This is a genomic window from Halomonas korlensis (assembly GCF_900116705.1).
GTDB classification, from domain to species: Bacteria; Pseudomonadota; Gammaproteobacteria; order Pseudomonadales; family Halomonadaceae; genus Halomonas; species Halomonas korlensis.
Map to the genome: position 1 here is coordinate 1 of NZ_FPBP01000001.1, position 113,412 is coordinate 113,412.

Consider the following 113,412-nt stretch of genomic DNA (forward strand, 5'->3'; position numbering starts at 1 on the left):
AAGGTCACGCGGCTCAAGGTCGAATCCCCGGCCGAGCGCAAGGGCGGCATCCGGGTCGGCTCCGTCGACGAGCTGATCGACAAACTCAAGAACGAGGCCAAGGTGCTTTGACCCCCTCCCTTGTCCCCCCGTCTTTGCCTACAGCGCTTTGAAAGGAGCCGATCGCATGAGCATTCTCGTCCTGGCCGACCATCACGACGGCCACCTCGCCGGCGCCACCGCCCACGTGGTCGCCGCCGCCCAGGCCATCCAATCCCACGGCGGCGGTGACATCGACCTGCTGGTCGCCGGCGAGCACGTCGGCGCCATCGCCGAGGCCGCCGCCAGGCTCGACGGCGTGGCCAAGGTCCGTGTCGCCGACCACGCCGTCTACGCCCACCAGCTCGCCGAGCCGCTGAGCGCGCTGCTGGTCGACCTCGCCGGCGACTACACGCACCTGCTGGCCAGCGCTTCCACCACCGGCAAGAACGTGCTGCCGCGCGTCGCCGCGCTCAGGGACGTCAGCCAGCTCTCCGAGATCCTCGAGGTCGTCGACGCCGATACCTTCCGGCGGCCGATCTACGCTGGCAACGCCATCGCCACCGTACAGAGCGCCGACCCGCTCAAGGTGATCACCGTGCGCGCGACCGGCTTCGACGCGGTGGGCGAGAACGGAAATGCCAGCGTGGAGAACGTCGACACGGTAGTCGACAACGCCCAGTCCCGCTTCCTCAAGGAAGCCCTCGCCCAGAGCGACCGTCCCGAGCTGGCCGGCGCCAAGGTCGTCATCTCCGGCGGGCGCGGCATGGGCAACGGCGACAACTTCAAGCTCCTGGAGGGCATCGCCGACAAGCTCGGCGCGGCCATCGGCGCCTCGCGTGCCGCGGTCGACGCCGGCTTCGTGCCCAACGACATGCAGGTTGGCCAGACCGGCAAGATCGTCGCCCCCGAGCTCTACATTGCCGTGGGCATCAGCGGCGCCATCCAGCACCTGGCGGGCATGAAGGACTCCAAGGTGATCGTCGCCATCAACAAGGACGAGGAGGCCCCGATCTTCCAGGTCGCGGACTACGGCCTGGTCGGTGACCTGTTTACGATCCTGCCGGAGCTCGAGCAGAAGCTCTAGGGAAGATCGCTTCCCGGTCGCGCGCTTGACGGTCAGCGGCCTGGTCGGTGATCGGTTTACGATCCTGCCGGAATTGGAAAGCAAGCTGTAAGCTTCCCCCTGAACAGGCCCACTCCGGTGGGCCTTTCATTGATCAGGAGACACTATGCTGGACTGGCACGAAGGTACCCTGCGACTGCCGGTGATCGGTTCACCGATGTTCATTCTTTCCGGTCCTGAACTGGTGCTGGCCCAGTGTCGGGCCGGTATCGTGGGGGCGTTTCCTGCACTTAATGCACGGCCAGCGGAAGAGCTTGCGGTTTGGCTCGCGCGTATCACCGAGGGGCTTGCCGACAGCGATGAGGCCGAGCCTGAGCGCAGGGTTGCACCCTTCGCGGTCAATCTCATCGTGCATCCTACCAATGATCGCCTGGAGCAAGATCTGGCGCTGTGCGCCGAATTTCGTGTGCCCCTGGTGATCACCAGCCTGCACGCCCCGGAACGGGTCGTGGAGCGTGTGCATGACTATGGCGGGAAGGTTTTCCATGATGTGACGACGCTGCGCCATGCGCAAAAGGCCATTGATTGCGGCGTTGATGGACTGATCTTGGTAAGCAACGGTGCCGGTGGCCACGGTGGACGCTTGAACCCCTTCGCCTTTGTGGCTGAGGTGCGACGGATGTTCGATGGCCCGCTGGTCCTGGCCGGCGGGATCGGGCGCGGAGAACAGATCCTGGCGGCACAGGCGCTGGGTGCCGATCTGGTCTACATGGGAACGCGCTTCATCGCCAGTCACGAGGCCAATGCGGTGGAGAACTACAAGCGCATGGTCGTCGAATCCCGGGCCGCCGATATCGTCTACAGTGACCTCTTTACTGGGGTGTACGGCAATTATTTGCGGGCCAGCATCGAGCGAGCCGGACTGGATCCTGATGATCTTCCGTCAGGTGACAAGCGCCAGATGCGCTATGGGTCTGGCGGGGGCAGCGAGCCCAAGGCGTGGCGAGATATCTGGGGGGCCGGCCAAGGAGTTGGCGCTGTGCAGGCCCGGCAGAGCGTGGCCGACATCGTGGACGAACTGGAGCGGGACTACCAGGCGGCTCGGCACCGCCTGGCATTACCCGCTTGAAGAAAATGCCGTGCGAAGCTTTCGCCCGACACTAATGGATGGTGCGTGCCCTTTCCTGCAGTTACATCACGTCGACGAGATGGTCGCTGACATGCTCCAGGTGATGGTCGCTGTCACCAAGGTAGTGGTCGAACATCACCAGATGCTTGGCGTAGTGAGAGACATGGCACTCGTCGGTCATGCCCATGCCCCCATGCAGTTGGATGGCCTGTTCGGCGACGAAGCGAGCGGCCTCGCCGCAGTAGGCCTTGGCGGCAGCGAGGCGGTAGTCGCGTTCGGCGGCGGGGCAATCGAGGCTGGTGGCGGCGAGAATTGCCATGGAGCGGGCCTGCTCGAGATGCAGGTGCATGTCGACCATGCGGTGCTGCAGGCTCTGGAAGCTCGAGAGGGGCTTGCCGAACTGCCGGCGCTCCTTGAGGTAGTCGAGGGTCTGCTCGCAGGCGACCTCCATGGCACCCACCGCTTCGGCACACAGCGCCGCGCGGCCGAGCGCCAAGGTGGCATCGAGGGTCTGGGCGGCGTCCCGGCTCAGGCAGGCGTCATCGCTCAACGAGACGGCGTCGAGGGTCATGTCGCTGGCCGTCTGGTCGTCGATAGTGCGGTAGTCGCGACGCGTCAGACCGGTGGCATCGGCGGGGACCACGAACAGCCCCAGGCGCCCGTCGTCGTGGCGTGCCGTGACCAGCAGGGCGGCGGCCGAGGTGGCATTGAGCACCAACTGCTTGCCACCATTGAGGCGCCATCCATCCTCATCTCGTCGCGCAGTGGTGACGATGCCATGAGCATCGTAGCGAGCGTCGCGCTCCTGCCAGGCCAGTGCCAGCTGATGTTCGCCCTCTAGCAGCGGAGCCAGCCAGCGCGCCTGCTGCCCGGCATCGCCAAGCCGGGCCAGCAGGTCGCCGGGTAGTACCAGGCCAGCCAGGTAGGGGTCGGGCACCAGGCCGCGTCCCAAGGCCCGCATGATGAGCATCAGGTCGGTGCCGTCACCGCCGAGGCCGCCGACTTCCTCAGCGAAGGGCAAATGCAGCAGCCCCAATTCGGCGAAGGTCCGCCACAGCGCCGAGCGCTCGTTGGCAGGTGCCTCGAGCATGGCGCGGCGCTGGTCGGGGGCGACCCGGTCGGCAATCAGGCGCTCGAGGGTGTCGGCGAGCATGCGCTGCTCGTCGGTCAGGGAAAAGTCCATGGGGCGGCTCCTTACATGCCGAGAATCGTCTTGGCAACGATGCTCTTCTGGATCTCGTTGGCACCGCCATAGATCGAGAGCTTGCGGCGGTTGAAGTACTGGGCGGCGCCTGCGGCGCTTTCCGCTTGAGTCGGATCGTCGAGATCGGCCTCGCCGTGGAGGAAGTCAGGTAAGAAAGGTAGCGCGGCCGGCCCAAGGGCGCGGCGGGTCAGGTCACTGAGCTCCTGGCGAAGCTCCGAGCCGCGCACCTTGAGCAGCGAACTCTCCGCTCCCGGCGCACCACCATCCCGGGCCGCGGCAATGACCCGCAGGTTGGTGACCTCCAAGGCCATCAGTTCGAGCTCGACTTTCACCACTCGCTGACGGAAGCTCGCCAGCTCTAGTAGCGGGCGGCCGCGGTGCTGTTCCCGGATGGCCAGCGACTTGAGATGGCGCAGCGCTTGTTTGGCATGGCCGAGCCCAGCGATGCCGGTACGCTCGTGGGTCAGCAGGAACTTGGCGCAGGTCCAGCCTTCACCCTCCTCGCCGACACGGTTGGCCACCGGCACGCGGACCTCGTCGAGGAAGACCTCGTTGACCTCGTGGGCGCCCTCCAGAGTGATGATCGGTCGTACCGTGATGCCCGGGCTCGCCATGTCGATCAGCAGGAAGCTGATGCCGGCCTGTTTCCTGGCGTCGGGGTCGGTACGCACCAGGCAGAACATCATGTTGGCGTGCTGTCCCAGGGTGGTCCAGGTCTTCTGACCGGTGACGACATAGTGGTCGCCGTCGCGCACGGCGCGGGTCTTGAGGCTGGCCAGGTCGGAGCCGGCACCGGGTTCGGAGTAGCCCTGGCACCACCAGTCCTGGTTGGCGAGAATGCGTGGCAGGTAGTGTCGCTGCTGCGCTTCGCTACCAAATTTGATGATCACCGGTGCGACCATGTTGACGCCAAACGGCACCACGGTCGGGGCATGGGCGGCGGCACATTCCTCGTCGAAGATGTGTCGCTGTACCGGGCTCCAGCCGGGACCTCCGTGCGTTTTGGGCCAGTTACCAGCCAGCCAGCCGCGCCCACCGAGAATAGTCTGCCAGTGTACGTGATCGTCGGCGGAGAGCCGCCGGCCGAGCCGCACGCGTTCGCGGATGTCGTCGGGGAGGGAGGTGGCGAGAAAGTCGCGTACCTCATGGCGGAACGCCTGCTCCTCGGCACTGTAGGTCAGGTTCATTAAGGCGTCTCCGGGCCAGCGGATGCATTGAGGGTGACCTGGCGGTGAGGGCCACCTAGATGACGTGGATAGCCCAGGGCCTCGACGGCCAGCAGGTCAATATCGCTGGTGCGGTAGCAGAGACCCTGCTCGGCGAGGGCCAGGCTGGCTGCTTCCATGGCAGCGAACCTGTCATCAGGCGAGGCGTTTGCCGCCCGGGACAGGGCGCCGAGCAGACTGTCGCGGCGACTTACCACGATGGCCTGGCGCAGTGTCTTGAGGGCATCGGCTGCGGCTTGCTGCTGCTCGGCATCGGCGCGAATGGCGACCAGTTCCAGCAGCGTGCCCTGCGGCGGCATGACCAGCACCAGGTCCGCGTTCAGGTCCTCCAGCCGGCCGTCGGCATCGGCCGGCTGCAAGGCCACACGAAGGCACGCCGCCGGGCAATCAGGGGGCGTGCCGCCGGGGGCGATGAGGCACGCCTGTGTCGATGCATCCGGCCGGTCGGTGAACTTAATGTCGGTACGCCCGACATGGCCCTCGAGGCGCTCGAAGAGCGGGTGCTCACCGACCAGGGCGATGCGCGTCAGCGCCGGGGGCTCGCCGGCCTCAGGCACCTTGTGCGGGGCACGAGCGGCGAAGAAGATGTGAATCAAGCCGGCTCGCTGGGGGGAGTCCATGCAGGCGAGGAACAACTCGCGCTCGCGGCGCAGCCCCTCGGCCAGGCTGCCTTCGGTGCTGGCTGCGACGGCCTCGAGGCAGCGGAATGGCGAGAACAGATCGGGCACTTCGGCCTCGAGCCGAGACCGAAGGCGAGCGATGGCCCCGGGGTCGGCGGCGGGTGCGGGCAGCTCGCCGGTCCGGCGGGCGGTGCGCTGGCCCTTCAGGATGGCGCGGGCGGCGCCGAGGCCGGCATCGAGCGGAGCATCGGTCTGGTCTATGGTATCGATGATGCCCAGCGTCAATGCCTCATCGGCGGGCACGAAACGCCCGCTGGTGATTAGTTCCAAGGCGCTGTCCACACCGACCAGGCGGGGCAGCCGCTGGGTGCCGCCGGCCCCCGGCAGCAGGCCCAGCTTGACTTCGGGGAGGCCGACCCTGGTGCCTGGCAGGGCCACACGGTAGTGACAACCCAGTGCCACCTCAAGACCCCCACCCAGAGCGGTGCCGTGCAATACCGCCACCAGCGGCTTGGCGCTGGCTTCCAGGCGTGAGATGACATCCGGCAGTGTCGGCTCTCGGGGAGGCTGGCCGAACTCACGGATATCGGCGCCGGCAATGAAGGTGCGGCCCTCGGCCATCAGTACCAGGGCATGTGCGCCATCATCTGCCAGGCCTTGATCGAGCGCTTCGAGAAGGCCGCTACGAACCGCATGGCCGAGGGCATTGACGGGGGGGTTGTCGATGCAGATCACGCCGATGTTGTCATGGCGCTGATAATGGACACACGCAGGCATGCAAGGGGCTCCAGATATTGGTCGTTGTGTGAGTCAAGGCCGTTTTACAGGCCTGGCTGAGGCGATCTGTTACGAGCGTGGCGTTGACTCCAGCGGGCCAGCAGTACGGCGGGCACCAGGGTAACCAGCGAGATGCCGAGCAGCTCGAACTGACCGAGTGGCACCATGCCACCCCCGGGGAGGGCAAGTGTCAGCCCCGAGACCAGCACCAGGGTGCGGATCGCCGTTTCCTGTATCGCGCCATGGCCCAGTCTCCCGACCCCGATCAGGTAGCCCTGCATGGCCGAGGCGAACAGCACGATGCCCACCAGGGCCTGGATGAACACCAGCAAGATCTGAAGCGGCTCGCCCTGCATGATCAGCGCCGGATTGAGCACGAACAGGAAGGGGATAAAGTAGATCACACTGCCCAGCCGCATGGCCTGCAGGCCGGTCGCCATCGGCCGTGCCCCGGCGACGGTGGCAGCGGCGAAGGCGCCCAGCGCTACCGGCGGGGTGATGAAGCTGAGCATGCCCCAGTAGAGGATGAACATGTGAACCGCCATGGGGTCGAGACCGCCGCCCTGAATCAGCGCCGGCGCCAGGGCCACTGCCAGAAAGATATAGGCGGCGGTAACGGTCATGCCGATGCCCAGCACGAAGCTGGTCAGGGCACCCATGATCAGCAGCAGCGGCACACTGCCCCCCGCCAGGTGAATGAAGTCGTTGGCGATGGTGCCCGAGAGGCCGGTCATCGACAGGGCACCGACCAGCATGCCGACCCCGGCGAGGATGGCGATCAGTTCGGCGAACAGCCTGGCCGCCCCCGACAGGGCGTCACCGAGGTCCCGCCAGTTCCAGCGGTTATGCTTCGAGAGCTGGTTCAGGACCAGCAGCAAGGCAGTGGCGTAGAAGGGCGCAACGGCCTCGCGTTGCATGACCAGCAACATCCACACCAGCAGCGCGAACACGAAGATGAAGTACCAACCTTCCTTGAGGGTGGCCCACAGCGAGGGCAGTTCCACGCTGGGCAGCCCTTCGATGTGGTGGCGCGCGGCATAAGCGTCGATCTGGATGAACAAACCCAGGAAGTAGAGGATGGACGGGATCACCGCGGCCAGTGCCACGGCGGGATAGGGCACGTCGAGGAACATGGCCATGACGAAGGCCGTGGCGCCCATCACCGGCGGCATGAGTACCCCGCCGGTAGAGGCACAGGCTTCGACCCCGCCAGCAAAGGAGCGGCTCATGCCAATGCGGCGCATGGCAGGAATCGACAGCACACCGGTCGTCAGCACATTGCTGATTACGCTGCCGCTCATCGAGCCCATCAGACCGCTGGAGAAGATCGAGACCTTGGCCGGGCCGCCCCGCACATGGCCGAGCAGGGCGAAGGCCAGGTTGATGAAGAACTTGCCGCCGCCGCTCTTCTGTAGCACCACCCCGAACACCAGAAAGCCGATGACCAGGCCGGCGAAGGCCTGCAGCGGCACCCCCATGATGCTTTCGGTGCTCATGGTGTGGTACATGGCCGTCTCCTCGAGGGAGGAGGGAAAGGCCTGGATCGGCCCCGGCATGACATCGGCAACCAGGGGGTAAAGCGAGAACGCGGTGACGATCACGGCGATGGGCCAGCCGCCGGCGCGTCGTGCAGCTTCGATAATCAGCAGCCAGAAGGCATAGCTGGCCCAGATGGCGGTCTGCGGAGCGGCGAAGGCCCAGCCGCGCTCGAGGATGGACTCGGCATGGAAGACGAAATAGCCGCCAACGACCAGGGTCACGGCGCTGAGCAGATAGTCGTACCAGGGAATGGGCCTGTGCTGTGCAGCGGCTCGGAGCGGCCAGAGCAGGTAGACCAAGGGCAGCAGCAGCGCCACCACCGCATAGTAGAACCGGGTCTCGAGGCCCGTGACGATGGTCAGCATGCCGAGATTGAACAGGTAGTCCAAGGTCATCAGCATCAGGGCGATCGTGACGGTACCCGGAATCCAGTTCAACCAGGTTGGCAGCCGGCGAATCTGGCTGATCTTCTCCTTGACCTGCGGCGGCGGGCTGCCTTGGGTATTCGCTGTGGTCATGTCGGGGTCCAGAAGGTTTGAGCGGTGCTCTCGGGAAGGACGAACCGGGACGGCTCAAGCCGTCCCGGCGCGGTTCACTCGAAGACGGGGTCGAAACCGGCCTCACGCAGGGCGTCGGCGCGTGCGGACATCCAGGCCTCGCGGAAGGCGTCCTCGTCGTCGGGGGCGCCTTCAATGAAGGCGTTCCAGGTCTCGAGCAGCAAGGCCTGGCGCTCGACCAACGATTCCTGATGCGCCTGCATCTCCTCGGTCCAGACCCCGATCTCCTCGTAGTACTCCACCACGGCGTCGTGGAAAGGGATCACCCACTGCAGATCCTGATACTCGAGTGCATAGCCCACCGCACCCGGGGCTGCATCCTTGTAGTCATCATGGTTGTCCTGCAGGGCCTTGATCAGGCCGTAGGCAACCTTGTCGTCGAGATCCTGATTGGCGACCACGATCGGGTAAGGGTAGCTTGCACTGGGCAACGGGTTGTCGGCACTGATGCCGCCGGCCCCAGAGGTGACTTCATGGGGACGGAAGTAGGGGGCGATCGCCTGCATGCGCTCCCAGGCCTCGGTATCGTCCGGGTCGAGCACCGGCCAGCTGATGCCTCGCGGGCTGCTGGCGAGCTGCTGGGCGGGGGGCGTGACGGTGGTAGTAAAGGAGGCGTCGACGTTATCGGCGATGATGCCGTCGAAGGAGCGGCCGTAGCCGGGGTAATCGACGCGTTCCACATCGTCCCAAGTCAGGCCGCCGAAGGCCAGGTAGGCCTCGGTCCCCTTGTTCAGGGCGTCGTCGCCGCGAATATAGGCGACGCGCTTGCCCTTGAGGTCAGCCGGTGTCTTCACGTCCAGGTCGCCGGCCACTGCCAGCGAGAGCCCGAAGGAGGCCGTGGAGGTGGTGATTACTCTCAGTGGTTGGGGACCCCAGTCGGGGTGGGCGAACATCAGCACGCCCTCGGCGCCATAGTAGCTCGAGATGCCGCAGGCACAGAGGTCGACGCGCCCCTGTTTGAGCGGAGTCATGCGCGAGACATCGTTGTCGCCGGGCAGGATGCGCACCGAGGTATCGTAGTGTTCCTGCAGCATGCCACCAATGGCCACTGCCTGGGCATAACCGCTGGAGTTGGTGCCGTAGGCAGTCCAAGCCATGGTGCTTGGTAGTTCCACCTCTTCGTTGGCATGACCGTAGGTGGCGGTGAGTAGCGTGAGCGGAAGCGTGGCAATGGCGAGTTGTCGAGCGAATTGACGCATGGAGGTGCTCCTGTGTCTTGGCTTTGGTTGTAGTTCTATAGGGTCACTGTTTTGCTATGCGGTATACTATTCCGAATAATGGTTGATGATAGGGAAGCGTTACCGGGGATGTCAACGCCTGTTCAGCCACTCACCGGAAGCCTGCCGTCTGCCAGGCGGAACAGTGGGACTAACTCAATGAATATAAAGTGATTGCCGGAACCGCTAATGAGGTGGGAATGGCGTCATGTCAGGGGAGGTGCGACCAAGGTCTAGTGCCGCGCAGGTATTGAAACAAGGGGCCGGGCGACAGGGTCACGAGTTGGTAAGGGTAAAGCTTGCTGATGGGTAGGGCAGTACGGCGTGATTTACTGGCGGCGGTTTAGCTCACTCCAGGCCGAAAAGGTGCTGAGAAAGACCCGCCCGGTGATGTCGTCGAGGAAATCGCTGTTCTTCAGTCGGTCCATCACCGGCCCCTTGACCTCCGCCAGATGCAGGGTAACGCCGGAATCCTTGAGGCGGGCATTGATAGCATCGAGGCTTTCCAGTGCAGAGGCATCGATGAGGTTGACGGCCGAGCAGATCAGTACCACATGCTCCAGCTCCGGCCGGCTTGCCACCAGCGCATAGACGGTATCCTCGAGGTAGCGAGCGTTGGCGAAGTAGAGGCTCTCGTCGATGCGCAGCAGCGCCACATGGCTGGCTGTCTCGGTATCGTGACGCTCGATGTTGCGAAAGTGCTCGGTACCTGGAATGCGTCCCACGAGTGCGCTGTGGGGCCGGCTGGTACGATACAGAAAGAGTCCGATAGACAGCACGACGCCGACGATGATCCCGGCTTCAACGCCTTCCACCAAGGTCAGCAGGATGGTCGCCGCCATGGCTGAGAAATCGCTGCGCGAATAGCGCCAGGTCTGACGGACCATGGGAATGTCGACCAGCGTAAGAATGGCCACGGTAATGGTGGCCGCCAAAGTGGCGATGGGCAGATGATGAAGCAGCGGGGTCAGGGCAAAGGTCACGATGCCGATGCCCACTGCGGCGAAGAGCCCTGCCATGGGGGTCTGGGCGCCGGCATCGAAATTGATCACGGTGCGTGACAAGCCCCCCGTGACCGGCATGCCGCCCGAGAACGCCGCTGCCAGGTTGGCGCCACCCAGGCCGACTAACTCCTGGTTGGGCGAGATGCGTTGGCGTCGCTTGGCGGCGAGCATCTGCCCCATGGAAACCGACTCGACGAACCCCACCAGGCTGATCAAAAGGGTGGGCATGAGCAGGCGTTGCCATAGCGCTGCATCGAAAATGGGGACAGTGAGGGGAGGAAGCCCGCGCGGGATATCTCCGACCACGGCAACGCCTCGCTCGGCCAGACCGAAGTGCCAGGCGACAAGTGTCGTCACCACGACCGCGAGCACGGGGCCGGCCCTGGCCAGGAGGGCTGCGAGGCTCGGCGACAAACCGACACGCATCAGCGTGGCCTTGCCCCGGCGGCGCACGCCGACCAAGAACAGCAGACTACCGGCGCCGATAGCCAGGGTCGGCCAGTGAATCTCGTCCAGATGCGCGACCAGACTCATGACGAGGGCAACCACCGTATAGCCATTGCTCTCTATGCCCAGCAAATGACCCGCCTGGCTGGCGGCGATCAGGATGCCCGAGGCCGTCAGGAAACCGGCGATCACCGGATGGCTCAAGAAGTTGGTAAAAAAGCCCATCCGCAATAGCCCCATCAGCGTGAGCATCCCCCCTGACAGCAGTGAAAGCACCAGGGCTGCCTGGAGATACTCGGGACTGCCGGGAGCGGCCACGCCACCAAGCGCTGCGCCGGTCATCAAGGCGATGATCGCCACGGGGCCCACCGCCAGGGTGCGGCTGGTCCCGAGCAGCGTATAGGCAACCAGCGGCAGAATGCTGGCATAGAGGCCAACCACGGCCGGCAGGCCGGCGAGCAGGGCATAGGCCAGAGACTGGGGGATCACCATGATCGTGACGATGATCCCGGCCAGCAGGTCGGCACCGCCCAGTCGACGGTTGTAGTGGGGCAGCCAGGTAAGAATCGGCAGGTAGCGCTTGAGCATCCGGTCTCTTCGCGTCAAGAATCTGGGCCCTCAGACTAAACGATATTGGTGGATGGGTTGAGTGTTGGTTAGCATCAGGTGAAATAACGCGATACCGAAACGACCTCTACCAGGATATGTCATGAAACCCGAAACCATCGCCCTGCACCATGGCTACACTCCCGACGACCAGCACGCCGTGGCAATACCGATTCACCAGACCACCTCGTTCGCCTTCGACAGCGCCCAGCATGCGGCGGATCTCTTCGACCTCAAGGTCGAGGGCAACATCTATTCGCGCATCATGAATCCCACCTGTGCCGTGCTGGAGCAGCGTATTGCCGCTTTGGAGGGCGGTATCGCTGGCCTGGCCGTGGCCTCGGGCATGGCGGCAATCACCTATGCCATCCAGACCATCGCCGAGACCGGCGACAACATTGTTTCGATCAGCGAATTGTACGGCGGCACCTATAACCTCTTCGCCCATACCCTGCTGCGTCAGGGCATCGAAGTACGCTTCGCCGACAAGGACGATATCGAGGGCATTGAATCGCTGATCGACGCACGCACCAAGGCAGTGTTCTGCGAGAGCGTTGGCAACCCCTCGGGGGGTGTGGTCGATATCCAGAGGCTGGCCGAGACCGCACATCGGCATGGCGTACCGGTAATTGTCGACAATACGGTGCCTACGCCGTTCTTGTGGCGGCCGATCGAGCACGGTGCCGATATTGTCATTCACTCAGCTACCAAGTACATCGGTGGCCACGGCACTACCATCGGTGGGGTGATCGTTGATTCCGGCAAGTTCCCCTGGGCTGACCATGCCGACCGTTTCTCGCTGCTCAACGAGCCCGACGCCTCCTACCACGGCGTTTGCTATACCCGCGACCTGGGCGAGGCGGCCTTCATCGGTCGGGCCCGGGTGGTGCCGCTGCGCAACATGGGCGCGGCGCTTTCCGCCCAGGCGGCGTGGAATCTGCTGCAGGGGTTGGAGACGCTATCGCTGCGCATCGAGCGGGTTTGCGCCAACGCCCGACGCGTTGCCGAATATCTGGAGAGTCATCCGCAGGTGACCTGGGTGCAATACGCGGGGCTTCCAAGCCACAAGGATCATGCACTGGCCCAGCGCTTCATGAACGGGCACGCATCGGGCATTCTCAGCTTCGGCATCCAGGGTGGCCGGGAAGCCGGGGCCCGCTTCTACGACGCGCTGGGCATGATCCTGCGTCTGGTCAACATCGGTGATGCCAAGACTTGCTCGTCGATTCCCGCTGCGACCACGCACCGCCAGCTCAACGATGATGAACTCAAGGCCGCCGGCGTCACCGCTGATATGGTGCGCCTCTCCATCGGCATCGAGCACGTCGACGACATCATCGCCGACCTGGAGCAGGCGCTCGTCGCCAGCCAGTCTTGAAGAGGTGCCGGGCGCCTCGCAACGCGAGTCGTCAGGCTAACGCTAGCGTTTCTGCTGCTGAGGTGATGCCCCCGCGGGCGGCTGAAGCGTGTTTGTTCGTTCGCTCCAGGCCGACCAGGAGTAGAGCGCCAGACCCACCCAGATCAGCAGGAAGGTACCAAGTTGCACGGCAGACAGCGGCTCATTAAATACCAGCAGGGCGATGAAGAACTGAATGCTGGGGTTGAGATACATCAGAAAGCCCAAGGTGGCAAGACGCAGGCGCCGGGCGGCACCGGCAAAGGCGAGTAACGGCAGCGCGGTAATCACGCCGCTGGCAATCAACAGCAGCGTGGTGCGTGAGTCGGTGAAGAAGTGCGAAAGTTCGGCCTGTGAGAGCCATATCAGGGCGATAAGCGCGAGCGGCAGCAGCATCAGGGTCTCGACAAACAGGCCCGAGAGCCCGTCGAGTGGGACCTGCTTGCGCAACAGTCCATAGGTACCGAACGACAGCGCCAACGTCAGACTGATCCAGGGAATCCTGCCCAGCATGATCAGCTGCAATGCGATGGCCAGCGTCGCCAGGGCAACCGCCATGGCCTGGAGTCGATGCATCCGCTCGCGCAGGATCAGCATGCCCAGTGCCACGTTGACCAGTGGTGTCAGGAAATAACCGAGACTCGCCTGCAGTACCTGGCGGGTTTCCACCGAATAGATATAGAGTCCCCAGTTGATGGCGATCAGAACGGCACAGCCGAGCACCCGTCCCAGTCGGCGAGGTTCCCGAAGCGCTACCCGAATCGGTTTCCAGCGTCCCATCAGCGTGACCAGGCCCACCAGGAACAGGCACGACCAGGTCACCCGGTGAATGAGTATCTCGTAGGCAGGTACGCCATCAAAAAGGGCAAAGAACAGCGGAAAGCAGCCCCACATGACATAGGCGGTGAGCCCGAAAGCGACTCCCTTGCCGGCCTCCGGAATGGTAGTAATGGGAGAAGACATGCCGTGTCCATCAGTGAAAAGGGTAATCTATCATATGAGAGGGATTCTGGCCGGCTGGGTGCCCCCGAGGGCAGGGGAGCGGCTTCCATTCGAACAGCTACCAGGCAAACAGGCGAACGCTCGAGAGGGCTGCGGGATACGCCCGGGTCGGTTACGCTGAGCGTCGATCCCTGTCTTGCTTGCTACATAACACCCTACCCGCTACTTGCTAGGCCCATAGGAGTTTTTCGATGAGTGAGCTGAGAACGACTCTGGTGCAGTGTGACCTGCGCTGGGAAGACCCCGACGCCAACTGTCGAATGCTGGAAGACACCTTGGGAGACTTGGGTGCCGATGACACCGATCTGATCGTATTGCCGGAGATGTTCGCCACCGGCTTTACCATGAATTCTCGCGAGATGGCCGAGCCCATGGCCACGAGCACTGCGGTGGCCTGGTTGCAGGCCCAGGCGCGCCAGCGGGGCTGTGTCCTCACCGGCAGCGTGGCGGTGGTCGAGAACGGTAATTACTACAACCGGCTGGTCTGGGCACGGCCTGACGGCAGCCGCGCGACCTATGACAAGCGACACCTCTTTCGCATGGCGGGTGAGCATGAGCGCTATGCCATGGGACACGAGCGGGTAATCGTCGAACTCAAGGGCTTTCGCATCTTGTTGAGTGTCTGTTATGACCTGCGTTTCCCGGTCTGGCTGCGCCAGCAGCCTGGCCCGGATGAGCATTTCGAATACGATTTGCTGCTGTGCGTTGCCAACTGGCCGGCGCCGCGTCGCCATCCCTGGCGCATCCTGCTGCAGGCTCGAGCGATCGAGAACCTGTGCCCGGTGATCGGCGTCAATCGTGTCGGAGAAGATGCCAAGGGGCTTGCCTATGCTGGCGATTCGATGCTGGTGGATTTCAAGGGAGAAGCCATGCTCGATGAGCCACCCGACCAACCCTTCGTTCGCACCGGCCGGCTTTCTCGGGAAGCACTGGACGCCTTCCGTGAGAAATTCCCGGCATGGCGGGATGCCGATCATTTCAGTCTTGCCGATGGGGTAGGGTACTGATGCGCCTGGATCGTTTCCTCTCCGAGACCACCGAATTGACGCGCAGCCTGGCCAAGAAGGCCATGCACCGTGGTGAGGTTTGCGTGAATCATGAAATCGTCAAGAACCCGGCGACCCAGGTCGATACAGATCATATCGTGACCTGGAACGGCGAGCGTCTGTCGCTGGTGGGGCTGCGTTATGTGATGCTCAACAAGCCAGTAGGGGTCGAGTGCACGGCTCGCCGAGGGTTGTATCCGCGAGTGGTGGATCTCATTGATCTGCCCAAGGCGGAGCGTCTCCAGCCGGTAGGTCGGCTGGACGTGGATACCACAGGCTTATTGTTGTTGACCGATGACGGCCAGTGGTCGCACCGGGTGTCATCGCCGAAACGGCGTTTTGGCAAGGTCTATCGGGCAACGCTGGCCGAGGCGCTGACGGGCGAGTCGCTGGAACAGGCCGTCAGGCGTTTTGCTAAGGGCATCGAGCTTGAAAGTGAAGAGGTGCCGATGCGCCCGGCCGAGCTTGTCATGCGCTCTGACACCGAAGCCCAGCTGACCCTTTATGAAGGCAAGTATCATCAGGTGAAGCGCATGTTCGCCGCCATTGGTCGTCACGTAGAGGCCTTGCATCGGGAGGCGATCGGACCATTGACACTCGACGCGTCGCTACCCCCGGGGGATTGGCGTGAACTCGATGCCTTGGAGATCGCTGCGTTCACCTAGCATTTTTCCTGGCAAGGGAGGCCGACCCGATCAAATCGATGCCGTAGATATACACCACTGGATCGCGCCATTGCTAAAGGCTTGTCTCCTGAGCCCAGACGGTAAGCGTTGTCCACCAAATGGATTTATACCGTTATCTCTTGCATTCTTTCCATCAAAACACTTGCTAAAGATATTAGTACATCAAGAAATAGTCCGTGTGCTCAGAGAGAGGCCGGCTGCCTTGACGAGTGCACGTGTGTAGTCAGTCGTGGGGCGTTCAAGCACTGCCAGACATTCGCCCTGCTCGACGACTTTTCCTTCCTTTAGCACCATCACACGATGCGCCATGGCATGGATTACCGCCAGGTCATGACTGATGAACAGATAACTCATCCCCCGACGTGCCTGAAGATCACGCAGCAACTCGATCAGTTGTTTCTGCACGGTACGATCCAGCGCTGAAGTGGGTTCGTCCAACACGAGCAGTTCTGGCTCGAGGATAATGGCCCGCGCGACAGCGATGCGTTGACGCTGCCCGCCGGAGAACTCATGGGGATAGCGCGAGGCACAGTTTTCCGGCAAGCCGACCTCACGGAGCGTGTCCTGGACCCGTCGGATGACGTCGGCTTCCTTCAGCTCGGGAAAATGGAAGCGCAATCCCTCGCTGATGATTTCCGATACCGGTAGGCGGGGCGACAAGGAGCCATAGGGATCCTGGAAAACAACCTGGAAGCGTCGCCGAAGCTGGCGCAGCGGCTTGCCGGACAGGCGGTCGAGACGTGAGCCGTCAAACTCGATCTCCCCGGTCGATTCGGTCAGGCGCAGCAGTGCCAGTGCCAGTGTGGTCTTGCCGGAGCCCGACTCCCCGACGATGCCTAGGGTTTCGCCGGGTGACAGCCTCAGATCCAGGGGGTGAACCGCTTCGAAGGGCGCAGGCCGGCGGCTGAAAAGACGTTTGGGCCGTTGGAATCGGACACCAAGTTGACGAGCCTCTAGTAAAGGCGACCGTTGTGAAACCAACGGCGGCCGACCTTCGGGCTCGGCATCGATCAGCAGGCGGGTATAGGCGCTGCGAGGCTGGCGGAATACTTCACTGACCTCGCCGGTTTCCTGTTCATGCCCTTGGAAGAGCACGCAGACGCGATCGGCATGACGACGTACCAGGTTGAGATCATGGGTAATGAACAGCATCCCCATGCCATGATGGTCGCGCAGCTCGGCGAGCAGGGCCAGGATGTCCTGCTGTACGGTCACGTCCAGAGCAGTGGTAGGCTCATCGGCAATCAAGAGTTCGGGCTCGTTGGCAATGGCCATGGCGATCATCACGCGTTGGCGCTGTCCGCCTGAGAGTTGGTGTGGCCAGACATCGAGCAGTTCCTCGGCGCGGGGCAGCTTGACTTGTTCGAGCAATTCGCGGGTGCGTCGCCGGGCCGCCTTTCCCGAAATCCCCTGATGCAGGCGCAGGGTTTCGCCGATCTGCTTATCGATAGTCTGCAGCGGGTTCAGCGACGTCATCGGTTCCTGGAAGATGAAGCCGACCTGCCCCCCGCGCAGGCCACGCCAGCCTCGCGCCGACAGTGCCGTGAGGTCGGTGTCGCCCAACCAGCGCCCGCCGGTGACCCTGGCGTTGGAGGGCAGCAGGTTCATGGCGCCGAGTGCAGAAACCGACTTGCCCGAACCGGACTCGCCCACCAGTGCCAGCGTCTCGCCACGTCCCACCGTAAGCGATAGTTTGTCGACGACGGTGATGCCGTCAAAGGTAATGGACAGGTCATCGAGGCGCAGCAGTGGCTCAGGCATCGCGGGGTTTCCTTGTCGGCCCGGCGGTGGAGTCAGGGCTGGCAGTGTATTGAATGTGGCGTGGATCGAAGGCGTCCCGCAGGCCTTCGCCGATGAACACCAGCAGCGAGAGCATCACCGACAGCGTGATGAAAGCCGTAATGCCCAACCAGGGCGCCTGCAGGTTGTTCTTGCCTTGGGCCACCAGCTCGCCCAGAGAGGGCGAGCCAGGCGGCAACCCAAAGCCCAGGAAGTCGAGGGCGGTCAGTGTGGTGATCGCGCCGGTGAACAGGAAGGGAATGAACGTCAGCGTCGCGACCATGGCGTTAGGTAGTACATGGCGCCACATGATCAGCCGCGAGGGGAGGCCCATGGCTTTGGCGGCGCGGACATATTCGAGGTTGCGGGCACGCAGGAACTCGGCGCGCACCACATCGACGATGCCGAGCCAGGAAAAGAGCAGCATGATGCCCAGCAGCCACCAGAGGTTGGGCTCCACCAGGCTCGCCAGGATGATCAGCAGGAACAGCATGGGCAATCCCGACCAGATCTCGGTGAAGCGCTGTCCGATCAGGTCTACCTTGCCGCCAAAATAACCCTGAATCCCGCCGGCAAGCACACCGAGCACCAGCGAGCCGGCCGTGAGGATCAATGCGAACACCACCGAAAGGCGAAAGCCGTAGATGACTCGGGCGAGTACATCGCGGCCCTGGTCGTCGGTCCCCAGCCAGTGGCGAAGAGTAGGTGGCGAGGGCGCCGGATGGTCAAGCTCCATGTCGAGGGTTTCGTAGGAAAAGGGAATGGGAGGCCACAGCATCCAGCCATTGGCCTCGATCTCATCGCGGACATAGGGGTCGCGATAGTCGGCGGCACTCGGCAGGAAGCCACCGAACTCGGTGTCGGGATAGTCCACCAGCAGCGGCAGATACCAATCGCCCTGGTATTGCATGACGATGGGGCGATCGTTGGCAATAAGCTCAGCAACGAGGCTCAGCAGAAACAGCACGGCAAACAGCCACAGCGATAGCCTGGCACGCCGGTTGGCGCGAAATACTGCCAGGCGGCGGCGGGTAATGGGGGAAAGCGTGGGCGAAAACAGCGACATGGGCTCAGGACTCCCGAGTTTCGAAATCGATCCGCGGATCCACCCACACATACGTCAGGTCCGAGATCAGCTTCAGCACGAGCCCGATCAGGGTATAGAGATAAAGCGTGCCGAAAATGACGGGATAGTCGCGCTGCATGACCGCTTCGAAGCCCAGAAGCCCCAGACCGTTCAGCGAGAAGATGACTTCGATCAACAGCGAGCCGGTGAAGAAGATACCCACCAGCGCGGCGGGCAGCCCGGCGATGATGATCAGCATGGCGTTGCGAAACACATGACCGTAAAGCACCCGCCGGTCGCTGGCCCCCTTGGCTCTGGCGGTCAGCACGTACTGCTTGTGGATTTCATCGAGGAAGCTGTTCTTGGTCAGCATGGTTAGGGTGGCGAAGCTGCCGATTGCCGAGGCGATTACCGGTAGGGTAATGTGCCAGAGATAGTCCTTGACCTTCCCCCTGGTGGAAAGCTCGTCAAAGTCCGGCGAAGTAAGGCCTCGCAGCGGGAAGACATCCCAGTAACTGCCGCCGGCGAACAGCACGATCAGCAGGATGGCGAAGAGAAACCCGGGAATGGCGTAGCCGACAATCACCAGGCCCGAAGACCAGACATCGAAACGCGATCCATGGTGCAGCGCCTTGCGAATGCCCAGCGGTATGGACACCAGGTACACCACCAGGGTGGTCCAGAGTCCGAGCGAGATGGATACGGGCAGGCGGTCGAGCATCAAGGTAATGACCTTCTCGTCGCGAAAGAAGCTCTCGCCGAAATCGAAGGTGGCATAGTTGGCCAGCATGCCCAGGAAGCGTTCGTGGGCCGGTTTGTCGAAGCCGAACTGTTGCTCGAGCTCGACGATGAGGTGCTCGGGCACCCCACGGGCGCCTCGCGAATCACCACTCGCGGCTACATCACCGCCGCCGCCCTCCATTCGGGTGCTGGCCTGGCTCGAGAAGCCTTCAAAGCGAGCCAGCATCTGGTCGATAGGCCCGCCCGGTGCCGCTTGCACGATGATGAAATTGAGCAACAGGATTCCCAGCAAGGTGGGAATCATCAGCAACAGGCGGCGCACGACGTAGGCGGCCACGGCGTCTCCTTACAAGATGGGCGGTAATGTCGGGTGCCCCTGAGCGACTCGGCTCTCCCGGCTTAGCTCTTCTGAATTAGCTCTTCTGACTTAGCTCAGCGGCGATGTCGTCTCAACGATTGCGCTGGCGGGCCTCGATGACGGCTGCACGCTCGGGGTCTACCCACCAGGCGGCTAGGTCAAGCGTGTACTCGGGGAAAGGCTCCTGCCAGCCAAACTTGTCCCAGAGAGCGATGCGAGTCTGGCCCAGGTGCCATTGGGGAATGACGTAGAAGCCCCAGCGCAACACCCTGTCGAGGGCTTGGGCCGCCGTATCGAGGGCGTCCCGGGAGTCGGCGGCGATCAGCTTTTCGACCAGGGCATCAATCGTCGGGTCGGCCAGGCCGATAAGGTTGCGGCTTTGGGGTACATCGGCATAAGGGCTGGTCCAGAAATCGCGCTGCTCGTTACCCGGATTCGCCGACTGAGGGAAGCTGCCGACGATGATGTCGAAATCGAAGCGGCGCAACCGATTGAGGTATTGGTTGACGTCGACAACACGAATCCTGCCCTCGATACCCAGGCGCGACAGGTTTCGCAACAGGGGCTGGACCACGCGCTCGAACTGGGTGTCGAAGAGCAACACTTCCAGCTGCAGGGGCTCACCACTCTGCGCGTCGACCAGTTTGCCGTCGCGAGTCTCGTAGCCCGCCTCGCGCAGCAGTTCCAGGGCGCGGCCCAGGCGGGGACGCATTTCCTCGGGATGCTCGACGGGTAGCGGCTGTTCGAAGACGCGCTCGGGCAGGCTGTCTTGATGAGGCTCAAGAAGCGCTAGTTCCGCTTCGCTCGGCAGGTCTTCGGCGGCCATCTGTGAATTTGCGAAGTAGCTCTCGGTACGCTCATAGGCACCGTAAAAGAGGTTGCGATTGAGCCAGTCGAAGTCGAAAGCCAGGTTCAAGGCCTCTCGCACCCGCACGTCCTGAAAGGTCTCGCGTCGCAGGTTCATCACATAGGCCTGCATGCCGGCGGGCTGACCATCGGGAATCTCCAGACGCTTCACGAGCCCCTCTTCCAGGGCCGGGAAATCGTAGGCTGTCGCCCAATTTCGGGCACTGGACTCGATGCGCATGTCCAGGTTGCCGGCCTTGAACGCTTCGAGTGCGACGGTCTGATCCCGATAATAATCGTAAACCAGCCGGTCGATGTTATGTCGGCCACGATTCACCGGCAGGTCCTGCCCCCAGTAATCCTCGACCCGTTGGTAAACGATACGACGGCCTGGATCGACCTCGGCAATGCGATACGGACCCGAGCCGAGGAGGGAGTCACGCGTGGTAGCCTTAAAATCGCGTCCTTCCCAGAAGTGAGCCGGCAGGATGGGTAACTGGCCGATGATCAGTGGCAGTTCACGCGATTCACTTTCGGCCAGATCGAAGTGGACAGTATCCTCATCAATGGCACGCACCTCGATGACATCGTTGTAATAGGCACTGTAGAAGGGTTGGCCCTGTTCGGTCAGGGTCGTGAAACTAAAGACCACGTCATCCGCGGTAACCGGTTCGCCATCGTGGAAACGAGCATCGGGATGAAGATCGAATTCGATCCATTGGCGGTCGGGATCGAGACGAATGCCCTGGGCGAGCTGGCCGTACATGGAGAAGGGCTCATCGGGATTCTGCGTGAGCAGCGTATCGTAAATCTCGGTCAGGCCGGTGGCGGGCGTGCCGCGGATGATGAAGGGGTTGGTGGAATCGAAGCTGCCGATGGCGGATCGGATGAGCGAGCCGCCCTTGGGCGCCTGAGGGTCGGCGTGAGGGAAATGCTCGAAACCATCGTCCAGCCCCGGCTCGCCGTATAGCGCCAGACCATGCACGGTGGGCACCTCAGAGGGGTCGGCGGCCCAGGCGGAAGATAAGAGTGCCGCGGCAAGCAGGGCGCTTGACAGGCAACAACGCGGGATGAACGGCATTACTGGCTTCCTCGGTCGAATCCACGTCCCGGTCGACCCTGGGACTCGTTACCGCCATAAGGTGTCAGGACGCCGTGTGCTTGTAAACCTTGGCCAGCAATGCATTCGTCCTGACTAGGCTGCGGCTAGCGGAAGGCAAGGCTTCGCTGAGGAATATCGAGCACCTGTCCTGACTGTATGAGATTGCCCTCGAGGCCGTTTTGACGACGAATCTCTTCTACGCTCACTCCTTGCCGCGAGGCAATGAGCGAGAGTGAATCGCCCCTCTGGACGACATAGGAACCCTCGCTTGCGGTATTGCTCGGAGACGATTGGCGATTTTCCAGTCGGCTAAGCAGCGCTTGCTCCCGGCCGACCGGCACCAGTAGCGCTCTGGTGTGGTTGGGATGGGCGTTGCCACCAATCAGGCCCGGGTTGAGATCGGCCATGGTATCGGGCGATACCCCGGTCAGTCGGGCCGCCTCGGAGAGATTCAGCGGCTGGGTCAGCGGAATACTGGCAAATCCCGGGCTGGCGTCTATCTCGGGAAGCGTCACGCGATACTCGTCGGGAGCATTGATGATCGCCGCGATGGCCTTGAGCTTGGGTAGATAGTGCATAGTTTCGTGGGGTAACTGCAGGCTCCAGTAGTCGCCAGCATCGCCGCGGGACAGTGAGACGTTCCTGGCGCGATTGACGGTACCAGCGCCGGCATTGTAAGCGGCCAGCGAAAGCTTGATATTGCCGTCATACCATTGATCGGCCTGAAGCTCGATATAATCAAGCGCGGCCCGGGTCGAGGTGACGACGTCGAGTCGCCCGTCATAGGCCCCATTACGGCGCAACCCCAGCGCATCTGCGGTCCCCGGCATGAATTGCCAGAGGCCGGCAGCGCCGCGATGGCTGCGCGCCCTCGGGTCGAAGGAGCTTTCGACGAAAGGAATCAGGGCGATTTCGCCGGGCAGGCCACGTTGCTCAACCTGCTCCGTGATCCAGGCAAGCCAAGGGCGCGCCCGCTCGGTGATCTCGATAATGTTCTGCGGGTTGGCCTGGTAATGGGCGATCCAGTGCTGGACACGCTCGTTGTGCGCTTGGTCCTGCCATTGAAAGTTTGCACGCAGACGGCTCCAGGCATCCTTCGGCTCCAGCGCTAGCGCCTCCCAGAAGTGACTGCCCGCTGAGGGTGCGGCGCGATCCTGTGGAAGAACGCCGCCACTGTGGGGAGGCAAGTTGGTAGACGCTTGACTATGCGCGCCGGCCAATAGCGAGCCGGTCAGTGCGACGACGCTGGCAAAGCCCAGAATCCGCCGACGAGTGGTGTAGTAGGTCATTGATCAATGGTCTCTTGGTCGCAAGCACAAGAGAGCGTCACCGGCCGGCGACGCTCCAGGGCTTGTGCCCATCGGATAATATTCAGAAGTTGTCTTTCCAGGCGCGCAGTGTGGCAAAGGTTGCCTCGCTGGTACCGGTGTCGCCCTGCGATGCGGCGGCCTCGCGAACGAGATGATCATCGCAGCGCAGGAAAGGATTTATGCGTTTTTCGCGGCCGAGAGTACTGGGTAATGTTGGCCGGTCGAGCTCACGTGCACGCTGGCATTCATCGAGGGCTTTAACGACATCGGTGTTATGAGGGTCCGCTGCCAGGGCAAACCGCAAGTTGGCAAGCGTATATTCATGAGCGGCGAATACCATGGTGTCGTCCGGCAGCACCGAGAGCCTGCCGAGCGAGTCGTGCATCTGTGCCGGCGTCCCTTCGAAGAGACGACCACAGCCTCCGCTGAACATGGTGTCACCGCAGAACAGCAGGGGCGGAATGCCGGCAGTGAAGAAAGCGATGTGATCGAGAGTGTGGCCGGGCACCTCATGGACTTCAAACAGCCGCCCCAGGACACGGAACTCATCACCTTCGCGGACCGTCTGGTCGATACCCGCGATATCGGGATTGTCGGGGCCGATCACATGGGGGGAATAACGCTCGATCAATTCCGCCAGACCGCCGGTATGATCCTGATGATGATGGGTAATCAAAACCGTTGATAAGGTAAGATTCTCCCGCTCGAGAAGTTGGATAACCGGCCCGGCGTCACCGGGGTCGACCACACAGACATCGACATTGGTGTCCTGGCGAAGCAACCATATATAGTTGTCGCCAAGCGCGGGAATCGGTGTCACGCTCAACATAGGCAGGGCGTCCTGTTCGGGGAATGGCATCCGATCAGCCTCCCTGGCGGGGGGAAATGCTTACTGGCGGCGTAGCAAGTAGTGCATGGGTCGTGGCTATTGCACATCGTGACCAAGCCTTGCTGTTAATCGGGAAGCGTTACAAAACTTAGCATAGTGGAGGGTATTGCTCGACATGTCAACCACGTCGTCCACGCTGGAACTGGCAAGGCTTGTGCGCGAGGGACGCCAGTATTGGGCGAGTCAGTCAGGACAGGCTATCCGCCATGCCGAGCGGGCTTGTCTGGGGCCGGTCTGCGAGAGCGTCTTCGGTGCCCATAGCCTGGAGCTCGGCATGGGCGCCTCGATGGCAGACATGTGCCCGGTACGTCACCCGATGCGCTGGGCGCCCACTCGTGAACTTGCCGATACCGCCTCGATGCTGGTCTGCCAGCCCGATGCTCTACCCTTGTTGGACGAGAGCCTCAGTCTGGTGGTAATTCACCACCTACTTGAGGTGGTGCCTCATCCTCATCATGTCTTGCAGGAAGCGGCTCGTGTCACCGCCGCCGAGGGTCGATTGATCATTTTCGGCTGGGCGCCGTTGGGGCCCGGCGGCCTGAGCCGGGCTCTGCCTAGCCGCCGCCGTCGGCTGCCATGGCGTGGACATTGGCGTACGCCGGGCCGACTTGGCGATTGGTTGGCGTTTGTCGATTTTGAAATCGAGCGGGTAGACTATTGCGGCTTTCACCTGCCCGGCAGCTTGCCGAGCAATGCCATGCTGGAAACCCTGGGTCGACGTCACAATCTTCCATTGAGTGACAGCTACATGATCCATGCGCGTCGCAAGTCACAACTTGTTCGGCCGCAGGGGGCTTCCCTTCCCTTCGCGCGGCCTTTGGGCACCTCATCGTTGGGCGGCGCGGCAAGCGTTGGGCAGGCGCGCTCCGAACACGAACTGGAAAGGATGACCGAGGGTGACTGATTCACGCAAGGCTGCAGACCTGCCCCGGGTGACGATTTACACCGATGGTGCCTGTCGCGGCAACCCGGGGCCCGGCGGGTGGGGGGCATTGCTGGTGAGCGGGCGTCATGAAAAACCCCTCAATGGCTTCGAGGCAGTCACCACCAACAATCGCATGGAGCTGATGGCGGCTATCATGTCACTGCGCGAGTTGAAGCGACCCTGCCATATCGAGTTATGGACGGACTCCGAATATCTGCGCAAGGGCATTACCGAATGGATCCACGGCTGGATCAAGCGCGGCTGGAAAACCGCCGCTCGCCAACCGGTCAAGAACGCCGAACTCTGGCGAGAGCTCCTGGAAGAGACCCATCGTCATCGCATCGACTGGCACTGGGTCAAGGGCCATAACGGCCATCCCGGCAACGAACGGGCCGACGCCCTTGCCAATGCCGCCATCGATGCCCATCGGGCCCCGGCCTGAATCACGCCGTGCTGCCGCTTCCCGCCCTGTTTTTTCACGCCTACCTTACCGCCAGCCGCTGAGATCACCATGCGTCAGATTATCCTGGACACCGAAACCACCGGCATCGACCCCCGTGACGGCCACCGCATGATAGAAATAGGGGCGGTTGAGATGCTCAATCGCCGCCTTACCGGCAATACCTATCACCAATATATCAATCCGGAACGCGAGATCGATCCCGAGGCCATCGCAGTACACGGCATCACCAACGAGGATGTCGCCGACAAGCCCCGATTTGGCGATATCGCAGAGGAATTCTGGGCCTTTATCGAAGGCGCCGAGCTGGTGATTCACAACGCGCCCTTCGATGTGGGGTTCATGGACCACGAGTTCCGCCTGTTCAACCGGCAGCTCGGTGAATCGCGGTTCGCTCCCGTCGCCGACCATTGCCGAATCCTCGATACCCTGCAGCTCGCCCGAGACAAGCACCCTGGCCAGCGCAACAGCCTGGACGCCCTGTGCAAGCGCTACGAGATCGACAACGGTCACCGGGTCCTGCATGGCGCGCTGCTCGATGCCGAGATTCTTGCCGATGTCTATCTGGCGATGACGGGTGGACAGACCGCACTGTCGCTCGATGCCGCCGCTGCTCGCGAGGGGCAGGCGAGCGATCCGGGGGGACTATCGATTCGCCGTCTCACGTTAGAGCCGGGGCGTCTGAGGATCACGACTCCCGACGATGATGAGCTGGCTGCACACCGTGCCAAGCTCGCTGGTATCCGTGAGGCGGCAGGCGAGTGCCAGTGGGATCGCCTGGTCGGAGACGGGGAGGCAAGCTGATGCTGCGTCGCGAATTGCCGGCCAGTGCCATGGCGGGACATGTGATTCGCCTGGCCGAGGGACGCATTGCACCGTCTGCGGATGGCGATTTCCTGCAGCCCGTGTGTCGCTGGAGTCCGGCAATGCAGCCGCTGTGCTACTGGAACGATGAACCGGTGGCGCTCAGCGTGGAGGAATCTGCCGGCGAGGACTGGCCTGATGGACGCAGCTGGCTGAGTCGACTCCCCGAGTCTCGGTTTTCCCTGCTATCGACAGCTCTGCAGGTGGGCGCCTGGCTGCGTAATCACCGTTTTTGCGGGCGATGTGGCGCCGAGACCTCGCGTCTTGATGCCGAGTTTGCGATGCATTGCCATGCCTGTGGCCATCGCAACTATCCTCGCATCTCGCCCTGTATTATCACTCTCGTCACCCACGGGGAATCGATCCTGCTGGGACGTAGTCCGCGCTTCCCCGCAGGACGCTACTCGACATTAGCGGGATTCATCGAACCCGGAGAGGCCGCCGAAGAGGCAGTGCGTCGAGAAGTCTTCGAGGAAGTGGGGATTGCGGTGGGGCGCGTCCGGTATTTCAAGAGTCAGGCCTGGCCTTTTCCGCATTCGCTGATGCTGGGATTCTTCGCCGAGGCTGCGAGTCGGCGCATCCGTATCGATGGCGTTGAAATCAGTGATGCGGCCTGGTTCAGCCCGCGGAGCTTGCCCCAGTTGCCGCCGCTTTATTCCATCTCCCGCGCCTTGATCGAGACACACCTGGCGGAGGTCAAGACAGGGCTTTGATGGCTCGTTGGCAACGCTAAACCGTTCAGGAAGAGGTTGATTGGCTTGAATGTGCGGTCATGGTGGCCTGTTACCCCCTGGGGTCGTGGTGGTGATCAGATAAGGAGAGTGTGGTGAACGAGTGGTTGACGGATTTTGGCATGTTCCTGGCTCAGCTACTGAGCTTGGTTATCATCATCGCCCTGATTGCCGCAGTGGTGATGCGTGCAAGAAGCAGCGGTCCGGCGCACAGCCGGCTGCACCTGGAGGAGCTCAACGAGACGCGCAAACACCGCCACCGGCGGATGACCATGGCTGCCAGCGAGCCCGGGGGTCGCAAGCGATTGTTGAAAGCCTTCCGCAAGGAAGACAAGACGCGAGGCCGCCACGGGCGCAAGGCGCAAGCCGACGCTCGAGCGACGGTCTGGGTGCTGGACTTTCATGGCGACATCAAGGCCAGTGGTGCCGCCAGGCTTGCCGAGGAGGTTTCCGCTGTCATCGCCGTCGCTACTGAAGGCGACGAGGTGGTAGTACGTCTGGAGTCCGCCGGAGGCTTGGTGCATGCCTACGGACTGGCGGCTGCCGAGTTGGATCGCCTTCGACTTGCCAAGCTTTCAACCACCGTGTGCGTCGACAAGGTGGCCGCCAGCGGAGGTTACCTGATGGCGTGCGCTGCCGATCGAATACGCGCCGCGCCCTTTGCAGTCCTCGGCTCTATCGGCGTGGTGGCACAGTTACCCAATGTGCATCGGCTGCTCAAGCGTCATGACATCGATGTGGAGTTGCTGACCGCGGGCCGCTACAAGCGCACCCTGACCGTGTTTGGCGAGAATACCCCGGAGGGCCGCGAAAAATTTCTTGAGGACATCCAAACCACTCACGAGCTCTTCAAGCGCCACGTTGCCGAACGGCGCCCCGGCCTGGACATCGATGCGGTGGCGACCGGTGAAATCTGGTACGGCAGCCAAGCTTGCGAAAATGGCCTGATCGATGCTCTGGGGACCAGTGAAGCTTATCTGTTTGAGCGGATGGAACAGGCCAAGGTGATCAATCTCAAGCTTGAGCCCAAACGCAAGCTGGGCGATCGCCTTGGCGTGGCGATTTCCCGGGGTGTCGAGAGGGCCATCGAGCGTAGCCTTGAAATGCTTGAGGCAACGCGCTGGCAGAAACGCTAGCAATCCGATGATTCACTCGTTCGAGGCGAACTCGGTGCTTCCCAAGGCATCAATCACGGTGCGCGCGTTATTGCCACTTAATGAATAATAGATGGTCTGCGAGGCGCGACGAGTGCTGACCAGCCCTTCACGGCGCAAGATCGCCAGATGCTGGGACAGCGCGGACTGACTGAGAGATAGCCGTTGATTGAGCTCTGTCACCGAAAGCTCCTGACCCTCGAGCAGGCAGAGAATTCTCAAGCGGTTATCGTTGGCCATGGCCTTCAATAATGCGGTGGCCTGATTGATGACCGAGTCCCCTCTCTCGAGAAGTCGAGATGCGTCGTTACGGGTATTGCTCATTGTGCTCTCCCTGAGCTGGCGAATTTCGCGAATCCTAGTAGCATCCCCGGGACTTGGTTGCCCGGGGTCTTGTGCTGGCAGGCGTTCCTGTTTTAACTATTTCTCAAGCATAGACCAGCAAGGCCACGGAAGAAGTCACGCTTTTGACTGATTCCACCGCATGCTCGCCATCTGGCTTACCCACAATTCTTTGTCGACAATGATAGCGAAGCTGATGCTCCTTTTGTCGAATATTAGCCCATTGTATGAAGTCAATCAGTCAATTCTGCTCTAGAGTGTCAACAATCCTCGACGCTAACGACCAAAAGCAGGCTACCCATGGACTCCTACCGCAGCCAATTCAACCGTTCGATCGAACAACCAGAAGCCTTCTGGGCCGAGCAAGCCAGACGCATCCCCTGGTTCCAGCCCCCCACAACCATTCTTGAGTACGACGACACCGGTCATGCCCGCTGGTTTGTTGATGGCGAACTCAATATCTGTCATGCCGCGCTGGACTTCCACGTGGAGCAGGGCCGGGGTGACCAGCCTGCTATCTATTGGGATTCACCGGTAACCGACAGCAAGCGCACCATCACCTTCGGTGAGATGCGCGATCAAGTGGCACTCTTCGCCGGGGCTCTCAAGGGACTCGGGGTGGAAAAAGGTGATCGTGTGGTGATCTACATGCCGATGGTGCCGGAGGCCTTGGTTGCGATGTATGCCTGCGCGCGCCTGGGTGCCGTGCATTCGGTGGTGTTCGGCGGGTTTGCGCCTCATGAGCTGTCAGTGCGTATCGAGGATGCCGAACCTAAGGTGGTGGTTGCAGCCTCCTGCGGCATCGAGGTCGACCGCGTATTGCCCTACAAGCCGATTATCGACAAGGCGATCGAGCAGAGCACCTATAAGCCGCAGGCTTGCGTAATATTCCAGCGTGAGCAACAACGCGCCGAGCTGGGGGCGAGGGATCACGACTGGTCTGCGCTGATGAGCGAGGCTCAACCTGCCGGCTGCGTAGCAATGAAGGCCAGTGATCCGCTCTATGTGCTCTACACCTCCGGCACTACCGGAAAACCCAAGGGGGTTGTTCGCGACACCGGCGGGTATGCCGTGGCTCTACACTACTCGATGGACGTCATCTATGACGTCGCTCCGGGCGATGTGTTCTTCTCTGCCTCGGATGTCGGATGGGTCGTGGGTCACTCCTACATCGTTTATGCCCCTTTGCTGCGGGGGTGCACCACGGTCGTCTATGAGGGCAAGCCGGTCATGACACCTGACGCGGGGGCCTTCTGGCGACTGATCGAGGCGTATGGTGTCAAGAGCTTTTTCACCGCGCCGACGGCGTTTCGCGCGATCAAGAAGCAGGACCCTGATGGCAAACTGCTTGCGCAATATGACATCAGCTGCCTCAAGGCGCTGTTTCTGGCTGGCGAGCGGCTCGATCCACCCACCTACCATTGGCTCGACGACTTGCTCGAGGTGCCGGTGCTCGATCACTGGTGGCAGACCGAAACCGGCTGGCCTATCGCCGCCAACCTGCAAGGTCTCGAACCCATGCCCACCAAGGCGGGTAGCGCCACGGTCCCGGTGCCTGGCTTCAACGTGCAGATACTCGGCCGCGATGGTCAACAGGTCGGCGCCATGCGCCAGGGAAGTGTGGTGATAAAGCAGCCCATGCCACCGGGATGTCTGATCGGCATCTGGAGCGATCCACAGCGCTTCCACGACGCCTATATGGCCGCCTTTCCCGGCTATTATCTCACTGGCGACGGCGGCTATATCGACGAGGACGGCTACCTGTTCATCCTGGGACGTACCGATGATGTCATCAACGTGGCGGGGCATCGCCTTTCCACCGGCGAGATGGAAGAAGTGGTGGGCGCTCACCGAGCCGTTGCCGAGTGTGCCGTGATCGGCATCCATGATGCCCTCAAGGGGCAGGTGCCGGTGGGGCTGGTGATTCCCAAGGATGGTTTCAACGGTGATGAGGCACAGCTGGAAAAGGAACTCATCGACCTGGTGCGTAACCGAATCGGCCCTGTCGCCTGTTTCAAGCAAGTGCTGGTGGTCGACAAGCTACCCAAGACACGCTCAGGAAAGATTCTTCGCAAGCTGCTGCGCAACATCGCCGATGGCAAGGAGTTCGGGATTCCTTCGACGATTGACGACCCGGCCAGTCTGCAGGACGTGCATGACGCCATGAGAGAGCGGTCGCTGGGCTTGGCTCATGAGGCGCGCCAGGTGTAATTATTGGTACGAATAACCAGAAACTGTCAGTTGACTGCTGCCGCCCCTGGGCGGTAGCAGTGTTACTAGCTGTCTGTTCTGTCTGTTGCATCACCATGGCCAGCGTGAAGCCGTGCCCGTATAATCTTCCCCTATTCACTTGTCAGCGATTTTCCGTTGGCGATTTCAATCCCGAGGGTTCCCTCACCCCTCTCGGCAAGCCCCGCTTTGCAAAAAGGACGACTCGATGTTCGCGCTTTCCCCCGGCCAGTACCGCCGCTGTGTTGCGTTACTGGTGGGTTTTCATATTCTGGTCATTGCCGCCAGCAATTACCTGGTGCAGTTGCCCTTCACCCTGCTGGGCTTTCATACCACCTGGGGCGCGTTCAGCTTCCCCTTCATCTTCCTGGCGACCGACCTGACCGTCCGCCTGTTTGGCAAGGAGCCGGCCAAGGCAATCGTGATGCGCGTCATGTTGCCCGCGCTGGTGATCTCCTACGTGATTTCAGTGGTCTTTCCCCAGGGTGGCTTTGCCGGTCTGTCGGCGCTCGGGGAGGTGAATCTGTTCGTTGCCCGCATTGCCGTGGCGAGTTTCATGGCCTATCTGCTCGGGCAACTGCTCGATGTACATGTCTTCGACCGGCTTCGGCAGCTCCGTGCCTGGTGGGTAGCGCCGGCCGTCTCAACAGTGCTGGGAAATCTGGTCGATACCTTCGCCTTCTTCTCGATCGCCTTCCTGCGCAGCCCAGATCCCTTCATGGCCGCCAACTGGCTGGAAATCGCCTGGGTTGATTATGTCATCAAGCTCGGCATCAGCCTGTTGTTCTTTCTGCCGCTCTATGGCCTGCTGCTGTCTTGGCTGAGCCAACGTCTGATAGCGGTAACCGGGAGCCAGGATCTGCCACCGTCCGCCTTGTCAGCGCACCGTTGAACCGTTAACCGCCGAGGAGAGAGATGCCAACGCCACTTCACTATGCCGATAGCCAAGTTGATACTCATGCCGAAACCGGTGACGAGAGCCGTAAAAGTGTTCCGCTGGTAGTGATTCACGGTCTTTTCGGCAGCGCCGATAACTGGCGCTCCCATGTGAAAGCCTGGCAGTCGGTACGCCGGGTGATTGCCGTGGATCTGCGCAATCACGGTCGTTCTCCCCACCTGGCGGGAATGGGCTACGCCGAGCAGGCAGAAGATGTGGTCTCCCTGCTCGATCGCCTGGGGATCGAACAGGCCCATCTACTGGGTCACTCGATGGGCGGCAAGGTGGCGATCAGTATCGCGCGCGAGTATCCGCAGCGGGTCGCCTCGCTGATCGTCGCCGACATCGCACCGCAGGCCTACGGTCATGATCACGACACGGTATTTGCCGCACTGCGACGAGTCGCCGAGGGGAAGCCGGCGAATCGTCGCGAGGCCGATAAACTGCTCGCTGAACACGTCGACGAACGACCGGTCAGACTCTTCCTGGCGACTAACCTCGAGCGGGCGGAGGAGGGCGGCCTGAGGCTGCGACTCGGTCTTGATGAGATCGAGGCAGACTACGAGGCCATCATGGGGGCGCCGGCGGGCCAGGCGCCGTATGGCGGTCCGACCTTGGTGTTACGCGGTGCGCGTTCTCAGTACGTGACCGACGCAGCGCTGCCCGCACTCCGCGAGGTGTTGCCGGACGCCACGATCAAGACGCTGGATGCCGGCCATTGGCTGCATGCCGAGCAGCCCGAGGCGTTCCGGGAGGCGGTCGATGAGTTCCTCGCGGCACTCGAGCGCTGAAGCCTTTACGCCGGCACGATTCTGAGCCCGCTGGCGTGTGGGTCGTCGAGAAAGCGCCTGAGAATACGGTAGGTATCCACATCGAACCGGTTGTCGGTGCCGTCGAGTGTCGCTATCTCTTCCAGACGGCTCACGCTGCCCAGATGTGACCAGTGGGCGACGAGATGCCATTGCTCCTTGCCGTCATCACCCGCTTCGCCGATGGCCACACGCCCTTCCCAGGGCCAGCTCTTGACCTGCAGTCGCGCCAAGGCATCTCTTGCCCTGCGCTCGTGGTCATCGAGGCTTTCTGCTCCATGACAGGCACCGCGACACTTGCCAAGTTGGCTGGCGAAACACCGGCCTCGTCCCGCTTCAATGCCCAATACTCGCGGGCACAACCCCTGGTCGGCCGCTATCTGCTCGAGGGCGCGGCGTGCCTCCTTGCGGCTGCGGAACAGCCCGAACAACTCGCTGGCCTGTGAGCCGGTCATGGCGCCGCCGTTGACCAAGGTGGGTGACGGATCCCCCTGGGGCCAGTGCCAGCCGACCAGTTCGCCACGTCGCCGAAGTTGCCGATTCATCGTTGGCAGCAACTGCTTGACCAGTCGTGCCTCCAGCAACTGAGCGCCCAGGTCGCCGGCCGTTTCTCGCCAGTCGATACGCTGGATCTGACGGACCAGGCGCATCTCGCGATCGTGCCGGTAATCGCTCTGGAAATGGCTCATGATGCGGGCGCGAAGGTTGACGCTCTTGCCGATGTACAGCGGCAGATCATTCTCGCCGTAGAACAGGTAGACGCCTGGCCTGCCTGGAATAGACTGGAGCAGGCCGGGATCGAGATGGGCGGGCAGGCTTGGCTGGCTGAGTTGCCGAGACACTTCTGTCTCGATATGGGCGGTGGGATAGTGAGCCTCCCAGCGTTGCCAAAGTGCGATCAGCGCTCGTGCATCGCCCTCGGCACGGTGCCGGTCGTGGTTGCTCAGCCCGTGTCGCGCCAGCAGGGCAGCGAGGTTGTGATGGGGCTGCTCTGGGTCTAAACGGCGGGAGAGGCGCAGGGTACAGATCACCTTGGCGCGAAAGTCGATGCCGGCGCGCTGGAATTCGTTGCGCAAAAAACCGTAGTCGAAGCGTGCATTGTGCGCGACCAGGCAAGCGTCTCCCAGCCACGCGTGAAATGACGCGGCAATGGCCACAAAGGAGGGCGCCTCGGCGACCATGGCGTCGTCGATACCCGTCAGCGACACGATTTGTGCGGGGATGCGCGTGCCGGGCTGAATCAGTTGGGTCCAGCGATCCACGATACGCCCCTGCTCGACACGCAGAGCCGCTATCTCGGTGATGCGGTCACGTGTGGTGCGGGTGCCGGTCGTCTCCAGATCCAGAAAGACCAGAGGATACGCAAGGGCCATGTCAGGGCGCTCCGAGATCGGTGGCGAGTCGCTCTACAGGGGTCAGGGTGCCGGCCATGGCATGTTTGTGCAGAAAGGCTTCGAAGCGTGCGTAGCGGCCATGGTCGATGGCGGCGGGCCGGACACTGAGACGCCTCAAGATGTCTGGCCATGCAGCGCGGCTGCTGGGGGTATCCAAGCCCGGCTCGGTGTCGATCAGCAATTCCCAGGCCTCGTCAGGATACTCGATAATCCAGGCCGTGGCCTCTTCCAGTGCTTCCACCAACAGACGCATCGCCGAGCGGTTCTTGCTGAGTCGATCCCGGTTGGCGACGAGAATCAGGCCGTCATGCAGAGGTACGCCATGATTCTCGACCCGCAACATCCGGGTCGCCATGCCTTCATCGTTCAACTGGCGAGGTAACAGATGACGCATGGATCCGATCACGCCGTCCACCTCACGGGCGCTCATCGCGCCGTCGAGCTCGAAGCCGACTCTTTGCAGCTCCAGTTCATCGCGACGGATGTCGTATTGGTGCAGCAGGGCCGTCAGCAGCACCTCCAGACCATCCTCGGTCGCGTAACCGATCCGTAGCCCGGCCAGTCCCGCGGGTGAGTCGATGTCGAGGTCTTCGCGCAGCATCAGGCCAGTGAGCGGTGTGCCGATCAGGGTAGCGACTCGGATCAGCGGCAAGCCTCGATCAACCTCTCGATGAAGCAGCGGCTGGCGGCTCAGTGCCAGTTCTGCACGTCCGGCAGCCAGCAGTTTCAACGGGACGTCAGGGTCGGCCGGGGTCGACAATGTCACGGAAAGCCCGCGTTGCTCATACAGGCCAAGGGCCTGCGCCACGAACAGGGCGGCGTGTTGAGGGCTTGGGTACCAGTCGAGCATCACCTCCAGCGGCACAAGGGGCGGGGGCTCGATGGGCTCGGCGGGTGTCTCGACCATGGTGGGGCCCGGTTCTGCCGTGAGTGACGCCTCGGTGGTGTCCAGATTAAGGGAAGTGTCTCCCGACATCTGTGCTTGCCCACCTATCAGTGGCATGAAAGGGCTATCGGTAAGCCGTTCGATTTTCTGGGCGGCAGTGATGGCGTCGGTTGTCGCGGTCAGCTCTTCGTCGGCCTTCTTCAGCGACGGAACCATTACCTCAGTCGCCAGGGGCGGATAGCCCAGCGGCGGCGCCGGCAAGGAATCTTCGGATGCCATGGCGATGTGCCAGGCAAGCAGTGGCAGCCCCAATAATGCCAACAGACGGCTGGCCCAGCGCAGCTGACATCGGGCGTGAATGGTCATCGAGGCCTCTTCGGCTTAGGCAGCAGGAGCGTCTACAAGACGCGACACCAGTGTAGCCTTTTGTTATTCGTCATGACCAGCACACTCCGGGAGCCCTGTCGGCAGCGTCGCGAGGGGCAGGGGGGTATGCGATAATCGGCTCTTTGAATCTTGTCTGGATGCCGATGGATACCATTAATACGCTCTTTCTGCTCAGCGGCTTTCTGATTGCCTTGAGTGCGCTTGCCAGCCGGCTTTCCACCGTGGCAGGCGTACCCTTGCTGTTGATCTTCCTGGCCCTGGGGATGCTGGCCGGAGAAGAAGGGATTCTCGGCATCGAGTTTGATGACTATTCGGTGGCATTCCTGATTGGTCACCTGGCATTGGCCATGATCCTGCTGGACGGTGGGTTACGGACTCGGCTCAAGACCTTCCGGGTCGGTTTCAAGCCGGCGCTGAGCCTGGCCACCTTTGGCGTCTTCATCACTAGTGGGCTGGTGGGTCTGATCTCGATGTGGGTCTTCGATCTTACCTTCATTCAAGGACTCCTGGTGGGGGCGATCGTTGGCTCTACCGATGCAGCGGCGGTTTTTTCCATGCTTAGCGGGCGTGGCGTCAATCTCAACGAGCGAGTCGGGGCGACGCTTGAGATCGAGTCCGGCACCAACGATCCCATGGCCATCTTCCTGACGATCGTGCTCGTCGAGGTGCTGGTGGGCGAGGTCGGCGGTATCCTCGATACCGGCCTCTTTCTGGTGTTGCAGTTCGGTCTGGGTATGGTCATCGGGCTGGGGGCCGGTTGGTTGATCGCGCGATTGTTGCGTTGGGTCGATTTGGCGCCGGGGCTTTATTCGCTGCTGGCCCTGGCGCTGGGTTTTGTAGTCTTCGGCTTGGCCAGTGCGCTGGGTGGGAGCGGTTTTCTTGCTATTTACCTGACGGGCTTGATGATCGGCAACAAGCCCGGACGGCATCTCAATTTCATCCTGCCGGTCCATGATGGGCTCGCTTGGCTGAGTCAGATCGGGCTATTCCTGGTGCTGGGCCTGCTGGTCAATCCCAGCGAATTGCTGGAGCACGCTTTGCCCGCTTCGCTGGTGGCGCTGTCACTGATCTTCATCGCTCGCCCACTCGCCGTGTTGCTGACTATCAAGCCATTTTTCAAGTTCCGCTGGCGAGAAGTGGGTTTTATCTCCTGGGTAGGACTGCGTGGTGCGGTGCCCATTGTGCTGGCGATTTTTCCCGTGATCGGCGGCGTCGAAAATGCCTCGTTCTACTTCAATGTGGCTTTTGCTGTGGTGTTGATGTCCTTGCTGATTCAGGGGGGGACGCTGCCCTGGATGGCCAGGCGCATGAAGGTCGAGGTGCCCAAGAGTGTCTCACCGAGCCTTCGTGGCCCGCTGGGGGTGCTGCCGGAAAACGACTACGAGATGTTCGTTTATGTGGTAGATAACGAGGACCTCAAGGATGTGCCGATACGGCTGTTGCGCTTTCCCTCCGGCGCTTTGATCTCGGCGCTGTTTCGTGATCATGCCATGTTGCATCCCAAGGGAAGCACACGACTGCAATTGGGCGATGTCATTTGTGTCATCGGCCGCACCGATGATCTGCCGGCCCTGAATCGGCTCTTCAATGGTGATGCGAAACTCAAGCAGGTGCGGGCGTTCTTCGGTACCTTCACGTTCGATGGCCAGGCGCGAATGCAGGATATTGCCGAGGCGTATGGCCTGACCCTGAGTCCCGGCGAGCATGACATGACGTTGGCCGATTTCGTGTCGTTACGCGTCGGCGGGCATCCAGTTGTGGGAGATGACGTTGATTGGCACGGCATCCATTGGGTCGTCAGCGATATGGAGGGCAACAAGGTGACCCGCGTAGGTTTGCGCCTGTACTGAGCCTTTTGTAGCCGGCCCCGCAAAAAGAGCCGAGGCCGCGCAACATCAAGCGGGTAGGGATTGGCGCGTTTCCATTACTATCTCCACCGACTCATCCAGGCTCGCCATATAGGTACTGCTGTCCTGGATTGTACAACTCAACGTCATGTTCTTGGCACTCAGCGCCGCCAGCGACGTTACCGAGCTAGCATCGATATCCACGACCGCAAGGTTCTTGAGTTCCTTGAGCTTTCTGCCGACCTGCTCCCACCACACCAAGGCCCCATGGCCGCTGTAAGAGTAGATGACGACCTTTCTGGCTTGGCCGCATGCTTTGCGTATGCTCTTTTCGTCTGGTTGCCCCAGCTGGATCCAGAGCTCGATGGCACCCGTCGGATCCTTCTGCCAGATATCGGGTTCATCCGCAGTACTCACTCCGCGACCGAAATACAATGTCTCAGTGGCGTGGTGAGCGAATGCCAGGAGACGCACCATCATTCGTTCCTCACTCTCCGATGGGTGGCGAGCGAGGGTCATGGTGTGCTCGGCGTAGTAGTGCCGGTTCAAGTCGGCGACCTGTAGCTGCATCTTATGTATGGTTGCTTTCAGTGCCATAGGTTACAACGCCTGCCTGTTCAAGAGTTTCTGACTCATGATGCCATAGTTGGCGCAATGCACCATGACGTCGTCCGGGGACCATCTCCTCTCGCCAATCCGTTCAGGCCAGAAAATGGCGAACCCGGGGATAGCGAGGTAAGCAGGAAGATTTGCGGTAACCAATCAAAAAATAAGCTATTAGTAAGAAGTGTGGTGAATGAAAGCCGCTTTTGGCGGTCACACCATCGGTTGCTACACTGTGGCATTGCAAATGTGATGACATCAGCGTGGTAAGTGACTCAGGAAAATAGCTTTTTCAAAGGGAGTTTTCATGAATAATATCGTCTGGATCGTCGGGGCAGTCGTCATCGTACTGGCCATTCTTTCCTTCCTGGGTTTTCGTTGAGGCATGACGCCTGATGCCCTTATCCGTCTTGGCTCAATAGAGGCCCTGAAACAGGAGTAGAACGAGATAGCATCCATAAATATATGGTTCTGAACACAAACTAAATCCCACCCCGGGTATGAACTGGACTCACATCGGTGGGCTGGTTCATTCAGGTGGTGCTCAAGGCCTGATCTTGTCTTGCACAAGACCGAGGCCTTTTTTGTGTCATCCTGTCATGTCTCGTTCGTCTGGGTTGACCAGCGTAGTTCCGGCACAGACAGTGATAGCCAAGCACCTGTCTGCTGGAGGAAAAATGCATGGGGGAAGAATCACCGGCTAAGTCCGCCGCTGACGACACGCTTCGATGGCGTGTCGAGGGGATGGATTGTGCCGGCTGCGTGCGCAAGGTTGAGGCTGCGGTCATGCGCGTGGATGGCGTCGGGAGCGTGGCCGCCAATGCCACTGTCGGTACCGTCAGCGTGACGCCCAGTAAAGGCTTGTCGCCATCACACCAGGCGATCGAGGGGGCGATCCGCGGCCTGGGCTATGGTGTCGCATCGGACGCTACGGATGGTGCGTCCGCGGGGCGCCCAAGGCAAGAGGCCTGGTGGCGAAGCGCCAAGGGACGCCTGGTAGTGGCAAGCGGTGCATTGCTGTTGCTGGCCTTCGCCCTGCACTGGGCATGGCCCGCGCTGGGGAATTGGCCCTTCGTCGCCGCCACTATCGTTGGCCTGGTGCCGATCGCGCAGGCGGCCTGGCAAGCCTTGCGTGTAGGAGAGCCTTTCACCATCGAGATGCTGATGACCATTGCCGCCGGCGGCGCCCTGATCATCGATGCCGCCGCCGAATCCGCGGTGGTGGTGTTCCTCTTCGCGGTGGGTGAGCTGCTTGAGGGGGTAGCGGCCTCCCGAGCACGACGCAGCATCTCGGCGCTCTCGGATCTGAAACCCTCCACGGCTCAACGGCTCGAGGACGGCGAACCCCGTGAGGTTCCCGCCGACACTCTGCTGCCGGGGCAGTGGGTATTGGTCCGCCCCGGCGATCGGGTCCCCTGTGATGGCCAAATCCGAGAAGGAGCCTCCTATCTGGATGAATCATCAGTCACCGGCGAGTCCGTGCCACCATATAAGACAACCGGGGACGCCGTCTTTGCCGGAACCGTCAACCAGGATGGTGCACTCAAGGTGGAAGTGACTCGCCGCACCGAGGACAACACCATCTCGCGGATCATTCGTCTCGTGGAAGAGGCCCAGGCCGCGAAGGCACCAGTTGCGCGTTTCATCGATCGGTTCGCCCACTGGTACATGCCGGTGGTGGTCGGCTTGGCCGGGTTGATAGCGGTGGTGCTACCACTTGCCTCAGGCCTGGCCTGGTCGGAATCGATCTATCGGGCCCTGGCGTTGCTGCTGATTGCCTGTCCCTGTGCCTTGGTAATTTCGACCCCGGCCGCCATCGCCGCCGGTCTCTCCAGCGGCGCACGCCGGGGTCTGTTGATCAAGGGTGGCGCCGTTCTCGAAACGCTGGGCAAGCTCAAGACTATCGCCATGGACAAGACCGGCACGCTGACTGTCGGCATGCCGCAGGTCACCGATGTAACAGCCTTTACCGATGATGAGGATGAGCGAGGCATCCTGCGCTTGGCGGCAGCGCTTGAGCGCGAGTCGAGCCATCCCATCGCCACCGCGATCATGAATCATGCTCGCAAGCAGGATCTTGCCCTGCCCAGGGCACAGGCCGTCCGGGCGCTTTCCGGTTCAGGCGTGGCCGGGCATGTCGAAGGCCGCGATCTCCTGCTGGTCAGCCCTCGACATGTAGACGATTGGCTAACGGAACAGCCTGAACGCCATGTCCCTATCGAAACGCTCGAGCGAGAGGGCAAGAGCGTCGCCATTCTCGTCGAGGGCGAGCGGTTGCTTGGGCTCATCGCCGTACGCGATGAGCCGCGCGATGATGCCAGGGAAGGCCTGAGGGCGCTCGAGCGGCTGGGCGTCAGGGCAGTGATGTTGAGCGGCGACAACGCCCGTGCGGCGGCGGCGATCGGTCAAGCCCTGGGCATCGAGGCCCACGGTGAGTTGATGCCGGATGACAAGGCGCAACGTGTACGCAAATGGCAGGCCAATGGTCAAGGGCCGGTAGGCAAGGTCGGCGATGGCATCAACGATGCCCCGGCGCTGGCAGCGGCGGACGTTGGCATCGCCATGGGTGGCGGCACCGACGTCGCCCTCGAAACGGCGGACGCGGCACTGCTCGGGAACCGGGTCTCAGGCATCGCGGAGCTGATCGACCTGTCACGCGCTACCCTGCGCAACGTCAAGACTAACGTGGCCCTGGCGCTGGGCTTCAAGGCTATCTTTCTGGTGACCACGGCGATGGGCGTCACTGGCCTATGGATTGCAGTGATGGCGGATACCGGCGCCACCGTGCTGGTCACCCTGAACGCGATGCGACTACTGAGGTATCGTTATAGATAGACATCTACCAGTTTAACAAGCTGGTTTGTGACACAGTGGTACTAGCAACCGGTGTGATCTGAAACAGACTACGTCTTAAAACATGGGTAATATGTTAAGCGGAGGGGGGGGCATTAGATGATTGGTAGCAACTGGGTTGGCCTGGTCGGTGCGCTACTTGTCTTATTGGTGAGTTACGATGCCATACGCACCACATTATCAGCAACAGACTCAGGACCTTTAACAAACAAAATTCTTTCCATGCTATGGGCTGTGTTGGTCCGAATCCCTAATAAGCGTAGAAGACATGCAGTCTTGTCTGCGACAGGCCCATGGTTTTCCTTGGGGTTAATTATATTCTGGCTGATTATAACTTGGGCGGGCTGGTTCTTGCTTTTTTGTAGTTCTCACGACGCTGTTGTAAATGCTACAACATCGGCCCCAGCCTCCCTGATCGAGAGAGCTTATTTTACCGGCTATACCATTACGACGCTAGGGTATGGTGATTTCGTGCCTGATGATAACGACTGGAAAATGCCGGCAACCGTGGCGGCGGCCAACGGTTTTTTTCTTTTCACTCTAGCTGTGACATTTATGCTCAATGTTGTTTCGTCTATCACTCAGAAACGCCAGCTGGCCCTCAATATCAGCGCATTAGGGAAAACGCCAGCACAAATTCTTCAATCCTCTGCAGATGAAGGGAGCTTCGTTAGCTTGAGCATTCAAGTTCAGCAGCTTCAGCAAAGCATCAACACAGTGGGGCAACAACACTTAGCATTTCCCATCCTTCATTATTATCATGCTGAACACAGCGATAAGTCACTTCCTCTTGCTCTGACTCGGTTGTACCAGACTTTAGCGCTGGTGTGCTATGGAAACAACTGTCTTTCGCCCACGACACGTTCCCAACTCGTCTCGGCTAAGAACGTGGTTGAGCAGTTTCTTGACACACTAGGCAGCGCATTTATCAAACCAAAAGCCGAATCACCGGACATTCCTGACCTAGCATCTGTAGCCGGCCTACCGGGCTTTAATCGTCCCGCTAGCGAACTTCAAAGTCACCTAAAATCTTTAGAGAAGCAAAAGCTACTTCTCGCATATGTTAATAAAGATGGCTGGGAGTGGCAGGAAATATGGTAGTTTTCAACTACTGCAGTTGTAAATAATGGCTCTACTTCGTGGGCTATCTGCCTGTGGATGAAGTGTGCGATGCCAAACGACTTTCTTTCCCTTGATCGTTTGCGTGAACAGGCCCGGGAGTGGGAAGCGGAGTTCTCTTTGTGGGTGGCGGAACTGGGACGTTACGTCAAGCGTGCCGAGGCCCGTGATCGCCTGGGGGCCTATCTACGCGGCTTGCTGGGTGACATTGGGCGACGCAACAGTTGGCAACTGGCCGAACATCAGGGCGACGCTCATTCCTGGGGCTCTCAACACCTGATCCATCGTGCCCGCTGGGACGAAGGACGGTGTACGCGACGTCGTGCGTCAGCGGGTCTACCACGATGAGGAAGGAGTGCTGGTTGCCGATGAGACGGGGGTCCTGAAGAAAGGCCAGCGCTCGACAGGCGCAAAGCGCCAGTACAGCGGCACCGCCAGCGTGATCTGGAGATGAAGCAGACCAAGAAGGGCAACCAATGGTATTTCGGCCTGAAGGCCCATATCGGCGTCGATGCGGTCACCGGACTGACGCACAGTATCGTCGATGTCACCATGGCCGGCGCCCTGGTCCGTTTGGCTGTATAACCCATCAAGATGGACTCATGCAATGGTGGCCAGTGCAGAATTCCTCAGCGGAATATGGCTAGCTAGCTCCGATCTAGCATCTATTTTTCGTTAAGCTGCATGGACGAACCAGGAAGGCGAGTTGGCATGTCACTCCTTTTCTGCAAATACATTGAGGTAGCCCCGGGGGCACAATTCCAATATCGGCAAGTCAAGCATCGGCGCCTCCTTCGGCTTCTGTGGGGCGGAGTTCAGCATTGCAAGCGCGGAAGACATGGTAGAGTCGGGATCCCGGTGACCGGCTTGCCGTACAGCACTGCCTTGACGGTAAGAAATAGCTAGAATGGAACTCGACGAGAGCGGCCAAGAGAGCTTCGCCAGACGGTTAAAAAGATAACTTTTGAATTACTTAAATATACCGTTATCTTTCAGGTCGAAAAAAAACTGCACCCTCGTAAGGGGCCTCTTTGTCCAGTTCAGCCTGACAACCGTGATCACGCCGGCGGATCCTACCGTCCGCCAGAGTTACCTACCTGCCAGCAAGGGAAGGGGATGCTGCCGCCCAGCGAGAAGCATCCCATCCCAGCAACTTCGAATGCGAATCCGACCTGCTTCGCTGGCGCCCAGCATTTCGGCCAATTCGCATATCTAATCAGCGGTACGGATAAGCACCAAAGCTTGGCTTCGGTGCGCCATGAGCACGCCATTGTCACGGCGACTGCGTTGCGCGAGCATCAGGATAAGACGAGCGAGAGGATGGTGCGACGTCTGGCGGCGCGTACTGAGGCAGGACACTGGTTTTGGGAGGTGCTCACCGAACTGGACCGGAGGCTGCGTCAGCTGCTGGGCGAGCTGAGGTCAGGTGACAAGTATCATGATCGCGCGATCTATTATCATCCGGACCAGGAGACCTACGAGAAGCTAAATAGAGAATACCGTAAGAACGTCCGGCACTATCTAGCTTGATCCGCTAGGAGCCAGAAGAGAGGTGTGGGTCTAAGTATGGGTTAACGTAATCCAAAAATAAAAAAAGCCGCTGCAATCAGCGGCTTATCAAGAAAATTGGCGGAGGGACAGGGATTCGAACCCTGGAAGGGCTATTAACCCTTGCCGGTTTTCAAGACCGGTGCATTCAACCGCTCTGCCATCCCTCCGGCTTACGGTGCAGCATAGTACCAGTTTTCGTTCGTTGGTCAAGCACCTAGCGGATCAATATCTTAGCGAGCTTCAGGGCACGCTTCGAGGCGATATGCAAGCCAGCTATGAGCTTAGCGCGACGTGCGAGGGAGATTACGCCATAGCGTAAATACCGTTGAGTGACGGTGAGACAATGACTTGCGCCGGGAACTATGAGTGGGCATTCTAGGTCTATCATTCGAATCATCATAACAGGGAGCTCTGAAATAATGGCTTACCAAGATACGCATCTGACGCGTCCGCAGTCTCAGGCGGTTAGCACCAATAAGGTGCTTCGTAACACCTATGGCCTGCTCGCCATGACGCTGCTGTTCTCTGCTGTGACTGCCGGTGGTGCCATGGCCATGGGCATCGAGCGGATGAATATCTTTGTGTTTTTCATTGGCGCCTATGGCTTGATGTTCCTGGTGCACAAGACAGCCAATTCCGCGATGGGGCTGCTGTCTACCTTTGCTTTTACTGGGTTTATGGGCTTTACCCTAGGGCCGATCCTCAGTGCCTACTTGACACTACCCAACGGCGCTCAATTGATTATGACGGCATTGGGCATGACTGGCGCCACTTTCCTGGGGCTTTCCGCGGTAGCCTTGGTGACCCGCAAGGATTTCAGCTTCCTGGGTAATTTCCTGATGGCGGGTGCCATCGTGCTGATTCTAGCCATGGTGGCGGGACTGATCTTCCAGATCCCTGCGCTGTCCTTGATGGTTTCGGCAGGCTTTGTGCTCTTCTCTTCTGCCGCCATTCTCTATCAGACCAGCGAGATCGTGCATCGCGCCGGCGAGACCAACTACATTCTTGCCACTATCACGCTCTATGTCTCGATCTACAATCTCTTCATCAGCCTGCTCTCGATTCTCGGTATCATGAGCAACGACTGACCGTTTAGCGCCACGATGTCACTGGCCCCGCCTATTGGCGGGGCCAGTCCGTTCAGGAGGCTTTTTTCTGTAATGCGTTATGCCATTCTGCTGCTCGGCGCCCCTTATAGTCACCAGGCGTCGCATTCCGCTCTGCGCTTCGCCCACGCCCTTATCGCGCGTGGGCATGCGCTCCAGGCGGTATTTTTCTACCATGATGGTGTGCATAATGCGGCGCGTCTTGCAGCCCCGCCACAGGATGAACGACATTTGACAGATGAATGGATTGCCCTGCATGCCGAACATGGCACCTCGCTGGAGGTATGCATCGCCGCGGCATTGCGCCGGGGTCTTGTCGATGAGCGTGAGGCCGTACGCCATGGCAAGTCGGGGCATAGCCTGGAAGCCCCCTTCGAGCTGACCGGATTAGGGCAGCTAATCGACCTCGGGCAGCGATGCGATCGGCTAATCACCTTTGCTCCATGAAGGGAAGGACACTCCATGACAGCACACGCTTCCTCTGACCTTCTGGTGATATTGCGTCATGGTCCCCACGGCAGCAGCCTGCTTCGTGATGGGCTGGATGCGGCACTGGTCGCGGCAGCCTTTGGCCAGCGGGTGTCTCTCTTGTTCATGGGGGAAGGCGTCATGGCCCTAGTGGATGATCAGCAGACCGACCCGCTGGGTCCGAAGGGCACAGCAGCGACGCTTACTATGCTCACGATGTATGATATCGAGACGATACTGGTGGAAGAAGCGGCTCTCGAGCATATCGGGCTTGCTCCGTCCGATCTGATGCTGCCAGTGTGTCTAATGTCCGGCAAAGCATTGTCGGCCCTGCCGGCCTCACACCGCCTGGTGCTGACATTCTGACCCATTATTACTTAATGACCTGGCTTGCTCGTCCCGAGGATTTCTATGCTGTTGCATGTGCTCAACCGCGCCCCCACGACCAGCCGGGTCTACCAGCAGGCATTGGCCATGATGGGCGAGGAGGATCGATTGCTGCTTGTCGAAGACGGTGTGCAGGGCGCATTGCCGCAGATGGTCCGCCATTTCAGTGAGGTGCATGGACGGCTATTTGCTCTCAGAGAGGATCTAGCATCGCGTGGTCTGCTGGGTCGATGTGATGCCTCGGTTCAGGTGGTCGATGTCGACGGCTTTGTTCACTTGACCGAGCAGGCTGAGCGCACGGTGAGTTGGTACTGATGGCATCTACTACTCTTGCACGCTACCTCGACGTGGAAGGGCAACCTATCGGTCTCGATCCCGAGGGTTACCTGGTCGATCTTGATATCTGGTCGCCAGCAGTGGCTCATGCGCTGGCCGAAGAAGACGGAATCGAGCTGACAGACGAGCATTGGGAGGTGATCAAGGTGCTACGAGACTTCTATGCGCGCTTCGCCATGGCACCTCCCATGCGGCCATTAGTCAAGGCGGTAGGCCAGTCGCTGGGCGATGAAAAGGGGCGTTCGATTCATCTGATGCGCCTCTTTCCTGGCAGCCCGGCCAAGGTCGCCGCTCGCCTGGCGGGCCTGCCCAAGCCTGCTAACTGTCTATGAAACGCTGTTTATGAATTGCCACATGATTGGACTGCCGTGAACTTTCTTGCCCATGCCTGGTTGGCTCGCGGCGGCAGCGATGACTTCCTGTTCGGTAACCTGATCGCCGATGGCGTCAAGGGGCCCAACTTGTCCTCTTGGCCAGCCGACGTTGCGAGCGGCATCCGTCACCATCGCCGTGTCGACGCCTTTGTCGATGCGCATCCGGTCGTGGCGGAAGCCTTGGCCCGCGTCCCGCGGGGCCAGCGCCGTGTAGCGGGCATTGCCCTCGATATGGTCTGGGACCACTTTCTGGCGAGGAGATTGGGCCTCGAAACCGAACGGTCACTGCTGGTAGCGCGTTGTTACCGAGTGCTGGAGACTCAGCCCGCCCCGGCGAGGCTGGCCACGATGATGCCGCTGCTGGTCCATCAGGACTGGTTGCATCGCTATGCGGATTTCCGCTTCACCTGCAACGCAGTGGCAGGCATCGGCCGGCGCCTTTCCGGCCCCAATCGCCTCGAGCAACTGGTGCCTTGGCTCGAGACGGACTATGACCGACTGGCTGATGATTTCAGCCGGCTGTGGCCCTCTGTCGACAGGGCGCTCTGCGTACCCCTCGACGCATCTTTCTTCAGTCCACCCTGAGCCACAGGCAATCGATGCGATCATCCGGTGTTACCTGTGTCTCGGCAGGAATGACCGCCAGGGCATCCGCGTGAATACACGAGGACAGGACACTCGGATTCTGATCGCGAAAGGCATGTGCGGTAATGCCCTGGTCGGTAAACGCAAGAGCGACACGCATATAATGGCGGCGTGGACCGGTAGTGGTGGTAAACGCAGCGCGAGCGGAGAGTCGGGGCAAGGTCTTTAGCGTGGGGCAGGCCAGTAGGGCGCCTACCAGCGGGCGCAGGAACAGCCATGCGCCGACAAAACCGGACACCGGATTGCCTGGCAAGCCAACAAAGCGGGCCTCGCTGAGGTCATGTCGTATCAACCGTCCCAGTGCCAACGGCTTGCCGGGGCGAATGGCCAGGCGCCACATATCGAGCCGGCCCAGCACTTCGACTGCGGTCTTGACATGGTCCTCCTCGCCAACGCTTACACCGCCTGTCGTCACCACGAGATCAGCGACCTCGGCGGCCTCGGCGAGTATTCTCAGCGTCTCCCGAGGATCGTCGGGCACCCTCACGGCCTGGATGATCTCGGCACCGAAGCGTTCGAGCAGGCGGGTAAGCATTGGTCGGTTGGAATTGTAGAGCTGTCCTGGTGCCAGTGGCTGGCCGGGGTCAATGATCTCATCGCCGGTGGAAAGCAGGGCGACGCGGGGGCGGCGGCGTACCGTCAGCTCGGTGATGCCCTGTCCCGCCAGATGGCCCAGAGCAGCCGCCTCCAATCGTTCACCGGCGCCCAATAGTGCGTCGCCGGCCGCCACGTCGCGCCCGCGGCGGCGGATATTGTCGCCGGCGGGTATATCGTTAGGGATCCATACCCTTTCGCCACGTTGCTCAACCTTTTCCTGCATCACGACGCAGTCGGCGCCTGGGGGTATCTCACCGCCGGTAAAGATCCGTGCACAAGTGTGCGGCGCCAAGGGCGTTGCCGCAGAGCCGGCAGTAATGCGCTGGCTGACGCTCAGCCAGCCTCCGGCGTCACCGTGATACAAGGCATAGCCATCCATGCCACTGTTATCAAAGGGAGGCACGTCCAGGCTGGCGGTGACGTCTTTGGACAGCACGCGCCCACCTGCCTCGGCAATGGAAATACATTCGTTACCGAGAGGTTCCACGCCCTCGACCAGGGCGGCCAATGCCGCCTCGACAGACTGAAGGTCAGCCATGTTGGCCACGCTCGGGTATGACCAGATTGGCGAAGTTGCAGGGCATGTGACGGCTGTCGAGCTGTTCGGCAAGGATGCCATCCCAGCCCGTCAAGCAGGCACCGGTGGAGCCTGGCAGGCAGAAGATGACCGTGGCATTGGCAAGGCCACCGAGGCAACGGCTCTGTATCGTGGAACTGCCGATTTCCTGCCAGGACAGCTGCCGGAACAGCTCGCCAAACCCTTCGATTTCCTTGTCGAGCAGCACCGAGACCGCCTCGGGTGTTGAGTCACGTCCGGTGAAGCCTGTTCCACCGGTCGTCACGATGACCTGGACGGCAGGGTCGGCGATCCAATCGGCGACCACTGCACGAATCCGATAGACGTCATCGATGACGATGCGCTTTTCGTGCAACTGGTGTCCGGCAGCGCTGAGTCGCTCTACCAGCGCCTGGCCACTGCGGTCGGTCTCGTCGGTGCGGGTGTCGGAAATGGTAAGCACGGCAATGGTCAGCGGAATCATCGGTTCGCTCATTTATGCTTGCTCCTCCTTAGCGGCCTTCTTGCGAGCCTGCAACGCCTCGAAGGCAGCCTGTTGTTCAGGGGAGGCCTCCTTCTGATAGTGGGCTTTCCATTCGCTGTAAGGCATTCCGTAGACGTAGTCACGCGCTGCCTCATAGTCGAGCTCGGCACCACGCTCTTCTGCAGCCCCCACCAGCCACTTGGAGAGGCAATTGCGGCAGAAGTCCGCCAGGATCATCAAATCGATGTTCTGGACGTCCTTATGGTTGTCGAGATGCTCGAGAAGGCGTCGAAATGCCGCCGCCTCGAGTTCGGTACGAGTCGCATCATCAAGGTGTTGCATAGAGTAATGTCCTTACATGAAGGAAAATGGCCGATAGGGCCAGCATAACAAAAGACACCGCCCGAAGGCGGTGTCAAAGAGTGAAGATCCGACCCTATCAACTCGTGCGTGGCGCTGCTTGATCACCACCCCGTGTGTTTCCATGGTCGGCGGCGAGTTGTTCTTTCGTCACCGTCTGGTCCTTGACCTTCTCGTACCAGAGATTGTGATGCTCCTTGGCCCAGGTTTCATCGACATAACCGGTGGTCATGCCTTCCAGCGAGCCTTCGGTGCCTATGGTGCCGATATAAATGTGACCCAGCGCCACGGCGGTAAGACCAAGCGCCCCAAGCGCGTGGATGATATTGGCCCACTGCATGGTGTCGCGACTCTGGCCGAAGTTGGGGAAGTCCAGTACCAGACCGCTGGCGATCACCGCGATGCCGACAGTCGCCAGCAGCCAGTACCAGACCTTTTCACCGCCATTGGCAAAGCCTGCATCGACATGGCCCTTGCCAATCATGCCCCCACCTTTCTTGAACCACACCAGATCGTGCTTCTTCGGCAGATTCTCCTTGAACAGGCGCAGCAGCAGGAACACCAGCAGGATGCCAAACAACGGTCCCAGATAGTTATGAACCAGCTTGGAGGCCGAGATCATTCCCGACCATGCGCTGTCACCGAACAAGGGCTTGAAGACCAGCTTGCCGTAGAACAGGTTGAGTCCTGAAAGGGCCAACAGAATGAACAGCGTTGCCACTGTCCAGTGTAGCGACCGCATCATCAACGGCCAGCGAGGTAGCTTGCGACCCGTCTTCGGCTCATCCAGGCGCTTGCGGCCGAAGATAAGATAGAAGATGACGATCATTGCCAACATGCCGCCGATGGCGATCAGTCCGAAGGGGGATACCCAACGATTACGCAGCTGCCGCCAGTTCTCGCCACTGGCGTTGATCAGATTGTAGTTGCTGTCGAATCGCGATGAGCGAAAGTTGGGTCCGGTCTCGCCGCTGCGTATCTGACGCCAGGCATCGGCATCCACCGAAGGCACAGCCGTGGCTATCTCACGATCAGGATCAGCCTGAGCCAGCGCCTGCTGGCCGAGGCCAAGCCCGAGAATCAGTACCAACGCCATCAGTGCCATCCGCCACACCGATGTCCAAGCATGGGAAATGTTCATCGCCTGGCCTCCTTACCCCTGCTGGGTAGCGTCATAGGCCAGCGAGTCTGCTTCGGCCTGGGGGTTACCCGACCATCCGCCGTCCTTGTGGCCACGCTGGACCACGCGCTGACGGAAGATATCGGCCACTTCCTGGGCATCGCCGGCCAGCAGGGCCTTGGTCGAACACATCTCGGCACAAAGCGGCAGCTTGCCCTCGGCAATACGGTTGGCACCGTATTTCTGATATTCCTCTTCTTTCGTCTCAGCCGGTCCGCCGGCGCAGAAGGTGCACTTGTCCATCTTGCCGCGTTCGCCAAAGGCGTTCTGTTTGGGGAACTGTGGCGCACCGAACGGGCAGGCATACAGGCAATAACCGCAGCCGATACATAGGTCCTTATCGTGGAGCACGATGCCATCGTCGGTCTTGTAGAAGCAGTCAGTGGGGCAGACGGCCATGCAGGGCGCATCGTCGCAGTGCATGCAGGCCACGGAAATCGACACTTCGGTCGGCTCACCATCGTCGAGGGTAACCACGCGGCGACGCTGTACGCCCCATTCGACCTCGTTGGCGTTCTTGCAGGCGGTGACACAGCCGTTGCACTCGATGCAGCGTTCCGCGTCACACATGAATTTCATTTGAGCCATGGGAATCTCCTTGGACACGGGCGCAATCAGCTGGCCTTCTCGATTCGACACAGGGTGCACTTGGTTTCCTGCATCTGCGTCACGCTGTCATAACCGTAGGTGGTAGCAGTATTGGCGGCTTCACCAAGCACATAGGGCGCCGACCCTTCGGGATAGCGGTCATGCAGACTTTCTCCCTGGAACATGCCACCGAAGTGGAAGGGCATGAAAACCACTTCACGCGCCACCCGGTTGGTGACCATCGCCTTGACGCGAACACGCCCGCCTTCTGCCCCTTCGACCCAGACATCGTCGCCCTCCGCGATGCCCAGATCATTGGCCAGGGCGGGATTGATCTCGACGAACATTTCTTGCTGAAGCTCGGCAAGCCAAGACATCGAGCGGGTCTCTTCGCCACCGCCTTCATACTCGACCATGCGGCCGGAGGTCAGGATCGTCGGGTATTTATCGGTGACATCGTTCTCCTGAATCGACTTGTAAAGCGTCGGCAGGCGGTAGTGAGAGGTGACGTCGTCCCAGGTAGGGTAATCGTCCACCAAGTCGCGACGGCTGGTGTAGAGCGGCTCGCGATGCTTCGGGATGGGGTCGGGGAAGGTCCAGACGTTACAGCGGGCCTTGGCGTTGCCGAAGGGCGAGCACTCGTGGGCGATGGCGACGCGCTGGATGCCACCGGAGAGGTCGGTCTTCCAGTTCTTGCCGTCGGCCTCGGTCTTTTCCTTGTCGGTGAGGTCATCCCACCAGCCGAGATCCTTGAGCATGTCGGCAGTGAACTCGGGATAACCATCCTCGATCTCGGAGTCGAGGCTGTAGGAACCATCGGCCAGAATGTTCTCGCCGTCGCGTTCGATCCCGAAACGTGCCCTGAAGGTCAGGCCGCCTTCAGAAACCCGCTTGCTGGTGTCGTAGAGTAATGGTGTGCCGGGGTGGCCCATCTCGGCGGTTCCCCAACAGGGCCAGGGCATGCCGTAGTAGTCGCCATCCGCCGGCCCGCCTTGCGCTTGCGTGGTATGGAAGTCGAAGGTGTGCCAGTTCTGCTGATGAAGCTTGAGCCGCTCCGGGCTCTGTCCGGTATAGCCTACCGTCCACATCCCGGCGTTGAACTCACGCGTGATATCCTCGACCAGCGGCTCGGTGCCGTTGACCTGGATGTTCTTGCAGAGCTCATCGGCGAATCCCATCTTGCGCGCCAGCAGGTACATGATCTCGTGGTCGGGCTTGGACTCAAAGAGCGGGTCAATGACCTTGTCACGCCACTGAAGCGAACGGTTGGTGGCCGTAACACTGCCTGAGGTCTCGAACTGCGAGCATGCCGGCAGCAGATACACACCATCGGTACGGCCATGCATGACCCCGGCAACAGTGGGATAAGGGTCGACGATGACCATCATCTCGAGCTGCTGCATGGCCTTTTGCATCTCGGGACCGCGGGTCTGTGAGTTGACCGCATGACCCCAATAGAACATCGCCTTCAGCTGGGTGCGTTGAGAAATGGCCTCTTCTTCCTCGAGTACGCCATCGATCCAGCGCGAGACGGTGATACCGCTACTGAACATCGGTTTGCCGTCGGCGTATTCGGTCTGGTCGAAGCGGCTTTCCAGCCATTCGTAATCGAGATCCCAAACCCTGGCCCAGTGCCGCCAGGCACCCTCGGCCAGGCCGTAATACCCTGGCAGCGAGTGGGACATCAGGCCGAGGTCTGTCGCCCCCTGCACATTGTCATGGCCACGGAAGATATTAGCGCCACCGCCCGACTTGCCGATATTGCCTAGCGCCAGCTCGAGGATGCAGTAGGCACGCGTATTGTTATTGCCCGTGGTGTGCTGAGTCCCGCCCATGCACCACACGATACAGCCCGGACGATTCTCGGAAATACGACGAGCCGTGTCGCGCATCTGGTCTTCCGGAACGCCGGTAATGTTCTCGACGACGTTCGGCGTGAAGTCAGCAACTTCGGCACGTACCTCGTCCATGGCATAGACACGCTGGTCGATGTATTCCCGATCTTCCCAGCCATTCTCGAAGATATGCCACAAGAGTCCCCAGATGAAGGCCACATCGGAGCCCGGACGAATGCGGACGTAGCTGTCTGCCTTGGCGGCAGTGCGGGTGAAACGCGGGTCGACGACGATGATCTGTGCGTGGCTGCGCTCCTTGGCCAGCAGGATATGCTGCATGGCCACCGGGTGCGCTTCCGCGGGGTTCGAGCCGATGAACATGATCGACTTGCTGTTCTGCAGGTCATTGAGCGAGTTGGTCATCGCCCCGTAGCCCCAGGTATTGGCGACCCCGGCGACAGTGGTGGAGTGGCAGATACGCGCCTGGTGGTCGGTGTTGTTGGTACCGGCCAAGGCAGCGAACTTGCGCATCAAGTACGAGCCTTCGTTGCTGAACTTGGCCGAGCCCAGCCAGTAGATGCTGTCGGGCCCATGCTGCTCGGACAGTTCCATGACCTTGCCGCCGATCTCCTCGATGGCGTCATCCCAGCTCAACCGCTGCCATTCGCCACCGACCAGCTTCATCGGGTACTTGAGACGCTTGGTGGAGTGGCCGTGCTGGCGTAGCGAGGCCCCCTTGGCACAGTGAGCGCCACGGTTGAAGGGGTGGTCGAAGGCGGGCTCCTGCTTGGTCCAGATGCCTTCCTGAACCTCGGCATAGACACCGCAGCCCACGGAGCAGTGGGAGCAGACGGTGCGCTTCGTCTCGACCGGTGCATCGAGCACCGGGGTCTTCTCGTCGGCCTCGGCGCGCTGCATCATCGGCGCCCCTATGAAGCCGGCAGCGGCCAGGCCGCCGGTGGTCGCGCCGCTGCGCTGGAGGAACTGACGGCGGGAAATTCCCAGCCCTGAGGCCCTCGGGGTATCGGATTTGCGAGTCAAACGCATGGTTTCGATCTCCTGGCTCTGGGGCCGTCAGTCACGCAGCGTGGCGTAGAAGGCACGAATATGGTCGGTTTCACGGTAGTTGCTCGAGGCATCCGGGGCAGGGGCGGTCGCCTTGGTTTCCGCCTGAGCCAGGGTGACGTGACCGACGGCCGCTGCCGCCCCGGCGGCGGCCGTGCCGACCCCCAGGGTCTTGAGAAAGCGGCGGCGCTCTGGGTTGCGAGTCTTTTGCATGGGGTTCTCCTCGGTCATGCCGTGGCCGTCGATGGGCCTTGTTGTGGTTGTGTCATCACGGTCGGGTTAGCGTCAGGGTTCGACGATTCTTACCGGGTCACGACCCGCCTCGCTTTCGAGGCGGGATTGCTCGCTTTCGATGAAAGCCTGGCCAAGTCGGCCGAAGCATGCATAGAACTCGGTTTCCACTCGTCCCAGGTCGGCCAGGCAGTTGGCCGCCCAGGGGGCAATATGCGTCATGAAGAAACGCGGCTCATTGAAGGAGCGGCTCTCGATGAGCATGGCCATTACCTCGCATAACGCCGCGAGGTGATCTTCCGGATCATGGGTGTGTCCGGCGCGCTCGAATCCCAACAGCTTGAGGTCGCGACGCAGCGCCACCAGTGCCTCGTCCATCAACTCGCCATTGCGATACCAGGATGCGTAGGGAATCACGTCGCCTTCGACCACACCGATCAGGTGCCGAAAATGCGCTCGGGACAACTTGTCGGGGGAGACCTTGGCGGCGGCGGCGACCAGCTGCGCCCAACGCTCGGCAAGCACGCCCCCATCCTGCTCTATCTCGAGTGAGGCGAGCCAATCCAGCAAGGCTTGATCCGGCGCTTGCCGCAGCAACCCCGCCAGCAGGCCATAAACCTCAACACGCAGCGCATTGGTGTCGTTGAGTTCGTGTGAGGCTGGTTGATCCAAGGAGGCTTGCGTCATGGGGCTCATACCTTCAATTGCGCGTCAGGGTTGCGGGCCATTTCGTGCCAGACATCCTTAACCCGACAGTCCTCGCACATCTCGAGCCTCGCCATGGCGTCACCGGCGAAATAGGGATGATCCGCAAGCTTGGCCTTGATTGTCTCGACGGTGCTGGTAGTGGCGAATGGTTTGCCACAACGAATGCAGTCGAAGGCCGGCTCCTCATGACAGACGCGCCGCTCGTTACGCGCCTCACTGGCCAGGAAACCTGGCGCCAGGGTGATGGCATCTTCGGGACAGGCTTGAACGCAGTGGCCACACTGGACGCAGTCCGCCTCGCGGAAGCTGAGCAAGGGAGATTCATCGCCCGCGGCGAGCGCCGGGGTCGGGCAATTGGCCACACATGCCAGACATAGGGTGCACGCGTCCCGGTCGACGTTGATACTGCCGTAGGCGGCCCCGGGGGTGACGCGATGACATTCGCCATCTGGCGAGCCGAGCCCCGCGAGCCGGTCGAGTACCGCGTTGAGTCGCTCACGCTTGTCGCTGGTGGGGAAACTCAATGTCTCGTTGATCAATGGCATCTCGCCTGGCAGAGCATCGCGGGCAGCGCAGTCTCCGGCATCGACACGCTTTATCCGAGTCGATGAATGGCCAAGTGCCTCGAGCAGCACGTGCGCCTGGGTAAGCTGGTCGTCGATGAAGCGTTTCAGGCGCTCGGGCATACGCTCATGGCATTGCACGCGGACTTCCGCGGCGCCGCCCGCAATGGCCGTCAGCCACTGGTCGTGTCCGGCAGCGCCGAGCTCTTCCAATGGCACGTCGAGCACATGACCCGCTGATTCGCCTTCGCCGGCGAGATCCTCGGCCTCGGCGAAGCGCACTACCGGGACGGTGCCACCGGCCTTGCGGTAGGACTGCAGCCAGGAGAGCACCGTCTCCTGCTGACGATGGGTTTCCGGCATGCGGAACTGGATAGCACCCGTCGGGCATGCGCTGCTGCAGCTGCCAACCCCATGACAGCGAAAGGGATCGATCTCGATCCAGGCCTCGATACGACCTTGATGACTGGCAATCGCATCGGCAGGACATACCTCGAGACACCGCGTACAACCAATGTTGCCGCTGGAGGCATGGGCACACAGGTCGCTGTTGATCTGAAAATAGCGAGGCTTGTCGAATTCACCGACCAGCCCGGCGAACGCTTCCAGCTGCTCGGCACGATCGGCGGCGTTCCACCGCAGCATGACGTACCCGGGCGGCGGAAGTTCGAGCGAGAGAAGAGGTGTCTCGCCAAGATCCAGGATCGAGTCGAAATGCGGTCGATCCGCCAACGCCTTGGCGAGGTCCAGCGTCTCGCCATTCTTCAACAGGGAAACCGAGAAGTGGCCCAGGTGGCCCTCGATGCGCAGTTGGCGAGCCTGCTCACGTGTGAGGGCATGCTGCCGGCAATCGCGGGTATCAGCGAGCAGACGTTCGTCGTCGAGCGTTTGCTCTTCCGAGCTTGGTATATCGCTGAGAGGGTCGGTGATGAGCAAGGTGAATGACGCGAGCGCCTTGTCCGAGAGTTCACGAGCGGCGAGGCGTGTGTCGCGCTCGTTGCCGACAAGCAGAACATGGCCATCGCTGACATAGCTGACACTGGCCGGTGTCAGGTTGACGGGCCATGAAATACCATTTCTTGCAGCCTCCCTGGCATGTCGGTTGCGCTGCTCATCCACGGGCAGCATCTCTATTCGTTGATTCATGCAAACTCACGGTCGGAGAGTAAATCAGAGTGTAAGTCGATTTTTTTTAGTATTTTATATATATCAGTCTTGGCCGGATTGATGGCGGTTGCCACCCCTTCCTTGGTCTAATATCGAATCGTCATCGAGTTGACGGTTCTCGACGTGAACCATCGATTCATCTCCCGGTGGCGTCCCGTCTTGCTCTTCACCTTGCTTTTCACCCTGATCTTCATCTTGGTCTGCGGGTCGCTCGGGCTGAGCCGGGGGCGATAGGGCCTCGTCTTTGCTGTCCTCGTCGGCACGCAGCTTTCCTTCAAGCTCCTCTCTTTCAAGCCCCTCTCTTTCAAGTTCCTCGGGGGGGGGGTCGACGGGAGCTGTCCATTTGCGCATTCGCTGTGCAAGCTCGCTGGCCAGTGGCTTAAGGATTTCGCGATAGTCGTGATCGTAGTCGTCCAGACCGTCCCTGATGCCATATTTGTCACCGGCAAAAAGACGCCGCAGTGCGCGACGGCGCAGGCCACTGCTGACACCGGGCTCGAGAAAGGCCTTGATGTCACTGCCGGGCGCAAGGCTCTCCGGGTCGGGCAGGGTGGCGTCGAGACTGCCCGGCGCCGGCGACTCGCCAGCCCCCTCCACCACGTTATCGGCTTCGCCGCCTTGATGAACGGACTCGAGTTTGTCGCCTGCCTCAGCGGCGCGGGTATCGTCGGTGACGGTGTCTACATTCGACGCCTCAGCCACCTCCTCGGTGTCGTCGTCTCCGCGCTTGCGGCGCGACCAGCGCTCCAGGCGACTCATAGGCTCTGCTCCCGGGCACGTCCAGCACCCTTGCGCTTTTTCTTGCGCCCTTCCTCTGGTGCTTCGCCATGGCGAACCAGATAGCTCTCGAGCCAAACCTGGAGCGCCAGGGGCATATCGACCTCAAGCACCTGATGCTCACCATCGAGCCAAGCGGCAGCCACGTCCTGACTGGCGGTGATCGCCGAGGGCTTGGGGGTGTCGCCGGACTGTCCGCAACGCACGAACAGGCGTGGCACACCGCCAGTCAGATTGAAGCGATAAGCGGCCCGTTCGGTGAGAAACAACTGGAGATCGAGTACCCAGGGACCCGCGTCACCCGGCGAGAGGTCGGCAATACGCCAGCGGGTCGTGCGGAACTCCTTGATTTGCAGGGTCTCGCTTGTCAGGTCGAAGCTGAGGGTTCGGCGACTGTCGAAGGATGCCATGGTTCACTGCTCTCTCTTCTTTGCTTATTCATTAAAGACACTCGGCCGAGGGAATGCCATCATCGTCAATCAACGCTTTACCAGGAGCCTTGGATGCATGCTATCAGCCTGAGCCAGGCACGCCTGCCTGCCACTCTCGAGATCGACGTGACCGACGAGTACGGGCAATTGCGACGGCAAGCCATTGCTGCGGAGAGGGCGCTGACGCTTTACCTCAACAAGCGCGAGATCGTTACCCTGATGACCCTGGGGGCCGATCCCGAAGCCCTGGTGGTAGGCTATTTGCGCAACCAAGGGTTGCTCGGCGAGCGCGGCGACCTTCAGGCGGTACATGTCGACTGGGAGGTGGAGGCGGCGGCGGTGGTGACTCGCCGCTTGCCCGAGGACCTCGAAGCCCGCCTGAGCCAACGGACCGTGACCACCGGCTGCGGCCAGGGAACCGTCTTCGGTCGCTTGCTCGAGGTGACCTCACTGACGGCGCTCCCCAGAACCCAATTGCGTCAGTCTGTGCTCTATCGGATGCTCGACAATCTCGGCGCCTACAACGAGACCTATCGTAGCGCCGGCGCGGTGCATGGTTGCGCCCTGTGTCGTCAGGACACGGTACTGGATTTCGTCGAGGACGTGGGCCGCCATAATGCAGTCGACACCCTGGCGGGCCGCCAGTGGCTGGCACAGAGTGACTCCGACACGGCCGATGTCTTTTATACCACCGGTCGCCTGACCTCGGAGATGGTGCTCAAGGTGGCTCAAATGGGCATCGCCGTGTTGGTGTCGCGTTCCGGGGTGACGCAGAAGGGGGTCGAACTCGCCCAGCGTTTTGGGGTATTGCTGATCGCCCGCGCCAAGGGGCGGCATTTCCAGGCGATTCACGCCGAAGGGCGCCTTGACCTGGATGCCATGCCCGCTCGGCGGCCGGGTGACCGTCGTTAAGTGAGTAACCCCGCCTCAGGCGGCGCTGTCGCCTCGCGTGCATACCGACAGCACGACGGCATCGGCTTCGCTGGCCGAGACAAGGGCGTGCCCCATGTCGCTGTCGAAGTAGATGCTGTCGCCAGTGGCCAGGTGGAGGGGCTCGTAGAATTCGGTGTAAAGCAGGATGTCGCCCTCGAGCACCATCAGAAACTCCTCGCCGTCATGGCGGACCCATTCGCTGAACTCGTCGAAGCGACGTGCTCGCACGATGGTCTTGAAGGGGATCATGCGTTTCTGTGCCAGCTCGCAACTCAGCAGTTCATGCTCGTAGGTCGGGGTGGGATGCTGTTGCCCATGGCCACGGCGGGTCAGGTCGCGGCGCCCCATGGTGCGTGTCTGCGCACGCGGGGGCGAGAGCAATTGCGGCAGGTCAATGTTCAAGCCACCGATCAGTTTCTGCACGGCAGTGAACGTCGGCGATATCTGATGGTTTTCAATCTTGGACAAGGTAGAACGCGCCAGGCCGGTCCGCTGGCTGACATCCTCAAGTGTCCATTGATGGGACAGGCGAATTTCCTTGAGCCGTTCGCCCAGACGAAGCGGCTCGACAAATGGCTTGCGCCCCGAGGCAATGCGCAGGGCCGCATCCTGGTCGGTCATAGCGGTCATGTGATGGTTCACTATCGGAAACAGAGTTTCTCTTAGCCTACCACCGAACGCGCGGGATATCGCTGTAAAAACACGTTAGCAGCGACGCTACTACGCCCTTTTCAGGGCGCCGGGCTTGGCAAGGTTTTTTCCTGCTCGTATGAAAACGTAACACGACCGCCGCTGTTTTCTGGCCTCATTCGTAAGGCAAACCCAACAGGGCTTTCAGGTGGGCCTCGGTACAGCGACCCAGTGATTCCAGGTGATAGCCACCCTCGAGAACCGACACCAGGCGGTTATCGGCATACAGCGTCGCGATTTCCATGGCGAGGTGGGTGATCCAATAGAAGTCTTCACATTCCAGGCACAGATCAGCCATCACGTCTTCTCGATGGGCATCAAAGCCTGCCGACACCAGCACAATATCCGGCTTGAAGGCATGCAGGGCCGGCAACCAGTCGTCTTCGATGGCGCGTCGGAAGGCCGTGCTGTCGGTGCCGGCGGGGAGGGGGGTATTGACCACGTTATGCCATTCGCTGCGCAGGTAGCGCCAAGGGTAGAAGGGGAATTGGAAGCTGGTGCAGACCAGCACCTCGGGGTCGTCCTTGAAGATATCGATGGTGCCGTTGCACTGATGGACATCGAAATCAAGGATGGCGATACGCCGCGCGCCGTACTTGGCGCGGGCATGAGCCGCTCCTACTGCTATGTTGTTGAGGAAGCAAAACCCCATGGCATCGGTCGCCTCGGCATGGTGGCCGGGCGGACGTACCGCACAGAACACATTGTCAGCCTGGTGGCGGAATACCTGATCAACGCCCCGAATCATGGCCCCCGCGGCCATGCGTGCAACCTGAAGGCTGTGAGGGTTCATTATCGTGTCGCTGTCGAGTATCACGACCCCCTCATCGGGAACGCATTTCTCGAGGGCGCGCAGGTGTCGCAGCGGGTGGACACGGCCGAGTTCTTCTTCGCTGGCCTCGCGGGCCTCGGATTGCATGGTCTGTTGAAGCACGCCGGTCAGCGCCAAGCGTCGACTGATGGCTTCCAGCCTCAAGGGGCTTTCGGGATGATCCGGTCCCATGTGATGAAGGTAGTAATCGGGATGGGTAATGTAACCGGTGATCATGCATGTGCTCCAAGGTGAATGACACCACCATAGTCGTCGCCGACCCTTGCACGACACTGACAATAGGTCGTACATAGAGCATAGCCTCTCATGTCATCTACCCAACGTGGAGAACGCCTTGAGTACACGTTTCCTTGACCATTTCTTTGAGCCCCGCTCTATTGCAGTGATCGGCGCCTCCGAAAAGCCTCACTCACTGGGCGGGCTGGTGATTCGCAATCTGCAGGAAGGGGGCTTTCCCGGGACCCTATGGGCCGTCAACCCCAAGGGCTATGAAAGCGTGTTTGATGTGCCATGCGTCAAGCGGGTGTCGCGCCTACCATCGCCGCCTGATCTGGCAGTGATCTGCTCACCGGTCTCGACGGTGCCGGGAAGCATTGCGCGCCTGGGGCGTTTCGGTGTCAAGGCGGCCCTGGTGCTCTCCGGTGGGCCGCACCTGGATGATGAGCTGGACGGCAAGGGATCGATACGCAGCCGAATGCTTGGTGCCGCCCGCATGTCCGGTATCCGGGTGCTAGGCCCCGAGTGCATGGGCCTGATCGTGCCGGGCAACAAGCTTAATGCCTCTTATGCCAACCGTTCCGTCAAGGTGGGGCGTGTGGCCTATCTCGGGCAGTCGGGAATGTTGGGTACCGCGATGCTGGATTGGGCGGCAGGCCGGGGCATCGGATTCTCCCATCTGATCACGGTGGGCGACAGTGTCGATGTCATGCTGCCAGATCTGATCGATTACATTAGCCAGTTTTCTCCTACCCAGGCGTTGCTGCTGCACCTGGAGCGCATACTCGACGCCCAGCATTTCATGACGGCGTTGCGCGACGCTTCGCGCAATCGTCTGGTGCTGGCCATCAAGAGCGGGCGCTCCGTGGAATCCGATCTGACCGGTTTGCCACCGACCCCGGGTATCGCCAACCGAGACCAGCTCTTCAATGCCGCCTTTGCCAGGGCCGGGGTGGTTCGGGTCAACGACTCCGATGAGTTGTTCGATGCACTCGAGACCCTGTCCCGCATGAAGCCGTTACGCGGTGATCGCCTGGCGATCGTGTCCAATGGCCTGGGGCCGGCGCTGCTTGCCATCGACAAGTTGATCAGTACCGGCGGTCGCCTCGCGGCCTTCAATGAGCAGACCTGCCGCGCCTTGCTTGACGGCAATGTCGACATGAGTCGTCCGGGCGAAAACCCGGTGGATCTCGGAGGTAACGCGACGCCGGAGACCTTGGTGGACGCTGTGGAAATCGTCGCCGCTGATCCTGGCGTGGATGCCGTGTTGGTCGTGCATGCCCCGACCCGCATGGCACCATCAAAAACCACGGCCCAGGCAGTCGTTGCCAACCGCAAGCGTTTCAGGCGCAATCTGCTGACCAGTTGGATGGGGCTCGAGGAAGCCATCTCGGCTCGCCACGAATGCAACCTGGCCGGCATTCCTACTTATATTTCACCGGAGCAGGCGGTGAAGGCCTTCATGCACATGGTCGTCTATCAGCGTGTTCAGGCACTGCTGCAGGAAACGCCGCCGAGTCTTCCATTTACCACCACCCCTGATATTCGTGCCCGCTGCCGCACGCTGATCGAAGAGGCCAAGGCGGCAGGGCGGGAGTATCTGTGGCATCGCGAAACGGCCCAGGTGATGGAAGCCTATGGCATCCCCGTGGCGCCTAGTCGTTATGTAACCAATGCTCAGGAGGGCAGACACGCCGCGCTGGCGTTCGATGGGGCCATGGCGCTCAAGGTGGTGCATGAGGGTAATTCCCGTCCCTTCCGCTATCGTAACCACCCTCACAAGATTTCCGCTGGCCTGCTTCAGGACCTGACGACGCCCGAGGAGGTCGCCGAGGGCGTGTCACGCCTGGCGGAAAAAGTGAGCGAAAAGTATCCCTCGTTCGAGATCCGCGAGTATTGCCTGCAGCCCATGCAACGCGGGATGCATTCCATGCAGCTTTGCGCCGGCATCACACGCGATCCCATCTTTGGTCCGGTGGTGGTCTTCGGCATCGGCGGTTACAAGGCCAATATCCTGGCCGATCGACAGGTGGCGCTACCCCCACTCAATATGCGCCTGGCCCGGGACATGGCGGGGCGCACCCATGCCGCACGCTTGATTCAGGAGCATTCGAGTGATCCCGAGCGCGACATGGAGCGGATCTGTCAGCTACTGGTCAAATTGTCGCAGATGGCCAGTGATCTTCTGGAACTCCGTGGCCTCGAGCTCAACCCGCTCTTGCTCAATCGCGATGGCATGATGGCGCTGGACTTTGCTATGGATCTTGGGTCCCCGGCGCGCTTCGCGATCATGCCCTACCCCGAAGAACTTCGAGAATGGGTCACGCTCAAGAACGGTTGGGAGGTGGAGATTCGCCCAATCCGGGCCGAGGATGCGCCGCTCATCACCCGCTTTCACACCTACCTTTCCGAGCAGAGCATCCGTTTTCGCTACTTCCACAACAAGGCTGACCTGACGCAGCGTGACCTGTCGACGCTTTCCCATATCAATTATGACCGCCAGATGGCCTTTATCGCCGAGCGTCTGTCCGATACTGGCGAGAAAGAGATGCTTGGCGTGGTGAGGGTCTGGAATGACCCCGACAACATCCGTACCGAGTTCTCCGTCATCATTCGCGATGACCTGCAAGGGCTCGGTATTGGGACGCTGCTGATGAAGAAGATGATCTGCTATTGCAAGAGTGTTGGCACCCTGGAAATGATCGGCAAGATCATGATCGATAACCACCCCATGCGCTCGTTGATGAAGCATCTGGGGTTCCGGATGCGCTACAACATGGAAGAGGAGGTGGTGGACGCGGTATTGCGACTCAACGAGCCAGCAAGCGAGTGGCAACGCCATCGCCTGGGAAGTCTGCCCGACTGAGCCGTTGGCCAGGCTGCCTCCTTCTGTGGGCAGAGGCAGCCCGGCAAGAAGGTCAGGGCGCCAGGCGGAAATGGTGCCAGGTGCCGTCACGCTGCTCGTAGCGGATGCGATCATGCAAGCGGCTGGGCTGGCCCTGCCAGAACTCGATCATGTGCGGGATGACGCGATAGCCGCCCCAATGGATGGGGCGCGGAATCTCCTGGCCCTCGTAGGCGCGCTCGAACCGCCGCTCACGCTCCTCGATCCAGGTGCGATTGGGGATCACCACGCTCTGGGTGGCAATCCAGGCGCCCAGCTGACTGGTACGTGGACGACTGGCGAAATAAGCATCGGACTCACTCTCGCTGATCTGTTCGACGCGTCCCTCGATACGGACCTGGCGAGACACCGAAGGCCACCAGAATACCAGCGCGGCGTGGGGCACATTCGTGAGCTCGCTGCCCTTGTGGCTGTGGTAGTTGGTGTAGAAGACGAGCCCGCGCTCATCGAGGCCCTTGAGCAGCACCACTCGGGCGTGAGGAAACCCTTGGCTGTCCACGGTCGCCAGGGTCATGGCGTTGGCATCGAGGCCCTCGCTGTCCAAGGCAAGGGTCAACCACTCGTCGAACAATGCCATGGGGCTGTCGATGGCCTGGTCTTCATCCAGCCGACCCCCTTCGTAGTCGCGGCGAATATCGGCGATATTGCGTGTCATGGTGATCTCCATGGAGTGGGATTCTAACCGATCGCCTGAAGCTGACGGCTTCGAAAGCGGGCGTAGCCCATGCAGCCGACAAACAGGGCCAATGAGGCGATGACCTCAAGCAGCCCACGCAGGCCGCTACCAGGCAGTGTGGCGATCATGACGCCCTGCGTGAAATAGAGCAGGCTGACAAATGCCAGCCAGGCATGGCCGCGTGGGCGGTGTGCGATGATCGAGGGCAGAAAAAGGACCAGCGGCAGCACAAAAGCGATGATGGGGGTGAGACTGCCCGAATCACTTTGAACCACCAAGCCCCGATACAGCATCAAAAGCAGTAATAGCGTAAAGCTGCCCACCACCAGGTGACGCGAACGTCGTGTCAGGTGATCAAGTCCCTGGCGGGCCTCGAGCCTTTCAAGCCATTGCCTCATGAGGCCTCCCGTCGCATGGCAGACAGTGCCAGGGAAAGCCTGGCAAGACGACGCCCCTGGGCGTGGATCATGTGGCGTTCATGCTCGTCCAGCGGACGGTCGCTGCGCTTGCCGGCAAGATGGCTGGCTCCATAGGGCGTGCCGCCACTGACCGTCTCCATGAGCTCGGTTTCACTATAGGGTAGACCGGCATACACCATGCCATGGTGCAGAAGCGGCAACAGCATGGACACCAGGGTGGTCTCCTGGCCGCCGTGCAGGCTCGCAGTAGACGTGAAGGCGCTGGCTGGCTTGTCGATCAAGGCGCCTCCGAGCCATAGCTCACTCGTCGTGTCGAGAAAATATTTAAGAGGCGCTGCCATATTGCCGAAACGCGTCGGGCTGCCGATGGCCAGGCCAGCACAATGACGCAGGTCATCGAGATCGGCGTAAACGGCACCTGTTGCAGGTATCTCCGGCTCGACCGCCTCGCAGGTGGCAGACACCGAAGGCACGGTGCGCAAGCGCGCCTCGATGCCGCGGCAGGACTCGATGCCGGCGGCGAACTGCTCGGCCATGGCACGCACGGCACCATGGCGAGAGTAATAGAGTACCAGCACGTAGGGGAGGGTATCGCTCATCGCAGATCCTTGGCGAAAACAAGCACGTATTGTAGAAGGATCAAAGGGCTGGTCACAACGCCGACGGCGCTGCGGCTGAGGCTTCGAGACGTCGATATACCCATGCCTCGCGACCATCAGACAGGTCGAGCCGGACGCGCTCGTAACGCAACCCCAGCCGTTCGTACCGATCGAGACGCGCAAGCTCCTCGGCGCTGACCTTGATCACCTCTCCCTCGACGCTTGCCTGCGGTGACGCGACGATATCGAGGGCATTGCGTTGGAAGCCATCCAGCGTCGCCGGGTGGGACTCACCGGCACGCCCCATGACCACCCAGCGCACAATCGCATAGCGCAAGGTACCATAGACGAAGACACGGTGAGGCCCCTCTGCCACGGGCTCGAGATGCGCCGGGGGGTCATACATGAAGGGGCTCAGCATGGTCAGCCATAGCCAGCCTGCCACGGCCAGACTGGTAGAGAGCAGCAGACCACTCAGCCATTTGATCAGTCGCATCGGCAGCCTTGTCGTGATGATTCAGGAGATCATCCTGCCATGCCACGCTGTATGGCTTAATCCTTTCTCCATGGCTTAAGCCTTACCGTGACCTTTGTTAGGATGAAAGGTCTCTCCGATGATCATGAGGTGCCCCATGAATCAGCCGAATCGAGACGATGTGAATTTCCGGGCACTGATGGACGATGTGCGCCCCCTCGACAGTGTCCGCAACCGCGCGGACCCCGGCCGCCCTCGGCTTGCCCCCAGCGAGTCGCAGCTGGCCCGGCGCGAGAGTGCGGCGGCCCAGGCAGATGGGCACGACTTCCTTTCCGATGACTTCGTGGACCTGGTGCCGCCGTTCGATCCGCTGGCGTTTCGCCGTGACGGCATCCAGCAGGGTGTCCTGGATCGCCTGCGTCACGGCGGCTACAGCGTCCAATCCCGTCTCCACCTGCTGCGGCGTCCCTTGGAGGAGTGTCGTCGGCTGCTCGCACCCTTCATACTGGAAGCCTATGCTCATGACCTGCGCTCGGTAATGATCGTGCACGGCCGTGGGCGCGAGATCGACAGTGCACCCAACGTGCTGCGCTCTTACCTGGCGAAATGGCTGGCTCAGTTCGATGAAGTACAGGCCTATGTCTCGGCCGAGCAGGCTGATGGTGGCCTCGGCGCGACCTGGGTAATGCTGCGCAAGAGCGAACGCGCCAAGGCGGCAAATCGGGAGCGTCAGCAGAAGCGGCGGGGCTGAGCGGCGCTGCCATCCCAGGGAGAATCCAGGGGGCCGACTTGCTCTTAGACCGTTGCCGGTTCGGCGTGGCGAGCACGTTCCCGCTCGCGGCGCCGAAACAACGGCTCCGGCTGGTCGACGCCCGGCTGGTAGGCGCGGCTGAAGATTTTGAGGTTGCGCAGGGCGTCTTCGAGCCACTGGTCCTCGCGCAGCGACAGGCCGTCAAAACCGCAGCGAGTCAGGAAGAACAACTGATCGACCAGAATGTCGCCAATGGCGCGAATCTCGCCTCGGTAGGCATAGCGCTCCCGCAACAGGCGAGCCAAGCTGTAACCGCGACCGTCGGTGAACTTGGGAAAGTCGATGGCGATCAGCGGCGCGTCCAGCAGTGTCTCCGCCAATGCCGGCGTCAGTTCGGTGCCGGCGGGTAACCAGGGCGCGCGGTCGGCGCCGCGCTCACCGTCGAGCCAGGCGGCCAGGGGCAGGATCGACTTGCCCTTGGACGGCACTTCCTCCTCTTCAAGGATTAACTGCCATTCGTCGGTGGCCGGATGGCCGGCGTGGATATAGGGGCGCGCTTGGATCATTTGCTCAGGCATAGACCCGCTCCTTAAACGGTTTAAGACCGATACGGCGATAGGTGTCCAGGAAGGTCTCGCCGTCACTGCGCTGGCCAACGTAGACCTGCAGTAGGGTATCGATCACATCGGGCACTTTCTCGCGGCTAAAGGAAGGACCGAGGATCTTGCCCAGCGAGGTCTCGTCGCCCTGGGCGCCACCCAGCGAAATCTGATACCACTCCTCGCCCTTCTTGTCGACGCCAAGGATGCCGATGTGGCCGACATGATGATGCCCGCAGGCGTTCATGCAGCCGGAAATATTGAGTTCCAGCGGGCCTAGATCATAGAGGAAATCCAGGTCCTCGAAGCGTTCCTGGATCGACTGTGCCACGGGAATAGACTTGGCATTGGCCAGGGCACAGTAGTCACCGCCCGGGCAGCAAATCAGGTCAGCCAGGGTACCCACTGTAGGGTTGGCTATGCCCAGCGCTTCCAGACGTTGCCAGAGTTCCTCGATGCGATCTACCGGCACGTCGGTGAGCACCAGGTTCTGCTCGTGGGTGACCCTCAGCTCGCCATAGCCGAAGTCGTCGGCCAGGTCGGCGATGGCTGCCATCTGCTCCGAGGTGACGTCCCCGGGCGAGTGGCCACGACGCTTGAGCGACAGCGTCACCGCCTTGTAGCCGGCTACCTTGTGATCGGTAACGTTGTTGGTGACGAAGCGCGCGAAGGCGCGGTTATCGTTACGCAGGCTTTCATAGGCCTCGATGGCCTCGGCCGGCACGTCGCGACGCGGTGGCTCGACGAAGTGATCGGCTACGGCCTCGACGGCGCCGGCGGTCAGGGTCTGGGGACCATCCTTGAGATGGGCCCACTCCTCCTCGACGCGGCGGCGGAACTCGTCGACACCCAGCGCCTTGACCAGGATCTTGATGCGCGCCTTGAACTTGTTGTCGCGCCGGCCGAACTGGTTGTAGACCCGCACGAGGGCTTCCAGGTAGGTCAGCAGGTGCTGCCAAGGCAGATCCTCGCGGACCACCTCGCCGATCATTGGCGTGCGACCCAGCCCCCCACCGGCGAGCACCCTGACTCGCACCTCACCGTCGTGGTCGCGCCACAGCCGCAGGCCCACGTCGTGGACCTGGATAGCGGCACGGTCCGCGGCAGCACCGGAAACGGCGATCTTGAACTTGCGCGGCAGGTAGGCGAATTCTGGATGAAAAGTAGACCACTGGCGGATCAACTCGCACCAGGGCCGTGGATCCACTTCTTCGTCCTTGGCCACGCCGGAGAACTGGTCGGTGGTCGTGTTGCGGATATCGTTGCCGCTGGTCTGGATGGCGTGCATCTGTACGCTGGCGAGCTCGGCGAGCATGTCCGGCACGTCCTCGAGCTTAGGCCAGTTCAACTGCAGGTTGGTACGGGTGGTGAAGTGGCCGTAGCCGCGGTCGTAGCGAGCAGCGATCTCGCCCAGCTTGCGCAGTTGGTGGGAGGCCAGCATGCCGTAGGGAATGGCGATGCGCAGCATAGGGGCGTAGCGCTGAATGTAGAGACCGTTCTGAACGCGCAGCGGCAGGAACTCGGCCTCGCTGATCCGGCCCGCGAGATAGCGCTCCATCTGGTCGCGGAACTGGTCGACGCGTTCGTTGACGAGTGTCTGGTCGTGCGAGTCGTAGCGATACATGCGGGCATTTCCTGCTGGTCGAAGCGGGTGAAGAGAGTGCCGTGGTGGCAACATACTCCTCTTCCGTTATTCTATGAAAGAATAAATAATCATAGAATTTAACTGAACAGTTATTAGTAGCGGGCTCAACCGACAAGACATGAGGACTCGCAACGGCTCTCGTTGCGATCACGCCGGGTCATAGGACAGCACGGGCGATAGCCAGCGTTCGAGCGTTTCAAGCGACATGTCCTTGCGCTCCGCCAGCGCCTCGACCTGGTCGCGGGTGATCTTGCCGGTGGCGAAATACTTCGAGCGCGGATGCGAAAAATACCAGCCCGCCACGGCCGCCGCGGGCCACATGGCGAAATTCTCGGTCAGCGCCAGGCCGCTATGGGTTTCCGCCTCGAGCAGGCGGAAGAGGGTAGCCTTCTCGGTATGGTCCGGACAGGCCGGATAGCCCGGGGCCGGCCGGATGCCTTGGTACTTCTCGTCAATCAGCGCGATGTTGTCGAGCTGCTCGTTGGGGACGTAGCCCCAGAATTCCTTGCGCACTCGTTCATGCAGACGCTCGGCGAACGCCTCGGCCATGCGGTCGGTCAGTGATTGGACCAGAATGGCATTGTAGTCGTCCCCGGCCGCCTTGTACTCCTCCGTCAGTGCTTCCACGCCGTGCCCGGCCGTGACGGCAAACCCGCCGATCCAGTCCGGCTTACCGCTCTCCTTGGGTGCGATGAAGTCGGCCAGGCTCTGGCAGACGCCGTCACGATTCTTGGTCGTCTGCTGGCGAATATGGTGCAGTCGCTCGATGACCTGATGGCGCGATTCGTCGGCATAGACTTCGATGACATCATCATCGACGCTGTTCGCTGGCCACAGGCCGATCACACCGCGGGCCTGAATACGCTTCTCATCGATCATCTTGCGCAGCATCGCCTGGGCATCGTCGAACAGGCTGCGCGCCGCCTCGCCGACCTTGGCATCGTCGAGAATCCGCGGGTATTTGCCGGAGAGCTGCCAGCTCATGAAGAAGGGCGTCCAGTCGATGCGTTCGACCAGCTCCTCGAGCGGGTAATCGTCGAACACCTCGAGACCGGTAATGGCAGGCCGAGGAGGTGTATAGCCTGCCCAATCCATCTCCGGTTTGCGCTTGCGGGCCTCTGCGTAGCTCAGGTTGGCTGCCTTGGGGCGGCGCTTGGCGTTGCGCTCGCGCACCTTCTCGTAGTCAGCGCGGATATCGGCAACATAGGTTGCCTTCAGGCCGGGGGAAAGCAGCTTGCCGGCCACGCCGACGGCGCGCGAGGCATCGGTGACGTAGATCACCGGATGCTCATAGCCGGGCTCGATCTTCACCGCGGTATGGGCCTTTGAGGTGGTGGCGCCACCGATCAGCAGTGGCGTCGAGAATCCTTGGCGCTGCATCTCCTTGGCGACATGGACCATCTCATCAAGCGAAGGGGTGATCAGCCCCGACAGACCGATGATGTCGGCGTTTTCCTCACGCGCGACGCGCAGGATCTTCTCCGCCGGCACCATGACCCCGAGGTCGATCACCTCGTAGTTATTGCACTGCAAGACAACGCCGACGATGTTCTTGCCGATGTCGTGAACGTCGCCTTTCACCGTGGCCATGACGATCCTGCCCTTGGCTTGGGTATCTTCGCTCTTCTCGGCTTCGATGTAGGGAATCAGGTAGGCCACCGCCTGCTTCATCACGCGCGCCGACTTGACCACCTGCGGCAGGAACATCTTGCCGTCCCCGAACAGGTCGCCAACCACATTCATACCATCCATCAGCGGGCCTTCGATCACTTCGATGGGCCGCGTCGCCCGCTGACGGGCGAGTTCAGTGTCTTCCTCGATGTAAACCGTAATGCCCTTGACCAGCGCGTGTTCAATGCGCTTTTCGACTTCCCAGGAGCGCCACTCCAGGTCTTCCTTTTTCTCCGGACCACTGCCGTCGCCCTTGAACTTGTCGGCGATCTCCAAAAGACGTTCGGTGCTGTCGCTGCGACGGTTGCGAACGACATCTTCGACGGCTTCACGCAGCTCGGCCGGCAGGTCGTCGTAGACCGCCAATTGACCGGCGTTGACGATGCCCATGGTCAGACCGGCGCGGATGGCGTGATAGAGGAACACCGAGTGGATCGCCTCGCGCACCGGGTTGTTGCCCCGAAACGAGAACGACACGTTGGAGACGCCGCCGGACACCATGGCATGCGGAAGATGCTCGCGGATCCACTGAGTGGCCTCGATGAAGTCCACGGCGTAGTTGTCGTGCTCCTCGATGCCGGTGGCGATGGCGAAGATGTTGGGATCGAAGATGATGTCTTCAGGCGGGAAATCGATCTCGTCGACCAGAATGCGGTAGGCACGCTGGCAAATCTCGGTCTTGCGGGCGAAGGTGTCGGCCTGGCCCTGCTCGTCGAAAGCCATCACCACCACCGCAGCGCCGAAACGCCGGCAGGCAGTGGCCTGCTCGCGAAAGGCATCCTCGCCTTCCTTCATGGAGATGGAGTTGACCACCGCCTTGCCCTGTACGCACTTCAGGCCCGCCTCGATGATCTCCCACTTGGACGAGTCGATCATGATCGGCACCCGGGCGATATCCGGCTCGCCGGCGATCAAGTTGAGGAAGCGCACCATCGCCTCCTGGGACTCGAGCATGCCTTCGTCCATGTTGATATCGATGATCTGGGCGCCGTTCTCGACCTGCTCGAGCGCGACCTCGAGCGCCGTGGTGTAGTCCTCGTCAACAATCAGACGCTTGAAGCGCGCCGAGCCGGTGACGTTGGTGCGCTCGCCGACGTTGACGAACAGCGAGTCGGCCTCGATGTTGAAGGGCTCGAGGCCCGAGAGACGACACGCGCGCGGCCGTTCGGGAACCTGGCGCGGCGGCAGTCCTTGGATCGCCGCATGGATCGCGGCGATGTGCTCCGGCGTCGAGCCACAGCAGCCACCGATAATGTTGACCAGGCCGCTCGCGGCGAACTCGGAAACGATGGCCGCCATCGCCTCCGGGGTCTGGTCGTATTCGCCGAACTCATTGGGCAGTCCGGCGTTGGGGTGGGCCGAGACAAAGGTGTCGGCCTTGCCGGAAAGCTCGTCGATATAGGGGCGTAGCTCTTCGGCACCCAAGGCGCAGTTCAAGCCGATCGAGAAAGGGCGTGCGTGGCGAACCGAATTCCAGAATGCCTCGGTGGTCTGACCCGATAGCGTGCGCCCGGAGGCATCGGTGATCGTGCCTGAGATCATCACTGGCAAACGCTCACCGCGTACCGCGAACAGTTCCTCCAGGGCAAAGATGGCTGCCTTGGCGTTGAGGGTATCGAAGATCGTCTCGATCATGATCAGGTCGGACCCACCCTCGATGAGCGCCTCGGCGGCCTCATAATAATTCTCACGCAACGCATCGAAGGTGACATTGCGCTTGGCCGGGTCGTTGACATCTGGCGACAGCGAGGCGGTGCGTGAGGTCGGCCCCAGCACGCCGGCCACATAGCGTGGCACGCCGGTTTCGGCGCTTACGGCATCACAGACGGTACGGGCCAGCCTCGCCGCCTCGCGGTTGAGCTCCGGTACGATGGCTTCCATGCCGTAGTCGGACTGCGACAAGCGTGTACTATTGAAAGTATTGGTCTCGACGATATCGGCACCAGCCTCCAGATACTCCCGGTGGATACGCGTCACCAGGTCGGGGCAGGTCAATGCCAGCAGGTCGTTGTTGCCCTTGAGGTCGCTTGGCCAGTCGGCGAAGCGCTCACCACGAAATTCCGCTTCGGACAGTTCGGCATTTTGCAACATGGTGCCCATGCCGCCATCGAGCATGAGAATGCGGTGTGACAAGCTGTCGGTGAGTGTGGCGGTCAGGGCAGTGGGAACGGCGGCCATGGTTCGAGGCGATCTCCAGGTGAACAGTGCAAACGCCGGCAAGCCAGGCGTAAAGACAGCCTCCAAGAGTAACAAAAAGGCTTACCGGAGGGCAGGGGATGAGCTTTGTGCGGGCTTCGACTAATCCCGAGCAAAACAGTCGGGATTGTCTCATTCGACATGCTGTCTTACCATATGGGTATTGATATGGGTGTCGCCGACTACATTCTTGCGCCGCCCCACGAACCTGAACAGCGAGAATCTCATGAGCGAGAGCATCCAGATTACCGACAGCGCCCAAGACTATCTTGCCGAGCTGCTCGAGAAGCAGAACGTCGAAGGTATCGCGGTGCGCATCTTCATTACTCAGCCCGGCACCCCTTACGCCGAGACATGCCTGGCCTACTGCCGCCCCGGCGAGGAGGAGCCCAGCGACGAGCGTCTAGAGCTTGCCAAGATCGCCGTTTACCTGGACAAGAATAGCCTGGCCTTCCTTGATGAAGCCGTCGTCGATTTCAATGCCGACCGCATGGGCGGGCAGCTGACCATCAAGGCGCCCAACGCCAAGATGCCCAAGGTCAACGCGGACAGCCCCCTGGAGGATCGGGTCAATTACGTGCTCTACAGCGAGATCAACCCCGGTCTTGCCGCACACGGAGGCGAGATCAAGCTGATCGAGCTCACCGACTCGCAGATTGCCGTGCTGTCCTTCGGCGGTGGTTGCCAAGGGTGTGCGGCCGTCGATATCACGCTCAAGGACGGCGTCGAGCGCACCCTGCTGGAGCGCATTCCAGAGCTTGGCGGTATTCGCGACGTGACAGATCACACGGACACCACCAACGCCTATTACCGGTAGTCCGCGTGTAAGGGCCGGCGCCTCACAGTTCGCTCTCGGCGTTCAATTTTCGTCCGGCTCACTTTTTTCCGAAGGCTTCGCTTCCGCGGAGCCTTCATCGTTTCCGGCCTCGTCCTGCCGGGCAGATACCGGTGTCTGCCAGAGGCGCCGGTTGAGCTGCGCCTCCAGATCGCATAGGCGTCTCGCCTGGTCCTCAAGCAAACGTTTCTGCTCGTCGATGCGGGCCTGAAGCAGGGCCTGTTCATGTTGCAAGGCGTGCGTGCGGTCCTCGGCTCGAGTGCGCGCCCATTCCGATTCCCTGCGCTGCCTCTCTTCCTCGACCACTTCAGTGCGGGCCGCCTGTAGCTGCTGCTGAAGCGTCTCTAGGCGTGTTTCAAGCTGTCTCTCCCGAGCGGTGTGCGCTTTTTCGGCGGCCTGACGCTCCTGGCGGGCCTCGTCGAGCAGCGTCATCAGGCGCGCCTCGACGCTTTCATGACGCTGTTCTTCCTGAGTCAGCCGCTGCTGTTGCTGAGACTCCTGCGCGGCCAGCGTTTCCTGATACCGCTGGGCCTGTCGCTCATTCTTCGCTTGTAGTTGCGCCAGCTGTTCCTCGCGTTTTTCCAGGCGGGCGGAATGTTCTGCCTCTCGCTCTTCCAAGGCGAATCGTGCCGACTGGCTCCTGGCGAGCTCGGCGCTACGTTCTTCGAGACGCTGCTCGGTAGCGGCAAGATGCGCTGCCAAGGCGGACTCGCGCTGCTGGGCATCTTCGGCATGTCGTTGTGTCTCGAGAATCTCGGCACGCGCCGCCTCGATCCGCTGGTTTGCCTCCTCCCGGTAGTGGCTCAGCGCTTCGCCGGCATCCTGCTGAGCTTGCTCCCAGAGGGCGCTTGCCAACGCCAGCAGGGGTTCCGGCATGTCGCGAGGCGCGGGCAGGTCACGATTGGCCTCGCGCCTGGCTCGCCATTCGCGCAGGTGCTCGCTGATGGTGGTAAAGCTGCCGGTACCCAGTACCTCGCGAACCTTCTGCACGCTGGGCGTCTCGCGACGCGCCACCAGCTGGTCGATCGCCTGTTGTACATCTTCGTAACGCACACCGCTACGTGCCATCTATCACTCCTTGAATCTTCGCATCGCCAGCTCGACGCGCTGGATGTCGGCTGAGTCGATCTCACATGAGGTCGCAGCGTAGCCCGAAATGCGGTGAAAGAGAAGTTTTTACGTTATGCGTATTACGTATATTACATTACATTATCGGTCATAAAATCAAGATTACGCGGCTTATCTTGCTTATTGACAAAGTGTGCCTGACACTGCGGCTTGAGATTCCAGCAGCGAAGAAGGTAGGGATGGCCGAGAAGCAGGACGAATCGCTTGCGCCAATAGTGACTGTGCAGCGGCAGCCCGACGCCTTGAGGGGGCAGGGAGCCGGCCATGCAGATGACTTGTCGCTGCCGGCAATGATCGCTGCCGAAACAGATGCCGAGGCGGTGGCCTGTTGGTTGCGTGAATATCGCCGTAGTCTCCGTACGCAGCAGGCCTATCGGCGCGAGGCCGAACGTCTGTTGCTGTGGCTGGCCGATCAGGGCCTGGCCTTGTCGGCGGTGCGTCGAGAGCACCTCGACGCCTTCGAAGCCTTTCTTGGCGACCCCAGGCCACCGGCGCGCTGGGTAGGACCGTCGCGCCCCCGCCAGGATGCCCGCTGGCGACCCTTCCGCGGCCCGCTATCGCCGGCGAGTCGTCGCCAGAGCCTGGTGATCCTGCAGGGTATGTTTGGCTGGCTAGTAGAGGCGGGGTGGGTGCGTCACAACCCGTTTCGCTTGATGCGCGACAAGCGCCGGCGCCTCGACAATCGCCAGGGGCGTATCGAGCGCTACCTCGAGCGGCCGCTCTGGGGTTGGTTCTGGAGTTGGCTGCACCGGCCATTGGAGGAGGGCGCCTCACAGCGCAGGCATTTCGAGTGCGAGCGCCGTCGCTTCACGTTCGGCTTTGCCTATCTGCTCGCGCCGCGTATCGGTGAAATGAGCGCGGCGAAAATGGCGGACTTCACTATGCGCGAGGGGCGCTGGTGGTGGCATGTGACAGGCAAGGGGGACAAGACGGCCAGCATCCCGGTGCCTCCGGACATGCTCATCCTGCTGAAAAAGTGGCGTTCCTGTCTGGAACTATCGCCGGAGCCGGCACCCGATGAGCCGGGACCACTGCTGCGGGCCCTGGATGGCATCCGAGGCCTGGGCGACAATCGGCTGTACCGCCTCGTTCGTGAAACCTTTCACGAAGCCGCCGAGACCTTGGCGCGAGAAAAAGGCGAAACAGCACGTGCCGATGTACTGCGCCTGCGTCAGGCCACGCCACATTGGTTGCGTCACACCGCTCTGACTCACCAGGCCCAGGCCGGGGTGGAGCTTCGCTATCTGGCCGAGACGGCTCGCCACTCACGCCTCGACACGACGGCGCGTTATCTGCATGCCGATGATGAGGAATGGCATCGCCAGCAGTCTCTACATGGCCTGGATCAGTTATCGGAAAGGGCAGGGCGGTCACGCGATCGAGATGCCGACGCTTAGCCGTTATAATCGTAGAAAGCTTTCAAGGAGTTGCCATGAGTTCTGACACACCCGTTGAACAGGCCCAGCAGGAGCTTCTCGAAGAGTTCGAGATGTTTGACAACTGGATGGACCGCTATCAATACATCATCGACATGGGCAAGCAACTGCCGGCTTTTCCGGAAGAATGGAAGGTTCCTGAGCACAAGATTCAGGGCTGTCAGTCTAATGTCTGGATGCATCATCGCCGTGATGGTGAGTACGTGCATTTCGATGCCGTCTCGGATGCCGCGATCGTATCGGGGCTGATCGCCGTATTGATGCGAATCTACAATGATCGCCGGCCCGCTGATATCCGTGACACCAGCCCGCATTTTCTTGGTGATCTAGGGCTCGACAAGCATCTGTCACCTACCCGAAGCAACGGTCTCAATGCCATGCTGGAGCGGATTTATCGAGTGGCCGAGCACGAAGCCGCCTGAGCACACCAGGCGTTGTTTCCAGGCGATCGGTCAAGCCTTCTTGTCGGATGGGCGGCAACGGTAGTCGGCATCGAGTTCCGGATCCTCGCGGCAGAGTGTCTCGCTGGGCCCACCCGGCACTGGATCGATGCCACCTGAGCTGCCCGGATGACAGCGCAGGAGGCGTCGAATGGCCATCCGTCCGCCCTTGAGGGGCCCGTGAGTCCGTACTGCTTCTTCGGTGTAGTGAGAGCAGCTTGGCCAGAAGCGACAGCGTGGGCCGAGCAGGGGGCTCAGGGTAACTTGATAGAGCTTTACCAGGCCCACCATGAGCCCGCCCAACAGACGCTCCAGCGGGCGAATGAGGTAGCGAGTCCAAACGATCGAATGTGCCATTCGCATAGCCCTTTGAAACAGCCCCTGGAATCAGCCCTTTGACTGCGTCTCCCGATTCGAAGACTCGTATAGGATTGCCGGGTCGATCAGGGGCGCACTGGTGATTCTTGCGTGGCGGCTTTCCAGGCTGATATAGAAGCAGCTTCGACGGCCGGTGTGACAGGCCGGGCCGGTCTGGTCGACCTGCAACAACAAGGTATCGCCGTCACAATCCAGGGCCGCACTGATTAGCGCCTGTTGCTGGCCTGAGCTTTCTCCCTTGCGCCAGTAAGTCTTGCGCGATCGCGACCAATAACAGACGCGCTTGGTGGAAAGAGTCTCTTCCAGCGCGCCACGGTTCATCCACGCCATCATCAACACTTCACCCGTGTCATGCTGCTGCGCGATGGCGGGCATCAGACCATCGTCATTGAACCTGATGGCCTCGAGTACCTTGTCCAGGGGATGGAGGCTATCGAGGTCGGCTCGCTCAAGGGGCTTGAAAGTGTCGGTCATGATCCATTCCGGGCGGGCAGTGGAGGAGAAGAGTGAGAGAGTCAGGCTTCGTTGGCGACCTGCAGACAGGCGTCACAATAACCGAGCAGTTCGATGGTCTGGCGGTCGACCCGAAACCCGAGCTCCCGGGCCCGATGGGAGAGTCGGTCGTTGATCTCGTCCAGGTGCAACTCCTCGACGCGACCGCACTGACGGCAGATCAACAGCTGAAAGCCATGGGCGTGCTCGGGGCAGGGGCAGGCGACATAAGCGTTCAAGGACTCGATACGGTGTACCAGCCCCTGGTCGCTGAGAAACTCCAGGGCGCGATAGACCGTCGGTGGACGGGCGGCGGCATGCTCGGTGGTCAGACGGTCGAGAAGATCGTAGGCCTTCAGGCCACCCGGGGCACCGGCAATCATCTCCAGCACCCGTCGGCGAATCGGGGTGAAACGCACGCCTCGCTGCTGACATTGCGCTTCGGCCTGCTGCATCAAACCACGGGTGTCGATCATGGTGGCCATGGGTATTGAAGTGGAACGCCGTATTCTACGCACCGGACGTGTCGCGGACCAGCCACGCTCAGCCTGCGGCGACGGCCGTTTCTTGGACTGGGCCTTCCTTGAGCTCGCTGTGGCGAGCGAAGTGCTTCTGGGCAAAGGCCACCCGTTGCTCCGGTGTGATGCCCTCTGCTTGCTGTTCGACCAGGTCGAGCCGTTGGCGAAGCCCTTCGCCATTCGCCATCTGAATGGCCAGGCCAGGGCGGGCATTCAGCTCCAGCAGCATGGGGCCGAAATCACGGTCGAGCACCATGTCGGTGCCCAGATAGCCGAGTCCCGTCATTTCGTAGCAGCCGGCGGCCAGCAAGAGCAGGGTGCGCCAGTCGGGAATGCGCAAGCTGGCAAGCTCATGGCCGGTGTCTGGGTGGTCCTGTCGGGTGCGGTCGAACTGCACGCCGCGGATCGCAGTGCCGGTGGCGATGTCCAACCCGACTCCCACGGCACCCTGGTGGAGATTGGCCTTGCCGTCCGATGCCGCCGTCGACAAGCGCATCATCGCCATGACCGGATAACCGCGAAAGACAATAACTCGAATATCGGGCACCCCTTCATAAGTGTACTCAGACAAACCCTCGTCAAAATTGATCAGTGCCTCGATCAACGCCACATCGGGTGATCCACCCAGAGAATAAAGGCCTGAGAGCAGGTTGGAGACATGCCGCTCGACATCGCTCAACGTCAACCGAGCGCCGCTGGGCTTGATGAAATGCTCACCTTCGACCCGCTCGATGACCAGGATTCCCTTGCCACCGCTGCCCTTGGCGGGCTTGATCACGAACCCTGGATGGCCACCAAGTATCTTGTTCAGCTGCTTGATGCCGAACTGCGTGCTCACGGTGCCGATCAAGGCAGGCGTGGTGATACCGTAGCGTTGGGCCAGCAACTTGGTCTTGAGCTTATCGTCGACCAGGGGGTATAACCGCCGCGAATTGTAGCGGCCAATATAGCGAATGTTGCGGCGGTTCATGCCGATGATGCCCTTGAGGCGCAGCTTGGCGGGGGTAGTCCACATGCGCTCAGTCCTCCGTCACTGGCTTGAAACGCCGTAACTCGAGCAGGCGATAGCCCGTGTAATTGCCGAGCAGCAGGATCAGCGCCATCAGGATCAGCTGGACGCCAAGAAAATTGAAGGTGATATGACGTATCAAGGGGTTGTTCATCGCCAGATATGCCAGCACCGCGGTCAGCAAGCTCCCCCCGCCCTGGATCAGCACTTCCTTGGGACCTTCTTCCTCCCACAGGATCGACATCCGCTCGATGGTCCAGGCCAAGATGATCATGGGGAAGAAGGTGATGGTCAGCCCGGCATTGAGACCGAAACGGTAAGACAGGACCGAGAATATCGAGATGATCGCAATGACCGTGATGATAACCGCCGACACGCGAGCCACAAGTAATAGATTTAGATAGGAGAGATAGTTACGGATCACGAGCCCCATGGCGACAACCAGCAGGAAGCCGACCAGGCCGGTCACCAGGGTGGTCTGAATGAACGCCAGCGCAATCAACACCGGCATGAAGGTACCGGAAGTCTTGATGCCCACCAGCACGCGAAGAAGTACGACGACCAGTGCCCCGATGGGAATCAGCAGGATCGTCTGGAAGAGCGCCTGTTCCTCGAGGGGGAGGCTATGGATTGAGAAATTCAGTAGGGTGTCGTCGCTCAGCTGGTTACGCACCGCAGCGGCAGCCGGTTGATTGTGCGTCAGCATCGAGAAGGTGACTCGCGAATCGCTTCCGCCTTCCACCTCAAGTACAGCGTGACCGGCCGTCTCCCAGAGCAGCAGATTCTCGGGGCGCCCCTGTTCACCGCTATTGGGATCGAACAACGCCCACTGTTCGCCGTCGTACACCTGCACCCAGGAGGTAAGGTTCTGGCGTCGGCGACCGTCCTCGAGATAGAGCCCGCTGACCTCCCGCGCAGGCACCCCGGCCTGGTTGAGCAGTCTTACCAGTAGCTGGCTGCGTTGGAATTGGGTGAGAAGCAGGCGCACGTTTTCGCCTTGACGCTCGTCGCTGAAGTCGTGCATCAGTTCCCTGGCAAAGGTGAAGGGATCAGCACTACGATTCCAGGCACGCTCGATGACCTGGGCGGCGGCGGTATCGTAGGGTTGCTCCCAGACAATATCGCGACGCAATTGCGGGGGAGGCATGTCAGGGGCTCTTGCATCGGGTGACACCAGCAGCTGCACGGTGTAGAAGAGCTGCTGGCTTCCCGACGCCTCACGAATCGACCATTGCGCGCGACGGCCGCCTTCATCCTCGACGAACGAGAGGCCATAGCCAGGGGAGGCGGTATGTTCGGTGAGTACCCGGAAACCCTGCTGGTTAGCGGGAAGCGCCATATCGATGAGAGCAGGGTCACCCTGGGCCTCGAAATTGATCAGTGCCTCGACTTCCCAGACCTGTCGCTGCTCTCCAGGCGTCCAGGGAACTTCGAGACTTAGATGGCGATGAATACTGAACGCCGTGCCGGCTACCAACAGCAGGCCGACGATCAAATAAAAGGGCAGTCGTGACATGGTTCATCCTTGCTGATGACGATCGAATCGGTGAGACGTCAGGCTTCTTCTTCTTCGTCATCGGGAGCATCGACTTCGTCGACCTCGGACTCTTCCGAGGGCAGGCCGCCGGGGAATTCAGGGCGTTCATGGATATACGTCTGGGCGACATCGATGACACTGATGTCCAGTAGAAAACGGCGTCCCAACAGCACCGGGTAGCTAAGATGGCTGCGATCCTTGAGGGTGAACTCCACCGGCTCACGGATCGAGCCCAGGGTCATTATCAAGCTGATCACAGGGCGAGATTCTTCCCCCGCGGCCTGGATGATCCGTACCCGACGCACCACTGGCTCCTCGATCCACTCATCGACTACATCCTCTACGACCACATCTTCCTCGTTGACACCGAGCTTGAAACGCACCCAGTCCTCACCGTCGCGTTCGAAAGGCGTGATCTCGGTTGCCGAAAGCGAGGAGGTGTTGGCACCGGAATCTACCCTGGCCTTGAGGTAAGTACCGACGTCGGGGAGCCCGACCCATTCACTGCGACCTACCAATACCTTACCGGCCAGTAGCGAATCTTCCTCCTCGCAACGTTGCTCGATGACCAGTGGGTTTTCCCCACTGATGTCACGGCTGGCCATGTCGCGGCTGAGTCGGCGCAACACGCTCCCGACTTCCCGAACTTCGGCACCAAGTTGATCCTGCTGACGCGCATAGGCGTCGAGCTTGTGCTCCTGACTATCGCAACGCGCGGCGAGCTGGCTCTCGAGACGATCGATGCGGGCAGCAAATGCTGCCGGACCCAGTACCGGCTCGGGTTCCGGCGTTTCGGCCAGCAAGGCGCAGCCCGCAAGCAACGAGACCAGGCAAAGGACAACAGGCAGCTTTAGACGTTGGGGCATGTGAGCAGTACATTCCAGTGGCAGGTGTCGTGATGATAAGGAGTCGCCAGCATCCTTGTCCAACGTGTCGGCATAACACACGCCAATTGCTTAGCATCCATCAGTCTGTATGACCGCTTTGTAAGGCCTTATTTAACATAATATGCATTATGCGAACCTAGGAATTGTTATTTCGCTCTTTATGCACTCATGGCGCCGCGCCGATATTAGCGCTAGGCTAGCTAGATTCATGAACGAAACCTGTACAGGATCCTTTCTCATGCATCGTTATCGACCCCTTGCTTTCGCCCTGTTGGCCTGGCTCATGGTGGGCTGTGCGAATGGCGACTTAGAGCGCTTCGTCTACGACGATGGCGAAACGGACCGAAGGGTCTGGACCTTCGAGCGTCAAGCAAAGGATCGCTGGCTCGGCAGCGCCAATGATGTCGAAGGGCCCGTCGTTGCCCGCCAGGTTGGCCACGTCTTTACCATGAGCTATCCGCTGGACGTGGAAATATCAGGGCGTACCTACACTTTCAACATGGACGACTGGATGTACCTGCAGCCCGACGGACGCTTGCTCAACCGCACCGCCATGAAGAAATTCGGCGTGACGCTTGCCGAGATCACCATCGTCTTCGATCGACAACCCACCGATAAAGCGCTCCAAGAATAATGCCTCCACACCCGTCGGGTTGGAGGCATCGTCAGCATCATCTGTATCGCTTAGATCGGCGATTTATCATCGACTTCAGGCGCTGCATAGGAGCCGTCTTCGCGATGAACTTCCTGGCCGGTCAGCCCCGGTGTAAAGACACAGGCGAGATGCATGGTCTTGTGGGCGCGCAGCAAATGTTCATCGTGCTGGTCCAGAATATAGATATCCCCTGGCTTGATCGGCCAGATCTTGCCGTCGGCCAGGGTCTCCACTTCACCTTCCCCTTCGATGCAGTAAACCGCTTCGAAATGGTTCTTGTAGTGAATGTGCGTCTCCGTCCCTTCAAAGATACGCGTGATATGAAACGAGCATTTACCGCCGTCGTCGGCGAGAGAAAGACGCGTGCTATCCCAGTTTCCGTTCTCGGCCTTGACCAGACGATCGGTCTGGCGTGCTTCCTCGAGATTACGAACAATCATTGAGAATCTCCGTAGTATGACGTTAAGTAGTATGTCGTTGACGGGCCGACCGGACTTCCGGCCGGCCAACGTCCTGGCTGACAAAGATAGCCTAGCTCAAGCGTATCAGCTCAGCGCCTGCTTGACGCTGGTTTCGAGAATATCCAGACCTTCGAGCAGATCCTCATCGGTAATCGTCAACGGGCACAGGCATTTGACGACTTCGCCGTCCTGACCACTGGTCTCGATGATCAGACCATTCTCGAACGCCTTGTGAGTGATCTTGTCGGCTACTTCGCCGCTGCCGACATCGATGCCCCGCATCAGACCCCGGCCCCGCTCCGAGGCTTCGATCCCCTGCTCGCTGATCCAGGCGGCGATCGCCTGGAAACGATCGGCGACCACCCTGCCCTTGCGCTGGACATCACGCTCGAAGGTGTCATCGCTCCAGTACTTGCGCATGGTCGCGGCCGCGGTGGTAAATGCCAGATTGAAACCACGGAACGTGCCGTTGTATTGCCCAGGCTTCCACTTGTCGAGCTCAGGGCGCATCAACACATGCGCGAACGGTAGACCGAAGCCGGAAAGCGACTTGGAATTAGTAACGATATCGGGTACGACATCCGCATGCTCAAAACTGAAGAACTTGCCGGTGCGGCCGCAACCGGCCTGGATATCATCGGCTATCAACAAGATGTCATGAGCATGACAGATGCTTTCGAGGCGTTTGAGCCACTCGAGACCCGCCACGTTGATGCCACCCTCGCCCTGTACGGTCTCGATAATCACGGCTGCCGGCACATCGAGGCCACCGGACTTGTCGCCCAGCAACTTTTCGAAATAATCCAGGGTGTCGATGTGCTCGCCCATGTAGCCATCAAACGGCAAGAACGAGGCGCCTTGGGTCGGGATGCCCCCGGTGGCTTCGCGAAACTTGCGGTTACCGGTGGTGGCCAGCGCCCCCATGGTCACGCCGTGAAAACCATTGGTGAAGGTAACAATATTATGTCGACCCTTGGCCACACGTGCCAGACGGATCGCCGCCTCGACGGCGTTTGTGCCGGTCGGCCCCGGAAAGTGGACCTTATAATCAAGGCCGCGTGGCTTGAGAATCAGCTCCTCGAGTGTTTCAAGATAGTCGCGCTTGGCGGCCGTCCAGAAGTCCAGGCCATGTACGATCCCGTCGCTGGCCAGGTAGTCGACCAGGGCCTGCTTGATATAGGGGTTATTATGGCCATAATTCAATGTGCCAGCACCGGCGAGGAAGTCGATATACTCGCGGCCTTGCTCGTCGGTCAGGCGGGCGTTGCGCGCTTGGGTGAACACGACCGGAAAGGAGCGTGAATAAGTCCGAACTTCGGATTCCATCCGTTCAAGAATCTGGGTCTGCATTAGCGACCTCCTTGGTGGGAAAAAACGAGAAATAGCAGCGAAACATAATCGAGCAATCAGAAGAATGCCGCGCCGTTAACAGGCGTCTTTCGTTAGCCTGCGTCATGTACAAGCAAAAGGATAGTTCGGCATTGCAACATTGACTTGGCATACCATGTCAATAATGACAAGGCAGGCATCATGGCTCAGAGACGGCTCGTCTGAAAGGGACCGATCCGTACCAGGTTCTCAGGATCGTGTTCGCCGCCGAGCTGGTCGGTAGAAAAATATTCGCGGCTATTGAGTGGCGCGTGCCAGCGGTCGGCCAGCCGGCGAAAAAGCCCCCAGGACGCTTCATTGTCGGGAGTGATGGTGGTTTCCAGATGATGCACATCAGCGAGTTCCTGCCGCGTCATCACGGCCTCGACCAAACGGCGGGCGAGGCCAGTGCCGCGCGCCTTCTCGCCGACAGCGACTTGCCAGAGAAAGTAAGTGTCTGGGGCGTTGCTCTTCACATAACCAGATACAAAGCCGACGATCTCGCCTTCCTCGTTGGTGGCTACCGCACAGGTATCGCGAAACTGTGTCGCCAGTAACAGGTAAGCGTAGGCAGAGTTGACATCGAGTGGGGGACAGGACTTGACCAACTCGTAAACGCCCCAGCCGTCATCCGGGTTGGGCTTGCGGATGAATAACGGGGTTTGCTCATTACCGACCACCGCATCCGCCACACTGGGGCGAGCGAGGTCGGCGGAGGGAATAAAGGGTTCGGATGTTGCATTCATAGAAGGTTTCGCTATGCGAATTTACCTACCATTATAACATTGGCTTATGACAATTCAAAATTGCCCGCTTTGCCATAAGCGCAACTTGCTGATAAACCTGTCACTGAAGAATAAGCGGTGAGCCCACCCGCTTTGCTCTCTTGAGTCTAGTCGAGTTCGCCGATAATTTGCCTCTTTCGTGCCCCGCTTCGGGTTGGCCTGGGGCTGCTGGCCGCTTGCGATGCTGATCATTTGCGGCCACCTAACAGGCGAGTCTGCACCGTCTCACGGGATCAGCGCCGGGTCAGTGTTCGCATGGTGACAAATTCTTCGGCGCCGGTGGGATGAATACCGATGGTGGCATCAAAGTCCGCCTTGGTGAGCCGCGCCCGAACGGCAATAGCGATGCCTTGTATCAATTCACCTGCCTCATCACCGACCATGTGCGCGCCCACCACCACGTCACTTTGGTCATCGACGATCAGCTTCATCAAGCACCGCTCGCTGCTGCCGGACAGCGTATGTTTCATGGGTCGAAAATCGGTGGTGTAAACGCGGATCTCTCCACACGCTTCGCGTGCCTGCTGCTCGGAGAGCCCGACAGTGCCGATATTGGGATGGCAGAACACCGCGGTGGCGATGCTCTGGTAGTCGAGAGGTGCGGGCGGCGGCGTAGTGTCAAAATGATGCTGGACCATGTGCATTGCCTCGGCGAGCGCCACGGGCGTGAGTTCCGTACCCCCTGTCACATCGCCCAGGGCCAGTATCGATGGCACCGATGTTTCGAAGCGTTCGTTGACACGCAAGTGGCCCGTATCGGTGAGCGCAACGTCAAGCTTGTCCAGACCCAGCCCGGCCAGGTACGGCCGCCGCCCGGTGGCTGCCAGTACCGCATCAACTTCGAGCCGTTGGCCATCGGTCAGGGTGACCTCAAGACCGTTCGCAACCTTGCGGATCGAATCGACATTGGTTTCAAGATGCAGCTTCATCCCTTTCTTTATCATCTCGTCCCGCGCGAACTCCCTGACCTCACGGTCGAAACCGCGCAGGAAGAGCTCGCCGCGATAGACCAGATGCGTATCGCTCCCCAGCCCATTGAAGATACTGGCGAATTCCACTGCGATGTAGCCACCGCCCAGCACCAGGAAGCGCTCCGGGAAGGCCTCGAGATCAAATACCTCATTAGACGTGATCGCAAGCTCGCTGCCGGGGAACGTCGGCACCCAGGGCCAGCCGCCCACCGCGACGAGAATCTTGTCCGCGCTGATGGTCTCGCCTGTCACCTCGACGGTATGCGCATCCATCACACAAGCACGACCATGAATCAGCCGCACACCGGCGCCATCGAGGATGCGAGCATAGATGTCATTGAGGCGTTTGATCTCACCGACCTTGTTGTCGCGCAGGGTTTCCCATTCGAACTCGGGGGCAGCGTTCAGCCGCCACCCGAAGCCACTGGCATCCTCAAACGTGTCGTGAAAATGTGCTGCATAGGAGTAGAGCTTCTTGGGAACGCAGCCAACATTGACACAGGTACCGCCCAGATAGCGGTCCTCGGCGATAGCCACGCGGGCGCCGGTCGCCGCGGCGGTTCGCGCGGCGCGCACACCTCCGGAGCCGGCGCCGATGACAAGAAGGTCATAGTCGTATCGGGTGCTGTCGTCTTTTGCAGAAGCGAGTTCGGCCACACCAGTCTCCTGAGACGCTGGGACCGCGGTGAGGGCCCCTGAAATGGATGTAGTGAATGATACCAGCCCATCTCTTGACTCGGGAGAGTTGACAGTTGACCGGCCCGGTAGGGAAAGGTAAAAGAAGGCGGAAAGTAAGTGTCACCATGGACGCTGTAAGCAGGGGGAAGGCTGATGAAGGACGAGGATATCCAAGGGCTGCTCGACAACAACCGCGCCTGGGCAGACCTGATGTGCCGGGAAGACCCGGATTACTTCATGCGGTTATCCCGCCAACAGAATCCGGACTATCTCTGGATCGGCTGTTCCGACAGTCGAGTGCCCGCCAACCAGATCATCGACCTGCCCCCTGGCGAAGTCTTCGTTCACCGCAATGTCGCAAACCTGCTCCATCACAATGACATGAACGCCCTCTCGGTCGTCCAGTTCGCGGTGGATGTGCTCAAGGTGCGTCATATCATGATCGTTGGTCATTATGGATGTGGAGGTGTCCGCGCCGCGGTCGCCGGGGGTGAATGCGGGATAGTCGACTACTGGCTGCATTCGGTGCGCGAGCTCTACAGTCGGCATCGTGAGGCGTTGCAGGACCTTCCTCTTGATGATCAGGTGGACCGCATGTGTGAGCTCAACGTCAAGGCTCAGGTCAACAACCTGTGTCGCACCAAGATCCTCCAGCGCGCCTGGCAGCGGGGCCAGATGCTCTCGGTCCATGGCTGGGTATACGGTCTGGCAGATGGACACATCAAGGATCTCGACTGTTCCATCACCGGCCTTGAGCAGGTCGCTACCCTCTATCGTATCGATCGCCTGGCGCCGTTGCAGGATGATTGAGACGCCATCTCATTTCGTTCCTGAATGGCTCAATCAATGGTCCGCCGCCCCACCGGGCCCTGGCGTGTGAGGAATGTGATCTGGTGCTTTGCTATTGGCCCTCGCAAGCCTGCGGCATGGAGCCGGTGACCGAGGCGAGCGTCTATCGCCACGTCGGTGTGGAGCGACTGGTTCCCGTGTCGCGATTTCTGGCACTTGCCCGCTCAGCTGCCGGATGAGGCCTGGGTCGGCCGGTTCGAGATCATCATCAGCGATGACGATGCACCGCCGATGCTTCCGAAGGGGCGCTTCGCGGTGCTCGGCGGTGTGTCACAGGCCTGCCCGATGACCTGCTCGCCGTGTATCGTCCGGTGGCCTTAACGGCGGCCCTGCCTGGATGAATTGCGGGTGCGCAAGAGTGATTACGAGGACGCTTGCCTGCGGGAAGCCAATCGGCGCGCCATGGCAGGGCACCGTGCTGCGCGCGAGAGGTTCCTGGCTGGCGGCAGCGAACTCGAATCCGGCTAGCCTACCTCGGCGCATCTCGGCAGCGTGAGACCGCCCTGCCCTACGCCAGCATTGTCGGCGTCAATGCGCATGGTGGTGTGCTGCATTATCAGCATTGCGATACGACACTCTCCGATACTCGCCACAGCATGCTGATCGATGCCGGCCAGCGCTATCGGGGCTATTGTGCCGACATCACGCGCACCTAGTCGGGACCCGATGTCGATCCGGTGTTTCAACCTTTGGTGGATGGCGTACGGGCGCTGCAACGGAACCGGCATTGCGCCTGACTCGGGAACTGGAGGCCGGCATGGTGGTCACCATTGAGCCGGGGCTATATTTTATTTCCCAATTGATCGCCCCCTATCGTGACAGCGGCGATATTGATGCGTCACTCGTCCAGCGGCTAGCCTGTCACGGAGGGATTCGTATCGAGGACAATGTCTTGGTGACCCGACAGGGACCCGACAACCTGACGTCGAAGACAACTGAGTGACACCGCCATGGCAGCCCAGCTGCATTGCGCCGATTTCCGCCCGCCTCCCGGCCTGGCTAACCGCCATGTTCAGACGCTGCTGCCTCGGTTGCTGCCCCGGCGAAAGCTGAGCTGGCGCGTGGAGGGTCTCGAGCTGCCCGATGGCGATTTTGTCGAGTTGGCCTGGGCGTTGCCGGACATCGTGGCGGAAGATGCGCCGTTATTTCTGTTGTTCCATGGCCTGGAAGGAGGCATCCGCTCTCCCTATACGCGAGAATTGATGGCCACGGCAGCAGGCCTCGGCTGGCGGGCGGTGGTCATGCACTTCCGGGGCTGCGGCGGGCGACCCAACCGCCTCCCGCGCGCCTATCACAGCGGCGATACGGCAGATGCCTATTGGCTGATTGCCCAGTTGGCACACCGTTATCCGCGTGCCCTCAAGGTGGCCATCGGCGTGTCGCTGGGCGCCAACATGCTGATCAAGCTGATTGCCGAACAGGGCGGCGATGGCCTTGACCTGGCAGGCGCCATCGCCATCGCACCACCTCTGGATCTCGCGGCCAGCGCCGACACCCTGCATCAGGGCTTTTCACGGTTCTACGAACGCCACTTGCTGGCATCGCTCAAGGCCAAGGTTGCACGCCGCCTCGAGGCATTACCCTTGCCGCTTACGGCTCGTGAACTCGATGCCCTGGATAGCCTACGTGAGTATGACGATGCCGTTACCGCACCGCTGCACGGCTTTGCAGGTGTGGCGGATTACTACCGCCGCGCCTCTGCGGGCCCGCTGATCGGCGATCTTGAGCTGCCGACCCTGATCCTGCACGCCAATGATGATCCCTTCATGCCGCCGGATCTTTTCGAGCAGCTTCCCGCCCCGGGTGATGCCGTGCGTGTGGAGATTGCTCGACATGGTGGGCATGTCGGCTTCATCGAATGGCATGACGGCCGGCTCGGCAGCTGGCTGGCCCGTCGCGTGGCTCGCCAGCTTGGTGACTGGGGATGCACGACGCCTCAGGATGCCTGGCAGGAAATGCGTCGCGTCAGCCGATCGGACAGCTGATACCGGTGCCGCGCAGGCCGCAGTAACCCCCGGGGTTCTTGTCCAGATATTGCTGGTGGTATTCCTCTGCGTAATAGAACACTTCCAGCGGGGCGATCTCTGTGGTGATCCTGCCCCTGCCGGCCTTGTCCAAGGCTTGCTGGTAGGTTTCGCGGCTGCGTAAAGCGGTGGCTTGCTGGGTCTCGCTGGTGGTCAGGATGATGGACCGGTACTGAGAGCCGATGTCGTTGCCTTGGCGGTTGCCCTGGGTGGGATCATGGGCTTCCCAGAAGGTGCGCAGCAGCGTCTCCAGCGCGACCTTGTCGGGATCATAGATGACGCGCACAACCTCGGCATGGCCGGTCTGCCCGCCACAGGTTTCCTGATAGGTCGGATTGGGCGTCGTCCCGCCTGCATATCCGACGGCCGTTACCTGCACGCCGGGAAGCTGCCAGAAGCGCTGCTCGGCGCCCCAGAAGCAACCAAGCCCCAGTACGATATCCTGCAGTCCCGCTGCGAAGGGAGGCAGCATGGAAAGCCCCGAAACGCTATGCACGCCGCTGATCTCGAGGGGGGTGGAGCGCCCTGTCGGGGCGCGCCGGGTCAAAATACTCATCTCTTGCTCCTGTTCAAGGGTCAGGCCAGGGTGTCAAGAAACAGGCCCGAAGGTGTATGTAGCTCAAGGATCCGGCGGGTTGCCCTCGCGGCTGAAGGCATAGACCAGATCCACGGCCTGGGCGGCACCCGAAATGGCTTCAAGGTAGAGATTACGCCATACGGTGTAGCGTAGCGTCAGCTCGGCGATGGGCGAGAACAACCCCACCCCATAGCTGAGGCGCAGGTCGTCGGTGAGCTGGCCGCTGAGCACCACCTGGCTTTCGTCTCCCGCACCGGCCGTTTCGAGATTGAGGTCATCGACGCCAAAGGCCTGCCCGATGGCTCCTACTGCGCCGCCGGTGCGGCCCAGCGTCATGCCGACAAGCGCTGAGGTCAGGGCGCCATCGGCGCCGCCACTGTCATCCGCCGAGCGACCTCGCAGCAAATAGGAAAGGGCCTGTGCTTCCTCCATGCTGGGTTCTGAGAATATCTGCAGTTGGGGCTGGGCGGCGCTCCCGGTGACGCGAAGACCCGCGATGACACCATCCTCGGTCACCTCCGGGTTACGGATCGCCTCGAAATCGAGCAGTGGCTGGTCGGGAGGTCCACTGAACAATAACTGTCCTTCGCGAATCACCAGATCCTGGCCGAACGCCCGGAAGCGACCATCGACCAGGCTGACATCGCCAAACAACTGGACCGGGCCATTCTGCTGACGCACTTCCAGATTGCCGGAAAGCGCGGTCTCAAGACCATAGGCATCAAGCAGCATGTCGGGACCCAGCTGCAGCTCGATCTGCACATCGACCACCATCCCGGCATCGGTCAGCGTCTCGGCGGCACTCTCCCCGGTCTGCTGCATTTCCTGCGCTGCCGCTCGCTCTGCCTCACGCTGAGCTTCGCGTTCCATGCGGCGTTGGTCGCTGCGCGTGATGATCACTTCATCGGGGCTTGGCGCTACCGCCGATTCGGGTATGTCACCTACCTCGAGGCGTGCCCAGGGCACTTGAACCGTGCCGCGTACCTGCAGGCGATCCGGCACCACGCGGATTGCCAGATCGGGAGCAATACGCAGACGCCCGAATGCCGGAAGCGTTGCCATCAAAGGATCCTCGCGCGCCTCAAGGTCCACGGCCACCTGCCAGTTCTTGGCATCAGGCCATCGAGCCGACCCGTCGACCAGCAGACGACCCTGTTCGGCGGCGATGAAACCGTCGATATCAGCGCGATCGCCGGCCAGTTGGACCTCGAGCTCACCATCGGCAACGGCCAGCGGTAATTCCCCGCCCTCGAGGCGTAATTGGTCGAGAGCGATGCGGCCGTCGAGGGTAGGTGCCTCACGATTCCCCCCGATCCGCACGTCCCCGCCGAGAGAGCCCTCCATCGTATCCATGCCTGCGACGAGCCTGCGATAAGGAGCAAGCTGGAGCGAGTCCAGGCGTAACCGGCCGTCGAGTTGCGCTCCACCAGTGGGATCGTCAATCCCTAGCTCCAGATTGATATCCCCGACATCTGCCAGGCTCAGGCCCAGATCCATATCGGCACGCGCCTGATTCGCATCGGCGGTAAGCGTCACACTTGATTCCGGCAGCTCCCATGGCTGGCCATAGGCATCCACACCGTTCATGGCGAGCTCACTGTCCAGCTCGAGCTGAGCCCGCCAGGTACCGCCAGCTCCCCATTCGGCGATCAACTCAGCATGCGTGGCGCCATCAACTTCCCACTCTGCCGGAACGACCTCGTCCAGCAACGACATGGGCAGTGCCTGCAGCGCCAGTTGTGCCCTGCCGCTTTCGGCCGAGGCATCGAGCGGCTCCTGTAAACAGAGCGAACCGCCCTGGACCCGCTCCAGACAGAACGGTGCTACCTGAGCGCTGCCTGCCGGCAGGTTGATATCAAAAGCCAGGGCCTCGGCCAGACGGATGTCACCGTAACGGGTATCCACCTCAAGGGGGGTCAAGCGACCCGCGTAACGCTCATGCGCCTCACCTAGTCCCCCCTCGATCGCCAATGCCGCACGGGAGAGCGGCATGCCCTGCCCGGCGTCGGCATCGAGCGTCAGCCGATGCTCGGACAGGCGGCCATCCAGGCCCAGATCGATGGCGTCGAAGCGCTGACCGGCGGCATCGAGACGCTCGATTCCCAGCTCGATGTCCATTGCCGGGTCTTCGAGGCCACTGACCCTGCCGGCAAGCCGCAGACGCTCGAGGCGGTTCTCGGCGAAGCGCAGGTCCTGTCCGGCCATCTCCAGGTCCAGTTGGGGCGCCTCGAGCGTGCCGGAGCCAGAGAACTCCCCGCTTAGACTGCCCCCCAGATCCTCGTACAGACTGGCCAGCGCCGGCAGGTCGAGCCGCCCCACCACGTCCAGCGACGTCTCGCTGACCTGACCGCTGGCCGTCACACGATTCTCGCCCTGACGAAAGTCCAAGGTATCGATCTGCCACTGCATATCGCTGTTGCCTGCGAGCCTGGCCTCCAGCGACAACGGGCGCTCCTGGAGCTCACCATCGATGGCCAGGCGAGGTACTTCCATCGACCACCCGGCGTCGGATTGGCTGAAGCTCAGTTCGGCGTCGCCATCGAGACGCCCCGGGAGTCCCTCGACGAATTCCTCGGGATCCAGATTATCCAGGCGTGTGATGGCATTGACATTTACGCCATCGACCCAGTCGACGCGCCCGCGCGAGACCACCGAGGCTCGGCCGAGGCTGAAGGATAGCGGGGTCCAGGCAAAATGCTCGCTATTGCCCGTTCCGGCCAGTGCCAGGCGGCTATAGGGTAGATCGGGGCCCTCCGCCCTCAACGAGGCGGCGACGCGATAGCCGGTCAGGCTGCCCTCGAGCCGCAGGACAAGATCCTCGACCAACCAGGGATCGGTCGGGTCCAGGGGCGTATCGGCAGGCTGTTCAGGGTCGGCCAGCGCTGCCGCTGCGGGCAAGGGCCATCGAATCAGTTTGCTGTCCAATGACGCAGTAAACGGCATGGTCGGGTCCAGCGCATCGAGGCGAGCGTCGAACTGTGCCATGACCGGCCCGGACAACCCGAGACGAACGATCAGGTCGCCGAGATTCCCGTCCAGGGCCAGGTCGATGCGTTGTCCGGCGAGCTCGGGCATTCTTTCGGGCAGCCACAGCGCCGCTTGCAGCCGGGCCTGCAGCGGGTAGTCGTCACGAAGCGAGACACTTGCTTCTAGATGCGCGTCGGCATCTTCCGTCGTCACCTCGAGCGGCGCTATTTCGACATCATGCCCCTCGGCGGTCAGCGCTACTGTCAAGCGCTCGACGGCGTAGTCCAGCGGGCCAGCGATCGCGAAGTCTTCCACCAGCAGCTCCGGTGCTTCGATACGCAATGGCAGGCGGATATCAGGAAGCTCGCGACGCGGCTGTTCCTCAAGCGGAGGGGCTTCCGGCTCCCCTGTGTCTTCGGCGGAAGCCACGGCCGGCGGTGGCGAGCCTGCGGCAATGGCGCCATCGATCGCCGTCGCCGTTATCTGCGGTACGCGCTGCTCGGCATGGGAGGTATCGTCGGCCAGCGCCAATTGCGTCCCGGGCGAGCCCGCAAGCATCAGCCGCGTGCCGGACAAACGGGTCGGCGCCAGGATCACGGTGTCGTCTTCCGCCACTGCGCCGGTGCTGAAATGATCCCAAGCGAGCCGGGTGCCGTCAGCGAGCCTGATCTCGACATCGCGCAGAGCCAGCGAGCGGATTTCCACGGGAAACGGCAAGGTAATGGCGCCGGGTGGTTCGCCGGGCTCGCTTTCCTCGGTTGGGCCAGGCTCGGTTGAGGAAAGGCGGACTCGCGCGCCTTCAACCTCGAGGGTCTCAAGGCAAAGCCGACCCGACAGCAGACAATCATCCGCCCAGGCGATCTCGAGCCGCTGTGCCGTGATACTCGCGGCTCCGGCGTCGAGAGCCAGGCCGTGGAGCACCAGGCGATCAAGGGGCGCACCCTCATGAGATTGCAGGGTATAGAAACCCCGCTTGGCGCCTTCCTCCAGCAGCATGCCCGACCCCCAGGGCGATAGCCCCAGGCCCAGCAACAGGAAGACCAGCCCTAACAACCACAGCGGCAACAGTATCAGTAGGCGTAACAGTACCCAGAAGAGGGTCAAGATCATCAGAACTCCGGGCCGATGGCGAAATGAATCCGCCATGAATCGTCATCATCAAAGGGGTGGGCGATATCGAAACGCACCGGTCCCACGGGCGAGACCCAGCGAACGCCAAGTCCCGCGCCGGTATTCAGGTCAGTTGGGCCCCAATCATCGAAGGCGTCACCGGTATCGACGAAGGTGGCGCCCCACCAGTCGCCGGTCACGCGCCGCTGGTATTCGATACTGGCGGTGAGCAACTGTTGACCACCGAGCAACTCACCTTGTTCATTACGTGGAGCCAGGCTTTCGTAGGAGTAGCCCCTCACTGAGCGGTCACCACCGGTGAAGAAACGCAGCGAAGGGGGAATTTCGTTGAACTCGCTGGTCTCGATGGTGCCGAGGCCCGCACGACCGACAAATCGATTGTCATTCCCGACCATACGAATCCACTGGGTCTCGCCCGTCACCCTGACAAAATCAGCGCCCGATCCCCAGAGACCATCAGAGACCTCGAAGGACAGCCGTTGCCGATCACCCCAGGTCGGGAATGTCGGGTTGCGTGTTCGAGTGCGAGACCAGCTGATACCCGGGTATACCAGCAGCACCTGCTGTTCATCGCCGGCTTGGGTAAAGTCTTCAAAGGTACTGCGCAGGAAAAGTGTCTGAACCCAGTCATTGTCGAACTCCCAGCGCCGCGCCGCTTCAATGGTCGCCTGGAGCGACTGGGTGTCCTCGTTATCCAGGTTTCGAAAGCCATACTGGAACCGGTAACTATCGCGCAGGGGGTCGTCGAGTGGCATCTGGTAGGTGCCGGTAAATCGCTGCTCGGGTGCCGACAGGAAAAGCTCGTGGTCCAATCCATGGCCATAGCGGTTGATCCACGGCTGCTCCCAGGAAAACCGGGTACGTGGTCCCACATCGGTGGCATAACCCAGGCCGATCTCGAATTGATGGCGGTCGGCGGGAGTGACACGCACATCGATGGGCACCGTGGAACGTTTGGGTTGATTCAGGCTGCTTGCGGCTGCCAGCGCGTCCTCCGACAGCCGTGGTTCGGTTGTCGTATCGCGGCTGTCCTGGCTAACCCGGGCGTCATCGCCCTCCAGTTCGAGGGTATTCCAGAAACCTGATTCCCGCTCGGGCAGGACAAGACTGGCAGACTCCTCGAGTCTTGGGCGCACCGTGATCGTATTGAACCAGTTGGTCTGCCCCAGGCGCTGATTGAAGCTGGCAAGCTCGCCGGCCAGGTAGGGATCGCCGGGGGCGAACGGAAGTAGGTTGCGCAACCGCTGCTCCTCGATGTGACTACCCGCGAACGTCACATCGCCGAAGCGGTAGCGTGGACCGCTATCCAGATGAAGATAGAGCCGAGCACTCTCCGCGTAGGGCCGGACTTCCATACGCCGATCGACAAAGCGCCAATCGAAATAGCCGCGTTCCAGGGAAAGGTTCGCCAGGCGTCCGCGAAGCCGGTCATAGGGCGCATGAACGAGAGGATCGCCTATCTCGAGAGGAAAGGCATCGAGGGCCTGCTCAAACGGTGGATCATCGGCGGCATCGCCCTCCAGGCGGAACTCGAGAGTCTCGATAGTGACGCGTGGGCCGGGTTCGATGGCCAGTTCCACGTAGTCGGGCGGGTCATTCTCGTCGAGCTTGTGGACGATCTGCGGCGAATAATAGCCATAGACGCGCATCGCTTCACGAGTGCGGCGCTGAACGCCGCTCTCGATTCGGCTGCGGCTGAGTGCAGTGGCATCGAGGCCGTCCAGGTACTGGCGAATGTTGTCGGCGACATCGCCCTCAACCCCCTCGATGCGCGCCTCGAGGCACCATGCAGAAGACGCCGTACCCAGCAGGCCGATACCTAAACACATCCTTATCAAGGCCTGGCGGACTCTCGCCGGGCCGGCAATCATGCGCTTTCCCATATAATAGGTTTCCCTAGCCTGGAGGTCACACCATCGGTACTACTCAACGCAGGGTGGTCTTACTCAACTCAGGGTTGCAGGGCTTCCAGCTGGGCACTTAAAGCAAGTTGACCACGTCGTAACTCGGCAAGCTCATCCTCCAGGATATCCAGCCGTGCGTCGGTGGCGTTGCTGCGTTGCTGTTCAGCCTCCCGTGAGGATTCAACGGATTCAATCGCCTCAGCGAGCTGCGACTGACGGTTATTGAAGTCCTCTAGCTGGCGCTGGGTGCTGGCCAATCGTTCTTCCAGCATAGACTGCTCAGTCTCGAGTGTGGCGATCAACTCATTTTCCACGGTGTCGAGGCGTTGCTCATCGCGCTCCCTGGCCTCGGCAATCGCCATGAGCCGTTCCTCCAACGCTGCTCGCCCCTCTTCCCCTACCTGTTCCAAGGCGTCCAGGGACATCCTTGCCGAGGCAATCAAGGCATCGCGTGCCTCGCCGTCGCTCACCACTTCGGTTTGACGGGTCACCAACTCATCGAGGCGTTCATCCATGGCCGGCAGCCGAGACTCCACTCTTTCCTGTACCTCCTCGAAACGCTTTTCGAATGCCGAATCACGCGCCTCGAGTGCTTCGAGACGGGACTCCAGCGACGCCAGGACATCGCCATCTCCCTGCTGTGCGTCGAAACGCGCATGAACATTGGAGACTTCACCGCTAATTCTCGTCAGCTCTCGCTCGAACCGCGAGCGCTCCTGCCAGCCGGTCCAGGCAAGTGCCAGGCAGCCACCCAACAACAACAGTACCAGCAGCCACAAGGGCCACATCCGCGGCGCGGGTGGCTGACGCAGGCGAGGTGCCAGGCTGGAATCCGGGTCCGGAACGATCGGTCGTGTGTGCCGGCGGTCTTCCGGGCGCTCTGCCATGGCAGACTCCTTTCTTCGTTCATCGTTCTTCGTGCGGGTGACCTACCGCGTACGGCAGGGAGCGTCGGTAATGTTGTCTCCGAGACGGTTGGCGTGTCGACCGCCCATGTAACCCGGTATCATGGTGCCGCGACGATAGTTTCACAGCGTTTTCATAGTGTAAGGTTTTTGCTGACGAAGCACACGGGCTCACGCCAATGCCCGGATGAACACGTCTCCCCGAGCCTAACGACGAGCGAGAATGACCTTAATGGCCTTCGAACTACCCGCCCTGCCCTATGACAGGAACGCACTCGAGCCCCATCTGTCCGCCGAGGCGCTCAATCATCACTATGGAAGGATTCATCGCTCGCATGTCACTGCGCTCAACGCGTTGGTCGAAGGCACCGCGTTGAGAGGGAAGTCGTTGGAAGAAATTTTGAATGTCTCTTTTGGCCGAACCTTTGCCCAGGCAGCAGAGGTCTGGAATCATGCCTTTTACTGGCATTGCCTCACGCCCAAGGGCGATGGCGAGCCAACCGGCGCCCTGGCAGATGCCCTCAACAGGGCATTTGGCGATATCTCGACGTTCCAGCAGGCCTTTCACGTGAGCGCCATGAATAACGAGTCGGCCGGCTGGACCTGGCTGCTCAGATCCGGCAATGACAGTGTCGAGATTCTCAATACCGGCCACGGCGATACACCCATTGCCCACGGTCGAGTCCCGCTGCTCGCCTTCGATGTCCACGAACATGCCTACGCCGTCGATTATGGCGACTCGCGCAGGTGCTATCTGGAAAGTCTATGGAAGGTGATTAACTGGGATTTCATCGCACAGAGCTTCACCACGCCCTGAAGGCCTAGCCGATCGCCAGGCCTTCACGTGATGCAGAAACGCTGCGCAGTTGCGCTCGATGTATAGATTACAGATCAGCGAGGATCGGCGCGTCGGCCAATGCCTCGGTAATAGAGCCCCTGACTCGCCACCCAGTCCGGCTCGAAGATGTTGCGACCGTCGAGCAGCAGTTTCTCTCCGAGCAAGCTGACCAGGCGAGGCCAGTCGGGGTTCCAGTAGTCCTTCCACTCGGTCACCAGCAACAGCGCGTCGGCCCCCTGGCAGGCAAGATAGGGGTCGTCTTCAAAGACCTCCAAGAGCGGGTGCTCGCCGACCTCGGCCAGCAGGGCATGAATAGCCGAGGGGTCATGCAATCGCACATGCACCCCCTGGGCCCACAGTGCTCGAAGCAGGGTCAATACGGGAGCATGATCGATCCGTGCCGTACCCGGCTTGAAGGCCGCCCCCCAGATCGCCACGGTACGCCCCTGCAACTGGCCATGGAAATGCGCCCAGAGCTTGCGGAACAGGGTTTCCTTCTTGTGCTCATTGATGTCGAGCACCTGGTCGAGCAGCGCCGAGTGGCGGCCGCTCGCCGACTGGACATCGGCCAGGCGCATCAGGTCACGTGAGAAGTTGGGACCCCCGAAGCCGCAGCCGGGATAGAGATATTCATAGCCGATACGGGAATCGGCGCCCATGCCGCGGCGCACGAACTCGACATCGACATCGAGGGAGTCGGCCAGACCGGCAATCTCGTTCATGTAGCTGATGCGCGTGGCCAGCATGCCGTTGATCGCCAGCTTGGTCAGCTCCGCGGCTCGGCGCGGCATGCGCTGGATCACCTCGCTGCGCCGGTTGAAGGCGCGTAACAGCTCGCGGACACGCCGGGTGGCCTCTTCATCGTCGCAGCCCAGTAGCCAGCGGCTGGGACGCGAGAACGTATCCCAGGCGCGCCCCTCCTCCAGCAGGTCGGGGAGCGCGACGGCCGTCCCGTGACCCTGCAACGACGCCTCAAGTCGTTCGGTCTCCCCCACCGGGAAAGTCGAGTTATTGATCAGCACGAAACCCTCGGCCGCGTGCTGAACGAGGTCGCCGAGAAGCTGGTCGCAATCACCGCGTTGTTCCGGCGACAGGGCCAGCCACAGGATCTCGATGTCGTTATGGAGGGTTGCCAGCGAGTCGGCGCTCTCGAGCACACGCAGACTTCCCTTGGCAAAGCTGTCATTCAGCTGCGCGATGAGCTGGGGTTCGCGCAGCAGCCAGTCGGATGCGGCCAATTGTGGCCAGGAAGCCGCGGCATGCGGCAGCCAGATGACCTTGTGGCCCACCCAGGAAAGGGCCGCGGCAGCCGTGGCGGCTGACAGTTCACTACCGTGTACCAGGATGCGCATAGTTCATTTCCCGCCAGCGTAGCGGGTCAGCAGCTCACGAAACCCTTCCCCGTAGCGGGCATGACGACGGCCGTAGGCGAGGATCGCCTCCAGATAGCCGAGCTGATGGCCACAGTCATACGTCTTGCCGCGCATCCGCCAGGCATCTACACCCTCCTGCTGACGCAACGACTCGATGGCATCGGTCAACTGGATTTCATCCCCGGCACCCGGTGGCGTTTCGGCAAGTAGCGGGAAAATACGGCCTGGCAGGGCGTAGCGACCAATGACCGCGAGGTTAGAGGGTGCCTCGTCAACGGCCGGCTTTTCCACGACACCGGCCATCTGACGAGACTCACCGGGGGCAGGCAATTCGCCACGGGTATCCACGATGCCATACTTGTACGTCATGTCGTGGGGGACCTCCTCGACCATCAGCTGTGTACGACCGGTACGATCGAATGCCTCCAGCATACCGGCGAGATCATTGCGTGAGAGTCCCGTGTCGTCGACCAGTACGTCGGGGAGCAGCACGGCAAACGGCTCATCATCACCGATGATCGGCCGGGCACAGAGCACCGCATGGCCGAGCCCCAACGGCTCGGACTGGCGTATGCTGATGATGTTGACGTCCCCGGGCACGATGGAACGCAGCTCCTCGAGCAGGTCGTGTTTGCCCTTGGCTTCCAGGGTGGCTTCAAGTTCGAAATGCTTGTCAAAGTGATTTTCGATGGCACTCTTGCTGCCGTGAGTCACCAGCACGATATCCCTGATGCCGGCATCCACGGCTTCCTGTACCACGTACTGGATTACCGGACGGTCGACGATGGTGATCATTTCCTTGGGTATCGCCTTGGTGGCGGGGAGGCAACGAGTGCCAAAACCGGCAACGGGTAACACTGCCTTGTGAATCATGGGGCCATCCTTGTCGGGCGAGTCGAGATGCGGCCGGGACGGCGACATGGGAATGCCGCCCTGGGTGCGCGTAGAATGTCATGATACCGAACGACACACGGCTTGCCACTGTGGCTGACCGAGGACACCAGCGGAGAATTCAGATGATAGACAGCCGACCACCGTCGGACAATGTTGACGCGGCGGAAATTGCCAAGTTCGATACCATGGCCGACCACTGGTGGGATCTCGAAGGCGATTTTAAACCACTGCACGATATTAATCCGTTGCGACTGGACTTCATCGATGCCAGGGCTGGGCTTGCCGAGCAGAAGGCGCTCGATGTGGGCTGTGGCGGCGGCATCCTTGCCGAGGCCATGGCGCATCGAGGCGCCCGTGTCACCGGGATTGACCTGGGCGAGGCACCCTTGGCGGTGGCGCGACGCCATGCGGCGAAAAGTGGCAAGGAGATCGACTACCGCTGGATCAGCGTGGAGAAGCTGGCCGAGGAAACGCCGGGCAACTTCGATGTGGTGACCTGCATGGAAATGCTTGAGCATGTGCCCCATCCGGCCTCGGTGGTGCGTGCCTGTGCGCGGCTGGTGAAGCCCGGCGGTCAGGTGTTCTTCTCGACGCTCAACCGCAACCCCAAGGCCTATGCCCTGGCAATCTTGGGTGCCGAATACGTTCTGCGCATGCTGCCTCGCGGCACCCATGATTATGACAAGTTCATCCGCCCCTCAGAACTCGCCAGTTGGTGCCGCGAAGCGGGGCTAGAAGTCCGCGAGCAGAGCGGCCTGGTCTACAATCCGCTGACACGACGCTATCGGCTCTCGGCCAACGATGTGTCGGTCAATTATCTCATGCACTGCCGCCGGAAAGCCGTCTGATGCCTGTCGACCCGCGCCCCCTGACGCTGCTGTTCGACCTGGATGGCACCTTGGTCGATACCGCGCCTGACCTGGCTCGGGCCACCAATGCACTGCGCGAAAACCATCGACTCGCCCCGCTTCCCTATACGGTGATCCGGGCCCAGGTCTCCAACGGCGGCAGTGCACTGGTCACCCTTGCCCTGGGTCTCGAGAAGCACGCCTCTGGCCACAACACCGCCCGAGACTTTCTATTGGAGGCCTACGGTCGCGCCGTGGCGGTGGAGAGTTGTGTCTTCCCCCCCCTGACGAGGTTGCTGGACGCCTGGGAAGCACAAGCGCGACCCTGGGGCATCGTCACCAATAAGCCCCGAGCCTATGCCGAACCATTGATCGAGGCCTTGGGACTCACGCCCGGTGTGTTGCTATGCGCCGATGACCTGCCGGTCAAGAAGCCTGCGCCGGAACCACTATGGGAAGCGGCCCGGCGGCTGCGTAGCACACCGGAGGATTGCTGGTATATCGGGGATCACCTGCGTGACATGCAGGCCGCGCGAGCCGCCGGCATGGCGGCAGTGGCCGTGGGCTATGGCTACATCGAGGAAGGGGATGACTACCGCGCCTGGCCTGCCGATCGTTGGTTCGACACTTCGGAGGCGCTGGTCGAGGCACTGCTGGGATGACAGCCCAATATGGCGTCCGCTATGCAGGTTTCGGCGGCTGGGCATCGAACCTCTCACCACTATAGCCACGACTATCGGGTCCCATCAACCACAGGTAGGTAGGCATGATTTCCTCGGGCGAGCGCAGGGCCATGGGGTCCTCGCCCGGGTAGGCGGTCTTGCGCATTTGGGTACGAGTCGCGCCGGGATTGAGGCTGTTGACGCGCAAGGTGCCCAAATGCTCGACCTCGTCCGCCAGTACCTCGACGAAGCCCTCGGTGGCAAACTTGGACACCGCATAGGCGCCCCAATAGGCACGCCCCTTGCGCCCGACACTTGACGAGGTGAACACCACCGAGGCATCAGGCGAGGCCTTGAGCAAGGGCAGCAGCGCCTGGGTCATCCAGATCGGGCCGTTGATATTGATCTGCATCACCTGCTCCCAGAGTTCGGGATTGTACTGCTCGAAGGGAGTGATGCGCCCCAGGATGCCGGCATTGTGCAACACGCCGTCGAGCCGCCCAAATTCACGGTCAAGCGTCTCCGCCATGTCGTGATAGTCCTTGAGGGTGGCGCCCTCGAAGTTCAGTGGGAAGATGGCAGGCTGAGGAGAGCCCTGCGCTTCGATCTCATCGTAGACCTTTTCCAGCTTGGCGATGGTGCGGCCGAGCAATACCACCGTGGCCCCACACGCGGCGTAGGCCAAGGCCGCCGCCCGGCCGATGCCATCGCCCGCCCCGGTCACCAGGATGATTCGATCGCGAAGCAGCTCCGCCGGCGGCTGGTAATCGATCTTGCAGGTCATCGAGGCTCCTTGATAATCAGTTATCCTGGCGCAGGAAATCGTTGGCCAGTCCGGCGGCACTGGTGTCGGGGTGCTCTTCGATCACCCGCTCCAGAAGGGCTCGGCTCTCTTCCGGCTCCCCCTGGCGCGCCTTGAGCAGGCCGTACTTGTAGAGCGTATCGGGCGCCTTGCGGCTCTGTGGAAAGTCATCGAGGACACGCTGGAACGCCGACTCGGCCTGCTCGAGCTCGCCTTCGGCGGCGTACAGCTCCCCGAGCCAGTAGTAGGCATTCGCGGTCAAGCCGGTATCGGGATGATTATCGACATAGGCGACAAAGGCATCAATCGCCTCGCTGAACTCGCGCGACTGAACATGCGCGAATGCCGCCTGATATTCCGCCTGAGCCTCGGCATTGGTGCCGCTGGGGGATGGCGCATTCGCCACCTGCCGGGCGGCCTCTTCGTCGACCTCGGCACCGGCATCGACGCCCGCCATGTTTGAGGCCAGGCGATCCTCGATATCCAGGTACTGCTCGCGGGTCTGGCGGCGCAGCTGTTCGATCTGGTGGCGCAGTTCCTCGACCTGACCGCGCAACTGCCTGAGTTCTTCCTTGTGCTGCTCGACCTGGTTGAACAGCACCAGGCTACCGCTGGATTCCTCGCGTACCTGCGTCTGTTCATAGAAGGAACGCGGCTGTTCGGAGAGATCCTCGATCAGCGGCTGTTGCGCCATGGCGGGTACCCATACGGACAACGGGAGCACCAAGGCTCCCGCGCCGCACAGTCCTTTCAGACCATGTTTCATGCGTGTCTCCTTGACGTGCAAAGACGCCGGCTTAATAAGCAAACACGACGCGACGATTCTGCGCATAGGCCTCTTCGTTCTGGCCCCGTACCGCCGGACGCTCTTCACCATACGCGACAACATCTATCTGCGACGGCGAGACGCCCTGCACGTTCAGGTAGCGCTCTACGGCACCGGCACGGCGCTCGCTAAGGGCCATGTTGTATTCGCGGGTACCTCGCTCGTCGGTATGGCCTTGTAAAACCACGCTGGCATTGGCGTTGTTACGCAAATAGCGGGCATGGGACGTCAATACCGGCTCGAATTCCGACTGAATGGTGTCGCTATCGTAGGCGAAGTAGATGGTACGTACCTCGGGAATTCGCGCATCATCCTGCTGCCCTGCACCGTCCCCCATGCGGTCGCCACTAACCTGGCCGCCGCGGGAGGCGTCGGTGCCGGCCGCCCCGTCACGCGAGCCATCCGCCGAACCCGCCATCCCGTCCTCGCTGCCTCCGCGGCTGGCACAGCCTGCCAGCACAGCCAGTGAGAGAGCCAGTGCCAGGCATTTTGCATAGGGCTTGAGTTGCATATATTCACTCCTTGTTGGTCTTGCAGATAAATGGCGCAAATCAGCGAAGCGCTTTCAACGACGATACCGGTCAGTCCAGAAACGGAGACCACGCGGGTTCTCGTACGTCACCCTCGGCCGAAGGAAGCCGGAAAGAGGATCGGCCATCCGCCGATACCGCCCCGAGAACCCCGCGACTTCCCTGTTGGGTGGCGAAGATTACCATGGTCCCGTTGGGTGCAACACTGGGCGACTCGACCTGTCCGGAATCGCTAAGCACCACCAGGCGACCACTGTCGAGTTCCTGTCGTGCGACCTGATAACCCCGGTCGCTGCCGTGGATCAGGAACAGCGATTCACCGTCCGGGGCAAAGCGGCCGCGGGCATTATAGTTGCCGGTGAAGGTCAGCCGCTCCGCTTCGCCACTGGCGAGATCATAGCGATAGAGCTGTGGCCCACCGCTGCGATCAGAAGTGAAGACCAGGCTGCGGCCATCGGGCGACCAGCTGGGCTCGGTATCGATGCTCGAGTTATTTGTCAGGCGCTGGAAGTCCCGGGCGCCGATATCCATTATATAGATCTCGGGCTGGCCATCCTTGGACAGCGACATCGCCAGCTGACGTCCGTCCGGTGACCAGGCCGGCGCACCGTTGATCCCCTCGAAGGACGTCGCGCGCACCCGCTCCCCCGAGTTCAGGTTCTGGATGTAGATGGCCGGTCGCTCGGTTTCGAAGGAAACGTAGGCCAGCTTGCGGCCATCCGGGGACCAAGCCGGCGAAAGTATTGGCTCGTCTGACGAGAGGATCTGCTGGCTGTTGTGTCCGTCCGCGTCGGCCACATGCAGGACAAAGCGGATATCATCGCCAGTGCCCCGCGCGGTCACATAGGCGATCCGCGTCGAGAAGGCGCCCCGGATATCGGTGATCGCCTCGAAGATCTGGTCGCTGATGTAGTGCCCGGCCCCACGCAGCTCGCCATTACCCGCGGTCACGACTTCGCCGAGCATGCGTCGCTCACCGCTGATATCCATCAGCTCGTACTGTATGCGGTAGCCATCTCCTTCCTGACTGGCAGTTCCCACCACCAGGTAGCGAACATCCAAGGCTCGCCAGTCACCGAAGCGAACCTCGTCTCGCGTAGTCGGACGCTCGAACATCGCGTTGCGCTCGAGCGGATCGAAATAGCCGCTGCGCGCCAGGTTGTCATGGATGATGCGAGCCACGTCTTCGGGCAGCGCGTCTGCGCCGCCGAAAGGCACCACGGCAATCGGCGTGGCCCGGTCGCTGCCGCGCGTGATCTCGATGGTCAGGTCGGCCTGGGCCAGGCTGCCGAACATCAGCAGCGCGGCCGCAAGGCAGGTCGTTATCAAGGCTTTCATCAGCGGATATCCCCCGGTCTGAAGCGTAGATTGAATTGACGGTAATCCCGTTGTACCGACGAGGGCAACTCGCGCAACTCGCGAAATGGTGCGGCAGCTTCCACAGCCTGGATCACCGAACGGTCGAAGGCCCCATCGCCGCTGCCTCGGGTAATAGTGGCAGTAAACAGCTCACCGGACGGTCCCAGACGCACCGACACCTCGGCACTGGCACCCTCGGCTGAATTGGGCGGAATGACCCAAGCCTGCTCCACCGCGCGCCTTACCAGCGTAATGAAGCTATTGGCCGCCTGCTGTGCCTGACGCGCCGCGGCCACATCTTCGGACTCTCCCTCGATGGCACGATCAAGCCCCTGGCTGGAGGCCTCGGCCGCACGACGTGCCGCCTCCTCACGGCGACGCTGCTCCTCGGCCTGTCGTTGGGCCTCCTCTTGACGGCGTTGCTCGGCTTCGGCCTGACGTTGCCGTTCAGCCTCGGCTTCACGCTGACGCTGCGCCTCGAGCTCCTGCTGACGTTCACGCTCTGCCGCCTCCTCACGCTGACGTTGCGCTTCGGCTTCTTCCTGACGCTGTTGTGCCGCCGCCTGGCGTTGTTGTTCGGCTTCCGCCTCGCGGGCTCGCTCTGCGGCTGCCTCCTCATCACGCCGGGCCTGTTCGGCAGCCTGTTCAGCCTGACGTTGACGCTCGGCTTCGGCTTCGGCTTCGGCTTCCTGCTGCCGGCGCTCCTCCGCCTGCTGCTCACGCAATCGTGCCTGATCCTCTGCCTGCTCGGCACGGCGTTGGGCTTCCGCTTCGGCGGCGCGAAGTGCTTCCTCGCGCTCGCTAGCCTCGGCTTCACGCTGCTGCTGCGCCTCCTCGGCCTGGCGCTGGGCTTCGGCATCTTCCGCCTGCGCCGCTTCCTCGGCCTCGCGCTCTGCTTCTTCCGCCTGACGCTGCTGCTCTTCCTCACGAGCGAGGGCGCGAGAGCGCGCCTCTTCGGCGCGCTGGGCCTGATCGGTAGTGGTTTCGGTGCTGACGAGGGTCGCCTGGACGATGGAACTGGTCGGCGATGCCTCTTCCTGCTCGGGAAAGCGCATCACACTGAACAGCAGAATACCCAGGTGCAGAAGGACGGCAAGGATCGTCGGCAGACCATAGCCCACGCGCTGGTCGTGTCTGGCCATGTCGACTCCTCAACCCTCGCCGGGGGGCGGTTCCGAGATCAAGCCGACGTCGGCCACCCCGGCGGTCTGTAGGGTGCTCATCAGGCTGACCACCTGGCCGTAGGAGACGTTGCGGTCCCCTCGGACCAGCACCCGTGTCGCCGGGTTGCGATCGAGCAGGATTATCACCCGGTCGGCGATCTCATCGAGGCTCACCGCCGTTTCCTCTTCGCCAAGCGAAATAAAATACTCCCCTTCCCGGTTTACGGAGACGACGATTGGCTCGCTGTTTTCGGCGTCCTGAATCGGCTCCGAACTGGTCTGCGGCAGCTCGACCTGAACGCCCTGGGTCAGCATCGGTGCGGTAATCATGAAGATCACCAGCAACACCAGCATGACGTCGATGAAGGGCACCACATTGATTTCGCCCATGGGCTTGCGAGCGCCGCGACGATTGAAAGGTCCGTGCATGATGCGACTCCCTCAGGCGGAACCGGTTTCGGCCCGGCCCTGCAGGTTGCGATGCAGGATGGAATGGAATTCCTCGGCGAAATCTTCGTATTTGCCAAGAAGGCGACCGGACTCGGCCGACAGCCGGTTGTAGAAGATGACCGCCGGGATGGCAGCGAACAGGCCCATCGCCGTGGCGATCAGCGCCTCGGCGATCCAGGGAGCGACCGTGGAAAGCGTCGCCTGCTGGGCCATGGACAGCGACTGGAAGGACCCCATGATCCCCCAGACGGTACCGAACAGGCCGATATAGGGGCTGGCAGAGGCGACGGTGGCCAGGAACACCAGGTGCAGGTTAAGACGCTCCTCCTCCCGCGACCAGGCCACGCGCATGCTGCGCTGTACGCCGTCGAGGATCGCCTGGGGGCTGCGGGTCTTGGGCAGCAGACGATTGAATTCGCGAAAGCCGGAGCGGAACAGGTGCTCGGCGCCCTGGGTTTCCTGCTCGGAAGGCGTCTCGCGGTAGAGTTCGTTGAGATCGACACCGGACCAGAAACGCTCCTCGAAGGCCTGGTGGGCCTTGCGGGCACGACGCATCACGAAGGTTCTCTGGAAGATCATGACCCACGAAATGATCGAACCGATGATCAGGAGTAGCATGACGGCCTGCACCACGGTGCTCGCATTCATGATCAGGTGGGGAATAGACATCGAGTCGTTCACGGGCATCCTCGTCAGACTGACTGTTGGGCATCTTGCGGGTGGTCGGAGGCTGATCGAGAGATCAGGGCCGCGGCGAGTGCCGACGGCCATTGAGTGGGCTTGAATCGCTTGGCGTCGACACAGGCAATGTCGACCCTGGCCTCGCAGAGAGACTCACCCTCGCGGGCCACTGTCTGGCCGAACTGCAAGCGGCAGCGTCCCTGCGACATTATCTCGACACTGATATCCAGGCTGTCGTCCAGGCGGGCAGGCTTGGCATAGCGACACTCCAGGCGGTACACCACCAGCTGGATACCGCTATCGAGCAATGCCTGCTGGGTGATCCCGGAGACGCGTAGCCACTCGCTGCGCGCCCGTTCCATGTACTTCAGATAATTCACGTAGTAGACGATGCCGCCGGCGTCGGTATCTTCGATATAGACGCGCACCGGCCACTGAAACGGTCTCATGGACGCAGCTCTCATTTGGACGCATCTCTGCTCATGGCCGCACCTCTCCCGGCGCATCCACGGAATGCTGATCGGGGGCCAGGTCGAAGTGCTGCCACGCCTGACGCGTGACCACGCGGCCGCGAGCGGTGCGCATCATCAGCCCTTGCTGAATCAGGTAGGGCTCGATGACATCCTCGATGGTGTCGCGCTCCTCGCCGATTGCCGCCGCAAGGGAGTCGACGCCGACCGGGCCGCCCTCGAACTTCTCGATCATCGCCAGCAACAGCCGGCGATCCATATGGTCGAGTCCATGATGGTCGACATGCAGCATGTTGAGCGCCATGTCGGCGGTGTCGGCGTCGATCTGCCCGTTGCCGCGGACTTCGGCATAGTCGCGTACCCGTCGCAACAGCCGGTTGGCGATACGCGGGGTGCCGCGCGAGCGGCGGGCGATTTCCACCGCCCCGGCCCGATCGGTCTCGACGCGCAGCAAGCGTGCCGAGCGAGTGACGATCTCGGTGAGATCGTCGATGTTATAGAACTCCAGGCGTTGCACGATGCCGAAGCGGTCGCGCAGCGGTGAGGTCAAAAGCCCTGCGCGCGTCGTGGCGCCGACGAGAGTGAAGTTGGGTAGGTCGAGCTTGATGGAGCGTGCGGCGGGGCCTTCACCGATGACGATATCGAGTTGAAAATCCTCCATCGCCGGATAGAGGATTTCCTCGATCACCGGCGACAGGCGATGAATCTCGTCGATGAACAGCACATCGCCGGGTTGCAGGTTGGTGAGCATGGCGGCGAGATCGCCGGCTCGCTCGAGTACCGGGCCGGAGGTCGACTTGAGCCCGACGCCCATCTCCTCGGCGATGATATTGGCCAGTGTCGTCTTGCCAAGGCCTGGCGGGCCGAACACCAGAGTATGATCGAGGCTCTCCGCCCGGCCCCGCGCCGCGCCAATGAAGATCTCGAGCTGCTCGCGAACCCTGAGCTGACCGATATAATCGGCCAGCCGCTTGGGGCGAATAGCGCGGTCGATGTGCCCTTCTCCGTCGCGCGAGTCGGCGGCGATCAGACGATCATTCTCCAGCATCGGCGGTCCTCCGACTCGGCAGGGTCAAGACATGCGACATGATGGGCATCATCCGGCCAGGCGTCGGCTCAGCGCCGCCTTTATCATGGCCTCGGTGGAAGGTTCCTGCTCGAGGCCGACGAGCATCCTGGCCGCTTCCGCGGGCTTGTACCCCAGGCTGATGAGCGCTGACTCGGCATCGGCCAGCGGATCCTGACGAGGAGACGATGTCGCGCCAGGGCCGTTATCGAAGCCGGGAAGTGTCTCGTGGGGGGCTTCCCAATGGGGGAAGCGATCGCGCATCTCGATGATCAAGCGCTCGGCCGTCTTCTTGCCTACCCCGGGCAAACGAGTCAAGGCCTTGGCGTCGTCGTCCAGTACACAACGAATGAAGGCGTCTTCGTCCATCCCGGAAAGAATGGCCAGGGCAAGACGCGGGCCGACGCCATTGACCTTGATCAAGGCACGAAATAACGCCCTTTCCTGCTCCCGGGCGAAACCGTAGAGAAGATGGGCATCATCACGCACCACCAGATGCGTGTAAATGGACACCGGTTCACCGCTCACGGGGAGCGATACCAGGGTGTTCATCGAGGCTTCAAGCTCGTAGCCGACGCCATTCACATCCACGACCATCCAGGGCGGCTGTTTCTCGAGCAGGGTGCCACGCAGGCGTCCGATCATGGGGTTGTCATATCCGTTTCCATCAATTCCATTGTGACCACTCAGGCCACTGTGCCAACACTATACTGGTCGTCCGAGCGACTGACCAGCCTGCCATCAAACGCCGTTCGAGAATGGTTTCGAATTGTCATGGAGCGTGTGATTTCAAGGCCGAAAGTCGCGCCAGGACCCGCCCTTGCGACGACTACGATGCCCACCGAAACTCCCCGCCGTGAGCAGGCCGCTGCGAGCATGGGCGTGGGTCAAGGCAATGGCGAGGGCGTCGGCCGCATCGGCCTGGGGCGTCCCATCGAGCCCCAGAATAGCAGCGACCATATGTTGTACTTGCGTCTTATCGGCGCTCCCGCTGCCAGTAACGGCCTGCTTGATCTGGCGCGGCCCGTATTCACTCACGGGCAGGCCGTGATTGGCCGAACAAACGATCGCGGTGCCTCGGGCCTGCCCGAGCTTGAGCGCCGAATCCGCATTCTTGGACATGAACACCTGCTCGATGGCGAACTCACCGGGCCGATGCACGGCAATCAACTCGGCGATACCCGCGTAGATCTGGGCGAGTCGCTGGGCAAGGTCATCGGCCTGGGTACGGATACAACCACTGGCCACGTAGCGCGGTGTGGAACGGGTGACATCCAGCACCCCGTAGCCGGTAATTCGCGAGCCGGGGTCGATACCGAGTATCAGCATGCTGCCGGCGTCAACGCGATGTTTGTGACCGTGCTGGTCATTACCGATACCTTCTGGGCGTCCCGAGACGCCCTGCCATAAAGCTGACACCGGCGCCTTGAGGCGCCGGTAATGCGATCATCGAGGTCGCAACTTCTAACGGCTATTCGCTGGCGGTTTCGGCCTTGGCCTTGGGACGCAGGCGAATGTTGAGTTCGCGTAGCTGGTCGTTGCTGACCTCACCCGGCGCATCGGTCATCAGGCAGGCAGCGCTCTGCGTCTTCGGGAAGGCGATTACCTCGCGAATGGTGCGCGCCCCTGCCATCAGCATCACCAGGCGGTCGAGGCCGAAAGCGAGACCGCCATGGGGTGGGGCGCCGTACTGCAGCGCATCGAGCAGGAAGCCGAACTTCTCTTGCGCTTCTTGCTCGCCGATACCGAGAATCTGGAACACCGTGTTCTGCATCGCCTGGTCGTGGATACGAATCGACCCGCCACCCAGCTCAGTGCCGTTGAGCACCATGTCATAGGCCCGCGAGAGTGCCGAGGCCGGGTCTTCCTTCAGCGCTTCCGGACTGCACGCAGGCGACGTGAACGGATGGTGTAGCGGGCTGAGACGGCCATTGTCGTCGCTCTCGAACATCGGAAAGTCGACTACCCAAAGCGGCGCCCAGGCCTGGGTATAAAGCGCGAGGTCTTCGCCCAGCTTGACGCGCAGCGCGCCGATCGCCTCGTTGACGATGCGCGCCTTGTCAGCGCCGAAGAAGATGATGTCGCCGTCCTCGGCGCCGACGCGATCCAGCAGCTCCTCGACCACGTTCTCCATGAACTTGACGATCGGCGATTGAAGCCCCTCGAGGCCCTTGGCACGCTCGTTGACCTTGATCCAGGCCAGGCCCTTGGCGCCGTAGATGCCCACGAACTTGGTGTAGGCATCGATCTCCTTGCGCGAGAGCTTGCCACCGCCGGGTACCCGCAGCGCCGCGACCCGGCCATCCTTGGCACTGGCCGGACCGGAGAAGACCTTGAAATCCACCTGGGTCATCAGGTCGTCGATGTCGGTGAGTTCCAACGGGATACGCAGGTCGGGCTTGTCTGAGCCGTATCGATGCATGGCCTCGTGCCAGGTCATCCGCGGGAAGTCAGACAATTCCACCGCTAGAACCTCCTGGAACAGCTGACGAATCATCGCCTCGGTGATGCCCATGATATCGTCCTCCTCCACGAAGGACGCCTCGATGTCGATCTGGGTGAATTCCGGCTGACGGTCGGCGCGCAGGTCCTCGTCGCGGAAACACTTGGCGATCTGATAATAGCGGTCGAAGCCGGCCACCATCAGCAGTTGCTTGAACAGCTGCGGCGACTGCGGCAGCGCGAAGAAGCTGCCGGCATGCGTGCGGCTGGGGACCAGATAATCGCGAGCGCCCTCGGGGGTGGCCCGCGTCAAGATCGGCGTCTCGATGTCCAGGAAGCCCTGGCCTTCCAGGAAGGCCCGCACGCTATGCGAGATTCGCGAGCGCAGGCGCAGCTTTTCGATCATTTCCGGGCGGCGCAGGTCGATGTAACGATGCTTGAGGCGAACCTCCTCGCCGACCTTGCCGTGTTCGTCGAGCTGGAAAGGCGGCGTGGCGGCGGTGTTGAGGACTTCCACTTCCTTGGCCAGCACCTCGATCATGCCGGTGGGCATGTTGGGGTTCTGGGTGCCTTCGGGGCGCAGACGAATCCGGCCGACGATACGCAGGACATACTCGCCACGGGCGCGGTCGGCATTGGCGAACGCCTCGGCGGTATCGGGGTCAACCACGACCTGAGCGATGCCGTCGCGATCGCGCATGTCGAGGAAGATGACGCCCCCGTGGTCACGGCGGCGATGTACCCAACCGCACAGCGTGACCGTCTGGTCCACCTGGGTCTCGTTCAGCTGGCCGCAATAATGGCTGCGCATGTCGTATCCTGTTCCGTTGCGTTGTCAAAAATGTGTTGCCCGAGGCTCGAGCCTAGAGGCGGCCCTCAGGCCGCCGTTTCATCCTTCTTCTTCGCCGGCTTGTCGCTTGCCTGAGGCTTGTCGCTCGAGCTCGAAGACTCGCTGGAGGAATCCCCGGCCAGATTCTTCTTGCTGCCGGACTTGAAATCGGTCTCGTACCAGCCGCTGCCGGCGAGCCGGAAGCCCGCGGCGGAGATCAGCCGTGTCAATTCGGGGGTTTCGCAGGCCGGACAGTTGGTCAGCAGGGGGGCACTGATCTTCTGCAGCTTTTCCAGACGATGGCCGCAGGCCTTGCACTCGTATTCGTAGATGGGCATGGTTTGAATCACTCCGTAAACGACATTACCCAGGAAAGGCGACGCCAGGCGATGATGGGCGTCTCGCCTGACGAATATGTGGCCGGCCCACGAATATTCCAAGCCTGCCCAAAGCCGGACATTATAGCGTGATCACCACCACTGCGGGCAAGGCATGCGCCTTCTGTCCGCTTCATGGAACCGCCCAAAGGACAGCTCATGAAAGCCGTGATTCTCGACGCCGACAGCCTTGGCCATGATATCGACCTCACCCCGATCCGCGACTGTGTCGATACCCTCGAGGTCCATCCGCTCAGCACCACCGAGCAGAGCGCCGAGCGCCTCGCCGGCGCGCGGGTCGCCATCGTCAACAAGGTAGTGCTCGACGCCGCGACTCTGGAGGCGCTACCCGAGCTGCGTCTGATCTGCGTGCTGGCGACCGGTACCAACAATATCGACATGACGACCGCCGAGCGGCTCGGCATCGAGGTGCGCAACGTCAGTGCCTACGGGACCGCCAGCGTCGCCCAGCATACCCTGATGCTGATCCTGGCGCTGGCCAATCGCCTGCCTCTCTACCAGCAGGACGTGCACGATGGACGCTGGAATCAAAGCCCGATCTTCTGCTTGATGGATCACCGCACCCTGCAGCTCGAGGGCAAACATCTGGTAGTCGTCGGCCAGGGTGAGCTGGGCTCGAAGGTCGCTCAACTGGGTGAGGCGTTCGGCATGCGCGTCAGCTTCGCGGCCCGGCCAGGCAACGAGGCCAACGACAGTCGCCGTGGGTTCCATGAGCTGGCACCCGAAGCCGATGTCATCAGCCTTCACTGCCCGCTCACCGACGCGACGCGTCACCTGGTCAACGCCGAGGTACTCAAGATGCTCAAGCCCGACGCTCTGCTGATCAATTGCGCTCGCGGCGGCATCATCGACGAGCAGGCCGCGCTCGACGCCCTGCGTGACGGCCGCCTGGGTGGACTCGCTGTCGACGTGCTGCCCAAGGAGCCACCACGCGAGGGTCATCCGCTGCTCGATGCCCTTACCGAGCCCCTCAACCTGATCGTCACCCCCCATAACGCCTGGATCACGCCCGAGGCCCGTCAGCGCATCGTCTCGTTGACCGTGGATAACCTGCGTACCTGGCAAGCCAGCTGATCCAGGACCATCGCCATGCTCTATAACCTTGGCTCGATCAACCTTGACCATTTCTATCGCGTCCCCCATTTCGTCACACCCGGCGAAACACTGGCCAGCCAGGACTACCGTATCGGCCTGGGCGGCAAGGGTGCCAACCAGTCGCTGGCCCTGGCGCGCGCCGGCGCTGCGGTCTCGCACTGGGGGCGCATCGGCCGCCAGGACGGCTGGGCACGCGATTTCCTCGCCGAGGCCGGTATCGACGTCTCGCGTGTTGAATTAGTCGATGAACCCAGCGGTCATGCGATCATTCAGGTCGACGACCAGGGTGAAAATGCCATCCTGCTCTTTGCCGGCGCCAATCATGGTTTTCTGTCGTCCGACCTGGATACTGCGATCAGCAGCACCCAACCGGGCGACTGGCTGCTGGTACAGAACGAATGCAACGCCCTGCCCCACCTGATGAACCAGGCGGGTGCGCATGGTTTGAACATTGCTTTCAACCCCGCACCGATGAGCGACGAGGTACTGGCGTTGCCGCTGCAGCGATGCCGCCTGCTGTTCGTCAACCGCGGCGAGGCAGCACGCCTGGTCGAACGGCCGGAAACCACCGCCGCAGAGGCACTGCTCGACGCCCTAGTGAGCAGGCTTCCCGACACCGAGACGGTATTGACGCTGGGTCACGCGGGCGCCTGGCATCAACAAGGCAGCGAGCGGCATTACCAACCTGCCCTGCCGGTCACGGCGGTCGACACTACTGCCGCCGGTGATACCTTCATCGGCTATTATCTGGCCGCAGTACAGAACGGTTCCAGCGTGGCGGATTGCCTGCAGCATGCCACCGTCGCCGCAGGGCTGAGCGTTCAGCACCATGGCGCGGCCGACAGTATTCCCTTTCGCGACCAGGTCGAAGAGGCCCTGCAAGGCGCCTCGCCGTCGCGTTGAGTCGCATTCCAGGCTGAGCCCGCCCAACGCTTGAGAAACGATTATCCAGAGGAGACATCCCGTGCCCCATCCGATCATCTTCGATACCGACCCAGGCGTGGACGACGCCCAGGCCATCGCCATTGCCTTGCGTCACCCCGAGATCGAACTCCTGGGCATGACGACCACCTATGGCAATGTCGACGTGGCCACCGCCACGCGCAACGCCCTGCTACTCGCCGAACTGGCCGGCCAGGCAGTGCCCGTCGCCCAAGGCGCGGCCGGGCCCTTGGTCAAGCCTCGCCACCCTGCCCCGGCGCATATTCACGGCGCCAACGGCCTGGGTGACATCGAGCTGCCCACGGTGAAGGGCAAGGCAGACCCGCGTAGCGCAGCGCAATTTATCGTCGATACGGTGAATGCGCGCCCCGGTGACGTGACCCTGGTAACCGTAGGTCCGGTGGGTAACCTGGCTGCGGCCTTGCAGCTCGATCCGGGCCTCATCGAGAAGGTCAGGCAGGTCGTGGTCATGGGAGGGTCGATCAGGGAAGGCGGCAACGTCACGCCTGTTGCCGAGGCCAACATGTTCAACGACCCGGATGCCGCCGCGCGGGTGCTGACGGCCGGCTGGCCCTTGACCCTGGTGGGGCTCGACGTCACCCATCGCTGCGTACTGACCCAA

107 protein-coding genes, 1 tRNA gene and 3 pseudogenes (1 of these 111 only partly in view) are annotated in these 113,412 nt (G+C 61.3%); 43 read left to right on the forward strand and 68 right to left on the reverse strand.

Translation table 11 applies throughout. The features are described 5' to 3' along the window. The 3 genes and pseudogenes from BM341_RS19430 to BM341_RS00010 all read left to right on the forward strand — a co-directional run. Window positions 1-111, forward strand: a pseudogene (locus tag BM341_RS19430) (electron transfer flavoprotein subunit beta/FixA family protein); the annotation flags it as partial. A 55-nt stretch (window positions 112-166) separates the two neighbouring features. Continuing rightward, window positions 167-1,105: an electron transfer flavoprotein subunit alpha/FixB family protein gene (locus BM341_RS00005; protein WP_089791648.1), complete on the forward strand. Its 939-nt coding sequence runs from the start codon at window positions 167-169 to the stop codon at window positions 1,103-1,105. Between the two features lie 145 nt (window positions 1,106-1,250). Next, window positions 1,251-2,213, forward strand: a complete 963-nt coding sequence (locus BM341_RS00010) for an NAD(P)H-dependent flavin oxidoreductase (RefSeq protein ID WP_089791650.1) — start codon at window positions 1,251-1,253, stop codon at window positions 2,211-2,213. A gap of 61 nt (window positions 2,214-2,274) precedes the next feature. Here BM341_RS00010 and BM341_RS00015 read toward each other — a convergent pair whose 3' ends face one another. From BM341_RS00015 to BM341_RS00040, 6 genes are all read right to left on the reverse strand, one after another. Continuing rightward, complete coding sequence (locus BM341_RS00015; protein WP_089791652.1) at window positions 2,275-3,396, reverse strand: acyl-CoA dehydrogenase family protein; 1,122 nt, start codon at window positions 3,394-3,396, stop codon at window positions 2,275-2,277. Window positions 3,397-3,407: 11 nt separating this feature from the next. Further along, window positions 3,408-4,604, reverse strand: coding sequence for an acyl-CoA dehydrogenase family protein (locus BM341_RS00020; RefSeq protein ID WP_089791653.1), 1,197 nt, complete (start codon window positions 4,602-4,604; stop codon window positions 3,408-3,410). Then, window positions 4,604-6,040 carry an enoyl-CoA hydratase/isomerase family protein gene (locus BM341_RS00025; protein WP_089791655.1) on the reverse strand — a complete coding sequence of 479 codons (1,437 nt, stop codon included), beginning with the start codon at window positions 6,038-6,040 and terminating at the stop codon, window positions 4,604-4,606. Before BM341_RS00025 ends, BM341_RS00020 begins: the two co-directional genes overlap by 1 nt. Before the next feature lie 44 nt (window positions 6,041-6,084). Then, window positions 6,085-8,097 carry a TRAP transporter permease gene (locus BM341_RS00030; RefSeq protein WP_089791657.1) on the reverse strand — a complete coding sequence of 671 codons (2,013 nt, stop codon included), beginning with the start codon at window positions 8,095-8,097 and terminating at the stop codon, window positions 6,085-6,087. Between the two features lie 74 nt (window positions 8,098-8,171). Beyond that, on the reverse strand, window positions 8,172-9,335 hold the full coding sequence (locus BM341_RS00035; RefSeq protein WP_089791659.1) for a TAXI family TRAP transporter solute-binding subunit: 1,164 nt from the start codon (window positions 9,333-9,335) through the stop codon (window positions 8,172-8,174). A 347-nt stretch (window positions 9,336-9,682) separates the two neighbouring features. Further along, window positions 9,683-11,392 (reverse strand): SulP family inorganic anion transporter, encoded by a 1,710-nt coding sequence (locus BM341_RS00040; RefSeq protein WP_089791661.1) that lies wholly within the window; start codon window positions 11,390-11,392, stop codon window positions 9,683-9,685. Between the two features lie 121 nt (window positions 11,393-11,513). Between BM341_RS00040 and BM341_RS00045 the strand changes: the two genes are divergently transcribed. Beyond that, the gene (locus tag BM341_RS00045; RefSeq protein ID WP_089791663.1) at window positions 11,514-12,788 is read left to right on the forward strand and encodes an O-acetylhomoserine aminocarboxypropyltransferase/cysteine synthase family protein; all 1,275 of its coding nucleotides are present in this window, start codon (window positions 11,514-11,516) and stop codon (window positions 12,786-12,788) included. 42 nt (window positions 12,789-12,830) lie between these two features. On the opposite strand, the gene rarD is transcribed toward BM341_RS00045, so the two are convergent. Further along, window positions 12,831-13,769, reverse strand: coding sequence for an EamA family transporter RarD (gene rarD / locus BM341_RS00050; RefSeq protein ID WP_089791665.1), 939 nt, complete (start codon window positions 13,767-13,769; stop codon window positions 12,831-12,833). Window positions 13,770-13,999: 230 nt separating this feature from the next. On the opposite strand from rarD, the gene BM341_RS00055 reads away from it, so the two are divergent. Beyond that, window positions 14,000-14,815, forward strand: coding sequence for an amidohydrolase (locus tag BM341_RS00055; protein WP_089791668.1), 816 nt, complete (start codon window positions 14,000-14,002; stop codon window positions 14,813-14,815). Further along, entirely contained in the window at window positions 14,815-15,519 is a 705-nt protein-coding gene (locus BM341_RS00060; protein ID WP_089791670.1) for a pseudouridine synthase, read from the forward strand. The genes BM341_RS00055 and BM341_RS00060 overlap by 1 nt, the downstream gene beginning before the upstream one ends. A gap of 183 nt (window positions 15,520-15,702) precedes the next feature. On the opposite strand, the gene BM341_RS00065 is transcribed toward BM341_RS00060, so the two are convergent. The 6 genes from BM341_RS00065 to gloB form a co-directional block, all read right to left on the reverse strand. After that, window positions 15,703-17,301, reverse strand: a complete 1,599-nt coding sequence (locus BM341_RS00065; protein ID WP_089791673.1) for an ABC transporter ATP-binding protein — start codon at window positions 17,299-17,301, stop codon at window positions 15,703-15,705. Beyond that, window positions 17,294-18,385 (reverse strand): ABC transporter permease, encoded by a 1,092-nt coding sequence (locus BM341_RS00070; RefSeq protein ID WP_089791675.1) that lies wholly within the window; start codon window positions 18,383-18,385, stop codon window positions 17,294-17,296. The genes BM341_RS00065 and BM341_RS00070 overlap by 8 nt, the downstream gene beginning before the upstream one ends. Before the next feature lie 4 nt (window positions 18,386-18,389). Further along, a complete protein-coding gene (locus BM341_RS00075) occupies window positions 18,390-19,463 on the reverse strand; it encodes a microcin C ABC transporter permease YejB (protein ID WP_089791677.1) in 1,074 nt (357 codons plus the stop codon). A 112-nt stretch (window positions 19,464-19,575) separates the two neighbouring features. Then, window positions 19,576-21,411 carry an extracellular solute-binding protein gene (locus tag BM341_RS00080; RefSeq protein WP_089791679.1) on the reverse strand — a complete coding sequence of 612 codons (1,836 nt, stop codon included), beginning with the start codon at window positions 21,409-21,411 and terminating at the stop codon, window positions 19,576-19,578. A gap of 125 nt (window positions 21,412-21,536) precedes the next feature. Continuing rightward, window positions 21,537-22,721, reverse strand: coding sequence for a transglycosylase SLT domain-containing protein (locus tag BM341_RS00085; RefSeq protein ID WP_089791681.1), 1,185 nt, complete (start codon window positions 22,719-22,721; stop codon window positions 21,537-21,539). Between the two features lie 82 nt (window positions 22,722-22,803). Next, entirely contained in the window at window positions 22,804-23,571 is a 768-nt protein-coding gene (gene gloB / locus BM341_RS00090; RefSeq protein ID WP_089792640.1) for a hydroxyacylglutathione hydrolase, read from the reverse strand. A gap of 175 nt (window positions 23,572-23,746) precedes the next feature. Between gloB and BM341_RS00095 the strand changes: the two genes are divergently transcribed. The 5 genes from BM341_RS00095 (at window position 23,747) to sohB (ending at window position 27,747) form a co-directional block, all read left to right on the forward strand. Next, window positions 23,747-24,535: a class I SAM-dependent methyltransferase gene (locus BM341_RS00095; RefSeq protein ID WP_089791683.1), complete on the forward strand. Its 789-nt coding sequence runs from the start codon at window positions 23,747-23,749 to the stop codon at window positions 24,533-24,535. After that, window positions 24,528-24,998 carry a ribonuclease HI gene (gene rnhA / locus BM341_RS00100; protein WP_089791685.1) on the forward strand — a complete coding sequence of 157 codons (471 nt, stop codon included), beginning with the start codon at window positions 24,528-24,530 and terminating at the stop codon, window positions 24,996-24,998. The genes BM341_RS00095 and rnhA overlap by 8 nt, the downstream gene beginning before the upstream one ends. Before the next feature lie 69 nt (window positions 24,999-25,067). Next, window positions 25,068-25,820 (forward strand): DNA polymerase III subunit epsilon, encoded by a 753-nt coding sequence (dnaQ, locus tag BM341_RS00105; RefSeq protein WP_089791687.1) that lies wholly within the window; start codon window positions 25,068-25,070, stop codon window positions 25,818-25,820. Continuing rightward, window positions 25,820-26,593, forward strand: coding sequence for an NAD(+) diphosphatase (gene nudC / locus BM341_RS00110; protein ID WP_089791689.1), 774 nt, complete (start codon window positions 25,820-25,822; stop codon window positions 26,591-26,593). The genes dnaQ and nudC overlap by 1 nt, the downstream gene beginning before the upstream one ends. Before the next feature lie 113 nt (window positions 26,594-26,706). Further along, window positions 26,707-27,747, forward strand: coding sequence for a protease SohB (gene sohB / locus BM341_RS00115; protein WP_089791691.1), 1,041 nt, complete (start codon window positions 26,707-26,709; stop codon window positions 27,745-27,747). A gap of 12 nt (window positions 27,748-27,759) precedes the next feature. Here the strand turns inward: sohB and BM341_RS00120 are convergent, their stop codons facing one another. After that, window positions 27,760-28,089 carry an ArsR/SmtB family transcription factor gene (locus tag BM341_RS00120; RefSeq protein WP_089791693.1) on the reverse strand — a complete coding sequence of 110 codons (330 nt, stop codon included), beginning with the start codon at window positions 28,087-28,089 and terminating at the stop codon, window positions 27,760-27,762. A 285-nt stretch (window positions 28,090-28,374) separates the two neighbouring features. Here BM341_RS00120 and BM341_RS00125 point away from each other — a divergent pair. From BM341_RS00125 to BM341_RS00135, 3 genes and pseudogenes are all read left to right on the forward strand, one after another. Next, window positions 28,375-30,318, forward strand: a pseudogene (locus BM341_RS00125) (propionyl-CoA synthetase); the annotation flags it as partial. A gap of 226 nt (window positions 30,319-30,544) precedes the next feature. Then, entirely contained in the window at window positions 30,545-31,228 is a 684-nt protein-coding gene (locus BM341_RS00130; protein ID WP_089791697.1) for a 7-cyano-7-deazaguanine/7-aminomethyl-7-deazaguanine transporter, read from the forward strand. A 23-nt stretch (window positions 31,229-31,251) separates the two neighbouring features. Further along, the gene (locus BM341_RS00135) at window positions 31,252-32,064 is read left to right on the forward strand and encodes an alpha/beta fold hydrolase (RefSeq protein WP_089791699.1); all 813 of its coding nucleotides are present in this window, start codon (window positions 31,252-31,254) and stop codon (window positions 32,062-32,064) included. Between the two features lie 5 nt (window positions 32,065-32,069). On the opposite strand, the gene BM341_RS00140 is transcribed toward BM341_RS00135, so the two are convergent. Together BM341_RS00140 and BM341_RS00145 are read right to left on the reverse strand one after the other, a co-directional pair. Further along, window positions 32,070-33,455: a 3'-5' exonuclease family protein gene (locus BM341_RS00140; protein WP_089791701.1), complete on the reverse strand. Its 1,386-nt coding sequence runs from the start codon at window positions 33,453-33,455 to the stop codon at window positions 32,070-32,072. Window position 33,456: 1 nt separating this feature from the next. After that, the gene (locus tag BM341_RS00145) at window positions 33,457-34,728 is read right to left on the reverse strand and encodes an ABC transporter substrate-binding protein (protein WP_089791703.1); all 1,272 of its coding nucleotides are present in this window, start codon (window positions 34,726-34,728) and stop codon (window positions 33,457-33,459) included. A gap of 164 nt (window positions 34,729-34,892) precedes the next feature. On the opposite strand from BM341_RS00145, the gene BM341_RS00150 reads away from it, so the two are divergent. Beyond that, on the forward strand, window positions 34,893-36,599 hold the full coding sequence (locus BM341_RS00150; RefSeq protein WP_089791705.1) for a potassium/proton antiporter: 1,707 nt from the start codon (window positions 34,893-34,895) through the stop codon (window positions 36,597-36,599). A gap of 45 nt (window positions 36,600-36,644) precedes the next feature. Here the strand turns inward: BM341_RS00150 and BM341_RS00155 are convergent, their stop codons facing one another. Further along, window positions 36,645-37,193, reverse strand: a complete 549-nt coding sequence (locus BM341_RS00155; protein WP_089791707.1) for a YaeQ family protein — start codon at window positions 37,191-37,193, stop codon at window positions 36,645-36,647. Between the two features lie 687 nt (window positions 37,194-37,880). On the opposite strand from BM341_RS00155, the gene BM341_RS00160 reads away from it, so the two are divergent. From BM341_RS00160 to BM341_RS00175, 5 genes and pseudogenes are all read left to right on the forward strand, one after another. Continuing rightward, complete coding sequence (locus BM341_RS00160; RefSeq protein WP_089791709.1) at window positions 37,881-40,034, forward strand: heavy metal translocating P-type ATPase; 2,154 nt, start codon at window positions 37,881-37,883, stop codon at window positions 40,032-40,034. A 117-nt stretch (window positions 40,035-40,151) separates the two neighbouring features. Then, complete coding sequence (locus BM341_RS00165; RefSeq protein ID WP_089791711.1) at window positions 40,152-41,153, forward strand: potassium channel family protein; 1,002 nt, start codon at window positions 40,152-40,154, stop codon at window positions 41,151-41,153. A 69-nt stretch (window positions 41,154-41,222) separates the two neighbouring features. Then, window positions 41,223-41,519, forward strand: coding sequence for a hypothetical protein (locus tag BM341_RS00170; RefSeq protein ID WP_089791713.1), 297 nt, complete (start codon window positions 41,223-41,225; stop codon window positions 41,517-41,519). 84 nt (window positions 41,520-41,603) lie between these two features. Continuing rightward, window positions 41,604-41,741: pseudogene (locus BM341_RS18860) on the forward strand (IS5/IS1182 family transposase); the annotation flags it as partial. A 546-nt stretch (window positions 41,742-42,287) separates the two neighbouring features. Next, window positions 42,288-42,701 carry a hypothetical protein gene (locus BM341_RS00175; protein WP_089791715.1) on the forward strand — a complete coding sequence of 138 codons (414 nt, stop codon included), beginning with the start codon at window positions 42,288-42,290 and terminating at the stop codon, window positions 42,699-42,701. 97 nt (window positions 42,702-42,798) lie between these two features. Here BM341_RS00175 and BM341_RS00180 read toward each other — a convergent pair. Next, window positions 42,799-42,889: transfer RNA gene (locus BM341_RS00180), tRNA-Ser, on the reverse strand. A gap of 252 nt (window positions 42,890-43,141) precedes the next feature. Here BM341_RS00180 and BM341_RS00185 point away from each other — a divergent pair. The 6 genes from BM341_RS00185 (at window position 43,142) to BM341_RS00210 (ending at window position 45,978) form a co-directional block, all read left to right on the forward strand. Continuing rightward, window positions 43,142-43,810, forward strand: coding sequence for a Bax inhibitor-1/YccA family protein (locus BM341_RS00185; protein ID WP_089791717.1), 669 nt, complete (start codon window positions 43,142-43,144; stop codon window positions 43,808-43,810). Window positions 43,811-43,882: 72 nt separating this feature from the next. Next, entirely contained in the window at window positions 43,883-44,275 is a 393-nt protein-coding gene (gene tusD, locus BM341_RS00190) for a sulfurtransferase complex subunit TusD (RefSeq protein ID WP_089791719.1), read from the forward strand. Window positions 44,276-44,290: 15 nt separating this feature from the next. Beyond that, the gene (gene tusC, locus BM341_RS00195) at window positions 44,291-44,662 is read left to right on the forward strand and encodes a sulfurtransferase complex subunit TusC (RefSeq protein WP_089791721.1); all 372 of its coding nucleotides are present in this window, start codon (window positions 44,291-44,293) and stop codon (window positions 44,660-44,662) included. Between the two features lie 45 nt (window positions 44,663-44,707). Continuing rightward, window positions 44,708-44,998: a sulfurtransferase complex subunit TusB gene (tusB, locus tag BM341_RS00200; RefSeq protein ID WP_089791723.1), complete on the forward strand. Its 291-nt coding sequence runs from the start codon at window positions 44,708-44,710 to the stop codon at window positions 44,996-44,998. Then, window positions 44,998-45,351, forward strand: coding sequence for a TusE/DsrC/DsvC family sulfur relay protein (locus BM341_RS00205; protein WP_089791725.1), 354 nt, complete (start codon window positions 44,998-45,000; stop codon window positions 45,349-45,351). Before tusB ends, BM341_RS00205 begins: the two co-directional genes overlap by 1 nt. Window positions 45,352-45,387: 36 nt before the next feature. Further along, the gene (locus tag BM341_RS00210) at window positions 45,388-45,978 is read left to right on the forward strand and encodes an acyl carrier protein phosphodiesterase (protein ID WP_089791727.1); all 591 of its coding nucleotides are present in this window, start codon (window positions 45,388-45,390) and stop codon (window positions 45,976-45,978) included. On the opposite strand, the gene BM341_RS00215 is transcribed toward BM341_RS00210, so the two are convergent. From BM341_RS00215 to BM341_RS00265, 11 genes are all read right to left on the reverse strand, one after another. Continuing rightward, complete coding sequence (locus BM341_RS00215; protein WP_089791729.1) at window positions 45,965-47,173, reverse strand: molybdopterin molybdotransferase MoeA; 1,209 nt, start codon at window positions 47,171-47,173, stop codon at window positions 45,965-45,967. The genes BM341_RS00210 and BM341_RS00215 overlap by 14 nt on opposite strands. After that, a complete protein-coding gene (moaB, locus tag BM341_RS00220; RefSeq protein WP_089791731.1) occupies window positions 47,166-47,687 on the reverse strand; it encodes a molybdenum cofactor biosynthesis protein B in 522 nt (173 codons plus the stop codon). Before moaB ends, BM341_RS00215 begins: the two co-directional genes overlap by 8 nt. Next, entirely contained in the window at window positions 47,688-48,017 is a 330-nt protein-coding gene (locus tag BM341_RS00225; RefSeq protein WP_089791733.1) for a DUF1244 domain-containing protein, read from the reverse strand. A 97-nt stretch (window positions 48,018-48,114) separates the two neighbouring features. Further along, window positions 48,115-49,176, reverse strand: coding sequence for a formate dehydrogenase subunit gamma (locus BM341_RS00230; RefSeq protein WP_089791735.1), 1,062 nt, complete (start codon window positions 49,174-49,176; stop codon window positions 48,115-48,117). 12 nt (window positions 49,177-49,188) lie between these two features. Then, window positions 49,189-49,803 carry a formate dehydrogenase FDH3 subunit beta gene (gene fdh3B, locus BM341_RS00235; protein WP_089791737.1) on the reverse strand — a complete coding sequence of 205 codons (615 nt, stop codon included), beginning with the start codon at window positions 49,801-49,803 and terminating at the stop codon, window positions 49,189-49,191. Between the two features lie 26 nt (window positions 49,804-49,829). Continuing rightward, window positions 49,830-52,685: a formate dehydrogenase subunit alpha gene (locus BM341_RS00240; RefSeq protein WP_089791740.1), complete on the reverse strand. Its 2,856-nt coding sequence runs from the start codon at window positions 52,683-52,685 to the stop codon at window positions 49,830-49,832. A gap of 27 nt (window positions 52,686-52,712) precedes the next feature. Beyond that, entirely contained in the window at window positions 52,713-52,916 is a 204-nt protein-coding gene (locus tag BM341_RS00245) for a twin-arginine translocation signal domain-containing protein (RefSeq protein WP_089791743.1), read from the reverse strand. A 72-nt stretch (window positions 52,917-52,988) separates the two neighbouring features. Then, window positions 52,989-53,621, reverse strand: a complete 633-nt coding sequence (locus BM341_RS00250; protein ID WP_089791745.1) for a TorD/DmsD family molecular chaperone — start codon at window positions 53,619-53,621, stop codon at window positions 52,989-52,991. Between the two features lie 5 nt (window positions 53,622-53,626). Further along, complete coding sequence (locus BM341_RS00255) at window positions 53,627-55,351, reverse strand: 4Fe-4S binding protein (protein WP_089791748.1); 1,725 nt, start codon at window positions 55,349-55,351, stop codon at window positions 53,627-53,629. A gap of 63 nt (window positions 55,352-55,414) precedes the next feature. Further along, window positions 55,415-56,131 carry a DUF3306 domain-containing protein gene (locus BM341_RS19160; RefSeq protein WP_089791750.1) on the reverse strand — a complete coding sequence of 239 codons (717 nt, stop codon included), beginning with the start codon at window positions 56,129-56,131 and terminating at the stop codon, window positions 55,415-55,417. Further along, window positions 56,128-56,559 (reverse strand): DUF3305 domain-containing protein, encoded by a 432-nt coding sequence (locus tag BM341_RS00265; RefSeq protein ID WP_089791753.1) that lies wholly within the window; start codon window positions 56,557-56,559, stop codon window positions 56,128-56,130. Before BM341_RS00265 ends, BM341_RS19160 begins: the two co-directional genes overlap by 4 nt. Window positions 56,560-56,652: 93 nt before the next feature. On the opposite strand from BM341_RS00265, the gene BM341_RS00270 reads away from it, so the two are divergent. Then, the gene (locus tag BM341_RS00270) at window positions 56,653-57,492 is read left to right on the forward strand and encodes a formate dehydrogenase accessory sulfurtransferase FdhD (RefSeq protein WP_089791755.1); all 840 of its coding nucleotides are present in this window, start codon (window positions 56,653-56,655) and stop codon (window positions 57,490-57,492) included. A 15-nt stretch (window positions 57,493-57,507) separates the two neighbouring features. Here BM341_RS00270 and BM341_RS00275 read toward each other — a convergent pair whose 3' ends face one another. Both BM341_RS00275 and BM341_RS00280 read right to left on the reverse strand, forming a co-directional pair. Continuing rightward, on the reverse strand, window positions 57,508-58,143 hold the full coding sequence (locus BM341_RS00275) for a helix-turn-helix domain-containing protein (RefSeq protein WP_089791757.1): 636 nt from the start codon (window positions 58,141-58,143) through the stop codon (window positions 57,508-57,510). A 175-nt stretch (window positions 58,144-58,318) separates the two neighbouring features. Then, window positions 58,319-59,251: a histone deacetylase family protein gene (locus BM341_RS00280; RefSeq protein WP_089791759.1), complete on the reverse strand. Its 933-nt coding sequence runs from the start codon at window positions 59,249-59,251 to the stop codon at window positions 58,319-58,321. Window positions 59,252-59,369: 118 nt separating this feature from the next. Between BM341_RS00280 and BM341_RS00285 the strand changes: the two genes are divergently transcribed. Continuing rightward, a complete protein-coding gene (locus BM341_RS00285; RefSeq protein ID WP_089791761.1) occupies window positions 59,370-62,117 on the forward strand; it encodes a bifunctional acetate--CoA ligase family protein/GNAT family N-acetyltransferase in 2,748 nt (915 codons plus the stop codon). A 52-nt stretch (window positions 62,118-62,169) separates the two neighbouring features. On the opposite strand, the gene pdxH is transcribed toward BM341_RS00285, so the two are convergent. The 4 genes from pdxH to BM341_RS00305 are packed head-to-tail and all read right to left on the reverse strand — an operon-like array spanning window position 62,170 to window position 64,346. Further along, window positions 62,170-62,811 carry a pyridoxamine 5'-phosphate oxidase gene (gene pdxH, locus BM341_RS00290; protein ID WP_089791763.1) on the reverse strand — a complete coding sequence of 214 codons (642 nt, stop codon included), beginning with the start codon at window positions 62,809-62,811 and terminating at the stop codon, window positions 62,170-62,172. A 23-nt stretch (window positions 62,812-62,834) separates the two neighbouring features. Next, window positions 62,835-63,230: a DUF2069 domain-containing protein gene (locus tag BM341_RS00295; protein WP_089791765.1), complete on the reverse strand. Its 396-nt coding sequence runs from the start codon at window positions 63,228-63,230 to the stop codon at window positions 62,835-62,837. Further along, window positions 63,227-63,850: an NAD(P)H:quinone oxidoreductase gene (gene wrbA / locus BM341_RS00300; RefSeq protein WP_089791767.1), complete on the reverse strand. Its 624-nt coding sequence runs from the start codon at window positions 63,848-63,850 to the stop codon at window positions 63,227-63,229. The genes BM341_RS00295 and wrbA overlap by 4 nt, the downstream gene beginning before the upstream one ends. Before the next feature lie 52 nt (window positions 63,851-63,902). After that, window positions 63,903-64,346: a gamma-glutamylcyclotransferase family protein gene (locus BM341_RS00305; RefSeq protein ID WP_089791769.1), complete on the reverse strand. Its 444-nt coding sequence runs from the start codon at window positions 64,344-64,346 to the stop codon at window positions 63,903-63,905. 136 nt (window positions 64,347-64,482) lie between these two features. Here BM341_RS00305 and smrA point away from each other — a divergent pair, with 136 nt between their 5' ends. Then, window positions 64,483-65,076, forward strand: a complete 594-nt coding sequence (smrA, locus tag BM341_RS00310; protein ID WP_089791771.1) for a DNA endonuclease SmrA — start codon at window positions 64,483-64,485, stop codon at window positions 65,074-65,076. 44 nt (window positions 65,077-65,120) lie between these two features. On the opposite strand, the gene BM341_RS00315 is transcribed toward smrA, so the two are convergent. From BM341_RS00315 to metH, 3 genes are all read right to left on the reverse strand, one after another. After that, complete coding sequence (locus BM341_RS00315) at window positions 65,121-65,654, reverse strand: DUF934 domain-containing protein (RefSeq protein ID WP_089791773.1); 534 nt, start codon at window positions 65,652-65,654, stop codon at window positions 65,121-65,123. Further along, complete coding sequence (locus BM341_RS00320) at window positions 65,647-67,299, reverse strand: nitrite/sulfite reductase (protein ID WP_089791775.1); 1,653 nt, start codon at window positions 67,297-67,299, stop codon at window positions 65,647-65,649. Before BM341_RS00320 ends, BM341_RS00315 begins: the two co-directional genes overlap by 8 nt. A 168-nt stretch (window positions 67,300-67,467) precedes the next feature. Continuing rightward, window positions 67,468-71,169 (reverse strand): methionine synthase, encoded by a 3,702-nt coding sequence (gene metH, locus BM341_RS00325; RefSeq protein WP_089791777.1) that lies wholly within the window; start codon window positions 71,167-71,169, stop codon window positions 67,468-67,470. Window positions 71,170-71,413: 244 nt separating this feature from the next. Between metH and nfuA the strand changes: the two genes are divergently transcribed. Beyond that, entirely contained in the window at window positions 71,414-72,004 is a 591-nt protein-coding gene (gene nfuA, locus BM341_RS00330; RefSeq protein ID WP_089791779.1) for a Fe-S biogenesis protein NfuA, read from the forward strand. A 42-nt stretch (window positions 72,005-72,046) separates the two neighbouring features. Here nfuA and BM341_RS00335 read toward each other — a convergent pair whose 3' ends face one another. Then, complete coding sequence (locus BM341_RS00335) at window positions 72,047-73,090, reverse strand: DNA-binding protein (RefSeq protein WP_089791781.1); 1,044 nt, start codon at window positions 73,088-73,090, stop codon at window positions 72,047-72,049. 350 nt (window positions 73,091-73,440) lie between these two features. Between BM341_RS00335 and BM341_RS00340 the strand changes: the two genes are divergently transcribed. After that, complete coding sequence (locus tag BM341_RS00340) at window positions 73,441-74,547, forward strand: tyrosine-type recombinase/integrase (RefSeq protein ID WP_245784128.1); 1,107 nt, start codon at window positions 73,441-73,443, stop codon at window positions 74,545-74,547. Between the two features lie 35 nt (window positions 74,548-74,582). Next, entirely contained in the window at window positions 74,583-75,008 is a 426-nt protein-coding gene (locus BM341_RS00345) for a SufE family protein (protein WP_089791784.1), read from the forward strand. Between the two features lie 30 nt (window positions 75,009-75,038). Here the strand turns inward: BM341_RS00345 and yidD are convergent, their stop codons facing one another. The 6 genes from yidD to BM341_RS00375 all read right to left on the reverse strand — a co-directional run bounded on the left by yidD (window position 75,039) and on the right by BM341_RS00375 (window position 79,826). After that, on the reverse strand, window positions 75,039-75,383 hold the full coding sequence (yidD, locus tag BM341_RS00350) for a membrane protein insertion efficiency factor YidD (protein WP_089791786.1): 345 nt from the start codon (window positions 75,381-75,383) through the stop codon (window positions 75,039-75,041). 30 nt (window positions 75,384-75,413) lie between these two features. Next, a complete protein-coding gene (gene hisI / locus BM341_RS00355; RefSeq protein WP_089791789.1) occupies window positions 75,414-75,878 on the reverse strand; it encodes a phosphoribosyl-AMP cyclohydrolase in 465 nt (154 codons plus the stop codon). 41 nt (window positions 75,879-75,919) lie between these two features. Next, window positions 75,920-76,372: a Fur family transcriptional regulator gene (locus BM341_RS00360; RefSeq protein WP_089792642.1), complete on the reverse strand. Its 453-nt coding sequence runs from the start codon at window positions 76,370-76,372 to the stop codon at window positions 75,920-75,922. Between the two features lie 67 nt (window positions 76,373-76,439). Next, entirely contained in the window at window positions 76,440-77,429 is a 990-nt protein-coding gene (locus tag BM341_RS00365) for an alpha-L-glutamate ligase-like protein (protein ID WP_089791791.1), read from the reverse strand. Window positions 77,430-77,433: 4 nt separating this feature from the next. Beyond that, the gene (locus BM341_RS00370; RefSeq protein WP_089791793.1) at window positions 77,434-78,939 is read right to left on the reverse strand and encodes a UUP1 family membrane protein; all 1,506 of its coding nucleotides are present in this window, start codon (window positions 78,937-78,939) and stop codon (window positions 77,434-77,436) included. Window positions 78,940-78,977: 38 nt separating this feature from the next. Continuing rightward, window positions 78,978-79,826, reverse strand: coding sequence for a putative ATP-dependent zinc protease (locus BM341_RS00375; protein WP_089791794.1), 849 nt, complete (start codon window positions 79,824-79,826; stop codon window positions 78,978-78,980). Between the two features lie 259 nt (window positions 79,827-80,085). Between BM341_RS00375 and BM341_RS00380 the strand changes: the two genes are divergently transcribed. Further along, a complete protein-coding gene (locus BM341_RS00380; RefSeq protein WP_245784107.1) occupies window positions 80,086-80,481 on the forward strand; it encodes a DUF3833 family protein in 396 nt (131 codons plus the stop codon). A gap of 50 nt (window positions 80,482-80,531) precedes the next feature. On the opposite strand, the gene BM341_RS00385 is transcribed toward BM341_RS00380, so the two are convergent. The 4 genes from BM341_RS00385 to gorA form a co-directional block, all read right to left on the reverse strand. Then, a complete protein-coding gene (locus tag BM341_RS00385; RefSeq protein WP_089791798.1) occupies window positions 80,532-80,942 on the reverse strand; it encodes an ectoine synthase in 411 nt (136 codons plus the stop codon). A 105-nt stretch (window positions 80,943-81,047) separates the two neighbouring features. Beyond that, window positions 81,048-82,313 (reverse strand): diaminobutyrate--2-oxoglutarate transaminase, encoded by a 1,266-nt coding sequence (gene ectB, locus BM341_RS00390; protein ID WP_089791800.1) that lies wholly within the window; start codon window positions 82,311-82,313, stop codon window positions 81,048-81,050. Window positions 82,314-82,498: 185 nt separating this feature from the next. Next, complete coding sequence (ectA, locus tag BM341_RS00395) at window positions 82,499-83,077, reverse strand: diaminobutyrate acetyltransferase (protein WP_089791802.1); 579 nt, start codon at window positions 83,075-83,077, stop codon at window positions 82,499-82,501. Between the two features lie 272 nt (window positions 83,078-83,349). Further along, a complete protein-coding gene (gene gorA / locus BM341_RS00400) occupies window positions 83,350-84,744 on the reverse strand; it encodes a glutathione-disulfide reductase (protein ID WP_089791805.1) in 1,395 nt (464 codons plus the stop codon). A 174-nt stretch (window positions 84,745-84,918) separates the two neighbouring features. Between gorA and can the strand changes: the two genes are divergently transcribed. The 4 genes from can to BM341_RS00425 all read left to right on the forward strand — a co-directional run bounded on the left by can (window position 84,919) and on the right by BM341_RS00425 (window position 87,599). Further along, a complete protein-coding gene (can, locus tag BM341_RS00405) occupies window positions 84,919-85,575 on the forward strand; it encodes a carbonate dehydratase (protein WP_089791807.1) in 657 nt (218 codons plus the stop codon). A gap of 413 nt (window positions 85,576-85,988) precedes the next feature. Beyond that, complete coding sequence (locus tag BM341_RS00415; protein WP_089791811.1) at window positions 85,989-86,270, forward strand: M24 family metallopeptidase; 282 nt, start codon at window positions 85,989-85,991, stop codon at window positions 86,268-86,270. Window positions 86,271-86,341: 71 nt separating this feature from the next. Beyond that, window positions 86,342-86,557: a M24 family metallopeptidase gene (locus BM341_RS00420; protein WP_342713842.1), complete on the forward strand. Its 216-nt coding sequence runs from the start codon at window positions 86,342-86,344 to the stop codon at window positions 86,555-86,557. A gap of 7 nt (window positions 86,558-86,564) precedes the next feature. Next, window positions 86,565-87,599, forward strand: coding sequence for a hydrolase (locus tag BM341_RS00425; RefSeq protein WP_089791813.1), 1,035 nt, complete (start codon window positions 86,565-86,567; stop codon window positions 87,597-87,599). Here BM341_RS00425 and msrA read toward each other — a convergent pair. The 4 genes from msrA to BM341_RS00445 form a co-directional block, all read right to left on the reverse strand. Further along, on the reverse strand, window positions 87,580-88,194 hold the full coding sequence (gene msrA / locus BM341_RS00430; protein ID WP_089791815.1) for a peptide-methionine (S)-S-oxide reductase MsrA: 615 nt from the start codon (window positions 88,192-88,194) through the stop codon (window positions 87,580-87,582). The genes BM341_RS00425 and msrA overlap by 20 nt on opposite strands. 63 nt (window positions 88,195-88,257) lie before the next feature. Then, on the reverse strand, window positions 88,258-92,292 hold the full coding sequence (tamB, locus tag BM341_RS00435) for an autotransporter assembly complex protein TamB (RefSeq protein ID WP_175507758.1): 4,035 nt from the start codon (window positions 92,290-92,292) through the stop codon (window positions 88,258-88,260). Then, window positions 92,292-94,196: an autotransporter assembly complex protein TamA gene (tamA, locus tag BM341_RS00440; RefSeq protein ID WP_425431964.1), complete on the reverse strand. Its 1,905-nt coding sequence runs from the start codon at window positions 94,194-94,196 to the stop codon at window positions 92,292-92,294. Before tamA ends, tamB begins: the two co-directional genes overlap by 1 nt. A gap of 68 nt (window positions 94,197-94,264) precedes the next feature. Continuing rightward, entirely contained in the window at window positions 94,265-95,104 is an 840-nt protein-coding gene (locus BM341_RS00445) for a hypothetical protein (RefSeq protein ID WP_089791817.1), read from the reverse strand. A gap of 241 nt (window positions 95,105-95,345) precedes the next feature. Between BM341_RS00445 and BM341_RS00450 the strand changes: the two genes are divergently transcribed. Beyond that, a complete protein-coding gene (locus BM341_RS00450; RefSeq protein ID WP_342713843.1) occupies window positions 95,346-95,939 on the forward strand; it encodes a Fe-Mn family superoxide dismutase in 594 nt (197 codons plus the stop codon). 74 nt (window positions 95,940-96,013) lie between these two features. Here BM341_RS00450 and BM341_RS00455 read toward each other — a convergent pair whose 3' ends face one another. Both BM341_RS00455 and galU read right to left on the reverse strand, forming a co-directional pair. Beyond that, window positions 96,014-97,312 carry a nucleotide sugar dehydrogenase gene (locus tag BM341_RS00455; protein ID WP_089791819.1) on the reverse strand — a complete coding sequence of 433 codons (1,299 nt, stop codon included), beginning with the start codon at window positions 97,310-97,312 and terminating at the stop codon, window positions 96,014-96,016. Between the two features lie 3 nt (window positions 97,313-97,315). Continuing rightward, complete coding sequence (galU, locus tag BM341_RS00460) at window positions 97,316-98,206, reverse strand: UTP--glucose-1-phosphate uridylyltransferase GalU (protein ID WP_089791821.1); 891 nt, start codon at window positions 98,204-98,206, stop codon at window positions 97,316-97,318. A 143-nt stretch (window positions 98,207-98,349) separates the two neighbouring features. Between galU and ubiG the strand changes: the two genes are divergently transcribed. Beyond that, window positions 98,350-99,075, forward strand: a complete 726-nt coding sequence (ubiG, locus tag BM341_RS00465; RefSeq protein ID WP_089791823.1) for a bifunctional 2-polyprenyl-6-hydroxyphenol methylase/3-demethylubiquinol 3-O-methyltransferase UbiG — start codon at window positions 98,350-98,352, stop codon at window positions 99,073-99,075. Further along, entirely contained in the window at window positions 99,075-99,737 is a 663-nt protein-coding gene (locus BM341_RS00470) for an HAD-IA family hydrolase (RefSeq protein WP_089791825.1), read from the forward strand. Before ubiG ends, BM341_RS00470 begins: the two co-directional genes overlap by 1 nt. A 19-nt stretch (window positions 99,738-99,756) precedes the next feature. Here BM341_RS00470 and BM341_RS00475 read toward each other — a convergent pair whose 3' ends face one another. The 13 genes from BM341_RS00475 to BM341_RS00535 all read right to left on the reverse strand — a co-directional run bounded on the left by BM341_RS00475 (window position 99,757) and on the right by BM341_RS00535 (window position 110,693). Next, entirely contained in the window at window positions 99,757-100,521 is a 765-nt protein-coding gene (locus BM341_RS00475; protein WP_089791827.1) for a YciK family oxidoreductase, read from the reverse strand. A 16-nt stretch (window positions 100,522-100,537) separates the two neighbouring features. Further along, entirely contained in the window at window positions 100,538-101,305 is a 768-nt protein-coding gene (gene ybgF / locus BM341_RS00480; protein WP_089791829.1) for a tol-pal system protein YbgF, read from the reverse strand. Between the two features lie 31 nt (window positions 101,306-101,336). Then, window positions 101,337-101,876: a peptidoglycan-associated lipoprotein Pal gene (pal, locus tag BM341_RS00485; RefSeq protein WP_089791831.1), complete on the reverse strand. Its 540-nt coding sequence runs from the start codon at window positions 101,874-101,876 to the stop codon at window positions 101,337-101,339. 70 nt (window positions 101,877-101,946) lie between these two features. After that, complete coding sequence (gene tolB, locus BM341_RS00490; RefSeq protein WP_089791833.1) at window positions 101,947-103,233, reverse strand: Tol-Pal system beta propeller repeat protein TolB; 1,287 nt, start codon at window positions 103,231-103,233, stop codon at window positions 101,947-101,949. Beyond that, a complete protein-coding gene (tolA, locus tag BM341_RS00495; protein WP_089791835.1) occupies window positions 103,233-104,396 on the reverse strand; it encodes a cell envelope integrity protein TolA in 1,164 nt (387 codons plus the stop codon). Before tolA ends, tolB begins: the two co-directional genes overlap by 1 nt. A gap of 9 nt (window positions 104,397-104,405) precedes the next feature. After that, window positions 104,406-104,846 carry a protein TolR gene (tolR, locus tag BM341_RS00500; protein WP_089791838.1) on the reverse strand — a complete coding sequence of 147 codons (441 nt, stop codon included), beginning with the start codon at window positions 104,844-104,846 and terminating at the stop codon, window positions 104,406-104,408. A 12-nt stretch (window positions 104,847-104,858) separates the two neighbouring features. Then, window positions 104,859-105,548 carry a protein TolQ gene (gene tolQ / locus BM341_RS00505; RefSeq protein WP_089791840.1) on the reverse strand — a complete coding sequence of 230 codons (690 nt, stop codon included), beginning with the start codon at window positions 105,546-105,548 and terminating at the stop codon, window positions 104,859-104,861. An 11-nt stretch (window positions 105,549-105,559) separates the two neighbouring features. Continuing rightward, window positions 105,560-105,997 (reverse strand): tol-pal system-associated acyl-CoA thioesterase, encoded by a 438-nt coding sequence (gene ybgC / locus BM341_RS00510; RefSeq protein WP_089791842.1) that lies wholly within the window; start codon window positions 105,995-105,997, stop codon window positions 105,560-105,562. A gap of 31 nt (window positions 105,998-106,028) precedes the next feature. Then, window positions 106,029-107,066: a Holliday junction branch migration DNA helicase RuvB gene (gene ruvB / locus BM341_RS00515; RefSeq protein ID WP_089791844.1), complete on the reverse strand. Its 1,038-nt coding sequence runs from the start codon at window positions 107,064-107,066 to the stop codon at window positions 106,029-106,031. 48 nt (window positions 107,067-107,114) lie between these two features. After that, window positions 107,115-107,729 (reverse strand): Holliday junction branch migration protein RuvA, encoded by a 615-nt coding sequence (gene ruvA / locus BM341_RS00520; RefSeq protein WP_089791846.1) that lies wholly within the window; start codon window positions 107,727-107,729, stop codon window positions 107,115-107,117. Window positions 107,730-107,873: 144 nt separating this feature from the next. Continuing rightward, window positions 107,874-108,413: a crossover junction endodeoxyribonuclease RuvC gene (gene ruvC / locus BM341_RS00525; protein WP_089791848.1), complete on the reverse strand. Its 540-nt coding sequence runs from the start codon at window positions 108,411-108,413 to the stop codon at window positions 107,874-107,876. Between the two features lie 142 nt (window positions 108,414-108,555). Next, the gene (gene aspS, locus BM341_RS00530) at window positions 108,556-110,337 is read right to left on the reverse strand and encodes an aspartate--tRNA ligase (protein WP_089791850.1); all 1,782 of its coding nucleotides are present in this window, start codon (window positions 110,335-110,337) and stop codon (window positions 108,556-108,558) included. Between the two features lie 65 nt (window positions 110,338-110,402). After that, entirely contained in the window at window positions 110,403-110,693 is a 291-nt protein-coding gene (locus BM341_RS00535) for an FmdB family zinc ribbon protein (protein WP_089791852.1), read from the reverse strand. 198 nt (window positions 110,694-110,891) lie between these two features. On the opposite strand from BM341_RS00535, the gene BM341_RS00540 reads away from it, so the two are divergent. The 3 genes from BM341_RS00540 to BM341_RS00550 all read left to right on the forward strand — a co-directional run. Next, on the forward strand, window positions 110,892-111,827 hold the full coding sequence (locus BM341_RS00540) for a D-2-hydroxyacid dehydrogenase (protein ID WP_089791854.1): 936 nt from the start codon (window positions 110,892-110,894) through the stop codon (window positions 111,825-111,827). 15 nt (window positions 111,828-111,842) lie between these two features. Continuing rightward, window positions 111,843-112,751, forward strand: coding sequence for a ribokinase (locus BM341_RS00545; RefSeq protein ID WP_089791856.1), 909 nt, complete (start codon window positions 111,843-111,845; stop codon window positions 112,749-112,751). A 61-nt stretch (window positions 112,752-112,812) separates the two neighbouring features. Continuing rightward, a protein-coding gene (locus BM341_RS00550; RefSeq protein ID WP_089791858.1) for a nucleoside hydrolase crosses the window boundary here: on the forward strand, window positions 112,813-113,412 show its 5' portion. It continues 345 nt past the right edge of the window; the window shows 600 of its 945 coding nt (coding positions 1-600); the start codon lies at window positions 112,813-112,815; the stop codon falls past the right edge of the window.

Coding starts and splice junctions, on each gene's coding strand:
- hisI (WP_089791789.1), bottom strand. CDS start 75,878: ATGACCGACACTTTCAAGCCCCTTGAGCGAGCCGACCTCGATAGCCTC.
- ybgF (WP_089791829.1), bottom strand. CDS start 101,305: ATGAAACATGGTCTGAAAGGACTGTGCGGCGCGGGAGCCTTGGTGCTC.
- galU (WP_089791821.1), bottom strand. CDS start 98,206: ATGATTCACAAGGCAGTGTTACCCGTTGCCGGTTTTGGCACTCGTTGC.
- fdh3B (WP_089791737.1), bottom strand. CDS start 49,803: ATGGCTCAAATGAAATTCATGTGTGACGCGGAACGCTGCATCGAGTGC.
- BM341_RS00005 (WP_089791648.1), top strand. CDS start 167: ATGAGCATTCTCGTCCTGGCCGACCATCACGACGGCCACCTCGCCGGC.
- BM341_RS00070 (WP_089791675.1), bottom strand. CDS start 18,385: ATGTCGCTGTTTTCGCCCACGCTTTCCCCCATTACCCGCCGCCGCCTG.
- ruvB (WP_089791844.1), bottom strand. CDS start 107,066: ATGCTGGAGAATGATCGTCTGATCGCCGCCGACTCGCGCGACGGAGAA.
- BM341_RS00270 (WP_089791755.1), top strand. CDS start 56,653: ATGCATGCTATCAGCCTGAGCCAGGCACGCCTGCCTGCCACTCTCGAG.
- BM341_RS00455 (WP_089791819.1), bottom strand. CDS start 97,312: ATGCGCATCCTGGTACACGGTAGTGAACTGTCAGCCGCCACGGCTGCC.
- BM341_RS00475 (WP_089791827.1), bottom strand. CDS start 100,521: ATGACCTGCAAGATCGATTACCAGCCGCCGGCGGAGCTGCTTCGCGAT.
- BM341_RS00265 (WP_089791753.1), bottom strand. CDS start 56,559: ATGGCATCCTTCGACAGTCGCCGAACCCTCAGCTTCGACCTGACAAGC.
- BM341_RS00275 (WP_089791757.1), bottom strand. CDS start 58,143: ATGACCGCTATGACCGACCAGGATGCGGCCCTGCGCATTGCCTCGGGG.
- BM341_RS00015 (WP_089791652.1), bottom strand. CDS start 3,396: ATGGACTTTTCCCTGACCGACGAGCAGCGCATGCTCGCCGACACCCTC.
- rarD (WP_089791665.1), bottom strand. CDS start 13,769: ATGTCTTCTCCCATTACTACCATTCCGGAGGCCGGCAAGGGAGTCGCT.
- BM341_RS00130 (WP_089791697.1), top strand. CDS start 30,545: ATGTTCGCGCTTTCCCCCGGCCAGTACCGCCGCTGTGTTGCGTTACTG.
- BM341_RS00360 (WP_089792642.1), bottom strand. CDS start 76,372: ATGATCGACACCCGTGGTTTGATGCAGCAGGCCGAAGCGCAATGTCAG.
- dnaQ (WP_089791687.1), top strand. CDS start 25,068: ATGCGTCAGATTATCCTGGACACCGAAACCACCGGCATCGACCCCCGT.
- BM341_RS00030 (WP_089791657.1), bottom strand. CDS start 8,097: ATGACCACAGCGAATACCCAAGGCAGCCCGCCGCCGCAGGTCAAGGAG.
- BM341_RS00215 (WP_089791729.1), bottom strand. CDS start 47,173: ATGGCTGACCTTCAGTCTGTCGAGGCGGCATTGGCCGCCCTGGTCGAG.
- tusB (WP_089791723.1), top strand. CDS start 44,708: ATGCTGTTGCATGTGCTCAACCGCGCCCCCACGACCAGCCGGGTCTAC.
- tolA (WP_089791835.1), bottom strand. CDS start 104,396: ATGGCCAGACACGACCAGCGCGTGGGCTATGGTCTGCCGACGATCCTT.
- ruvC (WP_089791848.1), bottom strand. CDS start 108,413: ATGCTGATACTCGGTATCGACCCCGGCTCGCGAATTACCGGCTACGGG.
- BM341_RS00305 (WP_089791769.1), bottom strand. CDS start 64,346: ATGCGACTGATCAAATGGCTGAGTGGTCTGCTGCTCTCTACCAGTCTG.
- BM341_RS00365 (WP_089791791.1), bottom strand. CDS start 77,429: ATGTGGACTACCCCCGCCAAGCTGCGCCTCAAGGGCATCATCGGCATG.
- tamB (WP_175507758.1), bottom strand. CDS start 92,292: ATGATCTTGACCCTCTTCTGGGTACTGTTACGCCTACTGATACTGTTG.
- tamA (WP_425431964.1), bottom strand. CDS start 94,196: ATGGGAAAGCGCATGATTGCCGGCCCGGCGAGAGTCCGCCAGGCCTTG.
- BM341_RS00370 (WP_089791793.1), bottom strand. CDS start 78,939: ATGTCACGACTGCCCTTTTATTTGATCGTCGGCCTGCTGTTGGTAGCC.
- BM341_RS00225 (WP_089791733.1), bottom strand. CDS start 48,017: ATGCAACACCTTGATGATGCGACTCGTACCGAACTCGAGGCGGCGGCA.
- BM341_RS00160 (WP_089791709.1), top strand. CDS start 37,881: ATGGGGGAAGAATCACCGGCTAAGTCCGCCGCTGACGACACGCTTCGA.
- tolR (WP_089791838.1), bottom strand. CDS start 104,846: ATGCACGGACCTTTCAATCGTCGCGGCGCTCGCAAGCCCATGGGCGAA.
- BM341_RS00150 (WP_089791705.1), top strand. CDS start 34,893: ATGGATACCATTAATACGCTCTTTCTGCTCAGCGGCTTTCTGATTGCC.
- ubiG (WP_089791823.1), top strand. CDS start 98,350: ATGATAGACAGCCGACCACCGTCGGACAATGTTGACGCGGCGGAAATT.
- tusD (WP_089791719.1), top strand. CDS start 43,883: ATGCGTTATGCCATTCTGCTGCTCGGCGCCCCTTATAGTCACCAGGCG.
- BM341_RS00315 (WP_089791773.1), bottom strand. CDS start 65,654: ATGCCTGAGCAAATGATCCAAGCGCGCCCCTATATCCACGCCGGCCAT.
- nudC (WP_089791689.1), top strand. CDS start 25,820: ATGCTGCGTCGCGAATTGCCGGCCAGTGCCATGGCGGGACATGTGATT.
- BM341_RS00135 (WP_089791699.1), top strand. CDS start 31,252: ATGCCAACGCCACTTCACTATGCCGATAGCCAAGTTGATACTCATGCC.
- tolB (WP_089791833.1), bottom strand. CDS start 103,233: ATGAAAGCCTTGATAACGACCTGCCTTGCGGCCGCGCTGCTGATGTTC.
- BM341_RS00035 (WP_089791659.1), bottom strand. CDS start 9,335: ATGCGTCAATTCGCTCGACAACTCGCCATTGCCACGCTTCCGCTCACG.
- BM341_RS00020 (WP_089791653.1), bottom strand. CDS start 4,604: ATGAACCTGACCTACAGTGCCGAGGAGCAGGCGTTCCGCCATGAGGTA.
- BM341_RS00055 (WP_089791668.1), top strand. CDS start 14,000: ATGAGTGAGCTGAGAACGACTCTGGTGCAGTGTGACCTGCGCTGGGAA.
- BM341_RS00045 (WP_089791663.1), top strand. CDS start 11,514: ATGAAACCCGAAACCATCGCCCTGCACCATGGCTACACTCCCGACGAC.
- BM341_RS00535 (WP_089791852.1), bottom strand. CDS start 110,693: ATGCCCATCTACGAATACGAGTGCAAGGCCTGCGGCCATCGTCTGGAA.
- can (WP_089791807.1), top strand. CDS start 84,919: ATGAAGGACGAGGATATCCAAGGGCTGCTCGACAACAACCGCGCCTGG.
- BM341_RS00140 (WP_089791701.1), bottom strand. CDS start 33,455: ATGGCCCTTGCGTATCCTCTGGTCTTTCTGGATCTGGAGACGACCGGC.
- BM341_RS00255 (WP_089791748.1), bottom strand. CDS start 55,351: ATGAATCAACGAATAGAGATGCTGCCCGTGGATGAGCAGCGCAACCGA.
- BM341_RS00280 (WP_089791759.1), bottom strand. CDS start 59,251: ATGATCACCGGTTACATTACCCATCCCGATTACTACCTTCATCACATG.
- BM341_RS00380 (WP_245784107.1), top strand. CDS start 80,086: ATGCATCGTTATCGACCCCTTGCTTTCGCCCTGTTGGCCTGGCTCATG.
- BM341_RS00095 (WP_089791683.1), top strand. CDS start 23,747: ATGTCAACCACGTCGTCCACGCTGGAACTGGCAAGGCTTGTGCGCGAG.
- BM341_RS00170 (WP_089791713.1), top strand. CDS start 41,223: ATGCCAAACGACTTTCTTTCCCTTGATCGTTTGCGTGAACAGGCCCGG.
- yidD (WP_089791786.1), bottom strand. CDS start 75,383: ATGGCACATTCGATCGTTTGGACTCGCTACCTCATTCGCCCGCTGGAG.
- BM341_RS00175 (WP_089791715.1), top strand. CDS start 42,288: ATGCTGCCGCCCAGCGAGAAGCATCCCATCCCAGCAACTTCGAATGCG.
- BM341_RS00545 (WP_089791856.1), top strand. CDS start 111,843: ATGCTCTATAACCTTGGCTCGATCAACCTTGACCATTTCTATCGCGTC.
- BM341_RS00340 (WP_245784128.1), top strand. CDS start 73,441: ATGATCGCTGCCGAAACAGATGCCGAGGCGGTGGCCTGTTGGTTGCGT.
- BM341_RS00155 (WP_089791707.1), bottom strand. CDS start 37,193: ATGGCACTGAAAGCAACCATACATAAGATGCAGCTACAGGTCGCCGAC.
- BM341_RS00060 (WP_089791670.1), top strand. CDS start 14,815: ATGCGCCTGGATCGTTTCCTCTCCGAGACCACCGAATTGACGCGCAGC.
- BM341_RS00240 (WP_089791740.1), bottom strand. CDS start 52,685: ATGCGTTTGACTCGCAAATCCGATACCCCGAGGGCCTCAGGGCTGGGA.
- metH (WP_089791777.1), bottom strand. CDS start 71,169: ATGGCCGCCGTTCCCACTGCCCTGACCGCCACACTCACCGACAGCTTG.
- BM341_RS00205 (WP_089791725.1), top strand. CDS start 44,998: ATGGCATCTACTACTCTTGCACGCTACCTCGACGTGGAAGGGCAACCT.
- BM341_RS00540 (WP_089791854.1), top strand. CDS start 110,892: ATGAAAGCCGTGATTCTCGACGCCGACAGCCTTGGCCATGATATCGAC.
- BM341_RS00335 (WP_089791781.1), bottom strand. CDS start 73,090: ATGGCACGTAGCGGTGTGCGTTACGAAGATGTACAACAGGCGATCGAC.
- BM341_RS00320 (WP_089791775.1), bottom strand. CDS start 67,299: ATGTATCGCTACGACTCGCACGACCAGACACTCGTCAACGAACGCGTC.
- BM341_RS00445 (WP_089791817.1), bottom strand. CDS start 95,104: ATGGCAGAGCGCCCGGAAGACCGCCGGCACACACGACCGATCGTTCCG.
- BM341_RS00010 (WP_089791650.1), top strand. CDS start 1,251: ATGCTGGACTGGCACGAAGGTACCCTGCGACTGCCGGTGATCGGTTCA.
- BM341_RS00250 (WP_089791745.1), bottom strand. CDS start 53,621: ATGACGCAAGCCTCCTTGGATCAACCAGCCTCACACGAACTCAACGAC.
- BM341_RS00085 (WP_089791681.1), bottom strand. CDS start 22,721: ATGACCTACTACACCACTCGTCGGCGGATTCTGGGCTTTGCCAGCGTC.
- BM341_RS00185 (WP_089791717.1), top strand. CDS start 43,142: ATGGCTTACCAAGATACGCATCTGACGCGTCCGCAGTCTCAGGCGGTT.
- aspS (WP_089791850.1), bottom strand. CDS start 110,337: ATGCGCAGCCATTATTGCGGCCAGCTGAACGAGACCCAGGTGGACCAG.
- ybgC (WP_089791842.1), bottom strand. CDS start 105,997: ATGAGACCGTTTCAGTGGCCGGTGCGCGTCTATATCGAAGATACCGAC.
- BM341_RS00470 (WP_089791825.1), top strand. CDS start 99,075: ATGCCTGTCGACCCGCGCCCCCTGACGCTGCTGTTCGACCTGGATGGC.
- BM341_RS00145 (WP_089791703.1), bottom strand. CDS start 34,728: ATGACCATTCACGCCCGATGTCAGCTGCGCTGGGCCAGCCGTCTGTTG.
- msrA (WP_089791815.1), bottom strand. CDS start 88,194: ATGAGTATTTTGACCCGGCGCGCCCCGACAGGGCGCTCCACCCCCCTC.
- ruvA (WP_089791846.1), bottom strand. CDS start 107,729: ATGATCGGACGCCTGCGTGGCACCCTGCTCGAGAAACAGCCGCCCTGG.
- moaB (WP_089791731.1), bottom strand. CDS start 47,687: ATGAGCGAACCGATGATTCCGCTGACCATTGCCGTGCTTACCATTTCC.
- ectA (WP_089791802.1), bottom strand. CDS start 83,077: ATGAATGCAACATCCGAACCCTTTATTCCCTCCGCCGACCTCGCTCGC.
- BM341_RS19160 (WP_089791750.1), bottom strand. CDS start 56,131: ATGAGTCGCCTGGAGCGCTGGTCGCGCCGCAAGCGCGGAGACGACGAC.
- BM341_RS00165 (WP_089791711.1), top strand. CDS start 40,152: ATGATTGGTAGCAACTGGGTTGGCCTGGTCGGTGCGCTACTTGTCTTA.
- pal (WP_089791831.1), bottom strand. CDS start 101,876: ATGCAACTCAAGCCCTATGCAAAATGCCTGGCACTGGCTCTCTCACTG.
- BM341_RS00375 (WP_089791794.1), bottom strand. CDS start 79,826: ATGCCCCAACGTCTAAAGCTGCCTGTTGTCCTTTGCCTGGTCTCGTTG.
- BM341_RS00040 (WP_089791661.1), bottom strand. CDS start 11,392: ATGCTCAAGCGCTACCTGCCGATTCTTACCTGGCTGCCCCACTACAAC.
- BM341_RS00080 (WP_089791679.1), bottom strand. CDS start 21,411: ATGCCGTTCATCCCGCGTTGTTGCCTGTCAAGCGCCCTGCTTGCCGCG.
- BM341_RS00065 (WP_089791673.1), bottom strand. CDS start 17,301: ATGCCTGAGCCACTGCTGCGCCTCGATGACCTGTCCATTACCTTTGAC.
- BM341_RS00450 (WP_342713843.1), top strand. CDS start 95,346: ATGACCTTAATGGCCTTCGAACTACCCGCCCTGCCCTATGACAGGAAC.
- BM341_RS00245 (WP_089791743.1), bottom strand. CDS start 52,916: ATGCAAAAGACTCGCAACCCAGAGCGCCGCCGCTTTCTCAAGACCCTG.
- BM341_RS00295 (WP_089791765.1), bottom strand. CDS start 63,230: ATGAGGCAATGGCTTGAAAGGCTCGAGGCCCGCCAGGGACTTGATCAC.
- wrbA (WP_089791767.1), bottom strand. CDS start 63,850: ATGAGCGATACCCTCCCCTACGTGCTGGTACTCTATTACTCTCGCCAT.
- smrA (WP_089791771.1), top strand. CDS start 64,483: ATGAATCAGCCGAATCGAGACGATGTGAATTTCCGGGCACTGATGGAC.
- gloB (WP_089792640.1), bottom strand. CDS start 23,571: ATGTTGAGCGTGACACCGATTCCCGCGCTTGGCGACAACTATATATGG.
- BM341_RS00385 (WP_089791798.1), bottom strand. CDS start 80,942: ATGATTGTTCGTAATCTCGAGGAAGCACGCCAGACCGATCGTCTGGTC.
- BM341_RS00345 (WP_089791784.1), top strand. CDS start 74,583: ATGAGTTCTGACACACCCGTTGAACAGGCCCAGCAGGAGCTTCTCGAA.
- BM341_RS00120 (WP_089791693.1), bottom strand. CDS start 28,089: ATGAGCAATACCCGTAACGACGCATCTCGACTTCTCGAGAGAGGGGAC.
- nfuA (WP_089791779.1), top strand. CDS start 71,414: ATGAGCGAGAGCATCCAGATTACCGACAGCGCCCAAGACTATCTTGCC.
- pdxH (WP_089791763.1), bottom strand. CDS start 62,811: ATGACACGCAATATCGCCGATATTCGCCGCGACTACGAAGGGGGTCGG.
- BM341_RS00025 (WP_089791655.1), bottom strand. CDS start 6,040: ATGCCTGCGTGTGTCCATTATCAGCGCCATGACAACATCGGCGTGATC.
- ectB (WP_089791800.1), bottom strand. CDS start 82,313: ATGCAGACCCAGATTCTTGAACGGATGGAATCCGAAGTTCGGACTTAT.
- BM341_RS00425 (WP_089791813.1), top strand. CDS start 86,565: ATGGCAGCCCAGCTGCATTGCGCCGATTTCCGCCCGCCTCCCGGCCTG.
- tusC (WP_089791721.1), top strand. CDS start 44,291: ATGACAGCACACGCTTCCTCTGACCTTCTGGTGATATTGCGTCATGGT.
- BM341_RS00230 (WP_089791735.1), bottom strand. CDS start 49,176: ATGAACATTTCCCATGCTTGGACATCGGTGTGGCGGATGGCACTGATG.